The organism is Microbacterium sp. dk485 (assembly GCF_004570445.1).
In the GTDB taxonomy this organism is placed as follows: Bacteria; Actinomycetota; Actinomycetes; order Actinomycetales; family Microbacteriaceae; genus Microbacterium; species Microbacterium wangchenii.
In genome coordinates this window covers 224,257-339,599 of the sequence record NZ_SPQW01000001.1, presented here as the reverse complement: position 1 = coordinate 339,599, position 115,343 = coordinate 224,257, and the positions used below count along the sequence as shown (strand labels likewise).

Here is a 115,343-nt window from a genome sequence, read left to right as displayed (position 1 = left end):
CAAGATCTGCGGCATCCTCGCCGAGGTCGTCCCCGGCGACACCGACGCCATCGTGGTGGGCGCCGGCGTCAACACGCGGATGACCCGCGCCGATCTCCCCGTCGCCACCGCGGTCTCCTTCGCCTCGCTGGGACTGGAATGCGACGACGACCGGCTGCTCGCCGACTACCTGCGCGCCCTCGACGAGCACGTGCAGGCGCTGCTGTCCTCCCACGGCGACGCCGCCGCATCCGGCGTCCTCGGCGAAGTGGAGGCGCTGTGCGCGACCCTCGGCAGCGACGTGCGGGTCTCGCTGCCGGACGGGACCACGCTCGCGGGGCGCGGCCAGCGCATCGACGGCGACGGCCGGCTCGTGGTCGCGACAGGGCTCGAGGAGATCCCGGTATCGGCCGGAGACGTCGTCCACGTGCGCTGATCCGCGTGGGAGCGCCGCGATGTCGGCGCCCGGCGCCACAATAGGAGCGTGACCTCTCCGACGACGTACGGGGGGCGGCCTCTCACCCCCGCCCCGGGTGTGCCCACGCCCGAGCTGCGCGTCGCCCGTTTCCGCCCGCACGCGCGCCGGCTGTTCTGGTCGGCCCTCCTGGTCATCGCCGCCGCCGGTGCCGTCGGCTACTTCTACGGCAATCTCCCAGCGCCGTTCGAGGACTGGATGCTGCTGACCGCGGCCGCCGCCGCCGTCCTCCTCCTCGCCGTGCTGCCGTGGGCAACGTGGTGGGCGCACACCTACACGATCACGACGCGGCGCGTCATCGAACGGTCCGGGCTGTTCGGCACGCAGCGCACGGAGCTGCCGCACATGCGCGGGTACACGATCCAGGTGCGCCGCGGGCCGCTGCAGCGGCTCTGGGGAGCGGGCACGCTGATCCTCTCCAACGGCGTGGATGCGCCGATGCGCCTGCGCAACGTGCCGAGTGTCGAGCTCGTCCACGAAGTGCTCGTCGATCAGGTCGAGGTGAACCAGATCCTCGCCCACCGCGACGCTCAGCCGGCGACCGTCCCCACCGCGCAGATGTGACCGCCCCGCGCTCGCCGTCGTGGGCGCTCGCGGCCTGCGGGAGAATGGGGGCGACGGAAGGGGACCCATGGCGCTGCGAGTAGGGATCATCGGAGGCGGCCAGCTCGCGAGGATGATGATCGCGCCCGCGGTCGAGCTGGGCGTGGAGGCGCGCGTCCTCGCCGAAGAGCCGGGCATGTCGGCGGAGCTCGCGGCCACCGCCACCGGCGATTACCGCGACGCCGACACCGTCCTCGCGTTCGCACACGACGTCGACGTGATCACCTTCGACCACGAGCACGTGCCGCAGGACGTCCTGGCCGCGCTCGTGGACGCCGGCGTCGCCGTGCACCCGGGGCCCGAGCCCCTCGGCGTTGCACAGGACAAGCTCGTCATGCGCCGGCGCATGCAGGAGCTGGGCGCACCGCAGCCGGAGTGGGCCGCGGTGTCGGACGAGACGCAGCTGCAGGGGTTCCTCGATGCCCACGGCGGCCGTGCGGTGGTGAAGACCCCGCGCGGCGGCTACGACGGCAAGGGCGTGCGCGTCGTGTCGGCGGCCCACGAAGTGCAGGACTGGTTCACGACGCTCGCCGAAGACGCCCGCGGGGGAGAGCTGCTGGTCGAGGAGCTCGTGGACTTCTCCCGCGAGCTCGCCCAGCAGGTGGCCCGTCGCCCGTCCGGGCAGGTCGCGGTCTACCCCGTCGTGGAGACGGTGCAGCGCGGCGGCGTGTGCGCCGAGGTGCTCGCCCCCGCGCCCGGCGCGAGCGCGCGACTGAGACAGGCTGCCGCCGACCTCGGCGTCGCCATCGCGGAAGGCCTGGGCGTCACGGGGATGCTGGCGGTGGAGCTGTTCGAGACGACGGATGAGCGCATCCTCGTCAACGAGCTCGCCATGCGCCCCCACAACAGCGGCCACTGGACCCAGGACGGGGCGGTGACCAGCCAGTTCGAACAGCACCTCCGGGCCGTCCTCGACCTGCCGCTGGGCGCGACAGAGTCGACCGCACCGTGGTCGGTCATGGTCAACCTCCTCGGCGGGCCGGCGGAGGGCGGACTTCTCGAGCGGTTCGCGCCGGCGATGGCGGAGCATCCGCGGGCCAAGGTCCACACGTACGGCAAGGCGCCGCGGCCTGGGCGCAAGGTCGGGCACGTCAACGTCGCCGGCGACGATCTCGACGACGTCGCCTACGAGGCGCGCGCGGCAGCAGCCCACTTCCTGGACTGACGCCCGCGCCGTTGCGGCGATCTCGCAGGCAGTCGCCCTAGCCTGGTGCAGTGACCCGACCGCTGCACTCCTCCGAGACGCCTGTGGTCGGCGTCGTCATGGGCTCCGATTCGGACTGGCGCGTCATGAGCGACGCCTCGCAGATGCTCACGGAGCTGGGCGTCCCGCACGAGGTGGAGGTCGTCTCCGCGCACCGCACGCCCGACAAGCTCATGCGCTACGGCCGCGACGCGCGCGCCCGCGGACTGCGCGTGATCATCGCGGGAGCCGGCGGAGCGGCACACCTGCCCGGCATGCTCGCCTCGGTCACCTCCCTGCCCGTCATCGGCGTGCCCGTGCAGCTCGCGACGCTCGACGGCATGGACTCCCTGCTGAGCATCGTGCAGATGCCGGCAGGCATCCCCGTCGCCACCGTGTCGATCAACGGCGCCAAGAACGCGGGCATCCTCGCCGCGCGCATCCTTGGCAGCACCGACCTCGCCCTCGGCGACCGGCTGGTCGCCTACGCGCGGGCGCTGGAGGCGCAGGTCGAGGAGAAGAGCCGGCGGCTGAAGGACTCCCTGTGAGCGTCGGCACGGCGCCCCGCACGCGCCCGGCCGCCCGCAGCGTCGTGGAGACCCGACCGCTGCGCAATCCCGACGCCGGGTCGCCCCAGGTGATGACGCGGCGCGGATGGTGGCTCGTCGTCCTCAATTTCCTCCTGCCCGGGTCGGCCCAGGTGCTCGCCGGCAGCCGCCGCCTCGGCCGCTTCGGCATCGGCGCGACGCTCGCACTGTGGATCGGCCTCATCGTCGCAGGGCTGTTCGCCCTCCTGTGGCCCACCGCCCTGGTCTCGATCGTGTCGGGGGCGTGGCTCCCGGAGTGGCTCGGGTGGTTCCGGTGGGTTCCGCTCACCCTCGTCCAGGTGCTCCTCGTCGGCTACGTCGTGCTCTGGGTCGTGCTCACCGTCGACACCCTGCGCCTGGTCCGCCTCGTCCGCACCGGCAGGATCGCCCGTTTCGGCATCGCCGCCGTTTCGGTGCTGCTCCTCGTGGGCGCTGGGAGCGGTGCGGTGTGGGGAGCGCAGGCAGCCGGAATAGCGCGCGACACGCTGGGCGACATCTTCGGGCAATCCGGGCCCGTGGTGCCCCCCTCCGACGGGTACTACAACATCCTCCTCCTCGGCGCCGACAGCGGCGAGGGGCGCGACTCGATGCGGTTCGACAGCATCTCGGTCGTCTCGGTTCACGCCGACACCGGCGCCGTCACGATCACCGGCATCCCCCGCGACATGCCGAACTTCCCCTTCGCTCCCGGGCCCATGCAGGACAAATACCCGGACGGGCATGAAGGCTTCGCCAGCTCCACGTGCGGCTGGGGGAGCGGTATCAACCAGCTGCGCACGGAGGTGGAGGTGTGCCAGGACGGCACTGAGCTCTACCCCGACGCCGCGGCGAACGGATCCGCTCCCGGCATCGAGGCGACCAAGGACGCCGCCGAAGGCATCCTCGGCATCGAGATCCCCTACTACGTCTTCATCGACATGCACGGCTTCGCCGCTCTCGTCGATGCACTCGGTGGCGTCGACATCACCGTCGAGGAGCGCCTGCCCAAAGGCGGCGGTCCGCAGTATCCCGGTCAGCCTGCCGAGGACTGGGCCATCGGGTGGATCGAGCCGGGGCCGCAGCACATGGACGGCGACACCGCCCAGTGGTTCGCGCGCTCGCGCTACACCACGAGCGATTTCGACCGCATGGAGCGCCAGCGGCAGCTGCAGCAGGCGATGCTCGCCCAGTTCACTCCCGAGAACGTCCTGACCCGGTTCCAGGACGTCGCCGCCGCCGGCACCGCCGTCGTGGAGACGGACCTGCCCCAGCCGCTCCTGCCGACGCTGGTGGATCTGGCCATGAAGGCGAAGGAGCTCCCCGTCTCGACGATCGAGCTCACGCCTGACGGCGGCATCGATGAGTTCGATCCGAACTACGCGTACATCCAGGAGCTCGTCCGCACCACGCTGCATCCACCCACGCCGGAGCCGGGCGCGTGACCGCCACGCTGCGCGTCGTCCTCGACCAGCTCGTCTCGCCCACCTCCCGTGACCTGGCGGAGGCGTCGCGCGCGCTCACGAACGCGCTCATCGCGACCGCCCCGCGGGGAGCGGATGTGGCCGGCATCATCCCGCGAGGCGAAGACCCCGCAGTGGATGGACTCGTCGATCTCTCGCGCCTCGGTCTGCCGCGGCGCGAGCTCGCCGCATCCTGGCAGTTGGGGATGGCACCCGGCGTCGGGAAGGGCATGATCCATTCACCGACGCTGCTGGCCCCGCTGGTGCGGCACGACCGCGTCAACGAGACGCATCAGGTGGTCGTCACGCTGTGGGATCTGCGCGCGTGGGAGGCGCCCGAGGCGCTGTCGCGGCCCGAGGTGATGTGGCACCGGGCGATGCTCAAGAGGGCGGAGAGATACGCGGACGCCGTCGTCGTCCCCACCCACGCGATGGCCGATGCGCTCGCGGGTATCGCTCCCCGTCTCGCCGGCCGCATCCGCGTCATCGCCGGGGCTGCGCCGGAGGGATTCCGCGTCCCCACGGATGTCGCGGGGCGGCTGCGCTCGCTCGACCTGCCCGGGACGTTCGTCGCTACGGCAGGCGGAGCGGCCGCATCGGATGGGCTTGCGCCCGCTTTCGCCGGAATCGTGGGCGCCGGGTGGGACGGGGACGTCGTCGTCCTGGATTGCCCTGATGGGGAGGAGCCCGCTGTCGTGGAACTGGCTGCCGCTGCCGGTGTCCCCGAAGCGCGTGTCCATGTCCGCGGTTCGCTCGAGCCGTTCGACCGGGCTGCGGTGCACGGCAGCGCGTCGATGTTCCTCGCTCCGTCCGAGCGCTCGGACTGGCCGTGGCGGGCCGTGGAGGCGATCACGACCGGCACGCCCGTCGTCGCGGCGGACTCGCCCGCGCATCGCGAGGTGCTCGCGGACGCGGCCGCCACCGCGTCACCCGCCGGCTTCGGCGACGCGATCTCGTCCGCCCTCGGGGAACGCTCCGAAGTGCTGCGCGTACACGCCAGCGACCGCGCGCGCGCCTTCTCGTGGGTCAGCGGCGCCGAGCGCATCTGGCAACTGCACGCGGAACTGTAGGCGCGGTCGCGGACGATCGTTGGTGTTCAGGGCCAACTTCCGCAACACTGGTCACATGTTTCACACCCGAGAGCGCCCGCGGCGGGCGTCCAAGCTCGCCGTACTCGCGCTCGCCGGCGTTCTGCTGGGCTCGGCGTTAGGGGCGGCGTCCCCCTCGGGTTCGGCTCAGGCCGCCGGGGGGTCGATCTTCGACGGCGGGATGATCATCAGCGACGCCGAGTTCTTCGACGGAGCTGCGATGTCGGCCGCGCAGGTCCAGGCGTTCCTCAACGACAAGGGCGGATCATGCGTACCGGCACCGGGTGGGCCTGCGTGCATCAAGGATTACCGGGCCGACCTGCCCGCGATGGCCGCCGACCGGTACTGCAAGGCTGTGCCGGGGAAGGCGCGCGCCACGGCAGCGGAGATCATCGCCGCCGCGGGTCAGGCGTGCGGGATCAGCCCGCGGGTGCTTCTGGTGATGCTCCAGAAGGAGCAGAGCCTGGTGACGCGCACCAAGCCCACCACGACCCACTACGACAAGGCGCTCGGCCAGAGCTGCCCCGACACCGCGCCGTGCGACCCTCGCGCGGCGGGGTTTGTCAACCAGATGTACCTCGGTGCACGCCAGCAGCAGATCTACGTCCAGAACCCCACCTGGTACAACTACCGCCCCGGTCGGGTCAACACGATCCAGTGGCACCCGGACAAGGCTGCGTGCGGCACCTCGCAGGTGTACATCCACAACCAGGCCACGGCGAACCTTTACATCTACACGCCCTACCGTCCGAACATCGCGGCGCTCGCCGCCGGATGGGGGACCGGTGACGACTGCTCGTCGTACGGGAACAGGAACTTCTACAACTACTACGCACAGTGGTTCCGCGGTGTCACCGGCGCTCCCGCGGCGCAGGTCGCTCCGTGCACCGTGCCGCCCGCGACCGAGATCGCTCCGCGCGGTGACCGGCTCGTCGTGACCGCAGCCTCCCTCAATGCCCGCGGTGCGCCGACGACCGCGTGCGGCACCGGAGCGGTGAGCCTCGCGAAAGGCACCGTCGTGCAGGCCTCCGGCACGTACGGGGCGTGGACGAGGGCCAGCGTCAACGGCGTGCAGATGTGGCTGACGACGAAGTACCTCTCTACGTTCACCGTGGTACCAGGCACGCCCACGATCAGCGGGAACGCCGCATCCGGCCAGATCCTGACGGCCGCAACCGGCACCTGGACTCCCCAGCCGTCCTCCTTCTCCTATCAATGGAACCGCGACGGCAAGGTCATCGCGGGAGCCACCGCATCGACGTACCGCGCGACGAATGACGACGCCACTGCGCGCATCTCCGTCACAGTCTTCGCGCATTACGGCTCAGAGAAGCCCCAGAGCACTTCGGCGAGCGTGTCGGCGCGCGGATTCGCGTCGGATCGGCTGGACGGGCGCGACCGGTATGAGACGGCGGTCGCCGTCTCGCGGGCCTCCTTCCCGAAGGGGACGAGCACGGTATACCTCGTGGTGGGGACGGATTTCGCCGACGCCCTGGCGGCAGCGCCGCTCGCGGCGAACAAGGACGCCGCGCTGCTGCTCACCCGGTCCACTGCGCTGCCTCCGCCGACGGAGGCCGAGCTGAAGCGTCTCGCACCCCAGCGCGTCGTGCTCGTCGGCGGCACCGGGGTCATCGATGCGGGTATGCCGGATCGCTTGCGACGGGCGCTGGGCTCGGCGCTCACCGTCGATCGGATCGCGGGCGCGGATCGGTACGAGACCGCCCGGCTCATCGCGGCGGAGTTCGGCTCCACCTCTGCCGCCTACATCGCGACCGGACACGACTTCGCCGATGCTCTCGGCGCCGCCGCGGTAGCGGGGCGCACGGGCGCGCCGGTCGTGCTGGTCCGTGGCAATGGTGCCAGCCTGGATGCGGCGACGGTGCGCACGCTGTCCGCGCTGGGAGCCCGCGACGCCGTGGTGGTCGGGGGCGAGGGCGCGGTGTCGGCAGGCATCGCGGCAGACCTCTCCGGACACGGCCTCGCCGTCACACGCTATGGCGGCAGCAACCGCTTCGCCACCAACGCGGCCCTCAACAATGCCTCCTTCGGAGCCGGGACCGGCTCGATCGTCCTGGCGACGGGGCAGGACTTCCCGGACGCGCTCACCGGAGCGGTGCTCGCCGCCGAGCGTGGCGTGCCCATCTTCGTCACCTATGGCACGTGCGTGACCGGTGGGAGCGCCGATTTCATGGTGAACAAGGGCGCTAGGGCGTATACCCTCGTCGGCGGCGTCGGTGTTCTGAACCCGGCGGTGGGCAAGTTCCAACGATGCTGACGTGAGTCCGGGGTCCGTCCACCGGGAGCACAGGAACGGGTCGACTAGACTGGCCCAGTTCGCTGGTACCCGGCGAATCCGCCCCGAGAACGATCGATCGTGAGCAACACACCCGACCCCTTCGCCGCCGTGCCGCGCGCCGAGTTCGACGTCCCCGGGCGCAGCCGCGGTCTCCTGGATGTCTTCCGGTGGCACTACCTGCTGCGGCTCCTGATCCGGACGGGCGTGACGACCCGGTATCGCAACTCGGTGCTGGGCTGGACCTGGTCGTACGTGCGCCCGGCGGCGCAATTCCTCGTCTTCTGGGCAGTGATGGGGTTGTTCCTCGACCTCAATCGCGGCATCCCCAACTACGCCGTATACCTGTTCAGCGGCATCGTCGTCATCAACCTGTTCAGCGAGGCCTTCAAGAACGCGACGACGTCGATCGTCGGCAACGCTCCGCTCGTGCGCAAGGTATTCCTCCCGCGCCAGCTCTTCGCCGCGTCGGCCGTCGTCGTCGCCTTCGTGCACTTCCTGCCGCAGGTGGCCCTGCTGCTGGTCGTGTGCCTCCTCATGGGGTGGATCGTGCAGGTGACGATCCTGCAGGTGCTCGCGATCGTCGCGGCGGTGCTGCTGATCCTGCTCTTCGCGCTCGGCCTCGGGCTCTTCTTCGGAGCCGTCAACGTGCGTTTCCGCGATGCCGAGAACATCGTGGAGCTCCTGCTCCTGCTGGCGACATGGGCCTCACCGGTCCTGTATCACTGGACGATGGTGGCGCAGGCAGCCCGCACGGTGGGGATGGACTGGCTCACCGAGCTGTACCTGCTCAACCCGATCACGCAGGCTGTCGAGCTCTTCCACTACGCGTTCTGGTATCCCGTCACCGACACCGCCCGATCGACGTCGCCGGTTGTCGCAGACATGCCACTCGCGCCCGATTTGGGCATCAACACCCTGTGGGCTTTCCTCATCGGTGTCGTCGTGTTCTTCGTCGGCCAGCTGGTCTTCCGCCGCCTCGAGGGAAGGTTCGCGCAGGATCTATGACCACCACGACTTCTCTCAGGCCCAGCATCGTCGTCCAGAGGGCTGAGAAGACCTTCCTTCTTCATCACGCCCATTCGCTCAAGGACACGGTGGTCGCCACGTTGCGCGGCCGCAAGACCACGAGCGTGTTCCATGCTCTCAACGGTGTGGATCTCGTCATCAACGAGGGCGAGTCCGTGGCGATCCTGGGGCTGAACGGTTCGGGCAAGTCGACCCTGCTCAAGCTGATCTCCGGCGTCATGCAGCCGGACGGGGGAGAGGTGCTCACCCGAGGTCGCGTCGCCGGCCTCATCGAGGTCGGGGCCGGCTTCCACCCGGAGTTGTCCGGACGCGAGAACGTCTTCCTCAACGCCGCGATCCTGGGCATGAGCCGCAAGGAGATCGCGGCGCGGTACGACGAGATCGTGGCGTTCAGCGAGATCGAGCCGTTCATCGACCAGGAGGTCAAGCACTACTCGTCGGGCATGTTCATGCGGCTCGCGTTCTCGGTCGCGATCCACGTCGAACTGGACGTGCTGCTGGTGGATGAGATCCTCTCGGTCGGCGATGCGCCGTTCCGCGAGAAGTGCCGGCTGAAGTTCCAGGAGCTCATCGCGCAGAACAAGACCCTCGTGGTCGTCAGCCATGACATGGAGATGGTCCGCGAACTCTGCACTCGTGGCATCGTCATGAACAAGGGGGAGGTCGTCTACGACGGGCCGGTGGCGGGCGCCATCTCCCTGGTCGAATCGTGATCGGCGACTGGATCGCAGCAACGCCCGTGATCCTGGCCGCCGCCGCGATCATTCTCGGCCCGGGTGCCGCGGTGCTGGCACTGCTCGGGATGCGCGGGCTGCGGCTGTGGGGGCTCGCTCCCGTCGTGGGCACCGTGACCGTCGGCGGACTGGCGCTGGTCCTCGACGTTGTCGGGATCCCGTGGACGCCCCTGTCCTTCCTCGCGGGAAGCCTGCTCCTGATCGTCTCGGCGGCCGTCGCCGGCCGCGTGCTGAATCTGAGGCGGACGCCGGCGCGTCCGCCGTTGCAGGCCAGGACCGCGCTCCTGGTAGCCGGCATCGCCGTGGGCGCGACGCTGATCCTCGTGCGCCTCGTCCTGTACATCGAGGGTCCGGACAACATCTCCCAGACCAACGATGCGGTCTTCCACCTCAACGCCCTCCGCTACATCCTGGAGACGCAGTCCGCTTCGGCGATGGAGGTCAGCGGGGTCATCGGCGGGCGTGGCTTCTATCCCGCCGGGTGGCACGGCATCACGTCCCTCGTGGTGATGATGACGGGTACCAGCATCCCTGTCGCTGCGAACGCGGTCGCGGTCGTCATCGCCGTTGTGATCTGGCCCATCGGCATCGCTCTGCTCGCGCGCACGGCGACCGACGACGATTCCGTCGCGGCGGCGGCGGGGGTGCTCGCCGGCGCTCTGCACACCTTCCCGCTGCTCATGTTCCAGTGGGGGGTTCTCTATCCCAACGCGCTGTCCACCGCGCTCATCCCCGCGGCGCTGTCGGCCGTGCTCACCGTGCCGCGCTGGGTACGCGGGACGGACGGCTGGCCCGGCGGATGGCGCGGCGCCGTCGCGGCGGCCACCGTCGTCCTTATGTCGATCGGTGCGATCGGTATCGCTCAGCCGGCCGGTCTGCTGGCATTCGGGCTCCTGTCGCTCGTGTGGGCGACGTTCGCGGTGCTCCGCACGCCTCGGCGATGGGTCCCGGTCCTCGCCGTCGTGGTGCTGTGGGGGGCGCTGGCTGGTCTGTGGGTGGTGCTCTCGTCCTCGACGAGCGGCGTCCACTGGGACCCGTTCCGTGGGAACCTCCGCGCCCTGGCCGACGTCGTCCTCACGGCCCATCTGCGTCTGCCGCCCGCGATCCTCGTGAGCGTGCTCACGCTCGTGGGCATCGTCGCGGCCCTGCGTTCGCCTCGCCTCCGGTGGCTCGTGGGGGCGTGGCTGGCGATCAGCGCCCTGTACGTCGCCGTCGCGGCTGTGGACCGTGAGGGGCTGCGGACCCTGCTGCTGGGGGCCTGGTACGCCGACCCCTACCGCATCTCCGCCCTGGTCCCGCTCGTGGTGATCCCCCTCGCCGCGCTCGGCGCCGCCACGATCGCCGCCGGGGTGGCCGCCCTCGTGCGCGACCGAGGAAAGGCGCAGTGGCTGACGTACGCTCTGATCGCCGTGCTCCTCGTGATCGGCATCGTGGTGCGTCCGGTGCAGCAGATGCCCGAGGGGACATCCTTCGACACGAAGTCGCGGTACGCGGAGGACGCCACGTCCTACCTCTCGCCCGCCGAACGGGCGTTCCTGGAAGAGCTGCCGCGGTATGTCGAAGAGGATGCGCGCATTCTCGTGAACCCCTCCACCGGGGGTGCGCTCGGCTACATGCTCAGCGGGCTCGACGTCTTCCCGCGAACGTGGGCGCCGCCGCGCCACCTCGCGTGGTACACGCTCGCCGACGGCCTGCGCGACGCCGCGGATGATCCCGCCGTGTGCGCGGCACTCGCCGAGTACAGCGACCCGGAATACGTGCTCGACTTCGGCCCCGGGGAGGAGGCGCCGGGACGGTATGTCATGCCCGGCATGACCGGATTCGCCGGCGAGGACGGCTTCGAACGAGTGGCCGGAAGCGGGCCCGCCACCCTCTGGCGGATCACGGCATGCACCCCGTGATGCCTGAGGGGCATTGGATAGAGTTGATCGAAATGCCTCTCGCCGACGACGGAACCACCCCCGCACGCGTGCGGGCGGTCATCGTCTCGCGATTGTTCCCGCCGGAGGTCAGCGCCGGCTCCTTCCGCCTGGGCGCGCTCGCTCGCTCGCTCGCTCGGCGCGGGATGGCCGTCGATGTGCTGAGCACCCGCCCGCCCGCGGCGGCCCCGGAGGTGGAGGACCCCGCCGACGTCCGGGTGCGACGATGGCCGGTGCTCCGCGACCGGGGTGGCAACGTGCGGGGATACCTCCAGTACCTGAGCTTCGATCTGCCCCTCATCGCCCGCCTGCTCCTGCGGCGCTTCGACGTCGTGGTGGCCGAATCGCCGCCGACGACGGGCTTCGTGGCCACGGTCGTCGCCCTGCTGAAGCGCCGCCCGGTGGTGTATTACGCAGCCGACGTCTGGACGGACGGCGTCATCTCGATGGGCGCGCCCCGCGCGGTGATCTCGGTCATCCGCGGCCTCGAGCGGCTCGTCCTCCGCAGGGCTCGCGGCATCCTGTCCGTCAGCGAGGAGGTGTCCGATCGGCTCGTCATGCTCGGCGCCGACCGCTTGCGCGTGGCGACGATCGGCAACGGGATCGACACCTCGGTGTTCACCCCCGCGGTCGCACCGGCCTCACCCGAGCTGAGGTACTTCGTCTACACCGGGACGATGTCGGAATGGCAGCAACCCGACGTCTTCATCCGGGCCTTCGCCTCGATCGTCGCCGGTGATCCCGACCTGCGCCTCAAGTTCTTCGGTCAGGGCGCCGTCGAAGCACGCCTGCACGACCTCGCCGAGGCGCTCGTGCCCGGGCGGGTCGATTTCGGTGGGGTCATCAGTCCGCGCGAGTCGGCGACGTGGATCAGGGGCGCCGTGGCTGCGCTCGTGAGCATCGTGCCCGGCATCGGCTACGACTTCGCCCGACCGACGAAGACCTACGCGGCCGCGGCCACCGGCACACCCGTGCTCTTCGCCGGGCCCGCCGAAGGGGGCGAACTCGTCGCGAGCGCCGGACTCGGTCTGGCGGTGGGCTTCGCCGTGGAGGACGTGGCGGAGGGCATGCGGCAGCTGCTGGAGGAACAGTCCAGCGGCGAGACCGAACGTCGCCGAGCGCAGCGTGCCGAGTGGGCTCGCGAGAACCTCTCGCTGAGCGCTGTCGCCGACCGCGCATCCGATGTCGTGTCCGCGATCGCCCGCCGCGCGCCGGTCCCGGGCATTCGGAACACCCCCACACAAACCAACCCGTCAGAGGAGTCCGAGTGAGCGAGTTCATCCCGCCGGCCAAACCCATCATCGGCGACGAAGAGCGCCACGCGGTGGATCGAGTGCTGCGCAGCGGCATGGTCGCACAAGGCCCCGAGGTGGCGGCGTTCGAAGCGGAGTTCTCCGCCCACTTCGTTCAGGGCCGTCCGGCCGTTGCGGTGAACTCCGGAACGTCGGGTCTGCACCTGGGACTGCTCGCCGCGGGCGTGGGCACGGGGGATGAGGTCATCGTGCCGTCGTTCACCTTCGCCGCGACGGGCAACTCCGTCGCGCTCACCGGTGGCACCCCGGTCTTCGTGGATATCGAGCCCGCGACGTTCTCGCTGGACCCGGTCGCTGTCGAAGCCGCGATCACGGAAAAGACGAAGGGCATCCTCGCGGTGCACCTGTACGGGCACCCGGCTCGCATGCGCGAATTGCGCGAGATCGCCGACCGTCGTGGAATCGCGCTGTATGAGGATGCCGCCCAGGCCCACGGTGCCGCGCTCGACGGCAAGCCGGTGGGAACCTTCGGAGAGTTCGCGATGTTCTCGCTCTACCCAACCAAGAACATGACCAGTGGTGAGGGGGGAATGGTGTCGACGGCCACCCCGGAGACCGCTCGCATGATCAAGCTGCTGCGCAACCAGGGCATGGAGCGTCAGTACGAGAACGAGGTCGTGGGGTTCAACGCACGCATGACGGATATCCACGCGGCCATCGGCCGCGTGCAGCTGACGAAGGTGGATGCCTGGACGAAGACGCGCCAGCAGAACGCCGCCTTCCTCGACGCGCATCTGCAGGGTGTCGTCGTCCCGCCCGTCGCCGACGGCGCCGTGCACGTGTATCACCAGTACACGATCCGCGTCGCGGATGACCGTGATGGCTTCGTCAAGGCGCTGAAGGACGAGCACAACGTCGGCGCGGGCGTGTACTACCCGATTCCCAACCACCGTCTGCCCTCCCTGGCGCCGTACGCCCCGGGCCTGGACCTGCCCGAGACGGAGAAGGCCGCGCGCGAGGTCGCGTCCCTGCCGGTGCACCCCTCCCTGTCGGCCGCGGATCTGGACCGGATCGTCGCCGCGGTCAACGCCGTCGCCGGGGCGGGCGCCTGATGACGGTGCTGCGCGCCGGCCTGCTCGGCGTCGGCATGATGGGGCGGCATCACGCGCGCGTGCTGCGCGAGGTGGACGGCGTGGAGCTGGTGGCGATCGCGGATCCCGGGGGTGACCCGCACGGGGTCGCCGGCGGACTCGGCATCCTGCCCGACATCGACGCGCTCATCGACGCTGGGATCGACATCGCCGTTGTCGCGGTGCCGACCCGCTTCCACGAGGAAGCGGCGCTCAAGCTCGCGGCAGCGGGTGTGCACACGCTCGTCGAAAAGCCCATCGCGCATTCTCTCGACGCCGGTCAGCGCATGGTCGAGGCGTTCGCGGCCGCGGGACTGGTCGGCGCGGTCGGGCATATCGAACGGTTCAACCCCGCCTTGCAGGAGCTTCGACGTCGGTTGGAGGCGGACGACCTCGGCGAGGTGTACCAGATCGCGACGCGGCGCCAGGGGCCGTTCCCGTCACGCATCGCAGACGTGGGCGTCGCCAAGGATTTGGCCTCGCACGACATCGACCTGACCGCGTGGGTCGCGCAGAGCGACTATCGGCTGGTGTTCGCTCAGACCACCTTCCAGAGCGGTCGTGAGCACGAGGACATGATCGCGATCACCGGGCGGCTCGAATGCGGAGCGATCGTCAACCACCTGGTGAACTGGCTGAGCCCCATGAAGGAGCGCGTCACCGTGGTCACCGGGGAGAAGGGCGCGTTCGTCGCGGACACGGCCACCGGCGACCTGACGTTCTTCGCGAACGGCACGATCCCCCTGGAGTGGGAGTCGGTGTCCTCGTTCCGGGGCGTCTCGGAGGGCGACGTCACCCGCTATGCGTTCGCCAAGCGTGAGCCCCTGCGAGTGGAACTCGAGGCGTTCCGCGACGCCGTGCTGGGCGAAGACAGTGACGTGGTGACCATGGTGCAGGGTCAGCGCACCCTCGCCGTCGTCGAGGCCGCGCTGGAGTCCGCTCGAACGGGCAGCCCTCGGACTCTGTGAGTCACGGGATGGGGACGAGGGCCGATCCTGTGCTGTCCTGGCGGCGTCGGTGGCAGCAGTCGGCGGCCGCCGGGCTCGCCCTGCTCCTGACTTTCGTGATCGCCGTCGCCACGCCCGCCGCGGCCGCGGCCGACGGTGTCGCACCGCGGCTGGCATCGGGCGGGGCCTCGCTGCCCGCGATGCCGGAGGGGGTCACCCGGCTTGCCGGAGACGACCGTTACGGCACCGCCGTGGCCGTGTCGCAGGCCTTCGCGCCCGGTGTCGCGGTGGTCTACGTCGCCACCGGCGCGGACTATCCCGATGCGCTGTCGGCAGCGGCCGTTGCGGCTCGTGACGGTGGACCGCTCCTGTTGACACGGCGCCACGTCCTCCCCGCGGCGGTCGCGGCGGAGATCGCGCGGTTGGCGCCGGCACGGATCGTCGTGGTGGGTGGCACCGGAGTCGTCGACGCCGGCGTGGAGCGACAGCTCGGGGCGATCGCACCGACCTCGCGCGTGAGCGGCCGCGACCGCTATGAGACCTCGGCCCGGCTCGTCGCCTCGGCGTTCCCCGCCGGCGCTGCTCCCGACGTGCTGCTCGCCACGGGCCGCACGTTCCCCGATGCGCTGGCCGCCTCCGGCGCCGCGGGGGCGGCGGGAATGCCGGTGCTGCTGGTCAACGGCGCCGCGCAGGCCCTCCCGTCGGACGTCCTGTCCGAGCTCGCGCGACTGGGCGCCCGCGGGATCTCCGTCGCCGGCGGGTACGGAGCCGTCAGCGCGGGGATCCAGGCGCAGCTGCAGCGCGCGGGATTCGTCGTCCAGCGGCACGCCGGCGCGTCTCGATATGAGACCGCTGCCGCGATCAACGAAGCCTTCTTCGCCCCCGGCGATGCCGGCCTGGTGGTGATGGCGACGGGCGCCGACTTCCCCGACGCGCTGGCCGGCGCCGCGCTCGCCGGGGTACGGGGCGCCCCCCTCCACATCGTCCGGCCGTCCTGCGTCCCGCAGGCTCCTCTCAGCGCGATGACCGTCTTCGGCGCCCCTGCGCGGGTCGTCCTCGGTGGCGTCGGTGCCATCAGCGAGTCGGCGGCCGCGTTGACCGGATGTAGCGCGCCGGACGCAGGTCCGGTCGACCATGTGTTCCGCGCCACCGGGTTTACCCTCGATCCGGCCGCTCCCGTCCCGTACGCCGACCGGGCCCCGGTGGACGTGCACGACGCCGCTCAGACGGTCGATGCGACAGGCCTGCGGACGTATCACCGCAGAGGCGATCGGGCTCTCGCAGACCACCCGGTCGCGATGGCGCAGTACGGGATCTCCGCGCTGGCGGAGTTCGAGCGCACCGGGGACGCGACGTGGAAGCAGCGTGCGGTGCGACAGGCCGAGCGTCTGATCGAGATGCGCACCCTGCGCGGCGATGCCTGGTGGTTCGCCTACTCGTTCGACTGGGCGTACGGCGAGCGCACATTGCGGGCGCCCTGGTGGTCGGCGATGGCTCAGGGTCAGGCGCTCTCGCTCTTCGTGCGACTGGCGACCGAGACGGGCGACCAGCGCTGGCACGTCGCCGCCGATCGCACGTGGAAGAGCTTCCTGCAGCCCCGCGCCGCACAGGAACCGTGGGCCGTGCTCGTGCAGGACGGCGCGCTCTTCCTGGAGGAGTACGCGGGAGGGCAGCCGCCGCTGCTCGTGCTCAACGGCCAGATCTTCGCGCTGTTCGGCATCCACGACTACTGGCGGATGACCGGCGATGCCCAGGCGGCCCGGATGTTCGACGGCGGAGCGACCACCGTCCTGGAGGTGATGCCGGAGGTCCGTGTACCCGGAGGAGTCTCGTACTACTGCGTGGATACGCCCTTCTGCCAACGACCGCTCTGGCAGAACGCCAAGTACCACGTCATCCACTCCTGGCAGCTGGACAGCCTCGAGTCATTGACCGGCGACGAACGGTTCGGCACGTGGGCGCAGACTCTGCGCGACGATTGGGCCCCGGCGACCATGCGCCGTTCCGTCCCCGACGTGCTGGATGCCGACCCTCTGGAGCCGGCAACATGGTGAGAAGACTGCGTGCGACCGCCGGTGCGCTGCTGCGGACGCTGCCCGAAGAGGTCGCGCATCGCCTCGCTCCGAATCGACTGGGGTGGCGACCCGAGGACGTCCCCGCGCCCATCGTGATTCCGGAGGCTCGCGTGCGGCTCCTCGTCGGGCCGGCGAATTCGGCGGCCCAGGGGTACGCCTGGGCGCACAGTGCGCGCCTGCTGCCCCATGTCGCCGCGGTCAACCTCGCCGTACCCCGCGACGGTGGGCCGCGGTTCGCAGCCGACCACACGGTTCCCTCCGCGGTCTTCGCCCGCTCGCGCCAATGGGGGCGTGCGCACGCGTCCGCCGTGGAGAGCCAGGTGACCCACGTGCTCGTCGAGTCCGAGCGGCCGGTGCTCGGCACGACGTGCGGTGCCGACGTGCGTCGTGAGGCTGCGTGGCTGGACGCACGCGGCATCGCCCGTGCGTATGTCAGTCATGGCAGCGACCTGCGGCTTCCGAGTCGGCACGCCGAGTTGGATCCGCTCTCACCGTTCCGCGATCCCGAGTGGGGTCTGCGGAGCGTGCTCGAGGACATCGCGCGACGTAACGGCGAGTTCCTCGCCGAACAGCACGATCGGCCGGTGTTCGTCGCAACCGCCGATCTGCTGCGAGACGTCCCTCGCGCCGTCTGGCTTCCCAACGTCGTGGACCCCGCGCCGTGGGCGAACCGGCGGCCGGCCCTGGACGGCGGCCGACCGGTTGTGATGCATGCCCCCACCAACGAGCGGATCAAGGGCACGGCACTGATCCGCGGCGCGGTGCGACGTCTGCACGAGGCCAGGGTGATCTCCTACCGTCCCGTGCGCGATGCCCCTCACGCGGCGATGCCATCGCTCTATGCGGGGGCGGACATCGTCCTCGAGCAGTTCCGCCTGGGCATCTATTCCACGACGGCGATCGAGGCCATGGCCGCGGGGCGCTTGGTGGTCGGCCGCATCTCCGACGACGTGCGCCGCATCGCCGAGCGGGAGGCAGGGATCCCGCTTCCCATCCTCGACGCCCACCCCGACGAGCTGGAGGACCTGCTCGTCGATGTCGCGTCGGATCCCGGACGGTACGGCGAGCTGGCACTTCGAGGTCCTGACTTCGTGCGGGCGCTGCATGACGGCCGGTACGTCGCCCGCGTCCTCACGCCCTTCCTCGGCGCGACGACATGAACCGTCCGGCGGCCTCGCAGGGCCGCGGCGGTAGGATCGCCCCATCCGCCCGCGGCGTCGATGCGCGTCCGCTCGGGCGCATGCCCGGCGAGGTCCGGGCGGGCGAAAGGCGAACTGGGTGAGCGACATCGCGAACGGGCGTACGGCGCTGGTGCTGTCGTACTCCGACCTCGCCACGGATCCCCGCGTGCGCCGTGAGATCGACTGGCTCACCTCCGACGGGTGGACCGTGGACACCCTGGGCCTCGGGGCGCATCCCACCGAAGCGGTGCGGGATCATTTCGTCCTCGCCGACCCACCGCGGTGGACACGTGGGCGGATCGGCGCCCTCGCGACGCACTTCCTCCTCCCTCCACGCCTGCGCTTGCGTGCACAGCTGACCGATCGGGTTCCGCGGGAGCTGCGCCGCCGCATCCGCGAGGGCGGGTACGACCTCGTGGCGTTCAACGAGTACGAATTCACGCCGTGGGTGGCCGACCGGCGGGACTTCACGCCGGCCGCCCTCCGAGCGCGGCTGCACCTGGACCTGCACGAGTACCGCAGCCCCGACGTGCGCCGCCGCACACTGGGCGGGCGCCTCACCGGGGGCCACTACCGCTGGGTGCGCCGGCACATCGGACATCCCGCCTTCACCAGCCGCACTGCGGTGAACGCACCCATCGGCAAGCTCTACGCCGACGAGTTCGGCGTCCCGGAGCCGACGCCCGTCCGCAACGCCCCGCCCTACGTCACCGGCCTGGAGCCGACGCCGGTGGAGGGGGAGCGCATCCGCATGCTGTTCCACGGCATGCCGAGCTGGGCGCGGGGGTTCCACGAGATCCTCGAAGCCATGCGGACGCTGCCCGAGCAGTTCACCATGACGTTCATGCTGATGCCCAATCCGGCGGCGCTGGCGAAGCTCGAGCAGGAGATCGCCGCTCATCCTGCGCGCGACCGGATGCGGATCGTTCCTCCGGCCCCCATGCGTGCCATCGCAGAGCACATCAACGAATACGACCTCGAGATCATCTTCTACCGGCCGCTGGAGACCAACCTCATGTACGCGCTGCCGAACAAGTTCTTCGAGGCTGCGCAGGGCAGGCTGGGAGTCGTGGTGGGCGAGACGCCGACCATGGCGCCGCTCGTGCGCGAGCACGGACACGGGGTGGTCGTCCCCGCGTTCGACGCGGCATCGCTGCGCGATACGCTCGCGGCACTCACAGCCGAGGACATCACGCGCTTCAAAGCAGCAGCCGCGCGGGTCGCCGAGATCGTGAACGCCGACTCGGAGGGCCGCGCGTTCCTCGCGGCCGTGCACGGAGGGCGGGCGTGAAGGAGAACGCGCGGCTGTACCGGCAGGTGCTGGGCATCCTGCCGCGCAGCGCGAAGCGCTTCCTGCTGTTGTATGCGCTCACGATGGGCGCGCTCGCTGTGCTGGACGGCGTCGCGCTGGGGCTGCTGGCGGTCATCGTCGCGCCGCTTGTCAGCGGCGGCACCGTGTCGCTGCCGATCTTCGGAGAGCTGACCGGACCCGCGGTGGCGTGGCCCCTGGGCGTCGTGTGTCTGCTGATCGTGTTGAAAGGCGTGCTGGCCCTCACGCTGCAGTGGTTCGCCACGCGGCGATTCGCGCGATACGAACTCGACCTCGGGTCGCGCGTCTTCGATGGCTACATCCGTGCACCGTGGGTGGAGCGGCTCTCCCGGAACTCCTCCGACCTCGTGCGGATCAGCGACGCCAGCGTGAGCACCACCATCTCCGGGTTCGTCCTGCCGGGCGCGTCGCTCGTCGGCGAGATCATGAGCTTCGTCACGATCCTCGGCGTGCTGGCGTTCGCCCAGCCGCTCGTCGGGATCGTCACGCTCATCTACCTGGGACTGATCGCACTGTTCCTGCAGTTGCAGATCTCCCGCCGGTCCCGGCAAGCCGGGCGGGTTGCCCTACGGTATTCTCTCCGCTCGTCCCGCCTCATCACCGAGATGATCGGAGCGCTCAAGGAGGTCACCCTTCGCGGCAGCGCGAGCGACGTTGCGGCCGTCGTGCGGGAGAACCGTTCGCACGCCACTCGCGCCCGCGCGAACTCCCAGTTCCTGGCGCAGGTGCCCCGCTACGTGCTGGATGTCGCGATCATCGGCGGCATCGTGCTGGTGGGGGTCCTGGGATACCTCGCAGACAGCCTCAGCGGTGGTGACGGGATGGCGGGCGCGTTGTCGGCCATCGCCCTTTTCGGACTGTCCGGCTTCCGCCTCGCGCCCGCGCTGGTGCGGTTCCAATCGGTCCTGCAGCAGCTCAACGTGAGCGCTCCGCACGCGCGTGCCGTCCTCGACGAGATCGAGCGGTCCACGCGCTACGTCGCCTCCGCGACGGCAGCAGACACCGAACGCTTCCCCGATACCCCGCACGCCATCGAGTTGCGCGACGTGTCCTTCCGGTACACGCCCAAGGGGACGGAAGCCGTCCAGAAGGTCACACTGGAGATCCCGTTCGGGTCCCAGGTCGCGTTCGTGGGAGCGTCCGGCGCCGGCAAGTCGACGATGATCGACCTGCTCCTCGGCCTGGTCGAGCCCACGGCGGGCACGATCAGCGTCGACGGGCGACCGCTGCGCAGCGTACTTCACGCGTGGCGGGAGCGGATCTCGTTCGTCCCGCAGGATGTCTCGCTGTTCGACGCCACCGTCGCGCAGAACGTGGCTCTCACGTGGAGCGACGACATCGATCGGGAACGCGTGCGGGCCGCACTCGAGCGCGCCCAGGTGCTGGGTCTCATCGAGGCGCGAGCCGGCGGCATCGACGGCAGAATCGGCGAGCGGGGGCTGTCGCTCTCGGGCGGTCAGCGTCAGCGCCTCGGCATCGCCCGCGCGCTGTACAACGACCCGCTCGTCCTCGTCATGGACGAGGCGACGAGCGCCCTGGACACCGCGACGGAAGCCGCCGTCGGCCGGGCGATCGCCGAGCTGCGCGGAGCCGTTACGACGATCACCGTCGCCCACCGGCTTTCCACCATCCGTCATGCGGACCGCATCTTCTTCATGCGTGACGGTCGCGTCGTCGCGTCCGGCACCTTCGAGGAGCTTGTGGCGACGGAGCCGGACTTCGCCGTACAGGCCGCGCTGGCCGGGCTGGCGGACGCGCGTGAGTGAGCACCGCGTCGACGTCGTCGTCGCGGTGCACAACGACGCGCGACCGGTCGAGCGGGCCGTCGCGTCCGTCCTGCGCGAACGCGTCCCGCTGCGCGTGCTCGTCGTGGCGCACAACGTCGACCCGGCCCGCATCACCTCACGCCTGGCCGCGCTCGCCGACGATCCGCGCGTGAGCGTCCTCGCCCTTGAGGACGGCGTGCGCTCGCCGGCGAACGCGTTCAACCACGGCGTCGTGGCGGCGTGCGCCGACTACGTCTGCATCATCGGCTCCGACGATGAACTGCAGGCCGGTGCGCTCGAGGCATGGGTGGAATTGGGCGATCGGACCGGGGCGCGCGCAGTGGTCGCGCCGATCGTTCGCGACGGCGGCGGCGTCGTCCCGACGCCCCGGATCCGGCCGGGGCGGAGGAGAACGCTCGACGCGGACCGCGACCGGCTCTACGAACGGACGGCCCCCCTCGGCCTCCAGCGCCGGGCCGCCCTCGGAGACCTCCGATACGCCGAAGGGCTGCCGCGTGGCGTAGACCAGGCGTACGGCCTCGCCTTATGGCTTGGCGGCGGCATCGTGTTCGACCCGACCGCCCCCGCGTATCTCGAGCACGCCGATCAGAGCGACCGCGTCACGCACGTCTTCGGCCCCCTGGCCGACGACTTCGCCTTCCTCCCCGGTGTCCTCGAACTGCTCGCGGACCGCCCCCTTGCAGTGCGCCGGGCCGTCGCATCCAAGCTGCTGCGGGTGCATCTGATCCCGGCCCTGACCCAGCGCGCCGGCACCTCCTCCCTGCAGGCCGCGGATCTGCTCGCGGCGCGGGCGGTCGCCGCACAACTGCGCGCGGTCGGTCCCGGAAGCGCCGGTCTGCTGCCGCGCGCGCCGGCCGAGGTCCTGGCGGCGCTGGAGGGCGGAGCCTCCGTGGCCGACGTGGCCGCGGTCGCCGGGCGATCGGCGCCCCTCTGGCGGCGCCTGGTTCCCGCCCGCGCATGCTGGCTCCTCCACAGGCACGCGCCGCTGCGCCTGCAGATGGCTGCGTGGTTCCTCACGCGGCGCGTGCGGCGGGCGCAGCGGCGGCTCCCGTCTGAGTGAGGACGCCCGTCCTCACTCCTCTGCCATGCCGGTCGCGATCGCTTCGATCGCGCGGACCCACGTCGCCGTCTGGCTGTCAGCCGACAACTCCGGCGCAGCCGCATCCGCGGCCTCCTTCCAGGCCGCGACCTGCGCCGGTGTCAGGGAATCGACGACGTCGGTGACGTCCTGCGCGGTGAAACCGGCCGTGACGGCGCCGAAGCCGCCGCGCCGGGTCAAGCCCGCCATGGCGGCGGTCGGCCCCACGATGACGCCCAGCCGGGCCTGGACGAAGTCGAAGAACTTGTTGGGCAGGGCCAGGGTGTGGTTCGTCGATGTGGCCGGCAGGATGTGGATACCGACGTCATGGCGGGCGAGCGTGTCGACGAGTTCCGGCTGCGCGATGGGCGGCTCGATCCGCACGCGCGGACCCAGCTCGTCGGCGAGCGCGCGGAGCCGCGCCAGATACCCCGGGTCATTGGGCATCAGGTACATCGTCAGCACGGCATCCGTGCGGGATTCCGCGACGCCGCGCATCATCGTCTCGAGGTGGCGGCCGGCCAGCGCCGCCCCGGAGTGGACGATCCGCAGGGGAGAGGAGACGGGACGCACGGGCAGGTCCCGACGGCGGGAGGCGTTCGTCACGACGGCGGGGGACAGGCCGAAGTCGCGGTAGCGTTCGGCGATCTCCTGAGCGACGGTCGTGGTGGACGCGGCCGGCGCGGCGAATCGACGCACGAGCCATCCGTTGTACGTCCCGCGCAAACGCGCCCATGCCGGATTGTCGTCGTGCAGGCCGGGGAAGAACTCGTGCAGATCGACGTGCACGCGCGACGCCGGCGCGATCGCATACGCGAGGGGTGCGGCGTCGATGTCGTTGGCCAGGACGATGTCTGCCCGTACGTCGCGCAGTACGCGCCGAGCGGCACGGTACAACGGCGTCGTGGCGTGAAGGAGCCGGTAGGCGCCCAGGCGCAGGAGCACGCTCTCGACCCGCATCCGCCGCGCGCGTCGGCGACCGGACGGGGGCACCGGCAGCCGGATGTGCTGCGCCGTGCGGGCGACACCGTCGCCCCACCCTGCCGTGACCACCTCGTACAGGCCGTCGAAGGCGGCAATCTGCCGTTGCAGACGGGCGTCGGAGGCGAGGTCGGAGAAGGAGATGATGAGCAAGCGCGTCATGTCAGGCCACCGTCCCGGCGGGGTGGACCAGCCACTCGCGCAGCACGGCCGCGCTGTACGCGCCGCTGTGGACCGTCGCGACGAAATCGCAACCGGCGGCGCCGAGGCGGCGGCGCTCTCCGGGGTCGGCCGCGAGGGTTCGGAGAACGTGGTCGAGGGTGTCGGGCGTGCTTTCGATGACGGGAAGGTCGAGGCCGGTCGCGGCGCGGACCCGCTCGCGCACGGCTGGGTAGACGTGCCCCACGACGACCCGTCCGGCCGCCATCGCCTCGCAGGCGGCGACGCCGTAGCTGCCGACCCGGAACTGGTCGATCACGATGTCGGCGTCCGCGAGGACCGACGGCATCGCGTCGTGGGGGACGCCGGTGACGGCTCGATAGGCGATGACCCCCTCGGCATCGAGCCCGCGCAGGATCGGGTCGACGAGCGCGGTGCCCTTCACGAGGGAGGCGCTCGGGGCATGCACGACGCGGACGCGGGCGTCATCCGCCGACGCGGCCGGTCCCTCCCACTGCGCCGGGTCCACGACGACAGGCAGCCAACGGGCCTCGGGGAGGTCGTCCAGAAGGTCGGGGGTGCTGACGAAGACCGGCTTCCGCAGCTCCCGGATCTGGGCGATGGTCCGCTCGGCGGCGCGCGTGGCGCGACGGACGAGCGCATCACCCGGGTCGAAGGCGAGACGCACGCCACCGGATCGCGGTGCGGTGAGGCGGCGCACGTCCGTGCCGTGGCATACGACCGCTGTGGAGATGTGCGGACCGAGATCGCTCAGCTGGCGAGTCAGGCTCCTGCCGTGCAGACGACCGAACGGCGGCCGCGCGGACTCGACTAGGAGGTGCGTGAACCCCTGCGCGGCGTCGCGCTGTGCGCGCTGCCACGAACTCGAGTTCTGGAACACGCGCGGCTCCACGACGGCGCCGGCGGGATAGTCGAACGCGGTCCGCACCGCGAGCGTGCGGGCGCCGATCCGCGCGTCGGAGGCTTCGAGCGAGCGCGCCCACTGCTCGGCCTGGCCCGCGTGGTTCAGCGGAGCGATGAGGACCCGCGTCGGGGTGTCCGGGGCGCGCACGACCGGGCGCGGGTCTCCGGGGCGGGGCACGCCGTGGCGCAGGGCCACGATGTGACCGACCGGGCCGCCGGGATGCGTCGCGATCCAGTCGGCGAGCCGCTCGGGCAGGGGCTCCACGGGGGTCATCCCTCGATTCTCCCCGAGATCACAGCGCAGTCACGCGCCGATAGATCGCGCCCAGAGCCCGACGCACCGCCTCCGGGGTGAATCGCCCCGCGACCGTCGCGGCGACATCCTCAGGTCTCAGACCCGCGGCGCGCTCCCGCACCCGCTGCACCGCGTCGGCGTAAGCCGACGCAGTCTGGACCGCCACGAATTCCCCTACGCGCGGAGCGGTGTAGTCCCGGGCACCCGTGTCGGCACCGGAGACGATCGGCCGCCCGTGCGTCAGTGCCTCCGCGGCCGCGACGCAGAAGTTGTCGCCTTGCGTGGGCAGCAGCAGCAGGTGAGCGTCGTCGAGTGCGGTCCGCACAGCTGCCGGATCGACGTTCCCCAGGAGATGCACGCGGCCGTGGAGATCCTCGCGTGCGGCCCGTTCCGCCACGGCCGCGCGCTGCGGTCCGTCGCCCACCCAGGTCAGTTCCGCGTCGACGCCGCGGACGATGAGTTCGGCCAGCGCCTCGACGGCCAGTAGCGGCCCCTTGCGGGCGATGAGCCCGCCCACGCCGACCAGCTTGAGGGGGACGGCCGGCGGCCACCCCCGCACCGGCACGGTCTCCACGACACAGGGCACGACGACCGTCTCGCCGCGGCGCGTGGCACGGACGGCTGCCGCGAGGCGCTCGCTTTCGGCGATCACGACATCGGGGCGGGTCAGGAGACGGCGCAGTACACGGAGAGCTGCGCGGGCGGGAGCGCCGAGGGTCTGTGGCGCCGGCAGCGCCGACCAGTGCTCGGAATGGACCCACGGGCGCGTCGACGGCCGGCCGATTAGCCACGGGATGAGGCCGGTGAGCGCATGGGTGTGCACGACGTCGGCTGTGGCTGCGGCGGCGCGCACAGCCCGCCGGGCGCGCACGTAGGCGAGGGGGTCGAGGCGGTGCAGGGGAAGGCGGGCGGATCGGTAGCCGTCGGTCGGCAGCGGCGCACCGGAGCGGCGCTGCCAGTCCAGGTGCAGCACGACGACCTCATGGCAGGCGGCCAGCGCCTCCGCTTCGCGGCGCACGAACAGTCCCGAAGATGGCGCATCGGAGGTCGGGAACCAGGGGGTCACGACGAGGATGCGCACCGCGTCACTCTAGCGCCGGCATCCGGAAGGAACCTGCGGCCCGGAGGGATGCGGGCACGCCGACTTCGGCGGGCCCGATGGTCGCGCCCCCTAGGCTGGGAGGGGACTGTGCCCACTGCTGCGGCGCGTCCGACGGTTCAGGAGGTGGTACGTGCGGGTGGTGGTCCTCTCGCCACGCGGTGTCGCCGATCTCGCCGCGCTGGGGGAATCGGTCGAGCGGACGCAGGTGACGGTGATCTCGGCAACGGGCGAAGGCCGCGTGGATGTCGTGGTGCGGGGACCCGGCCGGTTCGGCTGCCTCCTCCGGGCCGCGTGCGAGCGCACCCTGCCTGGTCGCATCCTGCTGCGGCTGACGTGGATGGACCCCGGTGCCACGTTCTGGCGCGCCCTCCGCTCCCACGGCGCGGCTGTTCGCGCTCTGCGCGCGGCCGACCTCATCGTGGCGCCGGACCGGGACGGCGTGTTCGCGGCCTGGAAGGCCGCGCGCGCGCTTTCGCGGCGAGGCCGGCAGGTCGCGGCGGTCTACGGATACCCGGCGGCGCGGGCACGCCTGGACGGGATGCGACGATGACGAAGCCACACCTTCTGTACACCGCGTGGGGCTTTCCGCCGAGCCGGGCGGGCGGCGTGTATCGGGCGGTGGCCACCGTCAACGCCTTCGCGGCCGCGGGGTGGGACGTGACGGTGCTGACGGTGCCCCGCGAGCTCTGGCTCGGGTCGACGGGCATCGACGCGGACCTCGAACAGCGGGTGGATCCGAGCGTGCGGATCGTGCGCCATCCGGCGCCCGTCCCGGCGTATCAGAACGACGTGACCGCGTGGCCGGCGATGCGTGCCCGTCATCCCGAGTGGTGGAAGCTCGCGGACCTGTGGCGCGACTACCGCTTCTTCCCGGAGCCGAACTACGGTCGCCTGCGGCCCATCCTGGAATCCGCGGCCGAGCGCATCCACCGCGACAGGCCCGTCGATATCGCCGTCGGCACGGCTAATCCGCACGTGGACTTCGTCCCCGGCTGGCACCTCTCCCGCCGCTATGGGGTGCCGTACGTCATGGACTACCGCGACGCGTGGCAGCTGGACGTCTTCTCCGGCAAGCGGCTTCTCACCGCGACTCCCGGCGTGCGCCGCTGGGAGGCGAAACTCCTCGCCGGCGCGCGGGAGGTCTGGTTCGTCAACGACGCGATCCGCGAGTGGCACGCATCGCAGCATCCGGGGTCGGCGGAGCGCATGCGCGTCGTCGCCAACGGCTACGACGAGTATGCGGAGCCGCTCGCCGTCCCGGTGCGCCCCAGCCGGGACCGGGGGCTCGTCTTCGGCTACGTGGGCACCGTCACCGAGAAGGTGCCCATCCCGGCGCTCCTGGCCGGCTGGCGGATCGCGCGGCGGGAGGATCCCTCCCTTGCGGGCGCGCGGCTGCGGATCCACGGGTATCTCGGACATTTCGGTGCCGTGGACGCGGCGCTGGCGCGCCTTCTCGAGGATGCGCGTGCCGACGGCGTCTCCTACGAAGGGCCCGTCAGCAAGGCGGCCATCGCGGGCACCTATGCAGGGTTCGACGCGCTCGTGCTGGCGCTGGGCACCGGGCGCTACGTCACCAGTGGGAAGGTCTACGAATACGCCGCGACGGGGATGCCCATCGCGGCGGTGCACGATCCCGGAAACGCGGCGACGGACGTGCTGAGCGCGTCCCCGGTGTGGACGCCGACGCGCAGCCTGAGCCCCGAGGACATCGCGATCGCGCTGCGCAGAACGGCGAGCCTCGCTCTCACGCAGACGTCCGAGGAGCGTCTCGCCGCGCAGGAATGGGGGCGGCGGTACGAGCGGTCGGCGCAACTCGCCCCGCGCATCGCCGCACTGCGCCCCGCGGCCCCCTAAGCGGGCGCCGGAGCGACACCGCCCTTGATGCGCATCCGCCGAAGGCGGCGACCGTAGACTGGTTGCCCGTGAAGATCGTCAGCGTCGTCGGCGCGCGCCCTCAGTTCGTCAAGCTCGCCCCCATCCACCAGGCCGCGATCGCAGCCGGCGTCGAGCACGTCATCGTGCACACCGGGCAGCACTACGACCCGATGCTGTCGGACGTCTTCTTCGACGACCTCCGGATCGGTGCGCCTGACGTCCACCTCGGCGTCGGAAGCGGCTCGCACGGTGTGCAGACCGGCGCCATGCTCGCCGCGCTCGACGTCGTCCTGGACGAGCACCGTCCCGATTGGGTGCTCGTGTACGGCGACACGAACTCCACAGTGGCCGCGGCATTGTCGGCGGTCAAGATGCATCTGCCCGTGGCTCACCTGGAAGCGGGACTGCGCAGCTTCAACCGGCGCATGCCGGAAGAGCACAATCGGGTCATGACGGACCATGCGGCCGACCTCCTCCTGGCCCCCACGCAGGTCGCGCTGGGCCATCTCGCCGCGGAGGGGCTCGCCGACCGCGCCGTGCTGGTCGGTGACGTGATGACCGACGTTCTTCTCCAGGTCCGTGACGCCGTCGTCGGCCGTCCTTCCCCCTTGGTCGCCGAACTCGGGCTTCCGGTGGGCGGTCACTACGTCGCGACCATCCATCGCGCCGAGAACACCGACGATCCGCGGCGGCTGGCCGAGGTCGCGGCCGCGTTGTCCGACCTCGATCGACCGGTCGTCCTGCTCGCGCACCCCCGCGTCGTCGCCAAAGCCGCCGCACAGGGCATCCCGCTCACGCAGGGTTCGCTCATCGCACACGCGCCGCTGTCGTACCCAGACCTGATCGCCTCGGCTGTGAGCAGCGCCGGGGTCGTGACCGACTCCGGCGGGCTGCAGAAAGAGGCGTTCCTCCTGCGGGTTCCCTGCACGACCGTGCGCACCGAGACCGAATGGGTCGAGACGGTGGGACTCGGCTGGAATGTGCTCGCCGACTCGGCGGAGGAGATCGCCGCCGGAGTCACCCGCCCGCGGCCGGCGGAGACCGACGCCGCCCCCTATGGCGACGGCCACGCCGCAGAGCGCGTCATCCGCACACTCCTGGACTGGGACGGCCCCCGCTGACCACCGCCAGCCGCGTCGCGCGGTCCACCGCCGAGCGCTCGGCCTTCCGCAGCGACATCCAGGGCCTCCGCGCGCTCGCCGTGCTGCTGGTTCTGCTGTACCACGCGGGTCTGCCGTTCGTCCCGGGCGGGTACGTCGGCGTCGATGTGTTCTTCGTCATCTCGGGGTTCCTCATCACGGGTCATCTCGCCCACAGCCTGGACCGAACGGGACGGATAGATCTTCCACAGTTCTACGCCCGGCGTGTGCGACGCATCCTGCCTGCCTCACTCGTGGTCGTGGTGCTGACGGTGGTGGGGATCGCGCTCTTCGTGCCGGTGGTCGACGCCGTGCGGGTGTTGAAGGATGCGCTCGCGACGGTGCTGTACGTTCCGAACATCTGGTTCGCGCTGCAGCAGACCGATTACCTCGCCGACCACGCGGCATCGCCTTTCCAGCACTACTGGTCCCTCGGTGTCGAGGAGCAGTTCTACCTGCTCTGGCCCCTTGTGCTGTGGCTCATCGTCGTTCTCGTCCGCCGTCATCGCAGCGGCGCCGTAGCCGCAGTGGCCGTCCTCACCGTCCTCAGCGCGGCAGCAGGAGTGTGGCTGACGGCGATCAACCAGCCTTACGCGTTCTTCCTGCTTCCCACCCGCGCGTGGGAACTGTTCGTCGGTGCGCTCATCGCGTTGCTCGCGCGCAGCGATCTCCTCGCGCGGGTGCCCCCGACGGCACGAGCGGCGTCGGGATGGCTCGGGCTGGGTGCCGTGATCGTGGCCGGCGCAGTGTTCGACGAGGCGACACCGTTTCCCGGCACTGCGGCGATCACGCCCGTCGTCGGCACTGCGCTCATCCTGGCGGCTGGCTCCGTTCCAACGCCCGGGGGACCCGGACGACTCTTGTCGATCCGGCCCGCCCGATTCCTCGGGCTGATCTCCTACTCGCTCTACCTGGTGCACTGGCCGCTGCTGGTCGTCCCGCAGTCCGCGGTGGGGTTCCACCGCCCGCTGCCGCTGTGGATCACGGTCCTCCTCGGAGTCGTCCTCGCGGTCCCGCTGGCGTGGTTGCTGCATCGAATCATCGAGGAGCCGCTGCGCGCACCCGGGGCGCTCACCTCCCGTCCGGCGAAAGTGACGGTGTGGGGCGCGCTGATCGCCACGGCCGTCGTCGCCGCCGTGATCGTGGCGACGATCGCGTGGGCGGATCGACGCGAGGTGCCCGCCGTGGATGACGCGCCGACAGCAGCCTCCTTCCCGGTCTCACCGCCACCGGCCACGAGCGCCCTGCCGGGGAACCTCGCCCCCTCGCTCGACGCCGTCAGCGCCGATGTGCCGGTGCTTTACGCCGACGGCTGTCACCACGACGTCTCAACCGAAGTGGTGCAGGACTGTCTCTACGGCCCCGCCGACGCGGCGACGCGGATCGCGCTGTTCGGCGATTCCCATTCCGCTCAATGGTTCCCGGCCGTTCAGGCACTGGCGAAGGCGCGCGGCGACACGTCGGTGGCGGCGTACACGAAGTCCTCATGCCCGGCGGTCGATGTCACGGTCGTCGACAAGGACGTCGCCTACGCCGGCTGTGACCGATGGCGGGATGCGGTGCTGGCAGCACTGGTCGGGAATCCGCCCGACCTCGTGGTGATCTCCAGCTACAGCGGTTACCGCCTCGCCGGGCACTCCGGCGGGGAGCGGGTCTCGGCGTGGGCGGATGGAACCACCTCCGTGGTGTCGGCGCTGCGTGCGGCGGGCAGCGAAGTGATGATGATCGCCGACACGCCCCGCTTCACGTCCGCTCCCGCGACGTGTATCGCAACCGTCCCGAACGACGTGCTCAGCTGTGCAGGCGACCCGGCGACAGCGCTGGATCGCCCGCTGGCGGCCGCCGAAACGGCGGCCGCCACGGCGGCCGGTGCCGTCACGGTGAACATGACCGACTTCCTCTGCGACCGTGACCGGTGCCCCGTCATCATCGACGACCTGCTCGTCTACCGGGACATCAATCACCTCACCGTTCGCGCCGTCGGCTACCTGACGCCCGCGCTGCAGAGCGCCTTCGACCGAGCTCTCAGCGCGCGGTGACGCGTGGCGACGCTGAGCGGATCGGCCCGGGGACAGCCGCTTAGGATGGAATCCATGCGCATCGCCGTCGTGGCCCTCGGAAAGATCGGGCTCCCGCTCGCCGTCCAGTTCGCCGATTCCGGCCATGAGGTCATCGGCGTGGACGTGAACGCGACCACCGTCGCGGAGATCAACGCCGCGCGCGAGCCGTTCCCCGGAGAGGCGCACCTCCAGGAGAAGCTGACCGAGCTCGTCCCCGCCGGTCGCCTGCGGGCGACGACGGACTACGCCGACGCGATCCCCGGTGCCGACGCCGTCGTGCTCGTGGTGCCGCTGTTCGTGGACGACGCGACGTGGGACCCGGATTTCGCGTGGATGGATGCTGCCACGCGTTCGCTGGCGCAGCACCTCACCCCGGGCACCCTGGTCTCGTATGAGACGACCCTGCCGGTGGGCACGACGCGCAACCGCTGGAAGCCGATGCTCGAAGAGGGCTCCGGGCTCACCGAGGGCACCGACTTCCATCTCGTGTTCTCGCCCGAGCGTGTGCTCACCGGCCGCGTGTTCGCGGACCTGCGCAAGTACCCGAAGCTCATCGGCGGTCTCTCGGATGCCGGTGCGCAGCGCGCACGGGAGTTCTACGAGGCCGTCCTCCAGTTCGACGACCGAGTCGACCTGCCCCGCCCGAACGGGGTGTGGGATCTGGGAAGTGCGGAAGCAGCCGAGATGGCCAAGCTCGCCGAGACCACGTACCGTGACGTCAACATCGGGCTCGCCAACCAGTTCGGCCTCTTCGCGGCCGAGCACGGCATCGACGTCTACCAGGTCATCGAGGCGTGCAATTCCCAGCCCTACAGTCACATCCACCGCCCGGGGATCGCCGTGGGCGGACACTGCATCCCGGTCTACCCGCGCCTGTACCTCTCGACGGACCCCGGCGCCGACATCGTCCGCACGGCCCGGCTCCTGAACGCCTCGATGCCGGAGCGGCTGGTCTCCCGGGCCGCTGACCTGCTCGGGTCCCTCGACGGCCTCACCGCGGTGGTGCTGGGGGCGGCGTACCGGGGAGGAGTGAAGGAGACCGCATTCTCCGGCGTGTTCCCGACGGTGCAGGCGCTCGCCGAGCGCGGCGCTCAGGTGCGCGTCCACGACCCGCTTTACAGCGACGACGAACTGCGCGCGATGGGGCTGGAGCCCTACCACGTGGGCGACTCCGCCGACCTCGCCATCCTCCAGACCGACCATGCGCAGTACCGCGCACTCTCGGCTGCCGACCTCCCGGGCATCCGGCTCCTGGTCGACGGACGCAACGCGACCGACCCGGCCGCGTGGGCGGGCACTCCCCGCGTCGTCGTGGGCGTCGGCTGACCTACCGCGCGAGGTAGGCGGCCAGCGCCGTCGAGCCGGGTGAGGGACGGAATCCCGTCGCCTCGATCCGGCTCAGTTCGAGGACGCTGTTGCGCGGGCGCGGTGCGACGGGAGCCGTGGCGTTCGCGAAGTACTCCTCGGTGGACACACCGGTCACCCGACGGGGGTCGTGTCCGGTGAGAGCGAAGACGCGGCGCGCGATCTGCGCCCACGACTCCGGGTCGCCGGACGCGGTGAGGTTGTAGGTTCCGTGGGCCGGCCGCGTGGTGAGGAGATGGCGGATGCCGCGGGCCAGATCGTCGGTGAAGGTCAGGCGCCCGATCTGGTCGTCGACGACGCGCGGGTCCACGCCCTTCTCGGCCAGAGCCGCCATCGTGCGCACGAAGTTGCCCCCTTCGCCGATGACCCAGCTGGTGCGGAGGATGTAGTGGCGGGGGGCCGTGGCGACGATGGCGTCGCCGGCGGCCTTGGTCTGCCCGTAGACCCCGAGCGGCGCTACCGCATCGTCCTCGGTGTAGGGGGCCGCCTTCGTACCGTCGAAGACGTAGTCGCTGGAGACGTGGACGAGGGTGATCCCGTTCGCCGTCGCGATCCGGGCGAGGTTCGCCACGGCTGTCACGTTCGCCGCCCATGCTTCGGCGCGACCTTCGGGGGTCTCGGCCTTGTCGACGGCGGTGTAGGCGGCGGCGTTGATGATCGTGGCGTAGTCGCGCCACCGCCGCGCGGTGTCCAGGTCGGCTGCGGTCAGATCGAGGTCGTCGCGGGTGGCGTACTCGATGTGCGGGTGGTCCCCGAACTCCGCCCGCAGCGCGCGCCCGAGCTGGCCGTTCGCGCCGGTGATCAGCATCCTCGGGGGGGCCATCGGCGTGACGTCGGCGAGGCGCGGGTGATTCTTGTCCTTCTCGCTGATCTGCACCTGATCCAGTGGAATGGGCCACACGATGGCCGACGTCTCGTCGGCGAGGTTGAGGAACGTGTACTCCGCGGTGGGGGACCAGTGGTCGTTGACGAGATACGTGTACGCGGTGTTCGGCTCGAGGGTCTGGTACGAGTTGCCGACGCCACGGGGGACGAAGATCGCCCGGGAGGGATCCAGCTCGGTCGTGAACACCGCTCCGAAGGTCGGGCCTTCACGCAGGTCGACCCACGCTCCGAAGATGCGGCCGGTGGCGACGGAGACGTATTTGTCCCACGGCTCGGCGTGGATGCCGCGGGTGGTGCCGACCTCGTCGTTGAAGGAGATGTTGTTCTGCACGGGCCCGAAATCCGGCAGTCCGGCGGCGACCATCTTCTCGCGCTGCCAGTTCTCCTTGAACCAGCCGCGCGCGTCGCCGTGGACGGGCAGGTCGTAGACCACCAGCCCCGGAATGGGGGTGGTGGTAGCGGTGAGGGGTTTGCCGAACTCGATCCCCACGGTCACTGGCCCTTGGCGGCGTAGAAGGCTTCGACGCCGTCCTTGGCCGGCGCCCACCAGTCCTCGTGGGCGCGGTACCAGTCGATCGTGGCCGCCAGACCCGCGTCGAAGTCGCGGTAGCGGGGCTGCCATCCGAGTTCGGTGCGCAGCTTGGTGGAGTCGATCGCGTAGCGCAGGTCGTGGCCGGCGCGGTCGGTGACGTGGTCGTACGCGTCGGCGGGCTGGCCCATGAGAGTGAGGATGAGTTCGACGACGGTCTTGTTGTCCTTCTCGCCGTCGGCACCGATGAGGTAGGTCTGTCCGATCTCGCCCTTGTCGAGGATCGTCAGGACGGCGGAGGAGTGGTCGTCGGCGTGGATCCAGTCGCGGACGTTCTCGCCAGCGCCGTAGAGCTTGGGGCGGATGCCGCGGATGACGTTCGTGATCTGGCGGGGGATGAACTTCTCCACGTGCTGATACGGCCCGTAGTTGTTGGAGCAGTTGCTGATCGTCGCCTGCACCCCGAACGAGCGCACCCACGCCCGCACCAGCAGGTCGGAGCCGGCCTTGGTCGAGGAGTACGGCGACGACGGGTTGTACGGCGTGGACTCGGTGAAGCGGGCGGGGTCGTCCAGTTCCAGATCGCCGTAGACCTCGTCGGTGGAGATGTGGTGAAAGCGGGTGCCGTGCCGGCGGGCGGCTTCCAGCAGCGTGTAGGTGCCGACGATGTTGGTGTCCAGGAACGGCCGCGGGTCGTTCAGGGAGTTGTCGTTGTGGGATTCGGCGGCGTAATGCACGACGGCATCCACCCGCCCGAACAGGTCGTCCACGAGCGCGGCGTCGGCGATGTCGCCGACGACCAGCTCCACCCGGTCCTCAGGCAGCCCGGCCAAAGACGCGCGGTTGCCGGCGTAGGTGAGCTTGTCCAGCACGACCACCTCGTCATCGGTGTGCTGGACGACGTGGTGCACGAAGTTGGAGCCGATGAACCCGGCTCCACCGGTCACGAGCAGACGACGACCCATCAGCGGCCCCTCTCCAGCAGTTCCAGCAGGTACGTGCCGTACCCCGACTTCACGAGCTTCTCCGCGCGGGAGCGGAGCTCCTCGTCGGAGAGGAATCCCTGCCGCCAGCCGACCTCTTCGGGAACACCGATCCGCATCCCCGTGCGCCGCTCCATCGTCCGGACGTAATCGGCGGCATCCGTCATCTGGTCGAACGTGCCGGTGTCCAGCCATGCCGTGCCGCGGGGGAGCACCTCCACCTGAAGCCGGCCGGCTTCCAGGTATGCCCGGTTGACGTCGGTGATCTCGTACTCGCCGCGGGCGGAGGGGGCGAGACCGCGCGCAATCTCGACGACGTCGTTGTCGTAGAAGTACAGACCCGGCACCGCGTAATTCGACTTCGGCCGCGCGGGTTTCTCCTCCAACGAGATCGCCCGGCCCGCGTCGTCGAACTCCACCACGCCGTACGCGGACGGCTCGGCGACCCAGTACGCGAACACCGCGCCGCCCTCGACGTCGGTGTAGCGCGCCAGCTGCGTGCCCAGGCCCGGCCCATACAGCAGGTTGTCACCCAGGACGAGGGCGACCTTGTCGTCGCCGATGAAGTCGGCCCCGATCGTGAACGCCTGCGCCAGGCCGTCCGGTGACGGCTGCTGCGCGAAGGTCAGGTTCACCCCGAACTGCGACCCATCGCCCAGCAGACGCTCGAAGAACGGGGCATCGTGCGGCGTGGTGATCACGAGGATGTCGCGGATGCCCGCGAGCATGAGCGTGGACAGCGGGTAGTAGACCATCGGCTTGTCGTACACCGGGATCAGCTGCTTCGAAACGCCCAGCGTGATCGGGTGCAACCGAGTACCCGAACCGCCCGCAAGAATGATGCCCTTCACCGCATCATCGTCTCACGCAGCGGGAGGGCACCAGTAACCGACCTCCGTGAGGCGATCGTCCCGCATCTGGAACGAGGTGATGCTGGAGAGGGCGCACCGTCGACGTCGGGGGTCGTGCGCGAGACGCCGTCCCGTGGCCACGCGGTGGGTGATCCAGATCGGGAGCTGATGCGAGACCATCACCACGTCGCCTTCCCCTGGAACAGCGAACGCGTTCTGCAGCTCGCGGCCCATGCGTACGGCGACGTCTGCGAACGGCTCGCCCCAGGAGGGTCTGAACGGATTGACCAGGTATCGCCACGCCGAGGGGCGGGCCAGGATCGACAGGCTGACGTCGTATGCCTTGCCTTCGAGCAGACTCGTGGCCTCCAGCAGGCCGACCCGCTCCTGGGGCGACAGGGCGAACGCGTGAGCGATCGGGTCCGCGGACTGCTTCGCCCTCAACAAGGGAGAGGTGAACAGGGCCGCGATCGGCCGGTGCCGGCCGGCCAGTTCCTCGGCGGCGAGGGCCGCGAGGTGGCGGCCGCGGTCGGTGAGCGGGAACCCCTCCAGGCGCCCATAGACGACGCCGCCCGGGTTGTCCACTTCCCCATGCCGGACGAGGTGAACCTGCCGGTCGGACGTGCTGCGCGTAACCATCGCCTCGACGATACCGGGGAGCGCGCGGCCCGGACGCTACGCTGATCCACACCCGACTTTGCAGGAGCAGCCCATTTCCGATCCCGACCTCCTCGCGGACGAGCCACCCCGGCGAGTCGCCACCGTCTTCGCTGGAATCGTGCGGACGGCGCGCCCGCGCCAGTGGCTGAAGAACCTTCTGGTGCTCGCCGCGCCGCTGGCAGCCGGCGTGCTCGTGGACGGCGGCAGCCTGTGGCGCATCGCGGTCGCCTTCGCGTCCTTCTGTCTGGCCGCATCCGGGGTCTACCTTCTCAACGACGCCCTGGACGTCCACGCGGATCGTGAGCACCCGACCAAGCGGATGCGTCCGATCGCGGCGGGCATCGTGCCGATCCGGCTGGCGTACGCGGTCGCGATCGCGCTCATGGCGCTGGCGGTGGCCGCCGCCGCCCTCGTGGGCTGGCCGCTGGCGGTCGTCGTGGGTGTATACCTGCTCCTGCAGGTCGCCTACTGCGTCTGGCTCAAGCACGTCGCCGTGATCGACATCGTGATCGTCTCCTCCGGGTTCCTGCTGCGCGCCATCGCCGGCGGCGTCGCGGTGGGCGTGCCGTTGTCGCACTGGTTCCTGCTCGTCGCCGCATTCGGCTCGATGCTGATGGTGGGCGGCAAGAGGTACGCCGAGCTCGTCGGCGCGCATGACGGGGCGAGGTCGCGGCGGTCGTTGAAGCAGTACACCGATACCTACCTGCGATTCGTCTGGCAGTCCGCGGCGACGATCGTGATCCTGGTCTACGGCATGTGGGCGGTCACCGGCGGGCAGTACGGAACGAACACGCTGCTCGCCTACACGCTGGTGCCGTTCGTCATCGCGATCCTCCGCTACTGCCAGCACATCGACGCCGGTGACGCGGAAGCACCCGAGGACATCGCCCTGCATGACCGCCTGCTCCAGGTGCTCGCGCTCGTGTGGGTGCTGACACTCGTGGCGGTGCTCTACCTACCCCTGGGCTGAGGGGTCAGCGGGCCGGATCGGCCTGGTCGATGAGTGCGAGATCGTGTGCCACCATCCGCTGGACCAGGCCGTCGAAGTCCACCGTCGGGCTCCAGCCGAGACGCGAACGGATGCGGGACGCGTCCCCGACCATCTCGGCGACGTCGGCGGGCCGGACGAAGCGCGGGTCGGAGACGATCAGTCCGTCCGTCGCGGAGACTCCGGCCGCGCGCAGCGCCGCTTCGGCGAAGTCCGCGACCGAGTGCGAGCGACCTGACGCGACGATGAAGTCATCCGGCTCCTCCGCATCGGCGATGGTCAGGAGGGCCTCGACATAGTCCGGAGCCCACCCCCAATCGCGGCGTGCGTCGAGCGCGCCGAGGGTGAGGTGGTCCTGCAGGCCGCGCGCGATGCGCGCGGCTCCCGCGGTGATCTTCCGGGTGACGAACGTCTCCGGCCGCCGCGGTGATTCGTGGTTGTAGAGGATGGCCGTCGATGCGAACGACCCGCGGCCGCGCCAGAGAGAGACGAGCTGATGCGCAGCGGCCTTGGAGACGCCGTAGGGTGTCACGGGTCGGATGGCGGTGGCCTCCGTCTGGGGCGACTCAGCCGCGTTGCCGAAGATCTCCGAACTGCTGGCCAGGACCAGGCGCGCACCCTCCGCCGACGCCATGCTCTCCAGGAGGGCCGCGGTGGAGACGGTGTTGACCGCCATGGTCTCGGCCGGCCGCTCCCACGATGCCGCGACGGAGGAGACCGCTCCGAGGTGGAAGATGTACTGCGGCGAGGCGTCGCGGACGACCCGCCGGAGCGCCTCCGCATCGTCCAGCGCGGCCGTGCGGGGTCGGACCTGGGCGGGCAGCCCGGCGGTCAGCTCATCGCCGGGGCGCGTGACGGCGGTGACCGATGCGTCCCGCTCGAGGAGCCGCTCGAGGAGGTAGGAGCCGTCCTGTCCGGTCGCGCCGGTGACGAGAACGCGGGCCCCGGGGTTCATCGGGCCTCGGCGGCAGCGTCTCGGAGATCGGCTTCGACCATCATGGCCACGAGTTCCCGGAAGCCGACTTTCGGCGCCCATCCGAGCACCTCACGCGCTTTGGCCGCGTCGCCGACGAGCAGATCGACCTCGGCCGGGCGCATGAACTCCTGCGACTGCTGCACGTGGGGCTCCCAGTCCGCGATGCCGGCCGCATCGAACGCCGCATCCAGCAGCTCGCGGATGGAGTGGGTCTCTCCGGTCGACACCACGTAATCGTCGCCATGGGGCTGCTGCAGCATGAGCCACATCGCCTCCACGTAGTCGCCGGCGAATCCCCAGTCACGCTGTGCGTCCAGATTGCCCATCACGAGCGTGTCCTGCAGCCCGTGCGCGATCCTGGCGACGGCGCGTGTCACCTTGCGCGTGACGAACTCGGGCCCGCGCCGCGGCGACTCGTGGTTGAACAGGATTCCGCTGGAGGCGTGCATGCCGTACGACTCGCGGTAGTTGATGGTCATGTAGTGGCCGAAGACCTTCGCCACGCCGTACGGCGACCGCGGCCACAGCAGCGTGCTCTCGCGCTGGGGGACCTCCTGCACCTTGCCGAACATCTCCGACGACGATGCCTGGTAGAACCGAACCGACGACGGATCATCGCCCGCGTACAGCCGCGTGGCCTCCAGGATGTTCAGCACCCCCTTGCCGGTCACATCGGTGGTCAGCGCCGCGTTCTCCCAGGAGTAGGCGACGAAGGAGATCGCTCCGAGGTTGTACACCTCGTCCGGCTGCGCCTCGGACAGGACCCGGACCAGGCTCGAGACGTCGGTCAGGTCGCCGGTGACCAGGCGCACGTCGGGAACGGTGCGCCGCACGAGCTCGATCTTCGGGTTGTTCTGCCCGCGGATCAGGCCGTAGACGGTGTAGCCCTTCGAGATGAGCAGCTCGGCGAGGTACAGGCCGTCCTGTCCCGTGATGCCGGTGATGAGCGCGCGAGGCATGGCGTCCGCTTTCCGATGGGAACCGCCGTCCGGTGCGACGGCGCTTAAGCACCCTACCGGGTGGCCCTCTCCGCTTCTTCGAGCACCTCGTCGATGAGCTCCTGGTAGCGCTGGACGCCCCTCTCGTTGGCGAAGAGCGCCCGCGCGCGCTCCGGTCCGTCCGCGGGCAGAGCGAGCGTGGGCAGCTTCCGCAGCGCTGCGGTGATCGCCGCGGAGTCACGCGGCGGCACGATGGTTCCGAAGCCGGTCTCCTGCACGGGGGTGCGCACGCCGGGCATGTCGGTCACCAGGGCCGGCACTCCGGCCATCATCGCCTCGACCTGGACGATCCCGAACGCCTCGAAGGAGTTCACGGACGTCAGCGCGAAGGTGTCGAGGGACGCGTAGAAGTCTGGAAGGTCCTCGTCCGCGAGGAAGCCCAGCATGCGGATCCGCTCGTCGCGGCCGATCGCCTCGCGCACGCGCTCGATGACCGACCCGCCGGCGATGTTGGCGAAGTCGCCTGCGATGAGCAGCCGCGCCTCGGGGTCGGCGAGCGCGGTGAACCCGCGGACCAGGTATTCGATGCCCTTCTCCTCCACGATGCGTCCGAGGAAGCCGACGTGCAGCCCGTCGCCCTCCCGGAACCGTCCCGTTCCGCCGCGGCGATCGTGGCATCCCGGGGGGATGACGAGCTGATTGCGCGCGAGAGCGCGCGACACCCGCGAATGCGCCGCGTAATCCGAACTGGAGACGATCACGGCCCGGGAGTTGCCCGCCGCCGCCGTCGTCGAGGCATCCATGGCCCGCGACTGGAGACGGCCGGGCAGGGAGGGCGGCATCGCGATGTCGCACTGGTACGTGAAGAGGACGGGCGTCCCTGCCCGCCGGGCTCCGGCGGCGATGGGTCCGGCTTCCAGCATCGGCGCGTGGATGTTGACCACATCCGCCGTCCGTGCGGCTCGGATCACCGCGGGCACGAGGCCCGGCGCGATCACGCCTTTGCCCAGGCGGACCCGAACGGGGAATCGGCGGACACGGACGCCGTTGATCGTCTCGGACCGGGGGAGTGAGCGGTCGTGCTGCGTGGTGAGGACGAGCACGTCATGCCCTCGCGCCGCCAGCCCCTCGGCCACATCGCGCGCGACATTGGTCAGGCCGCTGACATACGGGGCGTAGTAGTTGAGCGTGATCAGGATGCGCATCCGGTCATCCTCTCGTGAGATGCGTGCGAAGAGACAGCGCGCTGCCCACCAGCGCGGCGAGGGACGACAGCAGGAGCGCGATCGAGCAGGCGAGCTCGATCGGGAGGAAGGTCCCGGCGGCCACGACCGTCACCACCGCCGCCCCCAGAGCGCCCGACCAGGCGGCGAGGGCCAGGCGGTGGCGACCGGCGGCGATCACCGCCTGGGTGAAGACGATGAGGCCGGCCATGCACACCACGCCCGCCACGAGGATCCCGAGGTCCAGCGGGGGCAGGGCGCGGCCGGGACCGAAGATGAGCTCCACCGCCCATGGTCCGGCCAGGTACCCCACCACCGCGCCCGCGGCAGCCAGACCGGTGACACCCAGCACGAGGGTGCGGATCGCCGCCAGCAGCCGGACGGTCTGCCCTTCGCGGAGCATGACGGTGAAGGGCGGCACGAGCATCGCCTGAACCGGTGTGATGAGGAACAGGGGCAGCCGCGCGAGCGTGAAGCTCGCCTGGAACGCGCCGGCGGCCCCGACCGGCCCCAGGGCGAAGACGATCAGCGGGGCGGCGTTGGCCAGCACCTGTGACGAGAGGGCCTGGGGCAGGAGCGTGAGCATGGGGCGCGCGAAGGACTCGCCACCGACCGGGTCCGGGCCGAACGGCGCGCCGCGCGGATAGACGGCGACGTGGGCGATCGCGATGGCCAGTGCCACGGCGACCATGAACAGGGCCGCGCGTGCAGGCTGACCGATCGCCGCCACGGCGATCCCCGCGGCCAGCACCACTCGCAGCGCCGCGTCCACGACCAGAGCGAGGGCGAACGTCACCTGGCGCCCGAAGGCGAGGAGCAGACCGCGCGTGACGTACTGCAGCGGTGAGACCACGGCGACTGCCGCAAGCCCCACGAGGACGGGGATGGACACCGGGTTCTGCGGGAAGGGGAGGGCGGCCGCGACGCACGCGATGACGACCGCCGCCCCTGCGAGAACCCACGACGTGCGCCAGGCGGCGGCGGCGGTCCGGCGTGAGAGGGTGCCGTGGCGCGCCGCCAGCAGCTGCTCGGCGGGGAGGAAGGCGCCGAACCCCACGATGAGAGCCAGGGACCAGAACACCGAGAACTCGTCGAACTCCGCGGCCGGCAGCGACCGCGAGATGATCGCGAGGAGGACGTAGGTGAGCACACCGGCGACGACCGTGCAGGCCAGCGCGATGCCGGCGACCTGCGGGGGAGACGGTGGCTTCGGCACCGGGACAGGGTATCGGGCCGACACCGGCCGCGCGGATCGGGTTCTCAGCGGATGCCTGCGACAATGGGGCGGCTGCACCTGCGACCGTCGTGTCTGCTCGGCTGCCCCAGATCCGCACTCGAGAGATTCGGATGTCCGTGAGATCCCTGAACCTAGTCGCGCGGCGGCGTGGCGCCGCCCTCCTGGTCGCCTCGCTCGTGGCGATCGTGGCGGGCTTCGCCCTCGCGCTCGCGCCGGTGCTGCAGAGCAAAGTCGAGGTGCGCTGGCCGCAGGCCTCCGACGACGTCCGGTCTACTGCGCTCCTTCTGGCCAACCTCACCCCGCACGCCGTCGACGTGGAGTTCGACGGGGCCGCGCTGGAGGCGGCCGCCGACGGTGGCGGCCTGCTGCTGTCCACGGTCCGCACCGACCGACCCGCCGCCCGAGCGGCGGGCCTGGTCCTGGAGACGGACGGGGCGACTCTCACGGTCACCCTGCGCCAGAGCGCGCAGACCGTGGTGATCGAGCCGGGATCGTGGCACCTGCGCTCGAGCATCGAAGGGATGACGCTGGAGCGCGACGGGGAGCCGGTGCTGTCCTGGCAGAGTGAGGTGCCCCCGGAGATCGACGGCCTGCTCACCGATGTGCAGGAGCTCCCCACCGGTGCCGTGTTCCAGGCGACGGTTCAGGTGCTCGACGACAACAACACCGTCGCCTCCCCGCTCAAGCTCCTCATCCTCGTGGTCGCCGCGCTGGCACTCATCGCCGTGGCCGTGCTGCTGATCCGTGACGATCGCGCGCGGCCGCTTCCACGTGCGGCCCGTCGGCGTCGGGACGACGGCGAGGGGCGGTGGGTGCGGGTCGCCGTCGCGGCCGTCGACGTCGCGGTCGTGGGGGCGCTCGTGCTGTGGGTGTTCATCGGGCCGATGACCGCCGACGACGGCTATTACGCGGTGATGGCGCGCAACAACTCCGATGCCGGCTACGTCGGCATGTACTACCAGATCTTCAATCAGACCTTCGTCCCCTTCGTGTGGTACTGGCAGTTCCTCGATCTGTGGCAGACGGTGTCCGTCAGCGCGGTCTGGCTGCGGATCCCCTCACTCATCGCCGCCGTGGGCGGGTGGATGCTGATCCGGTACTACGTCAGGCGCCATCTGGAGGTCGCCGGAGCCGTCCGCGCCGGGTTCCTCGCCGTCGCGGGCATGGTCACCGTCCTGTGGTGGTGTGCCTTCGCGATCGGTGTCCGCCCCGAGGCGGTCGCGGCCGTCGGGGCGATGGCCGTCCTGGTGCTGGTCGTGACCTCGGTACGCACCGGCCGCGCGTTCCCCGCCTTCGTGGCCGCCGCGGTGGGGGCATTGAGCTTCGCGGCTCACCCGACCGGGGTCGTCGCGTTCGGCCCGCTGCTGGTGGGGATCGTTCCCCTGTGGCGTGCGCTGTCCGGCGACGGATGGCGGGCGGGAGCCCGCCGCACGCTGGCCATCATCAGCGGCGGGGCGTTCGCCCTCATCGCCGCTTTCCACGACGGCGCGCTGTTCGAAGCGATCAACGGGCAGCGCCGCTTCGCCGCCGTCGAGACACCGCTGGATTGGACCGACGAACTCGGTCGGTACGGTCTGCTGCTGGAGAACGGGCCCCAGGGAACATATGTCAAGCGAGCGGTGGTGCTCGTCGCGCTCGTCCTCGTGCTGTGGTTCCTCATCGCGTGGGCGTGGGATCTGCGAGCGCGGACGAGACTGATCGGCGACGCCGCCTCCCTCATGGGGTGGACCTTCGCCGTCGGGTTCGTGCTCATCTGGATCACCACCAGCAAGTGGTCGCATCACTTCGGAGCCATGGCAGTCATCGGGGCGGTGTTCGTCGCCTGGATGCTGACGGTCCTCCCGGCACGCGTCCTGGCGGCACTGCCCACCGCCCGTCAGCGGTGGCTCCTCGCATCGATCTTCGCCGCCTCCCTCCTCCCACCCGTGCTGCTGGCGCTGGAGGGCCCTCAGAACTGGTTCTCCTGGAACGCCCACCTGTCGGATTGGGGGCAGGCTCCGGGTGTCGGCCCGGTCGTGTTCGCCCAGCCCGCACTGTGGGTCGGTGTGGTCGTCGTCAGCGTGGGAGTCCTGCTCGCGCTGTCGCGGGTGCGGCGCACGCCGGTCCGCCTGCCGATCCTCGCCGCGGCGGTCCCCGTGACCTGTTTCGCCCTCATCGGGGTCTACATGTTCGGGACCTTCGGCATCGCGGCGGCGCGGGGATGGGACGACTTCTCGACCTCCGCGGCGAACGTCCGCGATCCGCTGGCGCGCGACTGCCTGCTCGAGGAGGCGATCACGACGTGGGATGCGGCCGGCGGTGTGGTCGCGCCCGCCGTCGACACGCAGGCCGGCGCGCCGGAGGGCATCCCCGAGCGCCTGCCCGACGGCACGCCGACCGAGCCGATTCTGGCGACCGGCTCATCGGTGTGGACGAGCCTGCAGGACGGCGTCCCGTCCGTGGGCTCGCACGAGTCCGGCTGGTTCGATGTGCCCCCCCTCGCCGACGGGGAGCAGCTGGTCGTCGCCGTCGCCGGGCACCTGACGCGGGACGCATCGACGAAGCTCACCCTGGAGCGACGGGACGGATCCGGCGAGATCACGACGGCACCCCTCACCGATGAGGTCGACCGTCATGGCTGGCGCACTCTGCTGCTGTCGCCACTGGTCACCGAAGACACCGAGGAGATCCGGCTCGTCGCCCAGACGAGGACGGAGCTGCCCGGACAGTGGCTTGCGGTGAGCGATCCGCTGGTGGCCCCCGCGCGGAGTTTCGCGCAGGTGTTCCCTCCCGGAACGCCGGTCTCGGTCCACTGGCTGATGTCGTTCTGGTTCGCGTGCACGACGCCCCCGGCCATCTCGAACGGGATCGTCGAGCCGCCGGCAGGGGCCACGTCGTGGGGCGACTTCGCGTGGGACATGAACCCCTGGTCGCCGGGGCGGGGCGGTATCCTCGCCGGCGCTTCCCGCCTGGCCGACATCCGCACGCTCGCAGGAGACATGGACGGCTTCGGCGCGGCGTGGGGGCGCGTGCAGGTGTTCGACTATCCGGTCGCCGAGGCGGCCTACGAACTTCGCACCGACCGTGTCCTGACTCCGGGCTGGCGAAGCGCCTTCCCGGAAGCGTCCCAACTGGTGGTGGCGGAGCGGTGAGCGTGATGGGGAAGGGATCTGCACTCGATGTGGACTGAACTGGTTGCGGCAGCGGTCGTCGCCGCGCTTCTACTGTTCCTCATCGGCGGTGTGGTCGGGTGGGCGGGTGGGCTGCGCGGATTCGCTCTGCTGGCGACCGGCCCTGCGCTGACGGTGGCCGTCATCGCAGTCGCGAGCGTCGTGGCGCCCTGGGTGGGGCTGGCGTGGTCGGTCATCCCGGCGCTGATCGCCCTCGTCGTCGCGGCGGCACTGAGCCGCGCCGTCGGCGGGCGACGATCGAGGAAGGCGGCGGCGTCGCGGCGGCGGGTGGACCTCTGGCTGACCGGCACCGTCCTCGTGGCAGCGGGCGTCGCCACGACGCAGGTGATGCTGTCCATCGGGGCGCCCGACGCGATCTCCCAGACGTTCGACAACGTCTTCCACCTCAACGCGGTGCGGTGGATCCTGGACACGGGGTCGGCGTCGTCCCTGACGCTCGGACAGATCACGGCGCAGAGCGAAGGCCTCGCCTTTTACCCCGGCGCATGGCACGCGCTCGTCGCGCTCGTGGTGCAGCTGTCGGGAGTCACCCTCCCGGTCGCCGTGAACGCCACGGTGATCGTCGTCTGCGCGCTCGTGTGGCCCATGGCGGCGATCGTGCTCACGCGCGCGCTGTTCGGCCGCACCCCCGCAGCCACGGTGGGGGCGGGACTGCTCAGCGTCGCGATGCCCGTCTTCCCGATCCTGCTGCTGGACTACGGCGTGCTCTACCCGTATCAGCTCTCCCTCGCCCTCGTCCCCGTCGCCCTGGCCCTCACCCTCCACGTCCTCGGGTGGAGCCGGCTGCGGGATGCGGCGTCGTCGTGGCAGCGCGCCCTTCTGCTCGCCGCAACGCTGGGGGGCATCGCTCTCGCGCACCCCGGCGGGTTCGTCGCATGGCTCGCGCTGTCGACCCCCATCGCGGCGCTGCTCGGCTGGAGTTCGGTGAGGCGAGCCCGCTCCCGGCAGGCGCGCGTGCGAGTCTTCGTGGCGGCCGCCGTCTATCTCGTGGCCGGTGCGGCACTGCTGCGCATCCTGCGGCCCCCCGCCGATGCCCGCGGATGGGCGATCCAGTCGTCGATGGGGGAGGCCTTCGTCCAGGGGCTCGTGGGCTCCGCATGGTACGGCGTCGTGCCCGTCGTGGCTGCCGTCGCCGTCCTGGCCGGACTCTTCTTCACGGTGCGCAACCGCTCGCGCGGGGCGATCCTGGCAGCCGGGATCTTCCTCGTGGCGCTGCTGCTGTTCATCATCGTGGCAAGCCTTCCCATCATCCCGCTCCGTGACATCTTCACCGGGAGCTGGTACAACAACATCCCGCGACTGGCCGCCCTCCTGCCGCTGGGCGCCGTGCCACTGGGGGCCTACGGCATCGCGTGCTTCGCGCACGCGATCTCCCGGCGCATCCCGGTACCGCGTCGGCGTGTCGCTCTGCCGGTGCTCGGCGTCGTCGGTGCCCTCGTCGGCCTGGCCGTCAGCCAAGCGGCTCCGCTGTCACCGGTGCCGGCGGCGATCGCGTCCGCGCAGCGCAACTTCGACGATTCCGGACACCCCCCGCTGCTCTCCCAGGACGAGCGGACCCTGCTGGAGCGCCTCGACGCGCACGTTCCGCCTGGCGCTGTCGTGGCGGGCAACCCCTGGACGGGGACATCGCTGGCTTACGCGCTGGGCGACCGCCCCGTCCTGACGCCGCATCTGCTCAGCTACGAGGACGAGCGATTGCGCCAACTGGGCGCGGAACTCGGATCCAGCACGGCGGGAGACGACACGTGTGAACTCGCCCATGAGTTCGGAGTGCGCTTCGTGCTCGAGTTCAGCCCGGAGGAGGTGCACGACGGCCACCATGCGTATCCCGGTTACGAGAACCTCTCCGAGTCGCCCTCGATGGTGCTGCGCGACCAGGTCGGCGAAGCACGCCTGTTCGAACTGGTCGGGTGCGGCTGATGATCGTTCGTCCAGGCACTGCGGATACCATGGAAAGGATGTCGGAAAGCGTGGAACGTGTCCTGGTCATCGTTCCGGCGTGGAACGAGGAGCACAACGTCGGCGCCACCGTACGCGGCATCCGAGAGGCCGGTCCGTACGACATCGCCGTCGTCGACGACGGTTCCACGGACGCCACCGCCGAGGTCGCCCGCGACGCGGGGGCCGTGGTGCTCACCCTTCCGTTCAACCTGGGCGTGGGGGGTGCGATGCGCACCGGGTTCACCTACGCCCGCCGGCACGGCTACCGCAAAGCGATCCAGGTCGACGCCGACGGTCAGCACAACCCGGCCGACATCGCGCGCGTCCTCGACGGTCTGGAGCACGCCGACATCTCCATCGGCGCACGATTCGCCGACGTCGGGGACTACCCCGTGAAAGGACCGCGCAGGTGGGCGATGGTCGTCCTGGCGAAGGTGCTCTCGAACGTCGCGAAGACGCGTCTGACCGACGTGACGAGTGGCTTCCGCGCTGCAAACGACAGAGCCATCGATCAATACGTGCGGTACTACCCCGCCGAGTACCTCGGTGACACGATCGATTCCCTCGTGGCCGCCGTGCACGGCGGCCTGCGGGTCACCCAGGTGCCCGTCGCCATGCGGCCGCGCGCCACCGGCCGGCCGAGCCAGAACGCCGTGGGCGCCACGATCTACCTTCTCCGGTCGGTCTTCGCCCTGGGGCTCGCCGTACTGCGCCCCCGTCGTCGTCGAACGGAGCCCCCCGCATGACGGTCATCGGCGCAGTCGCCCTCGCACTCATCATCCTGACGATCGTGATGATTCTGCTGCTGAGGCGCTCCATCCGCGAGAAGTACGCCGTCATGTGGCTCGTGATCGGACTGGCCGTCCTCGTCCTCGGGCTGTTCCCCGGCTTGCTCACCGCCGCGACGGCGCTCCTGGGAGTGCAACTGCCCGCCAACCTGCTGTTCACCCTCGCCATCGTGCTGCTGCTGGGGGTCTCCCTCCACCTGTCGTGGGAACTGTCACGCGCCGAGGACGAGATCCGACGCGTGGCGGAAGAGACGGCGATCCTGCGGGCGGAGATGGACACCCTGTCGGCGGCCGTCGAGCGTCTTTCGGTCGACCGGGACGCCCCGGATGGCGATCAGGAGACCGGTCAGCGGACCACGTAGGCGGCCAGCCGACGTGCGTCACGCATCCGGCCGCCGAACAGTGCCACCACCGACTCCGCGGCGGCGTTGAGTCGTGAGACGGTCCGCCGGCGCGCCACCCGTGCCGCGCGGTTCCAGCCGCGGGAGCGCAGGCGTCCCGCGTAGTGCTGGAAGAAGCGTCGCTCCTGGTCGAACCGGAGTCCGCTCACGGCGGTCGCCTGGGAGAACGAGCGCGCGTGCCGCCGGTACTGGAAGCACACATCGTCCGTGACCCGAAGTGTGCCCCCGGCCATCGCGATATCCAGAAGCAGAGCGAGGTCCAGCGCGACGTCGTAGCTGGCGTCGAATCCGTGGACGGCGACGCTGGCGCGCCGCCACAGGAGCGACGGGAAATACGCCCAGTCGGCCCGCGCGAGGCTCACTGCGAACGGCTCTCCGACGAGCACCCGGTCGCCGTTGCGCGTGCGGGGGCGCAAGAGATTCTTGACGAGGTCGGGGAGAGGGTGAGCAGGCTTCCCATCATCGTCGATGACCTGGACCCCGGGTTGGACGATGTCGGCAGCTGGGGTCCGCGCGGCCGCCCGGCGAACCGTCTCGAGATAGCGCGGCATCATCACGTCGTCGGCGCCCATCATGACGAACCACTCCGCCGTGGACAGGTCGAGGCAGCGGGCGAAGTTGCGCGCGACCCCCAGGTTCTCCTCGTTGCGGATCGCCACGATGCGCGGGTCGTCCAACGATGAGATCCACTCATGCCCCGCAGAGGAAGGCGAGGCGTCGTCGACGCAGATGAGGCGCCAGCGGGTGTCGGTCTGAGCGCGCACGCTGTCGACCGCCAGGCGCAGATACTCGACGTCGCCATAGTGGGGGAGAAGGATGTCGATGGTCTCATCGTCCACCGTCATCACCTCGTTCCGCGGGCTTGCCGGACACACCGTGCAGACCGTCGCGCCATCCCCGCCAGCCGTCCGTCAGGCCGGCGGGCCGACGGCGCAGCAACGAAGAGACGGACACCTCGCTCAGACGGCGCAGCGCTGCCGCGCCGCGCGACCAGCGCGGGATGCCGGCGCGGTGCGCGAAGCGCGCCATGTTGCGCATGCCGAGGTACACGGGATGCTCACCCGGCTCCTGTGCCCCATGGGCGTCACGGTCGATCACGGTGCGCCACCCGGCACGCGCGAGGCGCCACGATGTGTCGACGTCCTCGAAATACAAGAAGTACTCCTCGTCGACGCCGCCCACGGCGTCGAGGGCGTCGAGGCGGAACATCACAATGGCGCCGTCGAGCCAATCGACGTCCGACACCCGGGTGTCCGGCTCGCGGGTCACATGGGTCGCGCGACCGCCGCGGGTCAGCCGTCCGCCGGCGGAGAAGATGGTCCCCGGATCGGAGACACGCCGCAAGACGGGGCCGGCCGCCCCGATGTCGGGTGCGGATGCGAGCGTCTCTGAAAGCCGTTCGGCCAGGTGCACGTCGAATTCGGCGTCGTGCGTGAGAACGAGCAGGGCGGGCACGCTGTCGCGTACCGCCCGCCTCGCCTCGTTGACCGCTGCGCCGTAGCCCGGGTTGTCGGCTCTTGTCACCACCTGCACGAGTCCGCGGAGTCCCGGGGGGATCTCCACCTCGCCCAGGTCGCCGGCGTTGTCCACGATCACGACAGCGGCCGGTGGCTGGGACTGGGTGGCCAGTCGCGCCAGCACGCCGTTGACGAGGTCGCGGCGGCGATAGGCGATGATCAGGGCGGCGTAGGCAGTCATGGCGGGGAGCCCTGGGGGCGGGCGTAGGCTGTTGCGGTGGCGAAGTATGAGCGGAAGTCGGTCCGCGATGGTCACACTCCGTTGATCGTCAGCGTCACGAAGTATATCCCGTACGACGGCATCCCCCACGCGGGCGGGCAGTATGCGAAGGATCATTTCGACGCGCTCTCCGGGATCGCGCGGCTCGTCGCGGTGGCACCCTCCACGACGGCCAACCGCGACGCCGCGACGCGGCCGGGAGCGCCCCCGGAGGCCGTTCTCATCGAAGGGACAGGCCTTCTCCGCGCCGGGCGGGCGAAGCTGCTGACCGACCTCGCCTCGGCCTGGCGGGGGAGTGACGCGCAAGGGTTCTTCCGACGCGCGACCGCGACGCCGGAATGGCCGTGGCAGCTGATCGCCGACGCCGACGTGGTCGAATTCCAGTGGTCGGAGATGGCGTCGCTCGCGCCGCTGATCCGAGCGCGATTCCCGGAGAAGCCACTTGTGATCGTGGCGCACGACGTCATCACCCAGCGGTGGAACCGCGCCGCCGGCGCGACGAAGAACCCGCTGGCGCGGACCGCCTACTCCGTGGCGGCGCGGCGCAGCGCCACCCGTGAGCACGCCGACTTCTCGGCGGCCGACCGCATCGTGGTCTTCAGCGAGAAGGACGCGGCGCTGGTGCGCGAGCTCGCTCCCGCCGCACACCCGGTCGTGGTGGCGCCCGGCTTCCGCCTCGGCTCGACGCCCGCCGAGGGAAGCGAGGAAGAACCCGTCGTGCTCTTCACGGGTGCGCTCGGCAGGCCCGACAACGACCGGGCGGTGCGCTGGTTCCTGCAGAAGGTGTGGCCGCGCGTGATCGAGCAGGTCGGCGATGCCCGATTCGTCGCTGCCGGATCCGGCCCGGGACGCGGTCTGCGGCGCCTGGTGGCGAAATCCCACCGGGCCGAACTCACCGGCTTCGTCCCTTCCTTGGACCCCTACTACGCGGCGGCGCGGGTGTTCGTCGCACCGGTGCTCACGGGGGCAGGCGTGAAGTTCAAGACGGTCGACGCGCTCGTGCGTGGGCTCCCCATCGTGGCCACTCCCGTGGGTGCCGAGGGCATCGAGCGGGAGGACGTCTTCGTGGGAGTCACCGACGACCCCGTCCGGTTCGCGGACCTCGTCGTGGCGGCTCTGCGCGGCGCACATGCGGAGCGTGCCGCAGCGGGAGGGCAGTGGGCGGCAGAGGTGTACGGCATGGATGCGTTCGGCCGGCGGGTGCGGGCGCTGTACGGTCAGCTGATGCCCGATCGGCTCGCCTAGGATCGACTGTCGACGACATCGCGTCGTCCCCGGCGTGCGCGCCGCGGCCCCGACGATTGCCCCAGCCCATGAACCCAGCCGGACTTGCGCGCGTGGTCGCCACGATCCCCGTCTTCCGCGCCCCCAGCGACCTGCCCGCCCGAGTAAGGGCCCTGCGGCAGCAGGTGGCTGCGGTGGTGCTCGTCGACGACGGCAGCGGCTCCCTCCCCTCTGCCGCGTTCGACCTTCCGGGCGTCGTACAGGTGGCACTGGAGGCGAACTCCGGAATCGCTCACGCGCTCAACGTCGCAGTCGAGAGGGCCCGCGGCCTGGACGCCACCCACATTCTCACGCTGGACCAGGATTCCACCGTGCCCGACGGGTACGTCGCCCGCATGCTCGCTGCGCTGCAGTCGCGTGCCGACAGCGGGCGGCTCGTCGCGGGCGCCGTGCCCTCCTCGGCCGGCGGGGCCGCGGTGCTGCGCGACATGGACGACGTGCCTTTCGACCCCATCCAGTCCGGTCAGCTCATCCCGCTCGCGGTCCTGGACGCGGTGGGTCCCTTCGCCGAGGAGCTGTTCATCGACGCCGTCGACTCCGACTTCTGGCTGCGAGCAGATGCACTCGGCTATTCGTTCGCCGTTGTCGACGAAGCGGAGATCGAGCACGGGCTGGGGGAGCTGCAACCGATCCGGATCTTCGGACGGCAGCTCGTGCTCGCCGGCAAACCCCGGCACGTGCTGTACCACTCGCCGTTCCGGACGTACTACATGGTGCGCAACAGCACTGTCCTGAACCGTCGCTACGCCCATCACCGGCCGCAGTGGATGCGGCGACGCAGCCGCAAGATGTTCGAGATGGTGGCGGGCTGCATCGTCCTCTCCGCCGACCGTCGATCGCAACTGCGGGCGGTACGCGCTGGGCGCCGTGACGCGCGGCGGGGCGTGCTGGGCAAGATCGACCCCGCCACGCTCGAGTGGATCATGGCGCCCTCGAGGGCGCGTCGATGACCAGGCTCGGCGCCCTCCTGCGCCACGAGCTTCTGCGCCGAAGCATCCTGTTCGCCGCACCGATCCTCGCCTCGACGGTGGTGGGCGTCTTCTCCATCCCGGTCCTCGTCGCCACCGTGGGAGCGCGGCAGTGGGCCGTCCTGGTCGTCCTGCAGTCGATCGGACAGTTCTTCGCGATCCTCGTCGCCTTCGGGTGGGGGGCGACCGGCCCCAGTATGGTGGCTGCGCGTCCACGACACGAGCGCCGGCAGTTCTACCTCGACTCCCTCGTGGCCCGGGGTGTCGTGTTCGTGGTCGCCATCCCGCTTGCGGCGGTGCTCGGCATGCTCGTGACCGGACAGGGGCTTGTGAACGCGTTGCTCAGCGCCGTGGCCTACGCTGCGCCGGGCATCGGGGCGGCGTGGTATTTCATCGGCGGCAACCGTCCGGCCGCACTGTTCTTCTTGGACGCCCTGCCCTTGATCGTCGGGCAGGTCGCCGGTCTGGTGGCCGTCCTGATGTGGCCCGACCTGACCGCCTACCTCGCCGGAGTGGCGGCCTTCGCCGTGCTGGGGTCGATCCTGTCGGCCGGCTACGTCCTCACGCGAGCCGATGACGGTCCGCTTTCGTGGCGCGCCCGCCGCTCGCTGGGTTCCCTCTACTCCTCGCAGCTGGGCGGGACGGCGACCATGGTCTCGGGGAGCATCTACTCCACGCTGCCCCCGACTCTGGTGCAGATCGTGGCGCCGGCAGTGCTGCCCGTCTACGCCATCGCCGACCGGCTGTACAAGTACGCCGTCCTGGCGCTCGGCCCCATCCTGCAGGCCGTGCAGAGCTGGGTGCCGGAGACGGCGGGGGAGCAGACCCGCCGCCGGGCGCGTCGCACGCTGGAACTGGGCGCGGCGATCGGGCTGGTCGGCGGCCTCTGCATCGCGGTCCTGTCTCCCCCGGTCTCCTCCTTCCTGACCGTGGGGGAGGTGCGGATCCCCGTCGTCGCCGCCATCCTGCTCGGACTGGCCTTCGCGGCGGAGGCCGTGGCTCAGGTGGCAGGCCTGGCCGGGCTCGTCGCGTTGGGGGGAGTGCGCCATCTCGCGTGGTCCTCGATCGCCGCCGCCATCGTTGGGCTACCACTGTTCGCCGCCCTCACGTGGTGGCTGGGTGTCGTCGGCGCAGCCGCGGCCCTGCTCCTGGTCGCCCTGGGCACCGCCGCATACCGTGCGTGGCATGTCATCCGCCTGGCGCGGCTGGCCGACCAGGGCCACCCACGGCCGGCCGAATAGACTGGCAGGGTCCCCGCCCTCTCCAGAAAGCGACCCTGCATGGATCTCCTCATCGTCGGATCGGGCTTCTTCGGCCTCACGATCGCCGAGCGCGCGGCAGCCGCCGGCCGTCAGGTCACGGTGATCGACCGTCGTCACCACATCGGCGGCAACGCCTACAGCGAGGACGAGCCGGAGACGGGGATCGAAGTGCACCGGTACGGAGCGCACCTCTTCCACACCTCCAATCCGACGGTGTGGGAGTACGTCAACCGATTCACCGACTTCACGTCGTACGTGCACCGGGTGTACACCAATCATGAGAACGTCGTGTACCCGCTGCCGATCAATCTCGGGACGATCAACCAGTTCTTCACCGCCGCGTTCTCGCCGGACGAAGCGCGTGCGCTGATCCACCAGCAGGCGGGGGAGTTCGACCCGAAGAAGGCAACGAACCTCGAGGAGCGCGCCATCGGCCTGATCGGGCGCCCGCTGTACGAGGCGTTCATCCGCGACTACACGGCGAAGCAGTGGCAGACGGACCCCACGAACCTCCCCGCCGAGGTCATCTCGCGCCTCCCGGTCCGCTACACCTATGACAACCGGTACTTCAACGACACGTGGGAGGGACTTCCCGTCGACGGCTACACGGCGTGGCTCGAGCGGATGGCCGACCACCCGCGCATCGACGTCAAGCTGAACGTCGACTTCTTCGACGAGACCCAGCCGCTGCACAAGGCGGCGACCGTGGGACAGGTCCCCGTCGTGTACACCGGCCCCGTCGACCGCTACTTCGACTACACCGAAGGCGCGCTGTCGTGGCGGACCCTCGACTTCGAGGAGGAGGTGCTGCAAGTGGGCGACTTCCAGGGCACGAGTGTCATGAACTATGCCGACGCCGACATCCCGTACACCCGCATCCACGAGTTCAAGCACTTCCACCCCGAGCGGGCCGACCGTTACCCCGCCGACAAGACGGTCATCATGCGCGAGTACTCGCGTTTCGCGACGCGAGACGACGAACCGTACTACCCGGTGAACACGCCCGAGGACCGCGCCGGGCTCCTGGCCTACCGCGAGCTCAGCAAGGGGGAGAAGGGCGTCCACTTCGGGGGACGGCTGGGGACCTACCAGTACCTGGACATGCACATGGCGATCGGATCGGCGCTCTCGATGTGGAACAACCACCTCGCCTGAGTGAGCCTGTCGCAGCCGCTCGCCGCCGCGCCCTAGGATCGATGCCGTGACCACCGCCGTCGGCGCACCCGGATCCGCCCGGCGCTACCTCCACTCCCTATGGCTTCTGTCGGCGCGCGACCTGCGAGTGCGGTACGCCACCAGCGCCCTGGGCTACCTGTGGTCGGTGCTGGATCCGCTCGTGATGAGCCTGATCTACTGGTTCGTCTTCACTCAGATCTTCCAGCGCACGGTCGGAGAGCAGCCGTACATCCTGTTCCTCATCACCGCGCTGCTTCCCTGGGTGTGGTTCAACTCCGCGGTGACCGACTTCACGAGGGCCTTCAACAAGGACGCCCGACTCGTGCGGTCCACCGCCATTCCGCGGACGATCTGGGTCAACCGGATCGTGCTCAGCAAGGGCATCGAGTTCCTCTTCTCCCTCCCGGTCCTCGTGCTGTTCGCCGTTCTCGGCGGGGCGACGGTGGGATGGGGGCTCCTGTGGTTCCCGCTGGGCGTGCTGCTGATGGCAATACTCCTGGTCGGACTCGGTCTCATCGTGGCGCCACTGTGCGTGCTCTTCGCCGACCTCGAGCGCACCACACGCCTCGTCCTGCGCGCGTTGTTCTATGCGTCGCCCATCATCTACGGCGTCGCCGACCTGCCCAGCGGCTTCTCCTGGCTGGCGGTGTGCAACCCCCTCGCCGGGATCTTCACCCTCTTCCGGGCGGGGTTCTTCCCCGGTCAGTGGGACGGCGCCGCCGTCATCAGCTCCGCGGTGATCTCCGTCGTCCTGCTCGGCGCCGGGCTCCTGCTCTTCCGGCGGCTGGAGCGGCCCCTCCTGAAGGAACTGTGATGAGCACGAACGATCTGGCGATCCAGGCGCGCGACCTCGGCGTGCGCTTCCGCCGGAACAAGCGCGGCAAGCGGACGATCAAGGACCTGTTCGCCGGCTCCACGCGGCGCACGCGCCCGGGGGAGTTCTGGGCCCTCCGCAACGTGACCTTCGATGTGCGACACGGTGAGTCGATCGGTGTCGTCGGACGCAATGGGCAGGGGAAGTCCACCCTGCTGAAGCTCGTGGCAGGCGTTCTCATCCCGGACGAAGGCGGCGTGACCGTCCACGGCGGCGTCGCCCCGCTCATCGAGATCACCGGCGGCTTCGTCGGCGACCTGTCGGTGCGGGAGAACGTGCGGCTGGCCGCGGGGCTGCGTGGCATGTCGCGCGCCGAGGTCAACCGCCGCTTCGACGGGATCATCGACTTCGCCGAGATCCGCGACTTCGTCGACACGCCGTACAAACACCTGTCGAACGGCATGAAGGTGCGTCTGGCGTTCTCCGTCGTGTCGCAGCTGGACGAACCGATCCTGCTGGTCGACGAGGTTCTCGCCGTCGGTGACCGGGCATTCCGCGAGAAGTGCTATCGCCGCATCGACGAACTGCTGGCGGAGGGGCGAACGCTCTTCTTCGTCAGCCACAACGAGAAGGATCTCCGTCGCTTCTGCACGCGAGGGCTCTACCTCGACAAGGGGACCCTCGCGATGGACGCGCCGATCGCCGAGGTGCTCGACCGTTACAACGCCGACTACGCGACCGGCTGAGACGCGGTCAGCGGCGGCATCGGCTTCCACGAGCGATCCCGCGCGATGCGCCCGCCGTCCCGCAGCCCCCGGAAGAGGTGGCTCGTGCCGCGCACGGTCCGCTCGACGGCCAGCAGCCGAATGAGCTCCTTGACGAAGGTGAGGGCGGTGCCGGCCGCGAACGGAACCGGACGGTACACGCCCAGCGCGCGGTAGTACTGCTTGATGAGCGCGCGGTTGCGCATGATGTAGTACCGGTACGCATCGCTCGAGGCGTTCATGTGGCGGATGCCCATGTCCCACTGCTTGATCTCGCGCGTGCGGCGCAGAACGAACTCGTCCACGATGACCGACGTCGTGTGGCGGGAGGCGAGCCACCCGTACAGCTGGTCGTCCCAGTAGATGAAGAACCGCGGGTCGGGGAGGCCGATCTTCGCGACGATGTCGCGGTGGATGAACATGCCCTCGAAGCAGCCGGAGTTCATCTCCTTGTATCCGGATGCATCGAACCCGGCCGGCGCGAAGGGGATCGGGATGCCCATGGACTCGGCGATGCGGTACTGCCAGTAGAACTCACTGCCGTCGTAGTCGTAACGGCGCCCCTGGATGCTGCGGAACCGCGGCGCCCACTTCCCCATACGGGCGAGGCCGTCGGGGATCACCTCGACATCGTCGTCCATGAGCCAGATCCACTCCGAGCCCAGCTCGTAGGCCACGCGCATGCCCTCGCTGAATCCGCCGGAGCCGCCGGTGTTCGTCTCGAGCCTGCGGTAGACGAGCTGAGTGCCGACGCGCTCCCGGAACGACTCGACGACGTCAGCCGTGTCGTCCACGGAGGCGTTGTCGACTATGACCACGTGGCCCGGCTTGGGGTCCATCCGCTCGATACTCTCCAGCAGGCGCGTCAGGAGAGCCGACCGGTTGTACGTGACGACCGCGATGGTCGCCGAGGACGGTGAGAAGGGGGCGGCCGCGTCGCTCACCGGGGATCCTGCAAGTAGGAGCGCCAGCTTTCCAGGGAGACGAGGTCGGGAAGCGCACGGCGGTACTCGGACGCCAGCCGACGCCACTGCCGCTTGAGCTGCCAGTGCAGGACCAGGGTGTCCATCAGCATCCGACGGTACGCCGCGCGGTCGCGCACGTAGACGTTCTTGCCGGACCCGTCCGCCGAACTGACGAGCGCGCTGTCGTAGCGGGGGAGCCGCCACCAGTTGGCGTCGCCTTTTCCGAACTCGACCTCGGGGGTCTCCAGATTCTCCGGTCTGGGCACGTGGAACCAGTGCTTGATGAGCGTGCCGAGGGTGAACCACCGCAGGCGAAGACCGGTGGGGCTGTCGAAGGTGTTGCGCCGCAGACGGCGGAACACCTGCCGCCCATGGCGCGCCTGGAGGATGCTGTCGGTGCCCTTGTGGATGCGGGTTTCGGGGAAGTCAGCCGCCAGGGCGCGAGCTGCCGGCATCGCTGTGGCCAAGGTCGGCCACATATGCTGCGGCCCCGACAGGACGTCCCGCAGCGCACGCATGCGCAGCGCGACGGGGTAGTACTGCATCATCATCAGGTGCTTGAGGTCGATTCTGCGGCTGTGTCGCAGCAACGTGCCACCGCGCGGGGCATTGGAGTGCAAGAGGGCCGCGACCAGGCGGTTGCGCGCATGGAAGTAAGCCTGCCAATCGATCGCATCGTCCTTGCCCAGCCAAGACACATGCCACAGGGCCGCACCGGGGAGAGAGACCGTGGGGAAGCCGGCCTCTCGGGCGCGGAGGCAGAACTCCGCGTCGTCCCACTTGATGAAGGCGGGCATCGCCAGCCCCACGCGGCGGATCACCTCTGTGGGGATGAGGCACATCCACCAGCCGTTGTAATCGGCGTCCATGCGCATGTGCAGCATGGGGGACTGCCGCAGATTGGCCTCCCCGAAGTGGTGGGGCATGCGCTCCTGGAAGAGATTGCGCCACATGAAGGGCCGTTCGTCGACCACTTCAGCCCACGCATGCAGTTTGGGCCGGTCGAGCAGGTCGAACATGTGGCCGCCGACCAGGAGAGGGCGGGACGCGAACCGCCCGAACATGATCGAGCGCCGAAGCGATTCCGGCTCGATGATGACGTCGTCATCGAGGAGCTGGACGAACGCGGTGTCTGGACGCTCCAGCGACTCGCTCATCGCTCGGGAGAAACCCCCCGATCCGCCGAGGTTGGCCTGCCTCAATATCGCCAGCGTGTCGCCCAGCCGCTCAGCGACCTCGCCGTAGCCCGGTTCATCAGACACCAGCTGATCCCCCTGATCCACCACGAAGACGCGGTCGATCAATTCCAGGACGTCGGGGGCATCGGCCAGACTACGCAGGGTCTGGACGCAGTAGTCCGGTTTGTTGTACGTCGTCATGCCGATGGAGGCGAGACCGCGCTCGCGCGGTTCCTGATCCGTGGTCCACTCCGCGCCTCGCACCTCGACGTCGTCGCCGTCGGCCACGACGTCGAACCACATCCAGCCGCCGTCGCTGAACCGCGTCACCTCCAGGTCGAACGAGAGCTCTCCGCCCTCGTCGGCTTCACCAGGCAGATGGGCTGATTCCATCCGCTGCGGCGTCCCCCCACCGTTGGATCGGTACACCAGCACGGTCGCGCCGCCTGAGAGCCGCACGGTCAATCGGACCCGTCGGACCGGCGTCCAGTGCTGCCAGTACGATGCCGGGAAAGCGTTGAAATACGTTCCGAAGGACACGCGCTCCCCCCCGGGGATCCGGAGCGTCGTGCGGTCGAGCACGTTGCCCACGTGGGCGCGATCGCTGACTCGGACCGGGTCCTCGTCGATGATGGACCAGGTCTCCGCGTCGATGTACAGCGGGAGGAGGTCGGGGTCCCGGTCGAGCGGGAGAATCACATTCTGCAAGACTGAGGGCACGTGAGAACTCCGGATGTCGGGCGTGGAACGCGTGCCAGCCTACCTTGTCGTGACTGAGGGCACGCCCGCCTGACCGTCACTTCATCGGGTGCGAGGCGCGCCTCCGCGCGCGAGTGCCCCTACCCGCGCCCGCCGCCCAGGCCCTGAGCGTCGCCTGGAAGCGGCAGGAGCTCCGGGGCACTCGGGTCGTCCATCGCCCCCACGCGCTCGCGCCACGACCGGCTCTGGCCCGCGCGCACGGCGCACAGCACGAGCATGAACCAGCCGAAGCCGCTGAGGGTGAAGCTCTCGAACAGCGAGTCCACCAGCAGCGCGATGAGGACGAGCGGCGTCCAGGCGTGGACGACCGACCGGCGCTCGCTGGCGACCAGCCATGCGCGTACGAGCGCGATCAGCGCCAGCGCCAGGAACAGCAGGAGCCCCACCCATCCGGCCTGCACGAGGACGTCAAGGTAGGCGTTGAGGGCGGAGGCGTGGGATTCGCCGAGGCTCAGGTTGATCGCGATGAAGGGGTAGTCGGTCGCCGTCCACGGCCCGTACCATCCCCACCCCTCCACCGGCCGGAACCGCACGAAGGGGAAGAGGGTCCGCCACAGGTCGGTGCGCAGGGAGAAGTCGGTTCCGGCGCCGAGGACGTCGATGATGCGGTTGCGCAGCAGATAGCCGATGCCGACACCGGCGACCACCAGGGCGCCGATCGTCCACTGCAGGACGCTGCGCCGTTCGGGCCGGGCGCTGCGGACGACGGCCAGCGCGGCGGCGGCCACGCCCACGGCGACGGCGAGGACGAACACGGTGGGGGAGTCGGTGAGCACGGCGGTGACGCCGCCGAGGACCACGGAGAAGACGGCCACTCCGGTGCGCACCGAGAGCGTGCGGTACTCGATGAGGAACGTGATCAGGGCGATGACCGTGGCGAAGCCCAGGAGGTTGCGCGTACCGAAGATGCCCTGGATGGGGCCGAGCTCGGCGATGCGCCCCTGAATGCCGAGGAATCCGAAGGGGATGTCCAGGAGGATCCCGGAGAGGATCTCCAGCCCGAGCGAGATCGACAGCAGCCAGCGCAGGACGTCGCCGAGGGCGCGCACCGTCTGCAGAGTGTCACGGACGAGGGCGACCACGACGGCCAGCAGGGCGGTGGCCGCCAGGGACAGCCATCCCGACACGGTGTGGGCGCGGTCGGTGGTCCATGCGAGGGTCACGAGCGTCCAGATCAGGAACATCAGCACCGTCGTGGGTGCCAGGCGCACGAGGGAGTACTCCGCGCGCCGGGCGATCAGCATCCCCACCCCGAGCACGCACAGGCCCGCGATGATCGTGAGGAACGTCACCTCACCGGCGACGCGCTGGATCGCGAACGCGGAGAAGACCGTCGCGAGCGTCGTGAAGGTGTAGGCGCGCGCGAAGGATGCCGAGGCCAGCAGTGCCGGAAGGCCCGGGAGGGGAAGCGGCACGGCCCCGCTCACGGCACCCGGCTCTGCAGGTCGCCGCGCTCGATCGACAGGCTCTGCTCGGCGGGCCCCACGCCCACCAGCGGGGCCTGGTCGATCTTGAACGACAGCAGAATGAACAGCATCCAGCCCCACACCAGCAGCGGCCCCGATTCGGACACCCCCTGCACCAGCATGAGCGTGGCGAACAGCGTCGGGAGCAGGCTCAGCGGCGAGTAGGGGCGGTCGGCGCGCAGGTCGAACCGGGGGCGGTCGATGGCGAAGAACCACGCCCGCCAGATGAAGGCGAGGTAGGCCAGCGCGAGCAGCACGACGCCGACGATCCCCAGCTGCAGGAACGCGTCCAGCCACATGCTGTGTGCCTGCAGCACGCTCTCGCCGTGGTCGATGATCCACCCGTCGAAGCGCGGATCCTCCGGCAGCCACGGCGTCGCGAAGCCCCATCCGATGACGGGATGCTCCGACGCGCGCTCGAACACCTGCTGCCAGATCTGCTCCCGCCCGGTGAGGTCGGCCGAGCGGCCCAGGATGCCGAAGATCGCGTCCCGCGCGAACCACAGCGCCGACCCGCCCCCCAGGCCCACGACGGCGTAGAGGATGTACCAGCGCGTGCGCTCCCCGGGTCGGCGCGCGGTGCGCATGAGCAGCACGGTGCCCAGGACCACGGCGATGGCGACGACGGAGAGGTAGGCGGTGGCCGAGCCGGCGCGCACGAGCAGGAAGGCCGCCGCGGCCATCCAGGCCAGCAGCAGCCCCCGGCGCGGTGCGCGATCGGCCAGGCGGATGGCGAAGACGACGAGCGCGAGCACCGCGACGCCGGCGAGCAGGTTGGAGTTGCCGAAGATGCCCTGGATGCGCGCGTCCCAGTCGAACAGGTTGTCCCGCGACCAGTAGACGATCGGGTCCATCTTCTCGGTGGGGCGCACCCATCCGGGCAGGATCGGACCCTGGATGACGATCGATACCCACAGCTCGAACAGCAGGCTCAGGCCGAGAACCCACTTCAGCGCCGACGCGATGGTGCGGACGATCTCCGCCCAGGTCAGGACGGCGGCCACGAACAGGCCCTGCGCGGTGGTGGTCGCCAGCAGCAGCCATGTGATCGCCGTCGTGGCGGGCCACGCGCTCCAGATGACGGAGGCGGCCGCCCAGGCGATGTAGCCCAGCGCGAGCCACGGCATCCGCCGCCCCTGCACGGGTGGGCGCACGACGAGCCACAGCACGATGGAGACGAGCCCCGACACGACCGCCAGCGCACCGGCGGCGACATCGCCGAACGCGTGCACCCATGCGGTGCCGCCCAGGGCCAGCAGCACCACGAAGACACACCATCCGCGCAGCAGCAGGTGCGCGGTCTTCTCCCGCGCGGGCGGGGTGGGCGGCGCCGAGACAGGATGCTTCGTGTGAACCGCCATGGCATCTCAGGGTAGCGCCCGGGCGGGTCGTAGGCTGGGCGCGTGCTCACCCGCATCTCGAACTCGCCCCGCGACTACGCATGGGGATCGCGCACGCTGATCGCCGAGCTGGAGGGGCGCGCGCCCTCCGGCGCGCCGGAGGCGGAGGTGTGGTTCGGTGACCACCCCGGATCCCCGGCCCTGGTGGAGGACGGGTCCGGCCGCACGCTGGACACGTGGCTGGCGGAGGAGTCGGCGGCACTGGGTGTGCCCACCCGCCTGCCCTACCTGCTGAAGCTGCTGGCCGCCGGCGCGCCCCTGTCGATCCAGGCGCACCCCTCCAAGGCGCAGGCCGAGGCGGGGTTCGCGCGCGAAGAGGCGGCGGGAGTTCCCCGCGACGCCGCCGAGCGCAACTACCGCGACGACAATCACAAGCCCGAACTGATCGTCGCCGTCAGCGACCGGTTCGAGGCGCTCGCGGGCCTGCGCGAGCTGTCTGCGACCCGCCGGCTGGTCCAGGCACTCGGCGACGGCCCGGGTCCGCGGGCCCTGCGCGCGCACCTGGAGGGCGCGGATGCGGCGGCCGCGCTGCGCGACACCATCGCGTGGCTGCTCGGCCCCGACTCCGACGGCGACGTCGCCGACGTCATCTCCGCGGTGGGCGGCGCGAGGCCGGCGGAGTTCACGGCGGAGCTTGCGCTGGCCCGCTCCCTGGCCGAGGCCTACCCCCGAGACCCGGGCGTGGTGGTGGCGCTGCTGATGAACCTCGTCATCCTGACGCGCGGCGAGGCGCTGTTCGTGCCCGCCGGCGTGCTGCACGCGTACGTGTCGGGGCTCGGCGTGGAGCTCATGGCCGCCAGCGACAATGTGCTGCGCGGCGGGCTCACCCCCAAGCACGTGGACGCCGGCGAGCTCATGGCGGTGCTGGACGCCGCACCCTCCGATCCGCCCCGCCTGCCCTCCCGCGAGGCGGGCCCTGGCGTCCAGATCTTCGACCCCGGCGTACCCGATTTCGCTCTGGCAGCGGTGACGGTGGACACCGGAACCCCCGAACTGGAGCTCAGCGGCATCGCGCTCGCCGTCGCCGTGGCGGGGATCGTCGAAGTCACCGGAGCCAGCGGTGAGCGGGTCACCCTGCAGCCGGGCCAGGCGCTCGTGGCCAGTGCCGTGGAGAGCCCGCTGCGCTTCGCCGGCGCCGGTCGCGCCTTCGTGGCGATGCCCGGCCGGGCATAACAACCCCGACACGCCGTGGGCGTGGTGAAGTTTGAAGTCGGGGGTGAGGGTTTATGCTCTGCGACTTGACCGCAGCGAATCACACCGGTGTAATTAGGGGTACACGCGGCCGGCGTGTGGTGGAGGAAGCGGGAGACGAGATGGCTGGGTCACAGTATCGTTCCGGCGTACCCGACAACTGGTTCGTCGATCCCGTCCATCTGGGCGTGCCCGGGGTGCGCCGCGACGCGGACGTCGAGGACAACCCGCTCTCCTGGCAGTCCGACGCGCTGTGCGCGCAGACCGACCCCGAGGCCTTCTTCCCCGAGAAGGGCGGATCGACCCGCGACGCCAAGCGCATCTGCACCTCGTGCGACGTGCGCGACGCGTGCCTGGAGTATGCGCTGCAGAACGACGAGCGCTTCGGGATCTGGGGCGGCCTGAGCGAGCGCGAGCGTCGCAAGCTCAAGCGCCGCGCGAGCTGAACCCGATCCGCTTCCCCTCGGCGCGTGCGCCGCGGGACGCTTGTGAGATCGCCCTAGGCTGACTCCGTCATGCCCGCTCGAGTCCACGCGATCCTCGTCGTGCGTCCGGAAGGGCGCACGCCCGCTGCCGCACACCTGCGGGCCACGCTCGCGGCGCTGGCGGCGCAGACCCGGCCCGTCGACGCCCTGACCATCGTGCTGTGCGGCGGCGATGCCGAGCTCCGCGAGATCGCCGCCCGCTCGGGCGCGGAAGGGGTCATCACCGCCGCGCACGGCACCGGATTCGCCGCGGCGACAGCGATGGCCACCCCCCGCCTCATCGGAGAGGCCGTGTGGCTCCTGGCCCAGGACACCGCGCCCGACCCCGAGGCGCTCACGCGCCTGGCCGGCGCCCTGGAACTGGCGGCGTCCGTCTCCTTCGCCGCTCCCAAGCTCGTCCGCTGGGACGACCGCTCGGAGATCGTCTCGCTCGGGGTGAGCATGTCGCCGACGGGGCGGGCGATCGAGCTTGCGGCGGGCGAACTCGACCAGGGGCAGCACGACGCCGCGCAGGATGTGCTGGGCACAGACGTCCGCGGCGTGCTCGTCCGGCGCGAGGCGTGGCGGCAGCTGGGCGGACTCGATCCCGCGCTCGCGGGAGCGGACGAAGGGCTCGATCTCGGTGTGCGCGCACGGCTGGCGGGGGAGCGGGTCACCCTCGTGCCCTCCGCCGTGGTAGCGGTGGCCGGCGACGGCGTGGCGGGGCTGCCCGCCGAGCACCGCTCCACCCGCCGGGAGTTCGCCATCCGCACGGCGGAGCTGCACCGCCGTCTTGTCTACGCGCCCGCCGTCGCGGTGCCGCTGCACTGGCTCTCCCTGCTGCCACTGGCGGTGTGGCGCACGATCGCGCTCCTGGTGGCCAAGCAGCCCGGCCGGGTCGGACCGGATTGGTGGGCCACCCTCGTGGTGCTCGTGCGGTGGGGTGCCGTCGCGCGGGCGCGGCGGCAGATCCGCACCACCCGCCGCGCCGGCTGGTCGCGCCTCGCACCCCTGCGCGTCAGCCACGCTCAGCTGCGCCTGCGGTGGGATGGGGACGGCGCCGATCCCTCCGCCCCCGTGCGCAGCGAACTGCGGTTCTTCACCGGCGGCGGCGCCTGGACCGTGCTGGCAGCCGCGGCGGTGTCGGTGGCGGTCTTCCCCGCGCTCCTGGCCTGGCCGGTGCTGGGCGGTGGCGCCCTGCTTCCGCTGCGTTCGCGCGTGGCTCAGCTGTGGGCCGACGCCGCGTACGGTCAGCGTGCGCTCGGCCTGGCCGACATCGCCCCCGCCGACCCGTTCGCCGCCGTGGTGGCCGTGGTGGGCACGCTCTCGCCCGCCGACCCTTCGCGAGCCCTGGTGATCCTGTGGCTGCTGGCCCTGCCGCTCGCGGTGCTGGGCGCGTGGTTCGCGGCGACCCGGGTCACCGAGCGCTCCCTCTTGCGCATCATCGCGGCGGTGACGTGGGCGCTGGCCCCGCCCTTCCTCACGGCCCTCATCGAGGGACGCCCGACCGCCGTGCTCGTGCATCTCCTGCTGCCGTGGCTGCTGTACACCGGCAGCGTCGCGCACCGGTCGTGGGCGAGCGCCGGCGGCGCGTCGGTCCTGCTGGTGGCGGTGCTGGCGTGCGCGCCGTCACTGGCTCCGGCGGTGCTGGTGGCGTGGCTGGGCATCCTGATCGCCGTCGTCGCCGCCCGCCGGGGCCGCGGCGTCGCCAAGATCGTGTGGCTCCTGGTGCCGACGGCGGTGTTCTTCGCCCCGCTGGCGTGGGCGCATGCCCGGGCGGGGAACCTCCTGGCGATCCTCGCCGATCCCGGACCGCCCACCGGCGGCGCCGTCGCCGCCGACGCGGGCGGGCGGCTGCTGCTGGCTGCCGGGTTCCCCACGCCCGACCCCGCCGGATGGAGCGCGTTCCTCGAAGGGGCGCCGGTGTGGTGGGTGCCGCTGCTGATCGCGCCGCTGGCCCTGCTCGCCCTGGCGTCGCTGGTCACCCCGCGCTGGCCCGCCGCCGCGGCGATGATGGCACTGGCGCTGCTCGGGCTGGCCACCGCGTTCGGCGCCGTGGGGATCGCCGTCTCCTTCGCCGGGACATCGACGGTGCCGCTGTGGCCCGGCGCCGGTCTGAGTCTCGCGTGGGCCGGCGCGCTGGGCGCCGCGATGGTGACCCTGGACACCGGTCTGGTGCCGCGCGTGCGGATGCTGCGGCCCGCCGTCGCGCTGATCCTCGCCGGCGGCGTCGCGGTGGCGGCACTGCCCGCCCTGACGGCGTCGGCGCGGGATGCCGCGGCTCTGACCAACGGCCCCGCCTCCACCCTCCCCGCCTACGTCGCCGCCGAGGGCCGCGGTGACGCCCGCACCGGCACGATCGTGATCGACCCGCGGGGGAGCGGGATGGTCGTGCAGGTCGTGTGGGGCGGCAGTGAGACACTCGGCGGGCAGAGCACGCTGCAGGCCACCCGCACGGCACCCACCGAGGCCGACCGGGAGCTGGCCGCCCTCGCCGCCGACCTCGTGACCTCCACCGGGCCGGACGCGGTCGCAGCGCTCGCCGAGCGCGGCATCGGCTTCGTCATGCTCGCCGCCCCCACCGACGACGTCGAGGCCGTCCGCGCGCTGCGGCTGGCCGCATCCACCGCCCTGGATCAGCGCGACGGACTGGATGCGGCCTCGCGCGGTGTCCTGTGGCGCGTGACCGGCGACGTCGAACCCCGGCCCGACGCGAGCGCCGCCGTGCAGGACACCGCGCGGGTGCTGGCGCTGCTGCAGATCGCCGTCGTCGTCATCGGCCTGCTCCTGGCCGTGCCCACCGCCGCCAGCCGGCGCATCGCGCGGCGCACCCCGCGCATCGTCGGCCCCGCACCCAGGGAGGCCCGATGACCGAGCGTCGCCGATTCGGCTGGGCACTGACCAGCGCGCGGGTGATCGCCGGCGCCGCCGCCGCGGTGGCCGTGGTCGTCGCGGTCGTGCTGGCCATCGCCTTCCCCTGGCCCACGGTGTCCACCGAGCCCGTGCGCGTGGAGGCGACGCCGGCGCCGTCGGACACCGTGCTGGCGTGTGACGGGCCGCTGCTGGTGCTCGGCCGCGTCGTCGAGCAGGCCGGTCAGCTGGAGCTGGCCGCCGCGCAGTCCGTCGTTGCGGGGCCCGACACCGCCGATGCCACCGAGCGGGCCCTCACGGGGCCCGTGCCGGATGCGGGGCCGCTGAGCTTCACGGCGACCCCGGACGGGTCCGCGCCCGCCCCCTTCGCGGCGGCCGGGTCGGCGTCGGTGGATGCGGCGGATCTGCGCGGGTTCGCCGCATCCGCGTGCCGGCCGCCCCTCCTGGAGTCCTGGATCGTGGGAGGTGCCACCACGACCGGCTCCAACGACCTCGTGATCCTCACCAACCCCGGTGTCGTCGCCGCGACGGTGCAGGTGACGGTGTACGGCGCGGCGGGAGCCCAGAGCGCGCCCGGCGGCGTGGATCGCGTCGTGCCGGCGCGGAGCCAGATCGTCGTGCCCCTCGCGGGGCTCCTGCGCGACGAGGCCAGCCCCGTCGTGCACGTGACGGCGGCTGGGGCGCCGGTGAGCGTGGCCCTGCAGTCCAGCCTCACCCGCACGCTCCTGCCCGGTGGCGTCGACCAGGTGAGCCCGCTGGCGGCGGCCGCCGACCGGCAGGTCATCCCCGGAGTCGTCGTGTCCGCCCCCGCCGCCGACGAGGGCGCGGAGGCGCGAACCCTCGTGCGGCTGCTGGCCCCCGCCGGTGACGGCGAAGCGCGCGTGTCGGTGCGGGACGACACCGGACGCGCCGTGGGTGAGACGGCGACCGTCCCGCTGGCGGCCGGGACCCCCATCGAGCTGGAACTGCCGGGACTTGCCGCCGGCACCTACTCCGTCGGAGTCGAGGCCGACTCCCCGGTCGTGGCCGGGGCATGGAGCACGACCGGGTTCGGGGAAGGATCCGACTACGCGTGGTTCGCCGCGGCGCCCGAGGTCGACCTGCCCACGGTGGTCGCAGTGCCGCGCGGGGCGGCCCCGACGATGTCGTTCGTCAACGACCGCGCCGCCGACGCCACGGTCGTCCTGACCTCGCCCGACGGCTCCACGCAGGACGTCGAGGTGCCGGCCACCGGCGCCGTGGAGGTCGAACTGAGCGAGTCCGGCGTGTATGCGCTGGATCCATCCGCGCCGGTGCGTGCCGGCGTGTCCTTCGCCGGGGCCGGCGCGCTCGCCGGATACCCCGTGTGGGGGGCGGATGCGGCGGCCCCGCCGATCGTCGTCTTCCCGTAGTCGCTCAGAAGTACCGGAAGCGCTCGGGGCCGAGGTCCCACGGGTCGCGGTCGAGGTATTCGGCCGCGGCGCGGAAGACCGCGCTCTCGATCATCATGCGCCGGTGCAGGTCGTCGTTGCGGTGCAGGTGGCTGAGCCGCTCGATCGGTACGCGGTACAGGATGATGCGCTTCTGCTCGCGCAGCACGTGCCAGCGCGGGATGCCCTGATCGTCGGGGGAGGGGGGCAGGACGCCGATCTCGAACGAGACGTCCCGCAGCTCCTCCCACGCCGAGCGCAGAAACTCCGCGGCGGTGCCCACGGCCAGGTCGAACCGCTCCGCGCGGGTGTCCAGCGGGGGCAGCGGGGGTCGGACGACCGGGCTGCGGTTCTCGCGGCCGTGACGGCCGTGGCGCGGGGGTCTCGCGCGGAGACGCTCGCGTGTGCGTCGGCGGACCATGGCCCCATCCTACGACGCGGGCGGCGAGGCGCTGCGGCGATGACGGAGCCCGCGGTTAGGCTGGCGGCGATATGCGCGACAGACTCTGCTCCAAGGTGGCCTGCTCCCGTGAGGCCGTGGCGACACTGACGTACGACTACGGCGATCAGATGGCGGTCGTCGGGCCGCTGGGGCGCGTGGACGACCCGCACGCGCACGACTTGTGCGCCATCCACACCGACCGGCTCTCCGTGCCGCGCGGCTGGGTGGTCGTGCGTCACGAGACCCTGCGCGTCTGACCCACGCCATAGCGCCCGAGATCAGGCGATCTGCCGAGATCAGGCGCGATCGGGCGCATCCGGACCTGATTTCGGCGATCCTCCTGATTCGGGGCGGATGCGGCGGGTCAGGAGGCCGGGGGAAGCAGCGCGGCCACGCGCTCGTCCTGCAGGCGCAGGGCGCGCAGCTCGCGGTCGCGCCGCACGGCGGCGACGCCGTGGAGGAACAGGTCGGCATCCACGGGCGGCAGCGGCGCGACGAAGGGACGCGCCTGCACCGCGAGGGTCTCGGCGAGGCGCAGGCGCGCGGCGGAGTCCAGCTCGGGCGCCGACCGCACGAACTGCGCGATGCGGGCGGCGAGGCGGTCGGGAAGCCGCGCGACATCGGCGACGGCGGCCCAGCCGGCGAGGACCGGCGGCACTCCCGGCGCGGGATCCGGCAGCGGACGCGTGCGGGTGCGCTCGCTGTAGGTGCCGGCCAGGAGGTCGCCCAGCCGCTGCGCGCGCGGGGTGAAGATCGCCACGAGTGCGGCGAGCGAACCCAGCGTGAACCACAGCTCCAGCACGCCGACGAGGGCGCGGAGGAAGGCGTGGCGGAACCCGATCGCCCCGCCGTCGGCGCGCACGATCCGGGCGCCCACGGCGAGCTTGCCGAGGCTCCGCCCCCGCGTGAGGGTCTCCACGGTCGTGGGCACGACGACGGTGACCAGTACGAGCACCGTGATCGCCAGCGGGCGGATCATCGCCTCGCTGAGCACTCCTGCCGCCGCCAGCCAGGTCACCACCGCCGCCAGCAGCAGGAGCACGGCCACACCGGCGAGGAAGTCCAGCAGCGCACCGAGGGCACGGAGGAAGAACCCCGCCGACTGCACGTCCAGGGGGACGGCTTCACCGGTGACGGTCTCGTCCTGCGCGATGCGCACGAGGTCGGGGGAGGGGCCTTGCGCCATGGGTACAGTAAAGCAAATGGATCTCGACGCCCTGACCGCCGCACGGCGGGAGGAGTGGGCGAGGCTGGACGCGCTGAGCCGCGCGCGCCGCCTGTCCGGCGCCGAGGTCGACGAGCTCGTCACGCGCTATCGCGCGGCGTCGGCCGACCTCGCCGACATCAAGACCTCCGCCGGGCGCACGCCGCAGGGCGACTACGTCTCCACGCTCCTGGCCCGCACGCGGCTGCGGCTGACCGGCGTGCGCGAGCACTCCGGAGCGCTCGTGCCGCGCTTCTTCCTGCGTCAGCTGCCGGCGGCGCTGTACCGCGTGCGCTGGATGCTGCTGGCCGTGGCCGTCGGGTTCCTCGCGGTGACGGCGCTCGTGGCGACGTGGATCGCCGGCGATCCGACCGCCGTCGCGGCCCTCGGCGACAGTGCCGACCTCGAGTACTACGCCGAGGAGGAGTTCACCTCGTACTACAGCGAGAACCCCGCCGCGGTGTTCGCCGGGACGGTGTGGACCAACAACGCGTGGATCGCGGCGCAGTGCGTGGCGTTCGGGATCACCGGCATCTGGCCGCTCATGGTCCTCGTGCAGAACGCGGTCGGGGTCGGCACGGCGGCGGCGGTGATGTTCGCCTTCGACCGCGGCGACATCTTCTTCTCCTTCATCCTCCCGCACGGCCTCCTGGAGATCACGGCCGTGCTCGTGGCCGGGGCGGCCGGACTGCAGATCTTCTGGGCGTGGGTGGCGCCCGGCCCCCGCTCGCGCGGCGAGGCGCTGGCCTCGGCCGGCCGGTCGCTGGGCACGATCGCGATCGGGCTCGTGTTCGTCCTCGCCCTCTCCGGCGTGATCGAGGGGTTCGTGACGCCGGCGCCCTGGCCGGTCGCGGTGAAGATCACGATCGGCGCGCTCGCGCTCGCGGCGTTCCTGGCGTACATGCTGGTCGTCGGCGGGCGCGCCGTGCGGGCCGGAGAGGACGGCGACCTCACCGAGTACGAGGCCGGCACGCCTCGCCTGATCGCCGGCTGACGGTCCGCGCCCGCGCGCCGGCGTGCCACGCGCGTCGGAGAATCGCATCCAGGTCGGAGGATGCCGGCCGCATGCTCCGACGACGGTGGGATGCTCCGACCGTGCTTCGCGCGCGCGGATACGAGTGGCTCGCCCGAGTGACCGGCCGTTTTTTGAATAGCTCAAAACACGGCTAGGCTCGAAGCATGCTCGACGGCTCCGACACGACTCCCGAGGCGCTGCTGCGCACCGCGGGACTCCGCGTGACCTCGACCCGAACCGCCGTCTTCGACGCGCTCTCCGGCAAGCCCCACGCATCCGCCGAGGAGGTGTTCGACCGCATCCGCGTGACCCTTCCGGGCACGAGCATGCAGTCGGTCTACAACGCCCTCGGCGACTTCGTGGAGGCCGGGGTGGCGCGGCGGATCGAACCGGCCGGTCGCCCCGGCATGTTCGAACTGCGCGTCGGCGACAACCACCACCACATGGTGTGCACGGAGTGCGGCCGCATCGAGGACGTCGATTGCGTCGTCGGTGCCGCGCCGTGCCTGCACGTGCCGGAGGGGAGCGGATTCGACATCCGCTCCGCCGAGGTCACGTTCTGGGGAACATGCCCGGCCTGTCGAGCAGAAGCTGAAAACCCGAACCCTCTGAGAGGACCCGAATGAGCGACACCGCCGCCCCCGGCTGCCCCGTGTTCCACGATGGCGCTGCCCCGGACGACAACCGCCTGCCCGTGGGCGAGGCGCCTGCCGACAGCGAGCCCGCCGGCGCACTGCCCCACCCCACGCAGGGTTCGCCGAACCGCGTGTGGTGGCCGAACGGAATCAACCTGAAGATCCTCGCCAAGAACTCCGCGCAGCGCGATCCGCTCGATGAGGGATTCGACTACAAGGCGGCCTTCGAGGGCCTCGACCTCGCGAGCCTCAAGCAGGACATCAAGGACGCCCTCACCACGTCGCAGGACTGGTGGCCCGCCGACTTCGGTCACTACGGCCCGCTCATCATCCGTATGGCCTGGCATAGCGCCGGCACCTACCGCGCGACCGACGGTCGCGGCGGCGGTGGCGCAGGGATGCAGCGCTTCGCACCCCTGAACAGCTGGCCCGACAACGTCAACCTCGACAAGGCCCGTCGCCTGCTGTGGCCGATCAAGAAGAAGTACGGCCAGTCGATCTCGTGGGCCGACCTCATGATCCTCGCCGGCAACGTCGCGCTGGAGTCCATGGGCTTCTCCACGTTCGGCTTCGCCGGCGGCCGCGCCGACGTGTGGGAGTCGGATGACGACGTGTACTGGGGCCCCGAGACCACGTGGCTCGGCGACGAGCGCTACACCGGCAACCGGGAGCTGGAGAAGCCCCTCGCCGCCGTGCAGATGGGCCTCATCTACGTCAACCCCGAGGGCCCCAACGGCAACCCCGACCCGCTGCTGTCGGCACGCGACATCCGTGAGACCTTCGGTCGCATGGGCATGAACGACGAGGAGACCGTCGCCCTCATCGCCGGCGGCCACACGTTCGGCAAGACCCACGGCGCGGCCCCCGACTCGCACGTCGGCCCCAACCCCGAGGCCGCCGACATCGAGGAGCAGGGCCTGGGGTGGAAGAACGAGTACGGCACCGGCAAGGGTGACGACACCATCACCAGCGGGCTCGAGGTCACGTGGACGTACCACCCCACGCGCTGGGACAACGAGTTCTTCCACATCCTGTACGCGTACGACTGGGAGCTGTTCCAGAGCCCGGCCGGCGCGCACCAGTGGCGTCCGAAGAACGGCATGGGAGCCGACATGGTCCCCCTCGCCCACTCCGAGGGCAAGCGCGAGCCGCGCATGCTCACGAGCGACCTGGCGCTGCGGATGGACCCGGAGTACGACAAGATCTCCCGTCGCTTCAAGGACGACCCGGTCGCCTTCGGCGACGCGTTCGCCCGCGCCTGGTTCAAGCTCACCCACCGCGACATGGGCCCCAAGGCCCGCTACCTCGGACCCGAGGTGCCGCAGGAGGAGCTCATCTGGCAGGACCCGCTGCCCGCGGCCGTGCACCCGCTCATCGACCAGGCCGACGCGGCCGCGCTCAAGCAGCAGATCCTCGACAGCGGCCTGAGCGTGCAGGAGCTCGTCACCACGACGTGGGCCGCGGCATCCACCTTCCGCGGCAGCGACAAGCGCGGCGGCGTCAACGGCGCCCGCATCCGCCTCGCCCCGCAGAAGGACTGGGAGGTCAACAACCCGACCCAGCTGCAGAAGGTGCTTGGCGTGCTCGAGCGCATTCAGGCGGAGTTCGACGCACAGCAGGCCGGTGCGAAGACCGTGTCGCTGGCCGACCTCATCGTGCTGGCGGGCAACGCCGGCGTCGAGCAGGCGGCCCTCGCCGGCGGCGTGGAGGTCGAGGTGCCCTTCACCCCCGGGCGCACCGACGCCACGCAGGAGCAGACCGACGAGGCATCCTTCGCGTACCTCGAGCCGGTTGCGGACGGATTCCGCAACTACATCTCCCGGGACGCGAAGCTGCCGGCGGAGTACCTGCTGGTCGACAAGGCCAACCTCCTCACGCTCACCGCGCCGGAGATGACGGTGCTGGTCGGCGGGATGCGCGCGATCGGGGCGAACTGGGACGGCTCGCCGTTCGGCGTGTTCACCTCGACCCCGGGCGCGCTCACGAACGATGTGTTCGCGAACCTGCTCGACCTCGGCACGACGTGGAAGCCGCTGGACACGGGCAAGCATGCCTTCGAGGGCACGAAGGACGGCTCCGGCGAGCGCGTCGGCGTGGGATCGCGCGTCGACCTGGTCTTCGCCTCCAACTCGGAGCTGCGCGCCCTCGCCGAGGTGTACGCGAGCGACGACGCGAAGGAGAAGTTCGTCCGCGACTTCGTCGCCGCGTGGCGCAAGGTCACCGAGCTCGACCGCTTCGACCTCGTCTGAGATCGCGGCAGGAAGGGCCCGTCCCCTCCGGGGCGGGCCTTTCCGCGTTCCGCGAGAGTGCACCGAATCGGCCAGGGTGCACCGGATCCGGTGCACCCTGGCCGAGGTGATGCACTCTCGGCGGATGCGGCGGGCTACAGGCGCCCGGCGGCCTTCAGCGCGAGGTAGCGGTCGGCCACGCGCGGGGGGAGGTCGTCGGCGGATGCGGTGACCGCCTCGCCACCGGCACGCTCGACGGCGGCGACCACCCGCCGAGCGTCCGCGGCCGCCCGTTCGGCGGCCGCGGCGGCGTACACGTCGGCGGCGGTCCTCGTCCGCGCGGCGTCCCGGCCGGCCACCTCCGGGCCGGCTGGGGAGGCAGAGACTGCGGGGCCTTCGGACGCCGTGGCGACCAGGACGCGCGTGCGGGCGGTCAGCGCCGGCAGCGAGCCGAGGAACCCGCGCGCGGCGGCGGGATCGTCGTGCGCGGTGACCAGCACGACCAGCGACGGGTGCCCCGCCAGCGCGCGCACCTGGCCGAAGGCGGCATCCCAGTCGGTGTCCAGCAGCTGCGGCTCCACCGGCGCCATCGCGTCCACGAGCGCCGGCAGCAGCGCCGGCCCCTCGACCCGGCTCACGCGAGCGCGGACGACGCGATCGAACATGAGCACGTGGACGTGGTCGCCCGCGCGTGCGGCGAGGGCAGCGAGCAGGAGCGCCGTCTCCATGCCCGCGTCCAGGCGCGTGCCGTCGCCCACCCGCACCGCGGAGGTGCGCCCGGTGTCCACGACGATCACGATGTGGCGGTCGCGCTCGGGTCGCCACGTGCGCAGCATCGTCGTGCCCGCTCGCGCCGTGGCACGCCAGTCGATGGAGCGCACGTCGTCGCCCCGCACGTATTCGCGCAGGCTGTCGAACTCGGTGCCCTGCCCGCGCACCTGCACGCTGGTGTTGCCGTCCAGTTCGCGCAGCCGGGCGAGGCGGGAGGGGAGGTGGCGGCGCGCCCGGAACGGCGGCAGCACGCGCAGGCGCCCGGGAGCGTCGAGCACGGCCTGGCGTCCGGCGATGCCCAGGGGGCCGCTGGAGCGCACCGCCACGAACGCGCTGCGCAGCTCTCCCCGCCGCACCGGGCGCAGGACCTGGCGCAGGATGCGGCGCTCCCCGGCGGGCACGTCCAGCCGCAGACGCGCCGATCCTGCCCAGGCCGTGGGCTGCCACCCGTCACGGACGAGGGCGCGCATCGCCCGCGTCCCGCCGTTGCCCACGATCAGCTCGGAGTCGGCCGGTTCGCCCAGCAGGGTGCGGGCCGGGAGGCGCCGCCGGATCGTGAGTAAGCGCGGGTCCGCGGCCAGGGCCACGTCCAGCGCCGCGACACCCAGGCACAGCAGCATCCACCCGCCCACGACCGCCCACGCCGGCACGCCGGCGCCCGGCAGCAGGACGACGGGCACGACGCCGAGGGCGACGAGGAGGGGGAAGCGGCCGGTGACGAACACGGTCAGAGCGGAACGCGGGTCTGCTGCTGAATGGAGGTGAGGATGGCGTCGACCGAGACGCCCTCGATCTCGGCATCGGGGCGCAGCCGGATGCGGTGGCGCCACGTGGGCACGAGCATCGTCTGGACGTGGTCGGGCGTGATGGCGGGGTAGCCGCTCAGCCAGGCCCACGCCTTGGCCGCGGCCAGCAGCGCCGTGGTCGCGCGCGGGCTCACCCCCAGCTGGACCGACGGGCTCTCGCGGGTCGCGCGGGCGAGGTCCACGATGTAGCCGAGGACGTCGTCGGCGACCGTGACGGCGGCCGCCGCGCGTTGGGCCGCGAGGATCTCGCTCGGCGTGACGGTCTGCTCGACGCCCGCCGCCTCCAGCGCCCGCGGGTCGAACCCGTCGGCGTGGCGGCGGAGCACCGCAAGCTCGGCGTCGCGTCCGGGCACCTCGACGACGAGCTTGAGCAAGAAGCGGTCCAGCTGTGCCTCGGGGAGGAGGTAGGTGCCCTCGTGCTCGATCGGGTTCTGGGTCGCGGCGACGAGGAAGGGCTCGGGGAGGGGCCGGGTGACCCCGTCGGTGGAGACCTGACGCTCCTCCATGGCCTCCAGCAGCGCCGCCTGCGTCTTCGGCGGTGTGCGGTTGATCTCATCGGCGAGCACGACGTGGGTGAACACGGGCCCGGCGCGGAACTCGAACTCGCCCGTGCGCGCGTCGTACACGAGCGATCCGGACACGTCGCCGGGCATGAGGTCGGGCGTGAACTGGATGCGCTTGGTGTCTAGGCCGAGCGACCGGCTGAAGGCGCGGACCAGGAGCGTCTTGGCGACGCCGGGGACGCCCTCCAGCAGCACGTGCCCCCGCGCCAGCAGCGCGATCAGGAGCCCGGTCACGGTGCCGTCCTGCCCGACCACCGCCTTGCCGATCTCGGTGCGCACGCGGTGCATGGCGTCACGCAGGGCGGCGTCGTCGGGAGCGGAATCGCTCATCGTGTGGTCCCTTCCGGTCGGACGGCGGCCGCGACGGCCGCTTCGAGGTCGTGCAGGCGGTCGCTGAACTCGACCAGCTCGCGGTCGGTAGCGGGCGCGCCGGCGAGCAGGAGGCGGCGCACGGCTGCGGGGTCTTCGGACAGTCGCGTGGCCGCGGCATCCGCGACCGCCGCGGGGGACGCATGGGCGCCGAGCGAGAGGATGCGGCGGAGCCGTGCCAGGGCGGCGGAGCGGAGCTGCTCGGCCGTGTGGGCGGTGTCACGCGCCCGGGCGTACAAGCGCGCGCGGCCGGCCGTGGTCTCGGACCCACGGACGGTGACGGGGAGGGTCTCGGCCACGAGCGGGCCGAAGCGGCGGCCGCGCCACAGCGCCGCAGCCGCGCCTGCGAGCAGCAGCAGCACGATCGCGGGGGTGACCCACGGCGGGGTGAGCTCCCCGAGGGTGGGGGCTGCCCCGTCGGCGTCCGCGGGCGAGGGCACGTACCACACCAGGGTGGGGCGGGCCCCGAGCAGCGCGAGGGCGAGGGCGGCGTTGCCGGCGCGGTCGACGCCGTCGTTGGCCAGGAGCGTGCGGCCGTCCACGGCGGTCACGGTGCGGCCGTCCTGCGTCGAGGTCACGAGCGCGTAGGCGTCGTCGGCGCGGTAGCAGGCCTCCCCGTCGGTGGCGGGGGCGAACAGCTCGCCCGCGACGACGTCGCCGGCACGGCGGGCCGGCGGGAAGCTGCACGCGGGCGAGATCTCCTCGTCGGCGAACGCCCCCGCCGGGGCGGAGCCGGGCAGGAGGAGCCGCAGGGTGCGGGAGCGGGGCTCCAGCAGCACGACGTCGCCGGCGCGTTCGGTGAGCTCGCGCACGGCGGCGTCGGACAGGCCGGGCACGTCGGGCAGTGCGAGCGTGGCATCCGAGTCCGCCAGTGCCGCTTGCGCGGCGGCCCGGTCGCGGGCGATGCGCACCTCGATCCCCTCCGCCTCCAGAACGCGGACGACGGCGCGCGCGCCGTCGGGTCCGGCCGACTCCGGATCCAGTGCGCCGCGCTCGGACCACGCGGCCGACCGGGCGAGGAGCCCGCCCACGATCGCCACGACGATGACCGCCGCGGCGAAGCCCGCCCACGCCAGGGCGGTGCGGGTGCGCCGCGGAGTCGTGCGCTGCGCGGAGCTCATCCCGCCACCTCGGCCGAGGCGGGGCGGGTGTGCACGAGGACGTCGTCGAGCCGCGCGATCTCCTCGTACAGCTCGCGCGTTCCGGGCCGGCGCAGGTACCGCACGTCGTCGAACGTCGTCGCGGCACGGGCGAGGTCCGGTGCGGAGGCCGGGAACGTCCGCGCGGCGGCGCGCGCGAAGGCCTGCGCGGTCGTCCCGGGGGACGGGTCCACGATCGCGCGCTCCGCCAGTCCGCGCGCCAGGGCGCGGAAACGCTGCGCGATCGCGCCATCCCAGTCGCCGCGGGCTGCTGCGGCCGCCGCATCCGCCCGCAGCATCGCCGCCGAACGCCGCTCGTCGGCACCGAACAGCTCGGCGGGGCGGCGGGAACGCGCCGACGAGCGCGGCCGGCCCCAGATGAGGAGCGCTGCCCCCAGGACCGCGACCACGACGACCGTCGCCACCACGGCGGCGGCCGGCCCCCACGCGCCGGAGAGGTCGGGATTCAGCAGCTGGGCGAAGAAGTCGCCGACCGCCCGGGCCGTACGGTCGAGCAGCGTCGGCTCGGCGGCGTCGTAGAGCGGGTCTTCCAGTTCGCGGCGCACCAGGTCGCGCGCGTCGTCGGGGTCGAGGAGAAGCGGCGCGGACTGCGCCGGGACCGTGCCCGCCGTCACGACTGCCGGGGTGCGCCCGGGGGCGCCCACGTCGTGGCGGGCGTCGCGGCAGGCCCCTCGGGAACCGGGGTGGGGGGAGCGGCAGCCGGCGTCGGGGGAGCAGCGGGCGGCCCGGGCCGTGGGGCGCCCGACGGTGCCGGCCACGACGGTGCCGGCCAGGACGGTGCCGGCCACGACGGTGCCGCGGCGGAGCCGCCCGCGTACGGCGGCAGGCCCGCCGGGGCCGCGGGGAAGGCGGATGCGGCGCCCGGATACGGGGCGGGCGGCCCGGCGTACACCGGCGGTCGCGACGCCAGCGCGCGGCCGATGTGCACGCGGTAGGGATCGGGGAGGTCGCTCGCCCCGCCGTCGCGCTGCTCGACGTAGGCGAGCAGATCCAGGTCGAGGCCTTCGTGGCGCATGCGGCAGTCGACGTAGACGAGCGCGGTGACGGTGGACTGCACGATCAGCGCGACGCACTGGATGAGGATCGTGATCACCTGCGTGAGGACGGCGGTGACCAGGAAGGCGATGAGGAAGCCGACATCCGGCTCCCCGGTGGGGCTGAGGATGCTGGTCAGCCCCGCCGTGAAGAACTGCAGCGGGAGGCCCACGAGCTGGGCGAGCACACTGAAGGTCAGGGAGATGATGACGATGATCCCCAGCGTCGGCCAGAACCGCGTGCGGGTCAGGTGCCACGAGCGCCGCAGCGCCGGAACGATGCCGGCGTGCTCCAGGATGATGGCCGCGGGCACCAGCAGCAGCTTCGTGTTCAGCCACAGTGTGAGCGGGATGGACCCCAGCAGCGCGAGGATCCCGGCGAGGATCGCCAGCGGCGGGGAGGCCGCGCCGACGGCGAACAGGAGGGCGACCACGACGGCCACGACCACCGCGACGGCCAGCAGCACCAGGAAGGCGTACCCCACCAGCCGGGCCGCCACCGGTCGCAGGCGCCGCCACAGCGCCCGCAGCGGCAGGCGCTCGGCGACGACGGCATGGGCGACCTCGAGCACCACGATGCCCTGCACCAGCACGCCCAGGGCGCCGGCGGCGAGGGAGAGCACGACGCCGGTGATCGCGGTGAGGGCGATGGAGCCGGCCATCACGGCCTCGAACTCCTCGGTGCCCTCGGTCAGCGTGTCCAGCCGCGAGAACGCCGCGAACGCCACGCCGCCGGTCACGAGCGTGAGGACGAGGAAGGCGAGCGCCTGCACGCCCAGGGCGAAGCCCAGCAGAACGCCGGGATTCTGCCGCAGGGCCGTGAAGGAGCGTCCGAGCGTGACGCCGAAACCATACGGATGCAGCGGCACGATCCCCGGGCGGGGCGCCGGCGTCCAGGCCGGATACGCGGTCACATGCGCCTCCTCGTGCTGGGCTTGTCCTATCGTGTCATACGCGGGCGAGGCGCCCGGCGAGTGTCCAGCCGCCTCGACTACTCTGTGGGAAGCGCACGGGGAGGCTGCTGCGTGCACCCGTCGCGCAGCCGGGCGGATGTGAGGACGAGGACGCGCTCATGACAGCACGGATCCTGGTGGTCGACGACGACACCGCCCTTGCCGAGATGATCGGCATCGTCCTGCGCACCGAGGGCTTCGACACGGTGTTCTGCGCCGACGGCGCGAAAGCCGTCGAAGCGTGGCGGCGGGAGCGACCCGACCTCATCCTGCTCGATCTGATGCTCCCGGGCATGGACGGCATCGAGGTATGCGCGCGTGTGCGCGCCGAGTCCGGCGTCCCCATCATCATGCTCACCGCCCGCACCGATACCGCCGATGTGGTGAAGGGGCTGGAATCGGGAGCGGACGACTACATCGTCAAGCCGTTCAACCCCAAGGAGCTCGTCGCCCGCATCCGCACGCGGCTGCGCCCGACGGGCGCCGGGGGCACCGAGGTGCTGCGGATCGGCGACCTCACCGTCGACGTGGCGGCCCACGAGGTGCGCCGCCGCGACACCGTGATCGCGCTGACGCCGCTGGAATTCGAGCTGCTCGTGGCGCTGGCATCCAAGCCCCAGCAGGTCTTCTCCCGCGAGATGCTGCTCGAGCAGGTGTGGGGCTACCACTACAAGGCCGACACGCGCCTGGTCAACGTGCACGTGCAGCGCCTGCGGGCCAAGGTCGAGACCGACCCCGACAATCCCCGCATCGTGACGACCGTCCGCGGGGTCGGTTACCGCGCCGGCGCGGTGGTGTGAGGTCGGGATGACGACGGCGACGGCCTCGACGCCGCGCCGCCCCGTGCCCACCGTGGTGCGCGGCTGGCGCTCGTGGCCGGCCCGGATCACGGCGCTGTGGCAGCGGTCGCTGCGGTTCCGCACGATTCTGATCACCCTCGCCCTCACGGCGGTGACGGTGCTCGTCGCGTTCATCTGGATGGCCCTGGCGATCCAGAACGAACTGTTCCAGTCGCGGCTGCGCCAAGCGCTCTCCTCCGCGCAGCGGGCCACCGTCGCGGCGCAGACCGAACTGGACGCCGCCGTGGACACCGACGATCCGGTCACCGCGCAGAACCTCATGAACAGCGTCCTGCGCACCCTGTCGCAGCAGTCCGCCGCCGACGCGTTCGCCTCGTACCGCATCGACACGGATGCGTCCTCCCTCGCGCCGCAGAACATCGACTCCGTCGGCTTCGATCCGGCGATCGTGACACCCGAGCTGCGCGAGCTCGTGCGCTCCAACGTCGACACGCAGTGGTGGCAGTCGGTGCAGCTGACCACCGAAGCCGGACAGGGGCCGGGCCTCCTGGTCGGCCAGCAGCTCGTGGTCCAGGGCGTGGGGCCGTACGAGCTGTACCTGGCCTACAACCTGGAGGGCGCTTCGGCGACGCTGGCCTTCGTCCAGGTGACCCTGTGGATCGCGGGGCTCGCGCTGGTGGCCCTCATCGGCGGCATCACGTGGTTCGTGCTGCGGTCGGTGACCGTGCCCATCGGCGAGGCGGCCGAGACGAGCGCGCAGCTCGCCGCCGGCGACCTCGGCGTGCGCCTCCCCGTGCGCGGAGACGACGAGCTGGCCGTGCTGGGGCGCTCCTTCAACGCGATGGCCGACAGCATCGAGTCGCAGATCAAGGAGCTGGCCGACCTGTCGCTCGTGCAGCAGCGCTTCGTCTCCGACGTCTCGCACGAGCTGCGCACGCCGCTGACCACCATCCGCCTGGCCGCCGACATGATCAACGATCAGCGCGAGAGCTTCGACCCGGCCACCGCCCGCGCCGCCGAGCTGCTGTACGCCCAGGTGCAGCGGTTCGAGAGCCTGCTGACCGACCTGCTGGAGATCAGCCGCTACGACGCGGGATCGGTGCAGCTCGAGCTGGAGCCGACGAGCCTCGCCCACCTCGCCGAGGACGTCATCGGCTCGCTCCACCAGCTCGCCGAGCAGCACGGGTCGGATGTGCGCCTCCTGGCCCCCGGCGGCCACTCGCTCGTGGAGATGGACGCGCGGCGCGTGCGCCGCATCGTGCGCAATCTCCTGGGCAACGCGATCGAGCACGGGGAGGGCAGGCCGATCGTGGTCACCGTCGACAGCGACCAGAACGCCGTCGCGCTGGGCGTGCGCGACTACGGCATGGGGATGCGTCCGGGCGAGGCCGAGCACGTCTTCGACCGGTTCTGGCGTGCGGATCCCTCGCGCACCCGCACGATCGGCGGCAGCGGCCTGGGACTGTCGATCGCGCTCGGCGACGCGCGGCTGCACGGCGGGCGCCTGGAGGTGTGGAGCGAGCTGGGCCGAGGGTCGCACTTCGTCCTGACGCTGCCGCGCCGCGGCGGCCAGCTCGCCGGCCCGTCGCCGATCACGCTCGACGTGGACGACGACTCCGCCTCGCTGGAGGCCATGGGCCTGACCCAGCCGATCGACCTCGCGCGGGGTGCGTCGTGAGGCGCCTGGCCGCGGCGGCCGCGGCCGCGCTCGTGCTCCTGCTCACAGCCTGCGCGGGCCTGCCCACCACCGGGGCGGTGCACCCGGGGCGCTCGCCGGTGGACGTCGAAGCCGATCCCGACATCCGTTTCATCCCCGACAGCCCGCAGCCCGACGCCTCGCCGGAAGACATCGTGAGCGGCTTCATCCGCGCAGGGTCGGGGTCTCAGGACGGCTGGGCCACGGCGCGACAGTTCCTGACCGAATCGTTCGCGCCGGAGTGGAACCCGCTGGCGAGCGTCACGATCGACCGCCTGACCGACCGCTCCGCCCCGAGCGCGCCGGTGGACGGCGTGAGCACCGTCGAGGTGACCGCCACGGGCATCGTCGACGCCGAGGGGTCGTATCAGCCGCAGAACGGCGGCGCGGCGACACTGACCTTCGCGTTGGCGGAGGAGGACGGCCAATGGCGCATCGCGGATGCGCCCGATGGCATCGTGCTGTTCGAGGAGCAGTTCCGCAGCGTCTTCCGCTCGGCGTCGCTGGCGTACTTCGACCCCACGTGGCAGTACCTCGTGCCCGATGTCCGGTGGTTCCCGCGCACCAACAGCGCGACGTACATCGCACGCGCTCTGGTGGACGGCGCGCCCAGCCCGTGGCTGGCCGGATCGGTCGCCACCGCGTTCCCCGAGGACGTCGGCGCCGCCACGCGCGCGGTCACCGTCTCCGACGGCGTCGCGCAGGTCGACCTCGACGCATCGGCCCTCTCGCTCGGGCAGACGACGCTGGATCGCATGCAGGCGCAGCTGGAATCCTCGCTGCGTTCGCCCGACATCACCGCCGTGCAGATGACGGCGAACGGTTCGCCGCTGCAGGCCCGCCCCGCCCCGACGGTGTCCACGCGCGTGGCCGCCCAGTCGCTCGTGGAACTGGCCGACGGGCGGTTCGGCTTCCTCGACGGCGACTCCGTGGAGGCCGTCGCCGGCCTCTCACCGGCCGTGGAGTCGGTGGATGCGGTGTCCGTGCAGACGACCGCCGACCTGGAGCTCGCGGCCATCCGCACCGCCTCCGGCGACGTGGTGCGCGCCGCAGCCGACGGGACCACGGCGCTGCTGGACCAGCGTCAGGGCCTGCTGCCTCCCACGATCGACCCCCTCGGGCTGGTGTGGGCGGTGCCCGCGGCCGACCCCGCCGCGGTGCGTGCGTACGCGCCGGCGGGCGGAACGGTGGAGGTGGCCGACGCGTGGCCCGGCGCCACCGCGATCTCGGCGATGCAGGTCTCCCGCGACGGGGCGCGCATCGCGGCCGCCGTGACGGTCCGCGGCCGCACCGAGCTGTGGGTGGCGGGGATCCGTCGCACCTCCGACGGCGCCGAGATCGCGCTGGGCGAACCCATCCCGGTGGCCGTCCTCAGCGCGGACGGTGCCGGCCTGGCGTGGCTCGACGACGTGACCCTCGGCGTGCTCGTGCGGGCGGGTGGCGACGTGTCGCTGCGCGAGCAGCCGGTGGGCGGGCCGGGCACCGATCTGACGATCCCCGCCGGCGTGGCGGCGGTGGCCGGCGGCAACTCCAGCGCGAGGCTGCTCACCGGCGGAGGCATCCTGTACGTGCGGCAGGGTCCGACGTGGCAGCAGCTCGCGTCGGAGGTGCGCGTGCTGGCCGTGCAGCAGGGGATGCCGTAGCGTCCTGCACCGCTGCCGCCCGGCGCTGCGTTCTCCCCAGAGCGCCGCGGTCCGCTCCGGCCGGGCCGGGCGCGGCAGCAGGATCGGCGCATGGACACCGCACGCCTCCGCGGCGCCTTCGCCGAGGCACTCGCCTTCGTCCTGCCCGTCGAATGCGCCGGATGCTCCGCCGCGGACGTCTCGCTGTGCCGGACGTGCCTCCTCCAGCTGCACGCGGCTCCGTCGCAGCAGGTGATCGACGGACTCACCGTGCGCAGCGCTCTGATCTACGACGGGGCCGTGGCCCGCGTCATCCGCGCCCTGAAGGAGGACGGACGCACCTCTCTCGCCCGGCCACTGGGGTCCGCGCTGCGGGACGCGGCGGCATCCTGGGACCTGGACGGGGTGATCGTCGTGCCGGTGCCGACCTCCTCCGCAGCCCTGCGCCGACGCGGGTACCGGGTGGCCGAACTGCTGGCCAGGCGTGCCGGATGGCACCCGCACCGGTGCGTGCGCGCGACGCGCCGCACGGCCGACCAGCGCGCCCTCGGGATCGGCGGCCGGGCCGCCAATGTCGCCGGCAGCATGCGGGCGCGCGGAGTCGCCGGTGCCCGCATCCTGATCGTCGACGACGTGGTCACGACGGGGGCGACCCTGCGCGAGACGGCGCGCGCCCTGCGGGCCGCCGGCGCCGAGGTGGTCGGCGCGGTCACGGTCGCGGCGACGCCGCGGCGGATTTCTCGGGGTCGAGAGAGAAGGGGTCCCGTGACGTGACACTTTCGGTCGCGGGGGGATAGCGTGGAAGTACAAGGCGACGGATGTCCGCCCTTGCACCGTGTGACCCGCAGGGCGGACCCGGAACAAGGAGGTAACGGATGGACACCAGTATCGTCGGCGTGGGGGTCGGGATCACCGACCGCTTCCGCACGGTCGTCGAGGAGAAGGCCGCTCGCATCGAACACCTCTGCCCGCGGGCGCAGGTTCTGGAAGTGAAGGTGACCCACCGCGCGTACCACAACGGCCGGATGGAGGACGACACCGTCGAGCTGACGCTCGTCAACAAGGGCCCTGTCGTCCGGGCCGAGGCGGCGGACGCCGACAAGTTCGCGGCGCTGGATCTGGCCGTGGACAAGATGACCGAGCAGCTGCGCCGGGCGAAGGAGAAGCGCGTCGACTCCCGCAACCACCCGCGCGGGCCGAAGTTCGAGAAGGGCACGGGGGCCCTGGAGGGCATCGACGTGCAGCCCGCGTCGGCCGACGCCATCCACGCCGTCGCGACCGGCGACATCCCCGTGCTGCGTTCGGTCGACGACGAGCCCTACACGCCGGTGGTCATCCGCACGAAGCAGTTCGACGCCGAGTGGATGACGGTCGAGGAGGCCGTGGACCGCATGGAGCTGGTCGGGCACGACTTCTTCCTCTTCATCGACGCGCGCACCGACCACCCGAGCGTGGTGTACCGCCGCAAGGGCTGGGACTACGGCGTGATCTCGCTGACGGCGGCCGCTCCGCCGGCCGCCCGCGCCGCATCCTGACCGCGGATCTTTCCACCGGGAACCCCCGCACCGCGGGGGTTCCCGTGCGTGGAGGCGGCCACCCGCGCCCTGAGACCGGTCAGCCGTCGAAGATGTCGCCCAGGAGCGAGCCGATCACGAGGCCGCCGAGGATGCCGCCTCCCATGCCGCCGCCGCCCATGCCGCCCATACCTCCGCGACCGCCGCGGCCGCCCCAGCCGCTGTTCTCCCAGTCGTCGGGGCGGGATGCGTCGATGTCGCGCTGTGCGAGCTGCAGGGCCTCGCTGGCCAGCGCGCCGGCCCGGCGGGCCGTGACCTGGGCGGTCTCCCGGTCGTCCTCGGCGATCGGGCCGAACGGGATCTCGGCCCGAAGGCGCTCGGCCTCGGCCAGGCGGGTGCGCGCGTCGGCGCCGATCCAGCCGCGATGGCCGGCGATGACGCTGCGCGCCACCGAGATCTGACGGTCGGCGTCGTCCACGGCGTGGCGCACGTGGGATTCGGACGGGATGGGGCGCGACGCGCGTTCACGCGCCTCGTCCAGCGCGGCGTTGGCGATCCGCAGGCGGGACAGCACCGCGAACGGATCGCTCTTCTCACCCGGGGCGGGAAGGGCCGCCAGCGCCGTCTCCAGCTCGGTCATCGCGGCCGACACGGCAGGCGTCCGCGGGCCCGAGCGTGCGGCCACGAGGTCGCCGCGGGAGTCGTCGATCACGGCGGCCAGGGTGGACTCCGCGCGCAGCGCCTCGATCTCGTATCCGTCGACGGCGTCCAGCAGCGATTCGGCCCGCCGGACGGCCTCGGTCGCGGCCTCCAGCGCCACCGACGCCTGCTCGCGCTGGCCGGCCTCCCGCCGCCGTGTGGACACGTCTGCGGTGTGCAGCGCGAAATCCAGCAGCTGGCCGGCCTCGTCGGGATTGCCCGAGACCTGCTGCAGCGCCGACGGGCTGTAGCGTCGCGACAGCCGCTCCAGCACCTCGCGGGCGTGCGGGAGGCGCGCCTGCAGGCGATCGCGGTCCGCGCGCACGCGCTGCAGGGTCTCCGGTGCCCGGCGCACCGCTTCGATCGACGGCTGCAGTGCCGTGGTGCGCTCCTCGAGGAGGTCTTCGGCCCACTGGCACAGCTGGATGATGCGCGCGTTGCGCGTGCGGAGCTCTTCGGGGGTGTCGGGGATGTGGTCGTGGTTGAGCTGGTGCAGGTGGAAGGCCTCGCCCATGTGCGTGCGCACGGCGGTGAGGGCCGCGCGCAGATCGGCGGTGGGGCCCTCGCCGAGCTCGGCGACGGCGAAGTCCAGCTCATCGGTGGTCAGACGGATGCGCTCGTCGGCGGCGACCAGGGCCAGCTCGGCCCGCTTCGCCAGGTCGGCGTCCGCGGCATCCTGCTCTTCGCGCTTGCGTTTACCCCAGAACCCGGCCATGGCATCGATCCTACGGTTGTACAGGCGGCTTTGCGCTCGTGTTCGCTCCGCGCGCGCGGCGTTCAGAATTCAGGAGACACGCCGCGGACGACGGCGCCATCGGCCCCGCGGTCCGCCGATCTCCTGAATTCTGAACGGGGAGTCCTGCCGGAGGTCGTGCGGAGTTCACGCGATGACCGTGCGCCGCGTGAGATCGGGCCGCCTCGGGGGGACCAGGGCGTTGGCGAGAGCGATCACCAGCGGCAGCGCGATGGCGAGCGCCGCGAGGCCGAGCCATGGGATGTCCGTCAGGCGCTGAGACCCCTGCGACTGGATCGACAGCCCGATCGCGGGGAGGATCCCGGCGGCCGCGCCGGAGAGCGTCCCGAATCCCGCGATCAGCAGGCCCTGCCAGAACCCGATGCGCCGACGGAGGGCCGGAGTGCCTCCCACGGCGGCGAGCGTCGCGTCATCGGGACGCCGCTCGAACCGCGCGAGGCCGAGGGCCACGGCGCTCGCCCCCACGACGAGGACGGAGACCGTTGTGGCCAGTGGGATGAGCCACGTCAGGTCGCTAGGCGGGCCCGTCTCGACGTACGCCCACAGCGAGTAGTCCGACGTGCTGGCCAGGTTCGCCTGCGTGTTGAGGCGGTCACGGCTCTCAACGGAGATCGGATCGTCGAAGGAGGCGATCACGACCTCGGGCTGCGCCTGGATGCCGAGGTCGAGCGCGGTCTGCGGTGCCATGGCGACGACGATCGACCCGCGGGCTCCCTCCTCGACGATGGCGTCGGCGCTCTCCTCCCACATCGGGTCCGAGCGCTCCGTTGCGTCGGTGGACGGCCGCCAGACGTTGTCGGGTGCGCGCCCTTCATACAGATCGCGGCCGGACCACGCACCGAACTGCACGGTGCCGTCGACGACATACCTCGAGTCGGTGACGACGACCGCGCCCTCGTCGTAGGCGGCCCGCTCGCCGGGGGACAGCGCCACGCCGAGAGCCGTGGACAGGTCGTCCGCGGAGAGGACGGAGATGTTGTTCTGCGGATCCCCAGCCCCCCGCCACTCCGACACAGACTCCGGATCGAGCAGATACCGCTCGGGCAGCACCGCCAGGGCCCGCACCATGTCATCGGGCACGTCGTCGGCGTGCGCATAGTTCCAGACGGGCAGCTGCCGGGCGATGGTCGCGGTACCGTCCGCGCCGGCGTCGGCGACCATGGTGCGCGCGGACTCGATCGCCCTCCTCGCCGACTCCGCGCTGAGCGGCTCGGCGCCCGAGGTCGTGGCCGGCGGTCCCATCGAGACGACGACGCTTCCCACGGGAGCGGTGTAGACGTGGTTGCGCGCGGAGTTCGCGGTGCCCATGGCGGAGACGGCGGCGACGAAGACGCCGAGGAAGACCGTCGCGCCGATGGCGGCGAAGGCCGGCACGGTGCGCGACGCGTTCGCGGCAGCATCCCGTGACGCGATGCGGGCGGCCGTCGAGGCGCGAGACAGCCCTCGCGAGACGGTCCACAGGAGCCACCGTCCCGAGAGCAGGATGCCGACCTGCGCCAGGATGGGCCCGGCCACGATCCCGTAGACCGGGATCATGCTCAGGGGTGAATCCCACCTCACGCCCGTACCGTTCCGGTTGAGGACGGCGAGGCCCACCCCGCACGCCAGTGTGATCCCCACCCCGACGAGGAGGAGCACCGAGCCCCAGACGGGGCGGGACGCGGTCGGCCGCTGCGGGCGGCGGGCCCCGCGGAGTGCGCTGATGGCATCGGCGCGCGCCACGGTGCGGGCCGGGACGAGCGCGGAGAGCGTGCCGACCAGCACAGAGAAGACGAAGATGCCGGCCACGCCCAGCCAGGGCACGTGGAATCCCCATGGGGAGATGCCGCTGCCATCGTCGACGATCGCGAGGCCGCCGGCCGCCAGTCCCACCCCGAGCGCGGTCCCGACCACGCCGCCGACCGCGCCCAGGACGGTCCCCTGCAGGGCGACGGTGCGGAACAGGTCGCGACGGGATCCGCCGACGCTTGCGACGATGGCGAGCGAGCGCTGCTGGCGGCGGGCGGCCACCGCGAAAGCCGCACCGGCGAGCATCACGACGACATACGCCGCGAATGCGCCTCCGATCGCGATGACGGCGACCATGCTCCAGAACACGGCGGTCTGGTTGGCCTGGGCGCGCTGCGCGTCCTCGTTCACTCGCGTCGGCGGGTCGAGGAGGACCTCACGCGACAGTGCGACGACGCCCTGCTCGTTGAGCTCTTCCACGTCCGACCACGGCAGGGCAGGCTCCGGCAGATACCAACGGTGCTCGCCGGAGACGAACTGGCGCGTCCGATCGGTCAGCGGGAGGAAGACTCCGGCGTCGGCGTCGGGTACCCCTGCCGCGTCGAGGGTGCCCACGACGGTGAAGGTCAGGTCCTCGGCGGGGAGCGCAAGCTCACCGCCGATTCCGATGCCGAGACGCTCCAATGCGGCGGGAGTCACCATCGCTTCGGACGCGCTGGACGGTCGTCGTCCGTCGACGAGGTCGTACTTGCCGGCGAACTCCTCGTGCCATGTCTCGCCCGCCCAGGCCGTGACGGGCGCTTCCCCCGCCGCTGTGCGCACGCGGACAGTGCCGCGCTCGACGATCTCCACGACCTCCGTGCCGGGCGCAAGCTCAGCGGCAGGATCCTCCAGCGGGACGCCCTCCAATGCCTCCGACACGCCATCGGCTCCGACGGGGTAGCCGTGCCACTCCGGCTCGGTCGGGGCCTGCCAGAAGCCCGCGTCCGGTACGCCGGCCGGAGCCACCCACGCCTGCATCCGACCGAGCTCCACGCGTGCACGCTCCTCCGGCGTGCTCACCGAGCTCATCGCCCACACGGCGAAGCCGGTCATCCCAGCGATCGGGAGGGCGACGAGGATCACGACGAGAAGGCTGGAGAGCCGGGTCCGTGCGGCCTGCCTGCGGGCCAGGCGCGCCGAGACGCGCCAGCGGCTGAGCGCGCCCGCGCGGCGGCGTCGGCGCGCGGGGTGGCGAGTCCGAGTCCGTGCCGTCGTCATCGCGTGCTCGCCAGGAGCGAGTCGGCGCCTTCGCGGCGCGACTCGTCCACGATCCGTCCGTCGCGGAGGAAGAGGATGCGGTCGGCCCAGGCGGCGTGGCGGGCCTCGTGCGTGACGAGGATGCCGGCCGCCCCCGCATCCACGCGGGCTCGCAGCATCCGCATGACCGCCTCCCCGGTCACGGAGTCCAGCGCTCCGGTCGGCTCGTCGGCGAGGATCAGCCGGCGGCTCCCCACGACGGCGCGTGCGATCGCCACCCGCTGCTGCTGGCCTCCGGATAGATCGTCGGGGTACGCGCCGGCGCGCTCCTCGAGGCCGACGGAGGCGAGAGCGTCGCGGCCCGCGCGCCGCGCGACGCGGCTGCGGAAGCCGTCGAGTTCGAGCGGCAGCGTGACGTTCTCGAGCGCGGTGAGCGTCGGGATGAGGTTGAAATCCTGGAAGACGAATCCGAGCGAGCGGCGGCGGAGCGCTGCCACCTCGCGCGGCCGCGCGCTGGAGAGATAGTCGCCTTCGACGATCACTTCGCCCGCCGTGGGCTGCTGAAGCCCGCCGGCAATCGCCAGCAGCGTCGACTTTCCCGAGCCCGACGCCCCCATCACCGCCACGAGTTCGCCGCGCGCGACGTCCAGATCGATCCCGCTCAGTGCCGTGACCGACGTCTCGCCCGACCCGTACTGCTGCGAGACGCCCGACAGGCGCAGCACCGGCACCGCAGCGGTCATCGCTCACCTCGCACGGATGCGGTGGGGGAGGAGGAGCGCGCAGGGCGGACGGGCTCGATCGGAAGCGGTGCAACGGGTGGGCCGGCGGCCAGGCGCTGCTCGATGTGATCCAGCCAGCGCACCTCCGCCTCCGCCTCGAAGATCATCGAATCCGCGATCAGCGACCACGCGAGCTCCTCGGGCCCATCCGTGGCGCCGGCGTACTTCGCGCGGTTGAGCCCCTGCAGTCGCGCCAGTGACGCCCGGCGCTGGCTCTGGATGATGGCCGCGAGGTCGGCGCCGGGCAGGGTCGAGGCCAGTGCGATCTTGATGGGGAGCTCGTCGCGGGTCCCGGCCGGCCGGGCGACGGGCGTGTCCAGCCAACGGCGCACCTCGTCACGGCCGGCGTCGGTGATCTCGTAGAACACGTGTCCCTCATCGTCGACGAGGCCGCGGCGGGCGAGCCCGTCGCGCTCGAGGCGCTCCAGCGTGTTGTAGATCTGTCCCGCGTTGAGGGTCGAGGTCGATCCCGTGCGGCGGTCGAACTCGACCTTGAGCTGATACCCGTAGCAGGGGCCCTGCGCGAGGATCGCGAGCAGACCTTGGCGTACCGACATGTGAGTCCCTTTGCTTTCCCGGAAGATGCTTTTCGAGCATATGCTTTCCGGGAAAGCAGCGCCAGCCCTGCTTTCGGCGGATCCTCGCAGGATCCTCCGTGTCACGAACGGATAACATGGCACGGTATGCCTGCGTGCAGGCGGGCCACGTGCGTCAGCACACGGCCGAATCCGACAGATGGAGATCCTCCGTGGCCAATCCTCTCGAGAAACTACTCCGTGCCGGCGAGGGGCGCGTCCTCCGGCGGCTTCAGCAGGTCGTGAAGGCCGTCAACGCGCTGGAAGAGGACTACTCCCACCTCACCGACGACGAGCTGCGTGGCGAGACCGCCGAGCTCCGTACGCGCTTCGAGGCGGGGGAGAGCCTGGACCGCCTCATGCCCGAGGCCTTCGCCGCCGTGCGCGAGGCCGCCCAGCGCACGCTCGGCCAGCGCCCGTACGACGTGCAGGTGATGGGCGGCGCGGCGCTGCACCTGGGCAACATCGCCGAGATGAAGACCGGTGAGGGCAAGACGCTGACGGCCACCTTCGCCGTCTACCTCAACGCCATCGCCGGGCAGGGCGTGCACGTCATCACCGTCAACGACTACCTCGCGACCTACCAGTCCGAGCTGATGGGCCGCGTCTACCGTGCCCTCGGGATGACCACGGGCGTCATCGTCTCGGGACAGACCCCCGAGGTGCGCCGCGCGCAGTACGCGTGCGACATCACCTACGGCACCAACAACGAGTTCGGATTCGACTACCTGCGCGACAACATGGCGTGGCGCAAGGAGGACCTCGTCCAGCGCGGCCACTACTACGCCATCGTCGACGAGGTGGACTCCATCCTCATCGACGAGGCCCGCACGCCGCTGATCATCTCGGGCCCCTCGTCCGGCGAGGCCAACCGCTGGTTCGCCGAGTTCGCCAAGATCGCCCGCACGCTCGAGGCGGGCGTGGACTACGAGGTGGACGAGAAGAAGCGCACGATCGGCGTGCTCGAGCCCGGCATCGAGAAGGTCGAGGACTACCTCGGCATCGAGAACCTGTACGAGTCGGCCAACACCCCGCTCATCTCGTTCCTCAACAACTCCATCAAGGCCCTGGCCCTGTTCAAGCGCGACACCGACTACGTCGTCATGAACGACGAGGTCATGATCGTCGACGAGCACACCGGCCGCATCCTCGTCGGTCGCCGCTACAACGAGGGCATCCACCAGGCCATCGAGGCCAAGGAGGGCGTGCCGGTCAAGGCCGAGAACCAGACCCTGGCCACCGTCACGCTCCAGAACTACTTCCGCCTCTACGACAAGCTCGCCGGCATGACCGGCACCGCCGAGACCGAGGCGGCGGAGTTCATGTCGACGTACAAGCTCGGCGTCGTGCCGATCCCCACGAACAAGCCGATGATCCGCAAGGACCAGTCCGACCTCGTCTACAAGAACGAGACGGCGAAGTTCGCCCAGGTCGTGGAAGACATCGTCGAGCGCCACGCCACCGGGCAGCCGGTGCTGGTGGGCACCACGAGCGTGGAGAAGAGCGAGTACCTCTCGCGCCTGCTGGCGAAGAAGGGCATCAAGCACGAGGTGCTCAACGCCAAGAACCACGCGCGCGAGGCGGAAATCGTCGCGCGCGCGGGGCGCCTGGGCGCCGTCACCGTCGCCACCAACATGGCGGGGCGCGGCACCGACATCATGCTCGGCGGCAACCCCGAGTTCCTCGCCGTGCAGGAGCTGAAGGCGCAGGGCCTGGACCCGGTCGAGACTCCCGAGGAGTACGAGGCGGAATGGGATGCGGTGTACCAGCGCGTACGCGAGACCGCGGCCGAGGAGGGCGCGAAGGTCGTCGAAGCCGGCGGCCTGTACGTCCTGGGCACCGAGCGGCACGAGTCCCGCCGCATCGACAACCAGCTGCGCGGTCGCTCGGGCCGTCAGGGCGACCCGGGCGAGAGCCGGTTCTACCTGTCGCTGACCGATGACCTCATGCGCCTGTTCCAGTCCGGGGCCGCCGAGGCGATCCTCGCCCGTGCGAACTTCCCCGACGACGTCGCGATCGAATCCGGCATGGTCTCCCGCGCCATCAAGAGCGCACAGGCCCAGGTGGAGGCGCGCAACGCCGAGATCCGCAAGAACGTCCTGAAGTACGACGACGTGCTCAACCGCCAGCGCGAGGCGATCTACGCCGACCGCCGCCACATCCTGCAGGGCGATGACATCGCCGACCGCGTGCAGCACTTCATCGAGGACGCCATCTCGGCCGTCATCGACGACCACACCGGCAGCGGTCACACCGAGAGCTGGGACTTCGACGCCCTCTGGACGGAGCTCAAGACCCTCTACCCGGTGGGCGTGACGATCGACGAGGTCGTCGCCGACGCCGGCGCGCGCGGCCGCATCACGGCCGAGGGCCTGAAGCGGGAGATCCTCTCCGACGCCCGCATCGCCTACGCCAAGCGCGAGGAAGAGCTCGGCGAGCAGGCGGTGCGCGAACTCGAACGGCGCGTCGTGCTCCAGGTGCTCGACCGCCGCTGGCGCGACCACCTGTACGAGATGGACTACCTCAAGGACGGCATCGGCCTGCGGGCGATGGCCCAGCGCGACCCGCTCATCGAGTACCAGCGCGAGGGCTACCAGATGTTCCAGGCGATGATGGGGCAGATCAAGGAGGAGTCGGTCGGCTACCTGTTCAACCTCGAGGTGGAGGTGCGCCGCGCCGAGGGCGAGCAGGGCGCGCAGGTGGAGGCCAAGGGCCTCTCGGCCGGTCCCGCCGAAGCCCCGCGGCTGGAGTACTCGGCGGCCAATGACGCCGGCGAGGTGGAGGTGCGCAACGAGCGCGGGCAGGTCCAGCAGGCCGCCACGGGTCGCCTGCGTCAGGCCGCCGCGGCGACCGGCGGTGCTCCCACTCGCACCGCCGAGGCCCCGCGCGGCGCCTTCGGGCAGCGCACCGACGGTGCCGGACCCGCCGCCCCCGCGGCCAACCGCGCCCAGCGTCGCGCCGCCGACAAGAAGAAGTAGGCCCCATCGGCGGTGGGAGAGGTCGGAAGCGGTCGGGCCGGCTCGGGCGCCACGGGGCGGGGATTGGCCCGCTGAGGGTGCGCATGCCGGCACGCGGGCCGGGGATATCCTGATCCGATGAGCCCGCTTCGCCCCCTCGATCAGTCCTCCAAGCTGAAGGACGTCCTCTACGAGATCCGCGGGCAGGCCCTCGTCGAGGCCGACCGGCTGGAGTCGGAGGGTCACGCGATCCTCAAGCTCAACACCGGCAACCCGGCGTCCTTCGGCTTCGAGGCGCCGTTCCAGATCGTCCGCGACATGATCGAGGCGCTCCCGCACGCCCACGGCTACAGCGACAGCCGCGGCATCATGTCGGCGCGGCGGGCGGTGGTCTCGCGCTACGAGCAGGTCGCCGGCTTCCCCGCACTGGATCCGGATGACGTGTACCTCGGCAACGGCGTCTCCGAGCTCATCACGATCGTCATGCAGGCGCTGCTGGATGAGGGCGACGAGGTCCTCATCCCCGCGCCGGACTATCCGCTGTGGACGGCGATGACGAGCCTGGGCGGCGGCACCCCGGTGCACTACCTGTGCGACGAGCTCGACGGCTGGCAGCCCGATCTGGACGACATCCGCGCGAAGATCACCCCGCGCACGAAGGCGATCGTCGTGATCAACCCCAACAACCCCACCGGCGCGGTGTACTCGCGTCAGGTCCTGGAAGGCATCGCGCAGATCGCGCGCGAGAATTCGCTGCTCATCCTCTCCGATGAGATCTACGACCGGATCCTCTTCGACGACGCCGCGCACATCCCCATGGCCGTCGTCGCGCCGGATCTGCTGTGCCTGACCTTCAACGGGCTCTCCAAGACCTACCGCGTCGCCGGCTACCGGTCGGGGTGGCTGGCCATCACCGGTCCGAAGACGCACGCGGCCGGGTTCCTCGAGGGCATCCAGCTGCTGGCGTCCACGCGGCTGTGCGCGAACGTCCCCGCTCAGCACGCCGTGCTCGCAGCGCTCACGGGCGTGCAGTCGATCGACGCGCTCATCGCGCCGTCGGGACGTCTGCGCGAGCAGCGGGATGCCGCGTGGGAGAGCCTGGAGGCGATCCCGGGGGTCTCCTGCGTGCGCCCGCAGGGCGCGCTGTACGCCTTCCCGCGCCTGGATCCGGAGGTGTACGACATTCCCGACGACGGGAAGTTCGTCTACGACTTCCTCGTCGCCGAGCACGTCCTGCTCGTGCAGGGGACGGGGTTCAACTGGCCGACCCCCGACCACCTGCGCATCGTGACGCTGCCGGAGGCGCGCGTGCTGACCGACGCGATCGAGCGTCTCGGGAACTTCCTGGCGTCCTACCGGCCGTAGGATCGCGGCACCGTCGGCGCCGCGTCAAGGGTGTCCCGCACCTTCCCGCCGGGAGTTAATGTCGCCGGCATGGCGATCGAACTGAACCAACCGGCACTGCGTCACGCCCGCGCGCTCATCCGCGACGGGAAGGTGGTCAAGGACGAACGCGACGACTGGTCGGAGGCGGCCCCCTCGGCAGCCGACGAGAACGCGTTCATCGAGAAGGAAGGCTGGACGGAGTACGCGCACTGGCACCTCGGCATCGACAGGAGCGAGAACCGGGAGACCAAGGGCGCCTACTCGTTCCCGTTCGGTGACTTCCAGAAGGTGCGTCGCTCCGGCGTCATCTCGGGCGAGAGTCGAGCGGGGCAGTACGACCACGACGAGATCCGCGATGCCCTCAAGGGCCTGCTGGAGATGATCGACGCCGACTGACGCGTCACAGCAGGGCGAGTGAGGTCGCCCGCCACCGGCGGTCGATGCCCTGCAGGCGCATCGCGACGGCGCGCGTGCGCGCCGGCGTGACCACCACGACGACGGCCTCTACGACCCCGTCGGCGGGAACGCACACGCGCACCGAACGGATGGCGTGCACCGGACGCGTGGCGGGCACGCCGCGCGCGCTGCGGGCGCGGGTGGCGAGGTTGGCCCTCGTGAGCAGCGCCCGGTACGCGTCTTCGGTCAGCCAGCGGGCGAGCTGCTCGATCTCACGGACGCCGGCCAGCACCTCCAGCACGCCGCGCGTGAGGTTGCGCAGCAGGGCGTCGGGATCGGGGAGGGCGGAGCTGGAGGTGCGCTGCGGGGCGAAGAACTCGTCCACATCGGCGGCGCGGGCCGTCACGGGGTGTGCGGGGAGCGAGCCCGCCGGCATCGATGCCATATGCGCGCCTATCTCGACAGGGGGATGTCGTGCGAGAGGAGATTTCTCGCGATCAGTAGAGCACACCCCCGGGCGCGGCGACCAGGTCCGTGGACGGATGTGGACAACTCCGGTCGTTTCCGGCACCGGTGCTCTAGCCTCGCGCCATGCGCTGGGATCGCTTCTTCGAGGACATCGAGGACCAGCTCGCCTCCGAGTGGGAGGCGGAGCGCGCTGCGCTGGAGACCGAAGCGGAGCGGCTGCGCCTTGCCCGCATCACGCTGCACGAGCGCCTCGCGGCGCTGGTGGCGACCGGTGACGCCGACCCCGTGGCCGCGGGGCTGGAGCTGCGGGGCGGGGCGACGCTGTCCGCGCCGGTGGCCGGGCTGGGGGCCGATTGGCTCCTGGCCTCCCCGTGGGGCTCGCGCTCGGGCGCCGCGCTCGTGCCGCTCAGCGCGATCGCCGGCGTCACCCTGCCGCACGCCGCGCTGCTGCGCTCCGCCCGGCCGGAGACGGCGGCGAGCGGATCGGCCGTGTCACGACGGGCCACGTTCGGATTCGCGGTGCGCGACCTCGTGCGCCGTCGCTCGGGTGTCACCGTCCACGAGGTGGACGGCAGGTCGGTCACGGGCACGATCGATCGTGCCGGGGCGGACCATCTGGACCTGGCCGTGCATGAGCGCGGGGCGATCCGCCGGGCGGCGGAGGTGACCGGCTACCGCATCGTGCCGTTCGCCGCCGTCGCGTGGATCGGCATCGACGGGCACGCCGAGTCGCTGCGGGTGTGAGCGGTCAATCGCGTGCGGAGGCGCCGCCGCGCCCCCACAGCTCGGGGAAGCTCGCGGCGTTGGACTGACGCCACAGCGCGATGCGGCGGGCCTCCTCGGCCTGATCCTCCAGGTAGGCCTCGACGCTGTCCTCCTCCACGCGCCACCGCGCGGGGCTGCCCACGCGCATGCCGCGGAGCCGCCCCTCGTGGACGAGGGCGACGACCTCGTCGACCGTGATGCTCAGCAGCTCCGCCACCTGAGCGGGAGCGAGCAGGTGCGTGCCGGCGGGGGGACGGTCGGGCATGAGCCCATTATGACCGGCACCCCCGCGGCCCTCGAATCGCCTCGCGGCGCTGTGGATAAACACCGATGCCTCTGCGGTGATCGGAGCACCATATCCGCATGACTGCCTCCGACCGTCCGCGTGCGCGATCGCGGCCCTTCTGGGGCGACGCCCGGTTCCTCCTCGGCGTGCTCCTGGTCGTCGTCTCCGTCGCCGGCGTGTGGCTGGTGGTGGGAGCGGCCCGCCAGACGGTCCCCGTGCTCGCGGCGGCCCGCACGATCGTGCCGGGGGAGAGCCTGGACGCCGATGATCTGCGCACGGTCGACGTCGCCCTGGGCGCGACGGGCGAGGCGTACGTCGCGCCCGGCGAGCTCCCCGAGGCGGCGGTGGCGACCCGCACGATCAGCGCCGGCGAACTCGTGCCTGCGCACGCCGTCGGCGCCGGCGCCGACGCGCGGGTGACGACCGTCGTGGTCGACACCGCGGCGGACGTGCCCGCCACGGTCGCCTCCGGCGTCCGGGTGGAGGTGTGGCACGCGCCGGCGCTCGAGCGCGGTCTCTTCGACACTCCCCGCATCCTCGTCGCCGACGCCACCGTGGCCGACGTCGTGCGCGAGGAGGGCGTGATCGGGCAGGCCGGGGCGACGCTCGAGCTCGTCATCCCGCGCGCCGACGTCGCCGCGACCCTCGCGGCGCTGTCGGGCGGATCCTCGCTCTCGGTCGTTCCGGTGGCCGGAGGTGCCCCGTGACGAGCGTGGCGCTGGCCGTCGACGGCCCGCACGGCGACCGGCTCGCGACCGAGCTGAGCATCGAGGGGGTGCGGGTCGGCGCGGTGGTGCGCGCGGCCGAGGTCTCCCGGCTCCGCCTGGACGGGGGAGAGATCGACGTCCTGGTCCTGCAGGTGGGGGCGTCAAGCCTCACCGCCGAGGTGGTCGCGGCGTGCGACGCGCACGGCGTGCGCATCGCGCCGCTGTGCGACGACGAGCCGGGGCGGCGCCTGGCCGCGCGGTTCGGGCTGACCGTCCCGCTCCCTCTCGCGGTCGAGGGGTGGGTGCTCGCCGACTCGCTGACGGCCCCCGCCGCTCCCCTCGCGCGCGCGGTCCCCGCCGCCTCCGGCCGCGTGGTGTCGGTCTGGGGTCCGCACGGGGCGCCGGGTCGCTCCACCCTCGCGATCGAACTCGCCGCGGAGCTCTCCCGCGGCGGACGAGCGGTCGCGCTCGTGGACGCCGACTCGCACGCGCCGTCGATCGCGCTGTCGCTGGGGCTCGCGGACGAGGGTCCGGGGTTCGCAGCCGCCTGCCGGCAGGCGGAGCGGGGCGGGCTGGACGAGGCGGAGCTGCGTCGCATCAGCGTCCCCCTGCGCACCGCCGGCGGAACCGTCGACGTGCTGACGGGGATCAACCGCCCTGGCCGCTGGCCGGAGCTCTCCGAGGCCCGCGTGGCGGCGGTGCTGTCGGCGTCGCGGTCGTGGGTGGACTGGGTGGTGGTGGATGTCGCGGCCTCGCTGGAGCGCGACGAGGAGGTCGTCAGCGACCTGGACGGGCCTCGTCGCAACGCCGCGACGCTGGCGGCCCTGCGCGAGTCGGACCTCGTGGTGGCCGTGTGCGCGGCCGACCCGGTCGGAGTCGCCCGGTTCGTGCGTGCGCACGCCGAGCTCCGCGCCACCGTCGGGTCGACGCCCGTGGCGGTGGTGGTGAACCGCCTGCGCCCCGGGACGCTCGGGATCGACGCGCGCGGGCAGGTGCGGCGCACGCTGGAACGGTTCGCGGGGGTCGAGGACATGTGGTTCGTGCCCCTCGACCCTCGCTCGGCCGATGCCGCGATGCTCGCCGCCCGCCCGGTGGCCGATACGGCACCGCGTGCGCCCCTCGCCGCGGCCGTGCGGCGGTTCGTGGGGGAGGCGGTGGCCCCCGCCCCCGCCGCGCAGGAGCGGCGGCGCACCGCGCGACGCACCCTTCGCGCCCGCGTCCCGCGCAGCGCGTGACGGCGGTCCCGGCGCGCCCGCATAGGGTGGAGAGGTGTCCACCCTCAGCGATCTCGTCTACGCCCAGGGCCGCTCCACGGAGGCCGACGTCGACTGGCTGCACCGCCTCGTCAGCGACGGCCAGCTGCTGGCCGACCTCGCCTTCGCCGACATCGTGGTGTGGGTGCCGACCCTGGACGACTCGTTCATCGCCGTCGCTCACGCACGCCCGAGCGGCGCGGCCACCCTCTTCTATCGCGACATCGTCGGCGACCGGGTCCGCCCGCAGTGGCGCACCCAGGTGCGCGAGGCCTTCCACAGCGGGCGCATCGTGGACTCGGCGTCACCGGACTGGTTCGAGGAGACTCCGACGCGGGTGCGAGCCGTGCCGATCGTGCGGGAGCTCGGCCAGGGCGGCGCGCCGGCGGTGACCGTCGGCGTCCTGACCCGCCACACCAACCTGGGGGAGACCCGCACCCCCTCGCGCCAGCAGATCACCTTCAACGACTGCGCGGACGACCTGTTCGGGATGATCTCCACGGCGGAGTTCCCCGACCTGTCCGCCCCCACCGCGCCGCGCCGTGGCGCCCCGCGCGCCTCGGACGGGCTCATCCGCCTGGACGTCGACGGGATCGCGACCTTCGCCAGCCCCAACGCGCTGTCGGCGTTCAACCGGATGGGCTTCGACGACGAGCTCGAGGGCGAATCGCTCGTGGAGGTCACCAGCCGCATCCTGCCCGCCAAGCGTCAGGTGGACGAGTCGCTCCCGCTCGTGGTGACCGGCCGCGCGCCGTGGCGCGCCGACCTGGAGGCCCGCGGCGTGCAGGTGTCGCTGCGGACCATCCCGCTGCGCGAGCGGGGGACGCGGATCGGGGCGATCGTGCTGTGCCGCGACGTGACGGAGATCCGTCACCAGGAGCAGGAGCTCATCACCAAGGACGCGACCATCCGCGAGATCCACCACCGGGTCAAGAACAACCTGCAGACGGTCGCCTCCCTGCTGCGCATCCAGGCCCGCCGCACGCACTCGGACGAGGCCCGCGAGGCGCTCACGCAGGCGATGCGGCGCGTGTCGGCGATCGCGGTCGTGCACGACACCCTCTCGGAGGGCCTCGCCCAGAACGTGGACTTCGACGACGTCTTCGCCCGCGTGCTCAAGCTGGTCGCCGAGGTCGCCGCCGCGCCCAACACGCGGGCCCAGACACGCACCACCGGGCGCTTCGGCACGCTCCCCAGCGAGTACGCCACGCCCCTGGCCCTGGCTCTCACCGAACTGGTGACCAACGCCGTCGAGCACGGCCTCGCCGGGCAGGAGGGCGACGTGGAGATCGCGGCCGTGCGCACCGACGACGTCCTCGAGGTGCGTGTGCGGGACACCGGGGTGGGGCTGCCGGAGGGACAGGTGGGACGGGGACTGGGCACGCAGATCGTCCGCACCCTCATCCAGGGCGAGCTCGGCGGCACGATCGACTGGCACACGCTCGTGGGAAGCGGCACGGAAGTGACCATCGACATCCCGATGCGCTACATCGCCCGCGGGGAGGGCTGAGCCCGTCACGCAACAGCGCCATGCGGACGCGTGAGCGTCCGCATGGCGCGGATGATGCGATGCGGCGGCGTCAGGACGCGCGGCGGGCGCGGGCGGCGCGGCGCTTGAGGGCGCGGCGCTCGTCCTCGGACAGCCCACCCCATACGCCCGAGTCCTGGCCGGACTCGAGGGCGTACTGCAGGCACACCTCGGTGACGGTGCAACGGGCGCACACCGACTTCGCCTTCTCGATCTGGTCGACGGCCGGTCCGGTGTTCCCGACGGGGAAGAACAGCTCGGGGTCGACGGTCAGGCAGGCAGCTTTGTCGCGCCAATCCATGGTGGTGCTCCTTGAGAGGAATCAGGTTGATCAGAGCCCGGCTTCGGGTGTCCGATACTCTGGTGGGGAGATGCGAGCGTCTGGCTCGCCCCACGTCGCTGTGGGAGCACACGGCTTTACATATCGTCCCATAAGCACCCGGACCGATCAAGAGGTGAAGGGGAGCTTTCCAGCCGGTTGACAGGCTTTTCGTCCCCCCGTGCACCCGATCCCCAGGAGTTCCGCATGATGGTCCGACTGATCGCCGCCGCGATCCTCGCCTTCGAAGCGCTCGGGCTCGCCGTGCTCGTCGTGTGGCAGGTGGTGGCGATGATGGCCGGTGACACCGCCTCCCTCGCCAGTGCGATCGCCCTGGCCGCGCTGACCCTCGTCGGGGCGGTCGCGGTGGCGGCGTTCTCCGTGGCCACCGCGCGCGGGCAGTCGTGGGGCCGCTCCGGCGGCATCGTCGCGCAGGCCCTCATCCTCGCCGTCGCGCTGGGGGAGCTGACCGGCGAGAACGCGAACCCCGCGACGGCGGCGCTGATCGCGGCGCCGGCGCTGGTGTGCGGCGTGATGCTGATCCTGACCGTGCGATCGGCCGGGCGTCAGGCCCGCGCGGGAGAGCAGACCTGACGGATGGTTCAGGCGGCGGCGTCGATGCCCAGGAGCTTGCGGAGCCGCGCCACGTGGCCGGTGGCCTTGACGTTGACCATCGCGTGCTCGACGGTGCCGTCCTCGTCGATCACGAACGTCGAGCGCAGCACGCCCTGGATGGTCTTGCCGTAATTCTGCTTCTCGCCCCACGCGCCGTACGCGTCGTGCACGGCGTGGTCGGGGTCGCTCAGCAGCGGGAAGGCCAGGCCGTCGCGCTCACGGAACTCCCGCAGCTTCTCCGGCAGGTCGCGGGAGATGCCGAGCACCGTGTACCCGGCGCCCTGCAGGGAGGAGAGGCTGTCGCGGAAGTCGCACGCCTGCGTCGTGCACCCGGGCGTCATGGCTGCCGGGTAGAAGTACACGATGACGCGGCGGCCCCGGAAGTCATGCAACGAGACGAGGTGGTCGTCCTGGTCGGAAAGCGTGAAATCGGGCGCTGCGGTTCCGGGTTCGAGGGTGCTCACCCCTCCACCTTACGGTCGGAGAAGGTGGTCAGCAGCCGCTGCAGCGAATCCAGCCGCGCGGCGCCGCCCGGCCCGAGGCGCCCCTCGGCGACCGCCTCGACGATCGCGCAGTCCGGGGCATCCGGTAGGTGCGTGCATCCCCGTGGGCACTCCTCCGCGATGAGGGCGAGGTCGGTGAAGGCACCCAGGATGTTGGCGGGGTCCACGTGCCCCAGGCCGAAGGATCGCACTCCGGGGGTGTCGATGACCCATCCGCTGCCGCCGGCGCCGCGATAGCGCAGCGACACGGTCGAGGAGGAGGTGTGGCGCCCGCGACCGGTGACCACGTTGACGTGACCGATCGCCCGCTCGGATCCGGTGAGGGCGTTCACGAGGGTCGACTTGCCGACGCCGGAGTGACCCACGAACACCGTCGAGTGCCCGATGAGGGCCTCGCCGATCCGCTCGAGGGGGACATCGTCGGGCGCGCTGGTGAACACCTCCAGGTCCAGGCCCTCGAAGTGCGCGAGGAACGCCGATGGGTCGGCCAGATCCGTCTTGGTGACCACGAGCAGCGGGCGGATGCCGGCATCCAGCGCCGCGACGAGATACCGGTCGACCAGCCGTGCGCGCGGCTCGGGATCGGCCGCGGCGACGACGATGAGCATCTGGTCGGCGTTGGCGACGATGATCCGCTCCACCTGGTCGGTGTCATCGGCGCTGCGGCGCAGGAGCGACGTGCGCTCCTCGATGCCGACGATGCGGGCCAGCGTGCCCTCGGCGCCGGAGATGTCGCCCACGACCCGTGCGCGGTCGCCCGTGACGATGGCCTGCTTGCGCAGCTCGCGGGCGCGGGTCGCGGTGATCCGGCGCTCCTGGGGGCCGTCCTCGTCCACGAGCACCGCATAGCGGCCGCGGTCCACTCCCAGGACACGCGCGATGACGGCGTCGGCGTGCGCGGGCCTGCGCTTGGTGCGCGGGCGGTTCGCCTTCGGATTGGGCCGGACGCGGATGTCGGTCTCGTCGGGGCCGTCGTCCTGGTCGTCCTCGAAATCCTCGAGCCAGCTCATCGTCCTCGTCCGCGTCAGCGGCCGGCGCCTTCCCGCATCCCCTGCCACAGCGACGGGAACTGCGGCAGCGTCTTGGCCGTCGTGCCGATGTCGTCCACCCGGACCCCCGGGACCCGCAGCCCGATGAGGGCGCCCGTGGTGGCCAGGCGGTGGTCGTGATACGTGCGCCACGTCCCGCCGTGCAGCGGCCGGGGCACGATCCGGATGCCGTCCTCCAGCTCGTGCGCCTCTCCGCCGAGGGCCTGCAGGTTCGACACCAGTGCCGCGATGCGGTCGCTCTCGTGACCGCGGATGTGGCCGATGCCGTACAGCGTCGTGGGCGACTCGGCGAAGGCGGCGAGTCCGAACAGCGTGGGGGCCAGCTCTCCCGCCGCCGACAGGTCCAGGTCGATGCCCTCGATCGACTCGCCTGCGGTGACGGTGAGGTTGGTCGAGCGGCGGACGACCTTCGCGCCCATCTCGGCGAGGATCTCCACCAGGAGGGCGCCGGGCTGGGTGGAGTGCAGCGGCCACCCCGGCACCGTCACCTGGCCGCCGGCGACCATCGCGGCGGCCAGGAAGGGCGCCGCGTTGGAGAGGTCGGGCTCGATCGCGATGTCCTTGCCGCGCACCGGACCCGGCGGCACGATCCACTCGCCGGGCGCGGGGCGCTCGACGTGGATGCCGCGGTGGGCCAGCGACTCGATCGTCATGTCGATGTGCGGGATGCTGGGCAGGCGCGCCCCGGTGTGGCGCAGATGCAGGCCCACGTCGAAGCGGGGCGCGGCCAGGAGCAGACCGGAGACGAACTGGCTGGAGGCGCTCGCGTCGATCTCGACCTCGCCCCCGCGCACGTGGCCGTGCCCGCGCACCGTGAAGGGGAGCGCCCAGTGGCCGCCGTCGTCGATGTCCAGGCCCACGTCGCGCAGTGCCGCGATGAGCGATCCCATCGGCCGGTGCAGGGCGCTCTCGTGCGCGGTGATCGTCACCTCGCCCGAGGCGAAGCCCGCCAGCCCCGCGACGAAGCGCATGACGGTGCCGGCCTGGCCGCAGTCGATCTCGACGTTGCCCCGGAAGGGGGCCACGGGCGTGATGCGCAGGTCGGCGCTCGCGCCGTTGTCGTCCACACTCTCCACGCTCACCCCGAGCGTCGTGAGGGCCCGCACCATCCGGGCGGAGTCGTCCGAATGCAGCGGGGCGTGCAGGACGCTGGGTCCATCGGCGATCGCGGCGAGGATCAGCTCCCGGTTGGTGAGCGATTTCGACCCGGGTACCACCACCGTCGCACGCAGCGGCCCGTCGGCGACGGGCGCGAGCCACCCACCGCGGGGCGCGGTGTCGGAGGTCGCGGGGGAATAGCCGTCGAGGGTCATCGGTTCCACCCTAGTGAAGGAGGAGCAGATGATCGCTGTCCTGGACAGGTCCCGGCCGGAGTCCTGGGTCGTGGCCGCGCCGTCGGACGTAGACTGGCGCGTGATGAACGACAAGGCCGATGCCACCGTCGAAGCGCGCGAGCAGTTCGAAGAGCAGGCGCTCCCCTTCATGGACCAGCTGTACGCCGCGGCGATGCGCATGACGCGCAACCCGGCCGACGCGGCCGACCTGGTGCAGGAGACCTTCGTGAAGGCCTTCGGCTCGTGGGGGACATTCACGCAGGGCACCAACCTCAAGGCGTGGCTGTACCGCATCCTCACCAACACGTACATCAACACCTACCGCAAGAAGCAGCGGGAGCCCTACCAGGGCACCATCGACGACCTCGAGGACTGGCAGCTCGGGGGAGCGGAATCGACCACGGCCACGAGCGCACGCTCGGCCGAGGCGGAGGCGATCGACCGGATGCCCGCATCCGTCGTGAAGGACGCCCTGCAGTCGATTCCGGAGGATTTCCGGCTGGCGGTGTATCTCGCCGACGTCGAGGGCTTCGCCTACCAGGAGATCGCCGACATCATGAAGACACCGATCGGCACGGTCATGAGCCGCCTGCACCGTGGCAGGCGGATGCTGCGTGAACTGCTGACGGACTATGCGAAGGAGCGCGGCATCTCCGCCGCGACGGGAGTGACGAAATGAGCGACTGCGGCTGCGAGAAGGCACGACGCGACCTTGAGGAGTACCTGCGCGACGAGGTCTGCAAGACCAGTCCCGAGGACATCGCCGAACACCTCGCCCACTGCCCCGGGTGCCGGGACGAGGCGCACTTCGCACGAACCCTCACCGACGTGGTGGCACGTGCGTGCAAGGAGAGCGCGCCCGAGGAGCTGCGCGACCTCGTGATCGCGCGACTGCGCGCCGATCCCGTCGCCTGACGACGCGCTGACCGGCGCGGGTGTCGGACCCGGCCCCTAGGCTGGGCTCATGGCTGACGTCGACGCCCACTCGCTTCCGCTCGATCCCACCTCGGCCGAGCAGCTGGCCGCCGAGAACCTGGAGTACGCGCTCGTCGCGAACGACGGTCCCGGCTTCGAGGTCTTCCACTCCGCCGTCTCGCGCGGCTTCCTGGACGGCGAGCCGACCACAGAGCAGATCGCGGATTCGCGTGTCGCGCTGAGCCCTCGGCGCCTGACCGGCGTGTTCGACCGCGACGCGATCCACCCCGAGGTCCCCGTCGGGACGGTGGATTCGTGGGTCACCGAGCTCACCAGCGAGCCCGGGCGAACGGTCCCGGTGTGGGCCATCAGCGGCGTCACGGTGGCTCCCACCCATCGCCGCCGCGGCATCGCGCGCGCGATGCTCACCGGCGAACTGCGGACGGCTGCGGACGCGGGCTTCGCCCTGGCGGGACTGACGGTGTCGGAGGCGACGATCTACGGCCGGTGGGGGTTCGGGCCGGCGGTGTTCACCTCCGACCTCACGATCGACACCCGGCGCGTGCAGTGGACGGGCCGCCGCCCGCAGGGCCGTCTGGACTTCCTGAGCCAGGACGAGCTGCCCGACGCGCTCGCGGCGCTCCACGAGCGCACGCGGCGGCAGCGTCCCGGCGAGGCGGCCGGCTGGCCCGGGCTGTGGCGGCGCATGTCGGGGCTCCGCCCCGGCGATGACGACGCACGCAAGGTCCGTGCCGTGGCCTATCGGCGCACGGGCGAGCCCGACGGCATCCTCGTGTATTCCGTCGCGGAGAAGGGGGAGGACGGGTCGCGGCAGGAGTTGAGGATCCGCGGGCTGTTCACCGCGGACGACGACGCGTACGCCGCGCTGTGGCGCTTCGCGATCGAGCACGATCTCGTCGGCACCGTCGTGGCGACCCTGCAACCGGCCGATTCCCCGATCCGGTGGATGCTCTCCGACCACCGCGCCGTCCGCGAGACGCGCACCGACCACCACTGGCTGCGGATCCTCGACGTGCCCCGAGCCCTCGGCATCCGCTCCTACGCCGCCCCGCTGGACCTCGCGGTACGCGTGGAGGATCCGCTCGGCTTCGCCGAGGGGACGTGGCGGGTCGCGGTCGGGGAGGACGGCAACGCCACCGTGACGCCCACCGAGGACGCGCCGGAGGTCACCTTGGGGGCGAGCGCGCTGGCCTCCATCCTGCTCGGCGGCGTGCGCCCGGATGCCCTGGCCACCGCGGGTGGGATCGACGGCGACGCGGTGAGCGTGGCTGCGCTGACGCGTGCCTTCGCGCCCGCCGTCACGCCCGTCCTCAGCATCTGGTACTGACCCCCGCGCCGTCGCACGGTCACGGATATGACGAAGGCCCCGGGAGACCGGGGCCTTCGTGGTATCCGACTCCTACAGGGTCAGCGCCATGCGCATGAGCTCGGCGTGCTCCTGGGCGTGCACCTTCGGCGATCCGGTCGCCGGCGACGCCGCTGCCGCGCGCGAGACGCGACGGATCGTGCGTCCGCGCAGGTGCTTGACCACCTCGAGGGCGATGAACGGCCACGCGCCCTGGTTCTCCGGCTCGTCCTGCACCCACACCAGCTCCGCGTTGGGGTAGGTCTCCAGCACGGCGTTGAGCTCGTCGACGGGTGCGGGATAGTACTGCTCGAGGCGCACGAGGGCGACCTCGGGGTTCGGGTTCTTCTCCAGCTCGCCGCGCAGATCCCAGTGGATCTTGCCCGCGTGCATCAGGACGCGCTTGACGGCGGAGCGGTCGATCTGCCGGTCGTCGTCGAGCACCGGCTCGAACCGTCCGGTCAGGAAGTCCTCCACAGGGCTCGTCGCCCCGCGCAGGCGCAGCATCGCCTTCGGGGTGAAGACCACGAGCGGACGGCGCGGACGCTGGTAGGCCTGGCGCCGCAGCAGGTGGAAGTACGACGCGGGGGTGGAGGGACGCGCGACGGTCATGTTGTCCTGCGCGCACATCTGCAGGTACCGCTCGATGCGGCCCGAGGAGTGATCGGGTCCCTGACCCTCGTAGCCGTGGGGGAGGAGCAGCACGACGCTCGACTGCTGTCCCCACTTCTGGTCGGCGGCGGAGATGTACTCGTCGATGACCGACTGGGCGCCGTTGGCGAAGTCGCCGAACTGCGCCTCCCACAGCACCAGCGCGTCGGCACGCTCGACGGAGTAGCCGTACTCGAAGGCCATCGCCGCGTACTCGCTCAGCAGCGAGTCGTAGACGTAGAACCGGCCCTGGTTCTCGCTGAGGTTGGTCAGCGGGATCCACTCCTGGCCGTTCTCGCGGTCGTGGAGCACCGAGTGGCGCTGCACGAACGTGCCGCGGCGGGAGTCCTGACCGGCCAGGCGCACCGGGGTGCCCTCCAGCAGCAGCGACCCGAAGGCCAGCAGCTCGCCGAAGCCCCAGTCGATGTTGCCGCTGCGGCTCATCTCCAGGCGCTTGTCCAGCAGCTGCTGCAGCTTGGTGTGCACTGTGAAGCCCTCGGGCTTGTTGACGAAGGCATCGCCGATGGAGTGGACGACCTCGCGCGGCACGCCGGTGGTGTCGGGTGCACCGCTGGCCGGCTCCTCCGACGCATCCGGATCCACGATCGGGTTGGCGCCCGTCTCGGCCTCGTGCGTCTGGGCGAATGCGACCTCCAGGCGGCGCTGGAAGTCCTGCTTGGCCTGGTCGTACTCCTCTTCGGTGATGTCACCGCGGCCGACGAGGGACTCGGTGTAGAGGCGGCGCACCGAGCGCTTGGCCTCGATGAGGTTGGTCATGAGCGGCTGCGTCATCGAGGGGTCATCGCCCTCGTTGTGACCGCGCCGGCGGTAGCAGACCAGGTCGATGACGACGTCGTGGTGGAACTCCTGGCGATACATGAACGCCAGTTCGGCCACGCGGACGACAGCCTCGGGGTCGTCCCCGTTGACGTGGAAGATGGGCGCCTGGATCGTCTTGGCGACATCCGTGGCGTACACCGACGTGCGTGCGTCGGTGGGGGTCGTGGTGAAGCCGACCTGGTTGTTGACCACGACGTGGATCGTGCCGCCGGTGCGGTACCCGCGCAGCTGCGACATCTGCAGCGTCTCCACGACGACGCCCTGCCCGGCGAACGCGGCGTCACCGTGCACGAGGATCGGCAGCCACGAGAACGTCCCGATGGGCTTGCGGTCCTGCTTGGCGCGGACCACGCCCTCCAGCACGCCGTCGACGGTCTCCAGGTGCGAGGGGTTGGCGGCCAGGTACACCGGCAGTTCCTCGCCGGCGTCGGCGAGGAACGTGCCCTCGGTGCCGAGGTGGTACTTCACGTCGCCCGAGCCGCGCTTGCTGCCCACGGCGACCGAGCCCTCGAACTCGCGGAACACCTGCCCGTACGTCTTGCCGGCGATGTTGGTCAGCACGTTCAGGCGCCCGCGGTGGGCCATGCCGATCGCCGCGCCGTCCAGGCCCGCGGATGCCGCGCCCTGCAGGATCTCGTCCAGCAGCGGGATGAGCGACTCGCCGCCCTCGAGGCTGAACCGCTTCTGCCCGACGTACTTGGTCTGCAGGAAGGTCTCGAACGCCTCGGCCTCGTTGAGCTTGGACAGGATCCGCAGCTGCTCGTCGTGACCGGGCTTGGTGTACTTGACCTCGACGTTGTCCTGGAACCACTTGCGCTGCGTGGGGTCCTGGATGTGCATGTACTCGATGCCGATCGTGCGGCAGTACGAGTCGCGCAGCACGCCGAGGATGTCGCGGAGCTTCATCTGGCGCTTGCCGCCGAACCCGCCCGTCACGAATTCACGGTCCAGATCCCAGAAGGTCAGGCCGTGCGACTCGATCTCCAGGTCGGGGTGCGTGCGCTGCACGTACTCGAGGGGATCGATGTCGGCCATCAGGTGCCCGCGCACGCGGAAGGAGTTGATCAGCTCGTGCACGCGCGCGGTCTTGTTGATGCGCTCCGAGACGTCGACGTTGATGTCGCCGGCCCAGTGGATCGGGGCGTAGGGGATGCGCAGCGCCGCGAAGATGTCGTCGTAGAAGCCGCGCTGGCCCGTCAGGAGCTCGTGGACCTTCTTGAGGAACTCGCCCGAGCCGGCGCCCTGGATGACGCGGTGGTCGTACGTGCTGGTCAGGGTGATCGTCTTGCCGATCGCCAGCTCGTTGAGCGTCTTCTCGCTGGCGCCCTGGAACTCCGCCGGGTACTCCAGCGCGCCGGCGCCCACGATGCATCCCTGCCCCTTCATCAGGCGCGGCACCGAGTGCACCGTCCCGATGCCGCCGGGGTTGGTGAGGGAGATGGTCGTGCCCTGGAAGTCCGCGGCGCCCAGCTTGTTCGCGCGGGCGCGCTGGACGAGGTCTTCGTAGGCGGAGAGGTACTCGCCGAACGTGAGGCTCTCGGCGCGCTTGATGCTCGGCACCAGGAGGGCGCGCGTGCCGTCGGGCTTGGGGATGTCGATCGCGATGCCGAGATTGATGTGCGCCGGCGCCACGACCGAGGGCTTGCCGTCGATCTCCGCGTAGAAGACGTTCTGGCTCGGGAATTCCTTCAGCGCCTGGATGATCGCCCATCCGATGAGGTGCGTGAAGCTGATCTTGCCGCCGCGCGTGCGCGACATGTGGTTGTTGATGACGATGCGGTTGTCGATCATCAGCTTCGCCGGCACGGTCCGCACGCTCGTGGCGGTGGGGACGGTCAGCGACTGGTCCATGTTGGCCGCGAGCGTCTTAGGCATGCCGCGCAGCGGCGTGACCTTGTCCTCCTCGAGGCGCTCCGCCGACGCCGGGGCGTTGGCGGGTGCCTGTGCGGGGATCGGCTGCGGCGCCGCGGGCTTCGCGGTCGTGCGGGCCACCGGCTGCGCACCCACGACGGGGATCGGTGCGGTCACCGGCTTCGGCTCGGTGCCTCCGCCGTTCCCGTTCGCGCCCCCATCGGAGACGACGGGGTGGTACGCGTCGAGGATCGGCCACCACGCCTTGTCCACGGAGTTCTTATCGACCTTGTACTGCTCGTAGAGCTCATCGACGAGCCATTCATTGGCCCCGAATTCGCCCTCGTTCGAAGTACCGACGCCTGTGACCTGGCTCGACACGGTCGATCGCCTGCTTTCCTCGGTGAAGATCGGTGGGCTGCGCGGAAATCAGCCTCCGCGCACCGCCCCCCAGCCTAGCTCACCGGGCGCGCGGTGGCCCGTCCACCGGCCGACGGACCGTGCCGCGCGGCGGGGGGATCGGTAGCGTGGAGGTATGGAGTTCTCCGGCGCCCAGCCCGACCTCGACCTCACCTACGCGGACGTGTTCCTCGTCCCGCGCCGCTCCTCCGTCGCCAGCCGGCTGGACGTGGACCTGACCCCGGGAGACGGTACGCCCGCCCGCCTGCCGCTGGTGTCGGCGAACATGAACTCCGTCACGGGGGCGCGCCTGGCGGCGACGCTCGCCCGACGCGGCGGGCTGGGCGTGCTGCCGCAGGACATGCCGCTGCAGGAGCTGGACGCCGCCATCCGCTGGGTCAAGGCCCAGCCCGTGCCGTGGGACACGCCCCTCGTCCTGCCGCCCACCGCGACGGTGGCCGATGCCCGCCGTCTCCTCCCGGCCACACCGGGGCACGGGATCGTGGTGGCCGACACCGGTGCCGAGCACCTCACGATCGACCAGATCGTCAGCGTCGTGCCGGCCGGGGGGCTCGGCACCGCGCAGCCGGACGCGCTCCTGGGCGACCTGGCCCACGGAGGGGTCGCGTCGCTGGACGCCGAGGACGTCGGCAGTGCGCGGCATGCCTTCGACCTGCTCGTGGCCGCCGAGGCCGAGACGGTGTGCGTGCTCGAACACGGTCGGCTCGTGGGCACGCTGTCACGACGCAGCGCGCTGCGCGCCTCGCTGTATCCGCCGGCCGTCGACCGATCGGGCCGTCTCGCCGTCGCCGCCGCCATCGGCATCAACGGAGACGTCGCGGCCAAGGCGCGTGCCCTGGCCGGCGCCGGCGTCGACGTGCTCGTGCTCGACACCGCCCACGGGCACCAGGAGGGGATGCTGCGGGCGCTGCGCGTCGTGGCGGACCTGGGTCTGGGCATCCCGCTGGTGGCCGGCAACATCGTCACGGCAGAAGGGGTGCACGACCTCGTCGAATCCGGTGCCTCGATCCTCAAGGTCGGCGTGGGCCCGGGCGCCATGTGCACGACGCGCATGATGACCGCCGTGGGGCGCCCGCAGTTCTCCGCGGTGCTGGAGACCGCGCAGGCCGCCCGGGAGCTCGGCGCGCACGTGTGGGCGGACGGCGGTGTGCGCTATCCGCGCGACGTGGCCCTGGCGCTCGCGGCCGGCGCGGCATCCGTCATGATCGGCTCGTGGTTCGCCGGGACGATCGAGGCCCCCGGCGAACTGCTCGTGGACGACCAGGGCCGCGCGTACAAGGAGTCGTGGGGGATGGCCTCGACCAAGGCCGTGCACGAGCGCTTCGGCCGGCTGGACCCCTACGAGCTGGCCCGCAAGGAGCTGTTCGCCGAGGGGATCTCCTCGTCGAAGATCTACCTCGACCCCCTGCGGCCGGGCGTCGAGGATCTCGTGGACATGATCACCTCGGGAGTGCGCTCGGCCTTCACGTACGCCGGTGCCGCCACCGTCCCGGAGTTCGCCGAGCGCGCGCGCGTCGGCATCCAGTCCACCGCCGGCTACGACGAGGGCAAGGCGCTCCCCGCCAGCTGGTAGCCCCCGCCCCGCGCTGCCGCGCCGGCCACCACGTTCGCGCCACTTCGGTGCATCCGCGCCGCTCTGATGTGGCGCGAACGCGCGGAAGTGGCGCGGATGCGGTGCGCGCGGCGTCGCGGTGCGTGCCCGGGCGGTCACGGGCGAGGCAGCGACGTGGGCAATCCGGCCGAGGTGAGGATGTCCCAGATGCGACGCGGGTGGTCGGCGTCCGTCGCCTCCCAGCGCGAGAACGCGCGGACGACGCGGCGGATCTCGTTCTCGCGGTTCTTCTCGTCGATGAGGGCCTCCTGCGGCGTGCGGCCGTCGAGGAAGATCGGATCGGAGTACTTCGCCCTCCCGTCGATCTCGCACCAGTGGTCGTACTCGGGGAAGTACAGGTCGGCGTAGGCGACGCGCCCGCTGGGGAGCACACGTCGTTCCTGCAGCCGAGGGTGGGGGAATCCCAGCCGGGTGATCACCACACGGCTGTGCGACTCGCGCACGTTCGCCGCCAGCGGCTGCGCGAAGGCGAAGGCCCGCGCCGCCCGCGCGTCGCCGCGATGGCCGGGATCGGCATCCAGTCGGGCCCACAGTGCATCGATGGTCGTGAGGGCGCCGCCGCGACGGTTCACCCAGATCGCCTGATCGGCGATCGCGACGGCCGGCAGGAATCGCTCGCACCGGACGAGGTCGAGCGCGGTCTGGGCCGGGGAGGTGACGGCATGCGCTCCGGCCGGCACGGTCTCGAGCGTCGCGAGATCTCGCGTGTGCCGGCGGATGAGGCCGGTGGAACGACCGCCGGCGGCCTGCGTCGTGACGTCCACGGCGGTCGGCCACGCGCCGAGGACGTCGATGCCCCACCAGGCCGCGGCGGCGTGGTGGGAGAGCACCGCCGGCCGCCGCATCCGCCCGGCGACCTCGCGGACCCGCACCCGATGCTTCTCCAGGGGGGTGAGCGCGTCCCACTCCGAGCTGAGGGCGAAGACGCCGGCGGTCACGCGCACCCACGACCCGTCCTCCAGCGCGCGACGGAGGCGCCGGCTGTCGAGGGGATCGTCGCGCTCGCGCCGGCGGATGAGCGTGAGATCTGTCGAGGGAGGCAGGAGCATCCTCGGATCCTCGTCCGCCCCGTGCGCCCGGCAGGCGTCCCGCGATCCTCCCGTGGACAACCCACCGCGCGCCGCCGCTGGGGAGGAGGGGCGCATTTCGGCGCTTTCCCACGAGCGCGCCTGTTCCGTGCATCCGCGCCACATGGAAACGGCGCGGATGCACCGAAGTGGCGCGGACGTGGTGCGCAGGGGAGGCGGGGCGCGGGGAGGGGAGAAGTCGCGCGGCGCGGGAGGGGCGCGCTGCCGTAGACTTTTCGGCACGATGGACGACCCTCCCTCTTGTAGACGCTCGCCCCACCGACCCACCTCCCGGAGAAACGGGGGTGATGCGTGATGGATTACGTCATGTTGGGCGTGGGGCTGCTGCTCACAGTCGGAACCGGACTGTTCGTCGCCAGTGAATTCGCCCTGGTCAATCTCGATCGCGCCGACCTCGAGGCGCGCCAGGCCGCGGGCGAATCCCGCCTGGCCCTCACCATCAGCGCACTGCGCATCACCTCGACGCACCTCTCCAGCGCGCAGCTGGGCATCACGCTGACCACGCTCCTCACCGGCTACACGATGGAGCCGGCGATCTCCAACCTGCTGCGCCCGGTGTTCACGGCGTGGGGATGGCCCGAGGGGGTCGTCGCGCCTCTCGCGACGTTCATCGGCGTGGCGTTCGCGACGGTGCTCTCGATGATCCTCGGCGAACTGGTGCCGAAGAACTTCGCCCTCGCCATCCCGCGGCAGACGGCGAAGCTCGTGATGCCCTTCCAGGTCGCCTTCACCACCGTCTTCCGCCCCGCCGTGGCCGTGCTCAACGGCAGCGCCAACGGGATCCTCCGCTCGTTCGGCGTCGAGCCGAAGGAGGAGCTCTCCGGCGCCCGCACGGCGGAGGAGCTGTCCAGCCTCGTGCGCCGCTCGGCCAGTGCCGGCGTGCTGGAGAAGGACACCGCATCCCTGCTGGATCGGAGCCTCACCTTCTCCCGGCTGAGCGCCGCCGACGTCATGACCCCGCGGCCCACCGTGCACGCGCTCGCCGCCGACGACACCGTCGAAGACGTCGTGCAGCTGGCCATGCGCACGGGTCACAGCCGCTTCCCCGTATACCAGGAGTCGATGGATGACATCGTCGGCATCGTGCACCTGAAGGCCGCCGTCGCCGTGCCACGGACGCGCCGGGCGGATGTGCCGGCCGCCGCGATCGCGACCGAGCCGCTGCGCGTCCCCGAGACCGTGCACCTGGACGCCCTCGTCGCCGAACTGCGTGCCCGGGGGTATCAGATGGCGATCGTCGTGGACGAGTACGGCGGCACCGCCGGCGTGGTGACGCTCGAAGACCTCGTGGAGGAGATCGTCGGCGAGGTGCTCGACGAACACGACCGCTCCCGTGCGGGGGTCGTGCGGGTGGCCGGATCCGTGAGCTTCCCCGGCGATCTGCGCCCCGACGAGGCGCTGGACCGCGCCGGCGTCAAGGTGCCCGAGGGAGACGTCTACGACACCGTGGGCGGCTACATCATGAGCGTGCTCGAGCGCATCCCCGCCGTCGGCGACGAGGTCCCCACCGAGGACGGCGTGCTCACGGTGCAGCGGATGGACGGGCGGCGCGTCGACCGCGTGCGGTTCACCGCGACGCCCCAGGACGACGACGTGGACGAACTGGTCCGCGCGGCCAAGGGGGGTGACCAGCGATGAGCGATTGGGCAGGGATCGCCTGGCTCGTGGTGCTGCTGCTGGCCAACGCCTTCTTCGTCGGCGCCGAGTTCGCCGTCATCTCCGCGCGCCGCTCGCAGATCGAGCCGCGCGCCGAGCGCGGATCGCGGGCCGCGAAGGTGGCGCTGTACGCGATGGAGCACGCGACGCTCATGCTCGCGACGTGCCAACTGGGCATCACGATCTGCTCGCTGCTGATCCTGAACGTCTCCGAGCCCGCCATCCACCACCTCCTCGCCGCGCCGCTGGGTCTGACGGGCCTGAACGAGGCGATGGTGGATGTCATCGCCTTCGTGATCGCCCTGCTGCTGGTGTCGTACCTGCACGTCGTGATCGGCGAGATGGTGCCCAAGAATCTCGCGTTCTCGCTGCCGGATCGGGCGGTGCTGTTCCTGGCGACCCCGCTGGTGTGGGTGTCCAAGGCGTTCTACCCGATCATCGTGGCGCTGAACTGGACGGCCAATCACGCCGTGCGCCTGTTCCGGGTCGAGCCGAAGGACGAAGCCGCCTCGACGTTCACGCTCGAGGAGGTCGCGACGATCGTGAGCCAGTCGCGCCGGGAGGGCGTGCTGGATGACGCCGCCGGCACGGTCGCGGCAGTGGTGGAGTTCACCGACAAGAAGGCCCGCGACGTGGCCGTGCCGCTGAGCGAGCTGGTCACCCTGCCCGAGGCGACCACGCCGACCCAGATCGAGCGCGCCGTCGCCAAGCACGGCTACTCGCGCTACGTGATCGTGGATGCCGCGGGGTCGCCGATCGGCTACGTGCACCTGAAGGACGTGCTGCGGGCCGCGGAGAACGGCGACGGTCAGTCGCGGCCGATCGCGGCCAAGCGCATCCACCACATGGTGCCGGTCCTGGAGACCACCGACCTGGAGGACGCCCTGGCGCTCATGCGCCGTGCCGGCCGCCACCTCGCGCAGGTGCGCGATGAGGCAGGGGAGACCACCGCGGTGCTGTTCCTCGAGGACATCATCGAGGAGCTCATCGGCGAGGTTCAGGACGCCACGGCGCGCCGTCGCTGAGCAGTTCCGACCGCCCGGACTCCCCGAGGGGTGCCGGGCGGTCGGGGCGCCTCACCGGCGCCGGGCGCGTTCGTACTGCGGCGGCCACGCGACGTCGGCACCGAGCTCGTGCGCGGCGCGCAGGCCGTAGTGCGGGTCGCGCAGCCACTCCCGTCCCGACATCACCGCGTCCGCGTCGCCGCGGGCGACGAGCTCTTCGGCGAGGACGGGGGCGTCGATCATCCCCACCGCGCTCACCGGCATCGCCGCCTCCGCGCGCACGTGCGCGGCGAACCCGGCCTGGTAGCCGGGGCCCGTGGAAATGCGCTGATGCGCGACGAGGCCGCCGCTGGAGACGTCGATGAGGTCGGCGCCGGCCTCGCGGGAGGCGATCGCCGCGGCGACCGTCCCGGCGAGGTCCCAGCCGCCCTCGGCCCAGTCAGTCGCGGAGAGGCGGACGAACAGCGCGGCCGAGGGCGCGGCCTCGCGGACGGCGG

General features: G+C 71.4%; 98 protein-coding genes (2 of these 98 only partly in view). 61 read left to right on the top strand and 37 right to left on the bottom strand.

All coding sequences use genetic code 11. The annotated features are described in order from the left end of the window. From E4V99_RS01620 to E4V99_RS01535, 18 genes are all read left to right on the top strand, one after another. A protein-coding gene (locus E4V99_RS01620; RefSeq protein WP_135116213.1) for a biotin--[acetyl-CoA-carboxylase] ligase crosses the window boundary here: on the top strand, positions 1-415 show its 3' portion. The gene continues 380 nt to the left of window position 1, outside the view; only the last 415 of its 795 coding nucleotides appear in the window; the start codon falls outside the window, past its left edge; its stop codon occupies positions 413-415. Positions 416-463: 48 nt separating this feature from the next. Then, on the top strand, positions 464-1,018 hold the full coding sequence (locus E4V99_RS01615; protein ID WP_135116211.1) for a PH domain-containing protein: 555 nt from the start codon (positions 464-466) through the stop codon (positions 1,016-1,018). Positions 1,019-1,085: 67 nt separating this feature from the next. Continuing rightward, positions 1,086-2,222 carry a 5-(carboxyamino)imidazole ribonucleotide synthase gene (locus tag E4V99_RS01610; RefSeq protein ID WP_135116209.1) on the top strand — a complete coding sequence of 379 codons (1,137 nt, stop codon included), beginning with the start codon at positions 1,086-1,088 and terminating at the stop codon, positions 2,220-2,222. 98 nt (positions 2,223-2,320) lie between these two features. Beyond that, positions 2,321-2,788: a 5-(carboxyamino)imidazole ribonucleotide mutase gene (gene purE, locus E4V99_RS01605; protein ID WP_135117194.1), complete on the top strand. Its 468-nt coding sequence runs from the start codon at positions 2,321-2,323 to the stop codon at positions 2,786-2,788. Beyond that, the gene (locus tag E4V99_RS01600; RefSeq protein ID WP_240742819.1) at positions 2,785-4,248 is read left to right on the top strand and encodes an LCP family protein; all 1,464 of its coding nucleotides are present in this window, start codon (positions 2,785-2,787) and stop codon (positions 4,246-4,248) included. The genes purE and E4V99_RS01600 overlap by 4 nt, the downstream gene beginning before the upstream one ends. Continuing rightward, the gene (locus E4V99_RS01595; RefSeq protein ID WP_135116207.1) at positions 4,245-5,336 is read left to right on the top strand and encodes a glycosyltransferase; all 1,092 of its coding nucleotides are present in this window, start codon (positions 4,245-4,247) and stop codon (positions 5,334-5,336) included. The genes E4V99_RS01600 and E4V99_RS01595 overlap by 4 nt, the downstream gene beginning before the upstream one ends. A 55-nt stretch (positions 5,337-5,391) precedes the next feature. Next, a complete protein-coding gene (locus tag E4V99_RS01590; RefSeq protein WP_135116204.1) occupies positions 5,392-7,629 on the top strand; it encodes a cell wall-binding repeat-containing protein in 2,238 nt (745 codons plus the stop codon). Between the two features lie 99 nt (positions 7,630-7,728). After that, complete coding sequence (locus E4V99_RS01585; RefSeq protein WP_240742820.1) at positions 7,729-8,655, top strand: ABC transporter permease; 927 nt, start codon at positions 7,729-7,731, stop codon at positions 8,653-8,655. Beyond that, positions 8,652-9,389, top strand: coding sequence for an ABC transporter ATP-binding protein (locus E4V99_RS01580; RefSeq protein WP_135116202.1), 738 nt, complete (start codon positions 8,652-8,654; stop codon positions 9,387-9,389). The genes E4V99_RS01585 and E4V99_RS01580 overlap by 4 nt, the downstream gene beginning before the upstream one ends. After that, positions 9,386-11,311: a DUF6541 family protein gene (locus E4V99_RS01575; RefSeq protein ID WP_135116200.1), complete on the top strand. Its 1,926-nt coding sequence runs from the start codon at positions 9,386-9,388 to the stop codon at positions 11,309-11,311. Before E4V99_RS01580 ends, E4V99_RS01575 begins: the two co-directional genes overlap by 4 nt. Before the next feature lie 32 nt (positions 11,312-11,343). Next, positions 11,344-12,600, top strand: coding sequence for a glycosyltransferase family 4 protein (locus E4V99_RS01570; RefSeq protein ID WP_135116198.1), 1,257 nt, complete (start codon positions 11,344-11,346; stop codon positions 12,598-12,600). Beyond that, positions 12,597-13,694 (top strand): DegT/DnrJ/EryC1/StrS family aminotransferase, encoded by a 1,098-nt coding sequence (locus tag E4V99_RS01565; protein ID WP_135116196.1) that lies wholly within the window; start codon positions 12,597-12,599, stop codon positions 13,692-13,694. Before E4V99_RS01570 ends, E4V99_RS01565 begins: the two co-directional genes overlap by 4 nt. Then, positions 13,694-14,680, top strand: coding sequence for a Gfo/Idh/MocA family oxidoreductase (locus tag E4V99_RS01560; protein ID WP_135116194.1), 987 nt, complete (start codon positions 13,694-13,696; stop codon positions 14,678-14,680). Before E4V99_RS01565 ends, E4V99_RS01560 begins: the two co-directional genes overlap by 1 nt. 8 nt (positions 14,681-14,688) lie before the next feature. Then, entirely contained in the window at positions 14,689-16,713 is a 2,025-nt protein-coding gene (locus E4V99_RS01555) for a cell wall-binding repeat-containing protein (RefSeq protein WP_135116192.1), read from the top strand. Beyond that, positions 16,707-17,894, top strand: coding sequence for a hypothetical protein (locus E4V99_RS01550; RefSeq protein ID WP_135116191.1), 1,188 nt, complete (start codon positions 16,707-16,709; stop codon positions 17,892-17,894). The genes E4V99_RS01555 and E4V99_RS01550 overlap by 7 nt, the downstream gene beginning before the upstream one ends. A gap of 118 nt (positions 17,895-18,012) precedes the next feature. Further along, positions 18,013-19,206, top strand: coding sequence for a glycosyltransferase (locus E4V99_RS01545; RefSeq protein ID WP_135116189.1), 1,194 nt, complete (start codon positions 18,013-18,015; stop codon positions 19,204-19,206). Further along, on the top strand, positions 19,203-21,011 hold the full coding sequence (locus tag E4V99_RS01540) for an ABC transporter ATP-binding protein (protein WP_245233096.1): 1,809 nt from the start codon (positions 19,203-19,205) through the stop codon (positions 21,009-21,011). Before E4V99_RS01545 ends, E4V99_RS01540 begins: the two co-directional genes overlap by 4 nt. Beyond that, positions 21,004-22,092, top strand: coding sequence for a glycosyltransferase (locus E4V99_RS01535; RefSeq protein ID WP_167758048.1), 1,089 nt, complete (start codon positions 21,004-21,006; stop codon positions 22,090-22,092). Before E4V99_RS01540 ends, E4V99_RS01535 begins: the two co-directional genes overlap by 8 nt. Before the next feature lie 12 nt (positions 22,093-22,104). Here E4V99_RS01535 and E4V99_RS01530 read toward each other — a convergent pair whose 3' ends face one another. Genes E4V99_RS01530 through E4V99_RS01520 form a run of 3 tightly spaced genes read right to left on the bottom strand, consistent with a single transcriptional unit; the run spans position 22,105 to position 25,550 of the window. Continuing rightward, positions 22,105-23,253 (bottom strand): glycosyltransferase family 1 protein, encoded by a 1,149-nt coding sequence (locus E4V99_RS01530; RefSeq protein ID WP_135116185.1) that lies wholly within the window; start codon positions 23,251-23,253, stop codon positions 22,105-22,107. A gap of 1 nt (position 23,254) precedes the next feature. Beyond that, complete coding sequence (locus tag E4V99_RS01525) at positions 23,255-24,448, bottom strand: glycosyltransferase family 1 protein (protein ID WP_135116183.1); 1,194 nt, start codon at positions 24,446-24,448, stop codon at positions 23,255-23,257. A 19-nt stretch (positions 24,449-24,467) separates the two neighbouring features. Then, complete coding sequence (locus tag E4V99_RS01520; RefSeq protein ID WP_135116180.1) at positions 24,468-25,550, bottom strand: glycosyltransferase family 4 protein; 1,083 nt, start codon at positions 25,548-25,550, stop codon at positions 24,468-24,470. A gap of 151 nt (positions 25,551-25,701) precedes the next feature. Here E4V99_RS01520 and E4V99_RS01515 point away from each other — a divergent pair, with 151 nt between their 5' ends. From E4V99_RS01515 to E4V99_RS01495, 5 genes are all read left to right on the top strand, one after another. Then, a complete protein-coding gene (locus E4V99_RS01515; RefSeq protein ID WP_135116178.1) occupies positions 25,702-26,121 on the top strand; it encodes a hypothetical protein in 420 nt (139 codons plus the stop codon). Next, positions 26,118-27,425: a glycosyltransferase gene (locus E4V99_RS01510; protein ID WP_135116176.1), complete on the top strand. Its 1,308-nt coding sequence runs from the start codon at positions 26,118-26,120 to the stop codon at positions 27,423-27,425. The genes E4V99_RS01515 and E4V99_RS01510 overlap by 4 nt, the downstream gene beginning before the upstream one ends. Before the next feature lie 68 nt (positions 27,426-27,493). Then, the gene (gene wecB / locus E4V99_RS01505; protein WP_135116174.1) at positions 27,494-28,567 is read left to right on the top strand and encodes a UDP-N-acetylglucosamine 2-epimerase (non-hydrolyzing); all 1,074 of its coding nucleotides are present in this window, start codon (positions 27,494-27,496) and stop codon (positions 28,565-28,567) included. Beyond that, the gene (locus E4V99_RS01500; protein ID WP_280790812.1) at positions 28,549-30,624 is read left to right on the top strand and encodes an acyltransferase family protein; all 2,076 of its coding nucleotides are present in this window, start codon (positions 28,549-28,551) and stop codon (positions 30,622-30,624) included. Before wecB ends, E4V99_RS01500 begins: the two co-directional genes overlap by 19 nt. A 54-nt stretch (positions 30,625-30,678) precedes the next feature. After that, entirely contained in the window at positions 30,679-31,971 is a 1,293-nt protein-coding gene (locus tag E4V99_RS01495) for a nucleotide sugar dehydrogenase (protein ID WP_135064282.1), read from the top strand. 1 nt (position 31,972) lies between these two features. Here the strand turns inward: E4V99_RS01495 and rfbD are convergent, their stop codons facing one another. The 4 genes from rfbD to E4V99_RS01475 are packed head-to-tail and all read right to left on the bottom strand — an operon-like array spanning position 31,973 to position 35,897. After that, complete coding sequence (rfbD, locus tag E4V99_RS01490; RefSeq protein ID WP_209305606.1) at positions 31,973-33,385, bottom strand: dTDP-4-dehydrorhamnose reductase; 1,413 nt, start codon at positions 33,383-33,385, stop codon at positions 31,973-31,975. A gap of 2 nt (positions 33,386-33,387) precedes the next feature. Beyond that, on the bottom strand, positions 33,388-34,389 hold the full coding sequence (gene rfbB / locus E4V99_RS01485) for a dTDP-glucose 4,6-dehydratase (RefSeq protein ID WP_135064286.1): 1,002 nt from the start codon (positions 34,387-34,389) through the stop codon (positions 33,388-33,390). Next, positions 34,389-35,258, bottom strand: coding sequence for a glucose-1-phosphate thymidylyltransferase RfbA (rfbA, locus tag E4V99_RS01480; protein ID WP_135116168.1), 870 nt, complete (start codon positions 35,256-35,258; stop codon positions 34,389-34,391). The genes rfbB and rfbA overlap by 1 nt, the downstream gene beginning before the upstream one ends. Before the next feature lie 12 nt (positions 35,259-35,270). After that, on the bottom strand, positions 35,271-35,897 hold the full coding sequence (locus tag E4V99_RS01475) for a histidine phosphatase family protein (protein WP_135064292.1): 627 nt from the start codon (positions 35,895-35,897) through the stop codon (positions 35,271-35,273). A gap of 58 nt (positions 35,898-35,955) precedes the next feature. Between E4V99_RS01475 and E4V99_RS01470 the strand changes: the two genes are divergently transcribed. Beyond that, positions 35,956-36,888, top strand: coding sequence for a decaprenyl-phosphate phosphoribosyltransferase (locus E4V99_RS01470; protein WP_282444584.1), 933 nt, complete (start codon positions 35,956-35,958; stop codon positions 36,886-36,888). 4 nt (positions 36,889-36,892) lie between these two features. Here E4V99_RS01470 and E4V99_RS01465 read toward each other — a convergent pair whose 3' ends face one another. From E4V99_RS01465 to E4V99_RS01450, 4 genes are read right to left on the bottom strand one after another with little or no spacing between them, the layout of a single operon-like run. Further along, positions 36,893-37,861 (bottom strand): GDP-mannose 4,6-dehydratase, encoded by a 969-nt coding sequence (locus E4V99_RS01465; protein WP_135064295.1) that lies wholly within the window; start codon positions 37,859-37,861, stop codon positions 36,893-36,895. Continuing rightward, positions 37,858-38,841, bottom strand: a complete 984-nt coding sequence (locus E4V99_RS01460; protein ID WP_135064297.1) for a GDP-mannose 4,6-dehydratase — start codon at positions 38,839-38,841, stop codon at positions 37,858-37,860. The genes E4V99_RS01465 and E4V99_RS01460 overlap by 4 nt, the downstream gene beginning before the upstream one ends. Before the next feature lie 53 nt (positions 38,842-38,894). Next, positions 38,895-40,025: a glycosyltransferase family 4 protein gene (locus E4V99_RS01455; protein WP_135064300.1), complete on the bottom strand. Its 1,131-nt coding sequence runs from the start codon at positions 40,023-40,025 to the stop codon at positions 38,895-38,897. Positions 40,026-40,029: 4 nt separating this feature from the next. Further along, complete coding sequence (locus tag E4V99_RS01450; RefSeq protein ID WP_135064303.1) at positions 40,030-41,259, bottom strand: hypothetical protein; 1,230 nt, start codon at positions 41,257-41,259, stop codon at positions 40,030-40,032. Positions 41,260-41,390: 131 nt separating this feature from the next. Between E4V99_RS01450 and E4V99_RS01445 the strand changes: the two genes are divergently transcribed. The 4 genes from E4V99_RS01445 to E4V99_RS01430 are packed head-to-tail and all read left to right on the top strand — an operon-like array spanning position 41,391 to position 47,541. Beyond that, the gene (locus tag E4V99_RS01445; RefSeq protein ID WP_135116166.1) at positions 41,391-44,411 is read left to right on the top strand and encodes an arabinosyltransferase domain-containing protein; all 3,021 of its coding nucleotides are present in this window, start codon (positions 41,391-41,393) and stop codon (positions 44,409-44,411) included. 27 nt (positions 44,412-44,438) lie between these two features. Next, entirely contained in the window at positions 44,439-46,370 is a 1,932-nt protein-coding gene (locus E4V99_RS01440) for a DUF6541 family protein (protein ID WP_135064308.1), read from the top strand. Between the two features lie 38 nt (positions 46,371-46,408). Beyond that, a complete protein-coding gene (locus tag E4V99_RS01435; protein WP_135064311.1) occupies positions 46,409-47,137 on the top strand; it encodes a glycosyltransferase family 2 protein in 729 nt (242 codons plus the stop codon). Further along, entirely contained in the window at positions 47,134-47,541 is a 408-nt protein-coding gene (locus tag E4V99_RS01430) for a DUF2304 domain-containing protein (protein WP_135064314.1), read from the top strand. The genes E4V99_RS01435 and E4V99_RS01430 overlap by 4 nt, the downstream gene beginning before the upstream one ends. Here E4V99_RS01430 and E4V99_RS01425 read toward each other — a convergent pair. Beyond that, a complete protein-coding gene (locus tag E4V99_RS01425; RefSeq protein WP_209305573.1) occupies positions 47,526-48,419 on the bottom strand; it encodes a glycosyltransferase family 2 protein in 894 nt (297 codons plus the stop codon). The two genes, E4V99_RS01430 and E4V99_RS01425, sit on opposite strands and share 16 nt — an antisense overlap. Beyond that, positions 48,409-49,278, bottom strand: coding sequence for a glycosyltransferase family 2 protein (locus E4V99_RS01420; protein WP_167747740.1), 870 nt, complete (start codon positions 49,276-49,278; stop codon positions 48,409-48,411). Before E4V99_RS01420 ends, E4V99_RS01425 begins: the two co-directional genes overlap by 11 nt. A gap of 36 nt (positions 49,279-49,314) precedes the next feature. Here E4V99_RS01420 and E4V99_RS01415 point away from each other — a divergent pair, with 36 nt between their 5' ends. The 6 genes from E4V99_RS01415 to E4V99_RS01390 all read left to right on the top strand — a co-directional run bounded on the left by E4V99_RS01415 (position 49,315) and on the right by E4V99_RS01390 (position 55,567). Next, positions 49,315-50,562, top strand: coding sequence for a glycosyltransferase (locus E4V99_RS01415; RefSeq protein ID WP_167758045.1), 1,248 nt, complete (start codon positions 49,315-49,317; stop codon positions 50,560-50,562). A gap of 68 nt (positions 50,563-50,630) precedes the next feature. Then, positions 50,631-51,551: a glycosyltransferase gene (locus E4V99_RS01410; protein ID WP_135064327.1), complete on the top strand. Its 921-nt coding sequence runs from the start codon at positions 50,631-50,633 to the stop codon at positions 51,549-51,551. Beyond that, on the top strand, positions 51,548-52,810 hold the full coding sequence (locus E4V99_RS01405) for a hypothetical protein (protein ID WP_135116160.1): 1,263 nt from the start codon (positions 51,548-51,550) through the stop codon (positions 52,808-52,810). The genes E4V99_RS01410 and E4V99_RS01405 overlap by 4 nt, the downstream gene beginning before the upstream one ends. A 39-nt stretch (positions 52,811-52,849) precedes the next feature. Beyond that, positions 52,850-53,986 (top strand): UDP-galactopyranose mutase, encoded by a 1,137-nt coding sequence (gene glf / locus E4V99_RS01400; protein WP_135064333.1) that lies wholly within the window; start codon positions 52,850-52,852, stop codon positions 53,984-53,986. A 46-nt stretch (positions 53,987-54,032) separates the two neighbouring features. Further along, positions 54,033-54,821 carry an ABC transporter permease gene (locus E4V99_RS01395; protein ID WP_135064336.1) on the top strand — a complete coding sequence of 263 codons (789 nt, stop codon included), beginning with the start codon at positions 54,033-54,035 and terminating at the stop codon, positions 54,819-54,821. Next, positions 54,821-55,567 carry an ABC transporter ATP-binding protein gene (locus E4V99_RS01390; RefSeq protein ID WP_135064339.1) on the top strand — a complete coding sequence of 249 codons (747 nt, stop codon included), beginning with the start codon at positions 54,821-54,823 and terminating at the stop codon, positions 55,565-55,567. Before E4V99_RS01395 ends, E4V99_RS01390 begins: the two co-directional genes overlap by 1 nt. On the opposite strand, the gene E4V99_RS01385 is transcribed toward E4V99_RS01390, so the two are convergent. From E4V99_RS01385 to E4V99_RS01370, 4 genes are all read right to left on the bottom strand, one after another. Beyond that, positions 55,552-56,529: a glycosyltransferase family 2 protein gene (locus E4V99_RS01385; protein ID WP_135064342.1), complete on the bottom strand. Its 978-nt coding sequence runs from the start codon at positions 56,527-56,529 to the stop codon at positions 55,552-55,554. The two genes, E4V99_RS01390 and E4V99_RS01385, sit on opposite strands and share 16 nt — an antisense overlap. Continuing rightward, positions 56,526-58,427 carry a glycosyltransferase gene (locus E4V99_RS01380; RefSeq protein WP_240742822.1) on the bottom strand — a complete coding sequence of 634 codons (1,902 nt, stop codon included), beginning with the start codon at positions 58,425-58,427 and terminating at the stop codon, positions 56,526-56,528. Before E4V99_RS01380 ends, E4V99_RS01385 begins: the two co-directional genes overlap by 4 nt. A 140-nt stretch (positions 58,428-58,567) precedes the next feature. Next, on the bottom strand, positions 58,568-59,914 hold the full coding sequence (locus E4V99_RS01375) for an O-antigen ligase family protein (protein WP_135064348.1): 1,347 nt from the start codon (positions 59,912-59,914) through the stop codon (positions 58,568-58,570). Beyond that, positions 59,911-61,314 (bottom strand): O-antigen ligase family protein, encoded by a 1,404-nt coding sequence (locus E4V99_RS01370; protein WP_135116158.1) that lies wholly within the window; start codon positions 61,312-61,314, stop codon positions 59,911-59,913. The genes E4V99_RS01375 and E4V99_RS01370 overlap by 4 nt, the downstream gene beginning before the upstream one ends. Positions 61,315-61,356: 42 nt before the next feature. On the opposite strand from E4V99_RS01370, the gene manA reads away from it, so the two are divergent. From manA to E4V99_RS01350, 4 genes are all read left to right on the top strand, one after another. Next, positions 61,357-62,526 carry a mannose-6-phosphate isomerase, class I gene (gene manA / locus E4V99_RS01365; RefSeq protein WP_135116156.1) on the top strand — a complete coding sequence of 390 codons (1,170 nt, stop codon included), beginning with the start codon at positions 61,357-61,359 and terminating at the stop codon, positions 62,524-62,526. 140 nt (positions 62,527-62,666) lie between these two features. Continuing rightward, entirely contained in the window at positions 62,667-62,990 is a 324-nt protein-coding gene (locus tag E4V99_RS01360; RefSeq protein ID WP_135064357.1) for a WhiB family transcriptional regulator, read from the top strand. 69 nt (positions 62,991-63,059) lie between these two features. After that, positions 63,060-65,879, top strand: coding sequence for a glycosyltransferase (locus E4V99_RS01355; RefSeq protein ID WP_135116154.1), 2,820 nt, complete (start codon positions 63,060-63,062; stop codon positions 65,877-65,879). Continuing rightward, the gene (locus tag E4V99_RS01350) at positions 65,876-67,270 is read left to right on the top strand and encodes a DUF5719 family protein (protein WP_135116152.1); all 1,395 of its coding nucleotides are present in this window, start codon (positions 65,876-65,878) and stop codon (positions 67,268-67,270) included. The genes E4V99_RS01355 and E4V99_RS01350 overlap by 4 nt, the downstream gene beginning before the upstream one ends. Positions 67,271-67,274: 4 nt before the next feature. Here E4V99_RS01350 and E4V99_RS01345 read toward each other — a convergent pair whose 3' ends face one another. Beyond that, entirely contained in the window at positions 67,275-67,709 is a 435-nt protein-coding gene (locus tag E4V99_RS01345; protein ID WP_187270391.1) for a metallopeptidase family protein, read from the bottom strand. 71 nt (positions 67,710-67,780) lie between these two features. Here E4V99_RS01345 and E4V99_RS01340 point away from each other — a divergent pair, with 71 nt between their 5' ends. Next, complete coding sequence (locus E4V99_RS01340) at positions 67,781-67,987, top strand: DUF3499 family protein (RefSeq protein ID WP_135064365.1); 207 nt, start codon at positions 67,781-67,783, stop codon at positions 67,985-67,987. A gap of 107 nt (positions 67,988-68,094) precedes the next feature. Here E4V99_RS01340 and E4V99_RS01335 read toward each other — a convergent pair whose 3' ends face one another. Further along, the gene (locus tag E4V99_RS01335) at positions 68,095-68,916 is read right to left on the bottom strand and encodes an RDD family protein (RefSeq protein WP_135116150.1); all 822 of its coding nucleotides are present in this window, start codon (positions 68,914-68,916) and stop codon (positions 68,095-68,097) included. Positions 68,917-68,932: 16 nt separating this feature from the next. Between E4V99_RS01335 and E4V99_RS01330 the strand changes: the two genes are divergently transcribed. The 3 genes from E4V99_RS01330 to katG all read left to right on the top strand — a co-directional run bounded on the left by E4V99_RS01330 (position 68,933) and on the right by katG (position 72,833). Then, complete coding sequence (locus E4V99_RS01330) at positions 68,933-69,928, top strand: stage II sporulation protein M (RefSeq protein ID WP_135064371.1); 996 nt, start codon at positions 68,933-68,935, stop codon at positions 69,926-69,928. Positions 69,929-70,113: 185 nt separating this feature from the next. Continuing rightward, entirely contained in the window at positions 70,114-70,575 is a 462-nt protein-coding gene (locus tag E4V99_RS01325; protein ID WP_135064374.1) for a Fur family transcriptional regulator, read from the top strand. After that, positions 70,572-72,833, top strand: coding sequence for a catalase/peroxidase HPI (katG, locus tag E4V99_RS01320; RefSeq protein ID WP_135116148.1), 2,262 nt, complete (start codon positions 70,572-70,574; stop codon positions 72,831-72,833). The genes E4V99_RS01325 and katG overlap by 4 nt, the downstream gene beginning before the upstream one ends. 134 nt (positions 72,834-72,967) lie before the next feature. Here the strand turns inward: katG and E4V99_RS01315 are convergent, their stop codons facing one another. Genes E4V99_RS01315 through E4V99_RS01295 form a run of 5 tightly spaced genes read right to left on the bottom strand, consistent with a single transcriptional unit; the run spans position 72,968 to position 78,429 of the window. Then, the gene (locus E4V99_RS01315; protein WP_135116146.1) at positions 72,968-74,308 is read right to left on the bottom strand and encodes a DUF58 domain-containing protein; all 1,341 of its coding nucleotides are present in this window, start codon (positions 74,306-74,308) and stop codon (positions 72,968-72,970) included. A 2-nt stretch (positions 74,309-74,310) separates the two neighbouring features. Beyond that, a complete protein-coding gene (locus E4V99_RS01310; protein WP_135116144.1) occupies positions 74,311-75,282 on the bottom strand; it encodes an AAA family ATPase in 972 nt (323 codons plus the stop codon). Continuing rightward, the gene (locus tag E4V99_RS01305) at positions 75,279-76,442 is read right to left on the bottom strand and encodes a DUF4350 domain-containing protein (RefSeq protein WP_135116142.1); all 1,164 of its coding nucleotides are present in this window, start codon (positions 76,440-76,442) and stop codon (positions 75,279-75,281) included. The genes E4V99_RS01310 and E4V99_RS01305 overlap by 4 nt, the downstream gene beginning before the upstream one ends. After that, positions 76,439-77,095: a DUF4129 domain-containing protein gene (locus E4V99_RS01300; RefSeq protein WP_135116139.1), complete on the bottom strand. Its 657-nt coding sequence runs from the start codon at positions 77,093-77,095 to the stop codon at positions 76,439-76,441. Before E4V99_RS01300 ends, E4V99_RS01305 begins: the two co-directional genes overlap by 4 nt. Next, positions 77,092-78,429 carry a glycerophosphoryl diester phosphodiesterase membrane domain-containing protein gene (locus tag E4V99_RS01295; RefSeq protein WP_135116137.1) on the bottom strand — a complete coding sequence of 446 codons (1,338 nt, stop codon included), beginning with the start codon at positions 78,427-78,429 and terminating at the stop codon, positions 77,092-77,094. The genes E4V99_RS01300 and E4V99_RS01295 overlap by 4 nt, the downstream gene beginning before the upstream one ends. 158 nt (positions 78,430-78,587) lie before the next feature. On the opposite strand from E4V99_RS01295, the gene mtrA reads away from it, so the two are divergent. From mtrA to raiA, 5 genes are all read left to right on the top strand, one after another. Beyond that, positions 78,588-79,268, top strand: a complete 681-nt coding sequence (mtrA, locus tag E4V99_RS01290) for an MtrAB system response regulator MtrA (protein ID WP_135116135.1) — start codon at positions 78,588-78,590, stop codon at positions 79,266-79,268. Positions 79,269-79,275: 7 nt separating this feature from the next. Further along, the gene (gene mtrB, locus E4V99_RS01285; RefSeq protein ID WP_135116133.1) at positions 79,276-80,946 is read left to right on the top strand and encodes an MtrAB system histidine kinase MtrB; all 1,671 of its coding nucleotides are present in this window, start codon (positions 79,276-79,278) and stop codon (positions 80,944-80,946) included. Then, on the top strand, positions 80,943-82,607 hold the full coding sequence (locus tag E4V99_RS01280; RefSeq protein ID WP_135116131.1) for an LpqB family beta-propeller domain-containing protein: 1,665 nt from the start codon (positions 80,943-80,945) through the stop codon (positions 82,605-82,607). Before mtrB ends, E4V99_RS01280 begins: the two co-directional genes overlap by 4 nt. A 90-nt stretch (positions 82,608-82,697) precedes the next feature. Then, positions 82,698-83,360, top strand: coding sequence for a phosphoribosyltransferase family protein (locus tag E4V99_RS01275; RefSeq protein ID WP_135116129.1), 663 nt, complete (start codon positions 82,698-82,700; stop codon positions 83,358-83,360). 101 nt (positions 83,361-83,461) lie between these two features. Further along, positions 83,462-84,121 carry a ribosome-associated translation inhibitor RaiA gene (gene raiA / locus E4V99_RS01270; RefSeq protein ID WP_135116127.1) on the top strand — a complete coding sequence of 220 codons (660 nt, stop codon included), beginning with the start codon at positions 83,462-83,464 and terminating at the stop codon, positions 84,119-84,121. Positions 84,122-84,200: 79 nt separating this feature from the next. On the opposite strand, the gene E4V99_RS01265 is transcribed toward raiA, so the two are convergent. The 4 genes from E4V99_RS01265 to E4V99_RS01250 form a co-directional block, all read right to left on the bottom strand. Continuing rightward, positions 84,201-85,514, bottom strand: coding sequence for a hypothetical protein (locus E4V99_RS01265; RefSeq protein ID WP_135116125.1), 1,314 nt, complete (start codon positions 85,512-85,514; stop codon positions 84,201-84,203). 165 nt (positions 85,515-85,679) lie between these two features. Beyond that, on the bottom strand, positions 85,680-88,541 hold the full coding sequence (locus tag E4V99_RS01260) for an FtsX-like permease family protein (RefSeq protein ID WP_135116123.1): 2,862 nt from the start codon (positions 88,539-88,541) through the stop codon (positions 85,680-85,682). After that, the gene (locus E4V99_RS01255; protein ID WP_135116121.1) at positions 88,538-89,263 is read right to left on the bottom strand and encodes an ABC transporter ATP-binding protein; all 726 of its coding nucleotides are present in this window, start codon (positions 89,261-89,263) and stop codon (positions 88,538-88,540) included. The genes E4V99_RS01260 and E4V99_RS01255 overlap by 4 nt, the downstream gene beginning before the upstream one ends. Further along, positions 89,260-89,859 (bottom strand): PadR family transcriptional regulator, encoded by a 600-nt coding sequence (locus tag E4V99_RS01250; protein WP_135116119.1) that lies wholly within the window; start codon positions 89,857-89,859, stop codon positions 89,260-89,262. Before E4V99_RS01250 ends, E4V99_RS01255 begins: the two co-directional genes overlap by 4 nt. Before the next feature lie 191 nt (positions 89,860-90,050). Here E4V99_RS01250 and secA point away from each other — a divergent pair, with 191 nt between their 5' ends. From secA to E4V99_RS01235, 3 genes are all read left to right on the top strand, one after another. Beyond that, entirely contained in the window at positions 90,051-92,855 is a 2,805-nt protein-coding gene (gene secA, locus E4V99_RS01245; RefSeq protein ID WP_135116117.1) for a preprotein translocase subunit SecA, read from the top strand. Positions 92,856-92,972: 117 nt separating this feature from the next. Further along, positions 92,973-94,199 (top strand): pyridoxal phosphate-dependent aminotransferase, encoded by a 1,227-nt coding sequence (locus E4V99_RS01240; RefSeq protein ID WP_135116115.1) that lies wholly within the window; start codon positions 92,973-92,975, stop codon positions 94,197-94,199. A 69-nt stretch (positions 94,200-94,268) separates the two neighbouring features. Then, positions 94,269-94,616: a hypothetical protein gene (locus E4V99_RS01235; RefSeq protein WP_135064422.1), complete on the top strand. Its 348-nt coding sequence runs from the start codon at positions 94,269-94,271 to the stop codon at positions 94,614-94,616. Positions 94,617-94,620: 4 nt separating this feature from the next. Here the strand turns inward: E4V99_RS01235 and E4V99_RS01230 are convergent, their stop codons facing one another. Then, positions 94,621-95,052: an Rv3235 family protein gene (locus tag E4V99_RS01230; protein ID WP_135070939.1), complete on the bottom strand. Its 432-nt coding sequence runs from the start codon at positions 95,050-95,052 to the stop codon at positions 94,621-94,623. 155 nt (positions 95,053-95,207) lie between these two features. Between E4V99_RS01230 and E4V99_RS01225 the strand changes: the two genes are divergently transcribed. Then, positions 95,208-95,828, top strand: coding sequence for a hypothetical protein (locus E4V99_RS01225; protein WP_135064425.1), 621 nt, complete (start codon positions 95,208-95,210; stop codon positions 95,826-95,828). Positions 95,829-95,832: 4 nt separating this feature from the next. Here E4V99_RS01225 and E4V99_RS01220 read toward each other — a convergent pair whose 3' ends face one another. Then, positions 95,833-96,114, bottom strand: a complete 282-nt coding sequence (locus E4V99_RS01220; RefSeq protein ID WP_135064428.1) for a helix-turn-helix domain-containing protein — start codon at positions 96,112-96,114, stop codon at positions 95,833-95,835. A gap of 98 nt (positions 96,115-96,212) precedes the next feature. On the opposite strand from E4V99_RS01220, the gene E4V99_RS01215 reads away from it, so the two are divergent. The 3 genes from E4V99_RS01215 to E4V99_RS01205 are packed head-to-tail and all read left to right on the top strand — an operon-like array spanning position 96,213 to position 99,605. After that, on the top strand, positions 96,213-96,842 hold the full coding sequence (locus tag E4V99_RS01215; RefSeq protein ID WP_135064431.1) for an SAF domain-containing protein: 630 nt from the start codon (positions 96,213-96,215) through the stop codon (positions 96,840-96,842). After that, positions 96,839-98,077, top strand: coding sequence for a hypothetical protein (locus E4V99_RS01210; RefSeq protein ID WP_209305572.1), 1,239 nt, complete (start codon positions 96,839-96,841; stop codon positions 98,075-98,077). Before E4V99_RS01215 ends, E4V99_RS01210 begins: the two co-directional genes overlap by 4 nt. Before the next feature lie 34 nt (positions 98,078-98,111). Next, positions 98,112-99,605, top strand: a complete 1,494-nt coding sequence (locus tag E4V99_RS01205) for a PAS domain-containing sensor histidine kinase (RefSeq protein ID WP_135064434.1) — start codon at positions 98,112-98,114, stop codon at positions 99,603-99,605. Between the two features lie 70 nt (positions 99,606-99,675). On the opposite strand, the gene E4V99_RS01200 is transcribed toward E4V99_RS01205, so the two are convergent. Further along, complete coding sequence (locus tag E4V99_RS01200; protein WP_013583608.1) at positions 99,676-99,924, bottom strand: WhiB family transcriptional regulator; 249 nt, start codon at positions 99,922-99,924, stop codon at positions 99,676-99,678. Between the two features lie 225 nt (positions 99,925-100,149). Here E4V99_RS01200 and E4V99_RS01195 point away from each other — a divergent pair, with 225 nt between their 5' ends. Then, the gene (locus E4V99_RS01195; protein ID WP_135064437.1) at positions 100,150-100,536 is read left to right on the top strand and encodes a histidine kinase; all 387 of its coding nucleotides are present in this window, start codon (positions 100,150-100,152) and stop codon (positions 100,534-100,536) included. Positions 100,537-100,544: 8 nt separating this feature from the next. On the opposite strand, the gene bcp is transcribed toward E4V99_RS01195, so the two are convergent. Genes bcp through aroA form a run of 3 tightly spaced genes read right to left on the bottom strand, consistent with a single transcriptional unit; the run spans position 100,545 to position 103,422 of the window. Continuing rightward, the gene (gene bcp / locus E4V99_RS01190) at positions 100,545-101,021 is read right to left on the bottom strand and encodes a thioredoxin-dependent thiol peroxidase (protein ID WP_135064440.1); all 477 of its coding nucleotides are present in this window, start codon (positions 101,019-101,021) and stop codon (positions 100,545-100,547) included. Then, complete coding sequence (rsgA, locus tag E4V99_RS01185) at positions 101,018-102,070, bottom strand: ribosome small subunit-dependent GTPase A (RefSeq protein WP_135064443.1); 1,053 nt, start codon at positions 102,068-102,070, stop codon at positions 101,018-101,020. The genes bcp and rsgA overlap by 4 nt, the downstream gene beginning before the upstream one ends. Before the next feature lie 14 nt (positions 102,071-102,084). Further along, complete coding sequence (aroA, locus tag E4V99_RS01180) at positions 102,085-103,422, bottom strand: 3-phosphoshikimate 1-carboxyvinyltransferase (protein ID WP_135116113.1); 1,338 nt, start codon at positions 103,420-103,422, stop codon at positions 102,085-102,087. A gap of 103 nt (positions 103,423-103,525) precedes the next feature. On the opposite strand from aroA, the gene E4V99_RS01175 reads away from it, so the two are divergent. From E4V99_RS01175 to E4V99_RS01165, 3 genes are read left to right on the top strand one after another with little or no spacing between them, the layout of a single operon-like run. After that, entirely contained in the window at positions 103,526-104,122 is a 597-nt protein-coding gene (locus E4V99_RS01175; RefSeq protein ID WP_187270401.1) for a sigma-70 family RNA polymerase sigma factor, read from the top strand. Continuing rightward, positions 104,119-104,358 (top strand): zf-HC2 domain-containing protein, encoded by a 240-nt coding sequence (locus E4V99_RS01170; RefSeq protein WP_135064452.1) that lies wholly within the window; start codon positions 104,119-104,121, stop codon positions 104,356-104,358. Before E4V99_RS01175 ends, E4V99_RS01170 begins: the two co-directional genes overlap by 4 nt. A gap of 49 nt (positions 104,359-104,407) precedes the next feature. Next, positions 104,408-105,706, top strand: a complete 1,299-nt coding sequence (locus E4V99_RS01165) for a GNAT family N-acetyltransferase (protein ID WP_135064455.1) — start codon at positions 104,408-104,410, stop codon at positions 105,704-105,706. 72 nt (positions 105,707-105,778) lie between these two features. Here E4V99_RS01165 and E4V99_RS01160 read toward each other — a convergent pair whose 3' ends face one another. Beyond that, a complete protein-coding gene (locus tag E4V99_RS01160; protein WP_135116109.1) occupies positions 105,779-109,447 on the bottom strand; it encodes a multifunctional oxoglutarate decarboxylase/oxoglutarate dehydrogenase thiamine pyrophosphate-binding subunit/dihydrolipoyllysine-residue succinyltransferase subunit in 3,669 nt (1,222 codons plus the stop codon). Between the two features lie 154 nt (positions 109,448-109,601). Here E4V99_RS01160 and E4V99_RS01155 point away from each other — a divergent pair, with 154 nt between their 5' ends. After that, positions 109,602-111,059: a GuaB1 family IMP dehydrogenase-related protein gene (locus E4V99_RS01155; protein WP_135116106.1), complete on the top strand. Its 1,458-nt coding sequence runs from the start codon at positions 109,602-109,604 to the stop codon at positions 111,057-111,059. A 134-nt stretch (positions 111,060-111,193) separates the two neighbouring features. Here E4V99_RS01155 and E4V99_RS18575 read toward each other — a convergent pair whose 3' ends face one another. Then, on the bottom strand, positions 111,194-112,147 hold the full coding sequence (locus E4V99_RS18575; protein WP_245233095.1) for a hypothetical protein: 954 nt from the start codon (positions 112,145-112,147) through the stop codon (positions 111,194-111,196). A gap of 333 nt (positions 112,148-112,480) precedes the next feature. Between E4V99_RS18575 and E4V99_RS01145 the strand changes: the two genes are divergently transcribed. Both E4V99_RS01145 and E4V99_RS01140 read left to right on the top strand, forming a co-directional pair. After that, positions 112,481-113,824, top strand: coding sequence for a hemolysin family protein (locus E4V99_RS01145; RefSeq protein ID WP_135116104.1), 1,344 nt, complete (start codon positions 112,481-112,483; stop codon positions 113,822-113,824). Beyond that, positions 113,821-114,867, top strand: coding sequence for a hemolysin family protein (locus E4V99_RS01140; protein ID WP_135116102.1), 1,047 nt, complete (start codon positions 113,821-113,823; stop codon positions 114,865-114,867). The genes E4V99_RS01145 and E4V99_RS01140 overlap by 4 nt, the downstream gene beginning before the upstream one ends. Positions 114,868-114,918: 51 nt before the next feature. Here the strand turns inward: E4V99_RS01140 and E4V99_RS01135 are convergent, their stop codons facing one another. Beyond that, positions 114,919-115,343 carry the end of an NADH:flavin oxidoreductase/NADH oxidase gene (locus tag E4V99_RS01135; RefSeq protein WP_135116100.1) on the bottom strand. 643 nt of this gene lie beyond the right edge of the window, so only the last 425 of its 1,068 coding nucleotides appear in the window; its start codon lies off the right edge, out of view; it ends in the stop codon at positions 114,919-114,921.

Excerpts from the sequence above, each read along its gene's own strand:
- E4V99_RS01405 (WP_135116160.1), top strand. The coding sequence starts at position 51,548 with ATGACCAGGCTCGGCGCCCTCCTGCGCCACGAGCTTCTGCGCCGAAGC.
- E4V99_RS01200 (WP_013583608.1), bottom strand. The coding sequence starts at position 99,924 with ATGGATTGGCGCGACAAAGCTGCCTGCCTGACCGTCGACCCCGAGCTG.
- E4V99_RS01555 (WP_135116192.1), top strand. The coding sequence starts at position 14,689 with ATGGGGACGAGGGCCGATCCTGTGCTGTCCTGGCGGCGTCGGTGGCAG.
- E4V99_RS01335 (WP_135116150.1), bottom strand. The coding sequence starts at position 68,916 with ATGGCGCAAGGCCCCTCCCCCGACCTCGTGCGCATCGCGCAGGACGAG.
- E4V99_RS01530 (WP_135116185.1), bottom strand. The coding sequence starts at position 23,253 with ATGACGCGCTTGCTCATCATCTCCTTCTCCGACCTCGCCTCCGACGCC.
- E4V99_RS01215 (WP_135064431.1), top strand. The coding sequence starts at position 96,213 with ATGACTGCCTCCGACCGTCCGCGTGCGCGATCGCGGCCCTTCTGGGGC.
- E4V99_RS01350 (WP_135116152.1), top strand. The coding sequence starts at position 65,876 with ATGACCGAGCGTCGCCGATTCGGCTGGGCACTGACCAGCGCGCGGGTG.
- E4V99_RS01510 (WP_135116176.1), top strand. The coding sequence starts at position 26,118 with ATGACGAAGCCACACCTTCTGTACACCGCGTGGGGCTTTCCGCCGAGC.
- E4V99_RS01430 (WP_135064314.1), top strand. The coding sequence starts at position 47,134 with ATGACGGTCATCGGCGCAGTCGCCCTCGCACTCATCATCCTGACGATC.
- E4V99_RS01390 (WP_135064339.1), top strand. The coding sequence starts at position 54,821 with ATGAGCACGAACGATCTGGCGATCCAGGCGCGCGACCTCGGCGTGCGC.
- E4V99_RS18575 (WP_245233095.1), bottom strand. The coding sequence starts at position 112,147 with ATGCTCCTGCCTCCCTCGACAGATCTCACGCTCATCCGCCGGCGCGAG.
- rfbB (WP_135064286.1), bottom strand. The coding sequence starts at position 34,389 with ATGGGTCGTCGTCTGCTCGTGACCGGTGGAGCCGGGTTCATCGGCTCC.
- E4V99_RS01250 (WP_135116119.1), bottom strand. The coding sequence starts at position 89,859 with ATGTCGGTACGCCAAGGTCTGCTCGCGATCCTCGCGCAGGGCCCCTGC.
- E4V99_RS01325 (WP_135064374.1), top strand. The coding sequence starts at position 70,114 with ATGCTCGACGGCTCCGACACGACTCCCGAGGCGCTGCTGCGCACCGCG.
- raiA (WP_135116127.1), top strand. The coding sequence starts at position 83,462 with ATGGACACCAGTATCGTCGGCGTGGGGGTCGGGATCACCGACCGCTTC.
- E4V99_RS01175 (WP_187270401.1), top strand. The coding sequence starts at position 103,526 with ATGAACGACAAGGCCGATGCCACCGTCGAAGCGCGCGAGCAGTTCGAA.
- purE (WP_135117194.1), top strand. The coding sequence starts at position 2,321 with ATGGGCTCCGATTCGGACTGGCGCGTCATGAGCGACGCCTCGCAGATG.
- E4V99_RS01235 (WP_135064422.1), top strand. The coding sequence starts at position 94,269 with ATGGCGATCGAACTGAACCAACCGGCACTGCGTCACGCCCGCGCGCTC.
- E4V99_RS01525 (WP_135116183.1), bottom strand. The coding sequence starts at position 24,448 with ATGACCCCCGTGGAGCCCCTGCCCGAGCGGCTCGCCGACTGGATCGCG.
- mtrB (WP_135116133.1), top strand. The coding sequence starts at position 79,276 with ATGACGACGGCGACGGCCTCGACGCCGCGCCGCCCCGTGCCCACCGTG.
- E4V99_RS01440 (WP_135064308.1), top strand. The coding sequence starts at position 44,439 with ATGTGGACTGAACTGGTTGCGGCAGCGGTCGTCGCCGCGCTTCTACTG.
- E4V99_RS01570 (WP_135116198.1), top strand. The coding sequence starts at position 11,344 with ATGCCTCTCGCCGACGACGGAACCACCCCCGCACGCGTGCGGGCGGTC.
- E4V99_RS01305 (WP_135116142.1), bottom strand. The coding sequence starts at position 76,442 with ATGAGCTCCGCGCAGCGCACGACTCCGCGGCGCACCCGCACCGCCCTG.
- E4V99_RS01195 (WP_135064437.1), top strand. The coding sequence starts at position 100,150 with ATGATGGTCCGACTGATCGCCGCCGCGATCCTCGCCTTCGAAGCGCTC.
- E4V99_RS01435 (WP_135064311.1), top strand. The coding sequence starts at position 46,409 with ATGTCGGAAAGCGTGGAACGTGTCCTGGTCATCGTTCCGGCGTGGAAC.
- E4V99_RS01460 (WP_135064297.1), bottom strand. The coding sequence starts at position 38,841 with ATGCCTCGCGCGCTCATCACCGGCATCACGGGACAGGACGGCCTGTAC.
- E4V99_RS01225 (WP_135064425.1), top strand. The coding sequence starts at position 95,208 with ATGCGCTGGGATCGCTTCTTCGAGGACATCGAGGACCAGCTCGCCTCC.
- E4V99_RS01265 (WP_135116125.1), bottom strand. The coding sequence starts at position 85,514 with ATGGCCGGGTTCTGGGGTAAACGCAAGCGCGAAGAGCAGGATGCCGCG.
- E4V99_RS01495 (WP_135064282.1), top strand. The coding sequence starts at position 30,679 with ATGCGCATCGCCGTCGTGGCCCTCGGAAAGATCGGGCTCCCGCTCGCC.
- E4V99_RS01475 (WP_135064292.1), bottom strand. The coding sequence starts at position 35,897 with ATGGTTACGCGCAGCACGTCCGACCGGCAGGTTCACCTCGTCCGGCAT.
- glf (WP_135064333.1), top strand. The coding sequence starts at position 52,850 with ATGGATCTCCTCATCGTCGGATCGGGCTTCTTCGGCCTCACGATCGCC.
- E4V99_RS01355 (WP_135116154.1), top strand. The coding sequence starts at position 63,060 with ATGCCCGCTCGAGTCCACGCGATCCTCGTCGTGCGTCCGGAAGGGCGC.
- E4V99_RS01590 (WP_135116204.1), top strand. The coding sequence starts at position 5,392 with ATGTTTCACACCCGAGAGCGCCCGCGGCGGGCGTCCAAGCTCGCCGTA.
- katG (WP_135116148.1), top strand. The coding sequence starts at position 70,572 with ATGAGCGACACCGCCGCCCCCGGCTGCCCCGTGTTCCACGATGGCGCT.
- E4V99_RS01360 (WP_135064357.1), top strand. The coding sequence starts at position 62,667 with ATGGCTGGGTCACAGTATCGTTCCGGCGTACCCGACAACTGGTTCGTC.
- mtrA (WP_135116135.1), top strand. The coding sequence starts at position 78,588 with ATGACAGCACGGATCCTGGTGGTCGACGACGACACCGCCCTTGCCGAG.
- E4V99_RS01230 (WP_135070939.1), bottom strand. The coding sequence starts at position 95,052 with ATGCCGGCGGGCTCGCTCCCCGCACACCCCGTGACGGCCCGCGCCGCC.
- aroA (WP_135116113.1), bottom strand. The coding sequence starts at position 103,422 with ATGACCCTCGACGGCTATTCCCCCGCGACCTCCGACACCGCGCCCCGC.
- E4V99_RS01445 (WP_135116166.1), top strand. The coding sequence starts at position 41,391 with ATGTCCGTGAGATCCCTGAACCTAGTCGCGCGGCGGCGTGGCGCCGCC.
- E4V99_RS01340 (WP_135064365.1), top strand. The coding sequence starts at position 67,781 with ATGCGCGACAGACTCTGCTCCAAGGTGGCCTGCTCCCGTGAGGCCGTG.
- rsgA (WP_135064443.1), bottom strand. The coding sequence starts at position 102,070 with ATGAGCTGGCTCGAGGATTTCGAGGACGACCAGGACGACGGCCCCGAC.
- E4V99_RS01275 (WP_135116129.1), top strand. The coding sequence starts at position 82,698 with ATGGACACCGCACGCCTCCGCGGCGCCTTCGCCGAGGCACTCGCCTTC.
- E4V99_RS01455 (WP_135064300.1), bottom strand. The coding sequence starts at position 40,025 with ATGCGCATCCTGATCACGCTCAACTACTACGCCCCGTATGTCAGCGGC.
- E4V99_RS01580 (WP_135116202.1), top strand. The coding sequence starts at position 8,652 with ATGACCACCACGACTTCTCTCAGGCCCAGCATCGTCGTCCAGAGGGCT.
- E4V99_RS01345 (WP_187270391.1), bottom strand. The coding sequence starts at position 67,709 with ATGGTCCGCCGACGCACACGCGAGCGTCTCCGCGCGAGACCCCCGCGC.
- E4V99_RS01560 (WP_135116194.1), top strand. The coding sequence starts at position 13,694 with ATGACGGTGCTGCGCGCCGGCCTGCTCGGCGTCGGCATGATGGGGCGG.
- E4V99_RS01465 (WP_135064295.1), bottom strand. The coding sequence starts at position 37,861 with ATGAACCCCGGGGCCCGCGTTCTCGTCACCGGCGCGACCGGACAGGAC.
- E4V99_RS01255 (WP_135116121.1), bottom strand. The coding sequence starts at position 89,263 with ATGACCGCTGCGGTGCCGGTGCTGCGCCTGTCGGGCGTCTCGCAGCAG.
- E4V99_RS01310 (WP_135116144.1), bottom strand. The coding sequence starts at position 75,282 with ATGAGCGATTCCGCTCCCGACGACGCCGCCCTGCGTGACGCCATGCAC.
- E4V99_RS01260 (WP_135116123.1), bottom strand. The coding sequence starts at position 88,541 with ATGACGACGGCACGGACTCGGACTCGCCACCCCGCGCGCCGACGCCGC.
- E4V99_RS01410 (WP_135064327.1), top strand. The coding sequence starts at position 50,631 with ATGAACCCAGCCGGACTTGCGCGCGTGGTCGCCACGATCCCCGTCTTC.
- E4V99_RS01550 (WP_135116191.1), top strand. The coding sequence starts at position 16,707 with ATGGTGAGAAGACTGCGTGCGACCGCCGGTGCGCTGCTGCGGACGCTG.
- E4V99_RS01330 (WP_135064371.1), top strand. The coding sequence starts at position 68,933 with ATGGATCTCGACGCCCTGACCGCCGCACGGCGGGAGGAGTGGGCGAGG.
- E4V99_RS01220 (WP_135064428.1), bottom strand. The coding sequence starts at position 96,114 with ATGCCCGACCGTCCCCCCGCCGGCACGCACCTGCTCGCTCCCGCTCAG.
- E4V99_RS01240 (WP_135116115.1), top strand. The coding sequence starts at position 92,973 with ATGAGCCCGCTTCGCCCCCTCGATCAGTCCTCCAAGCTGAAGGACGTC.
- E4V99_RS01145 (WP_135116104.1), top strand. The coding sequence starts at position 112,481 with ATGGATTACGTCATGTTGGGCGTGGGGCTGCTGCTCACAGTCGGAACC.
- E4V99_RS01140 (WP_135116102.1), top strand. The coding sequence starts at position 113,821 with ATGAGCGATTGGGCAGGGATCGCCTGGCTCGTGGTGCTGCTGCTGGCC.
- E4V99_RS01155 (WP_135116106.1), top strand. The coding sequence starts at position 109,602 with ATGGAGTTCTCCGGCGCCCAGCCCGACCTCGACCTCACCTACGCGGAC.
- E4V99_RS01170 (WP_135064452.1), top strand. The coding sequence starts at position 104,119 with ATGAGCGACTGCGGCTGCGAGAAGGCACGACGCGACCTTGAGGAGTAC.
- E4V99_RS01165 (WP_135064455.1), top strand. The coding sequence starts at position 104,408 with ATGGCTGACGTCGACGCCCACTCGCTTCCGCTCGATCCCACCTCGGCC.
- E4V99_RS01370 (WP_135116158.1), bottom strand. The coding sequence starts at position 61,314 with ATGGCGGTTCACACGAAGCATCCTGTCTCGGCGCCGCCCACCCCGCCC.
- E4V99_RS01610 (WP_135116209.1), top strand. The coding sequence starts at position 1,086 with ATGGCGCTGCGAGTAGGGATCATCGGAGGCGGCCAGCTCGCGAGGATG.
- E4V99_RS01420 (WP_167747740.1), bottom strand. The coding sequence starts at position 49,278 with ATGACTGCCTACGCCGCCCTGATCATCGCCTATCGCCGCCGCGACCTC.